The organism is Halospina sp. K52047b, from assembly GCF_008709855.1.
Lineage (GTDB): Bacteria > Pseudomonadota > Gammaproteobacteria > Pseudomonadales > Oleiphilaceae > Halospina > Halospina utahensis_B.
Genome location: NZ_VYJH01000012.1, coordinates 1 through 113,171 on the forward strand (window position 1 = coordinate 1; position 113,171 = coordinate 113,171).

General features: G+C 63.5%; 108 protein-coding genes and 2 tRNA genes. 45 read left to right on the forward strand and 65 right to left on the reverse strand.

Translation table 11 applies throughout. The features are described from left to right. Window positions 1–12: 12 nt before the first annotated feature. The 5 genes from F3089_RS13195 to F3089_RS13215 all read right to left on the reverse strand — a co-directional run bounded on the left by F3089_RS13195 (window position 13) and on the right by F3089_RS13215 (window position 4,792). On the reverse strand, window positions 13–777 hold the full coding sequence (locus F3089_RS13195) for an SDR family oxidoreductase (RefSeq protein WP_151441258.1): 765 nt from the start codon (window positions 775–777) through the stop codon (window positions 13–15). Between the two features lie 201 nt (window positions 778–978). Beyond that, window positions 979–1,671 (reverse strand): histidine phosphatase family protein, encoded by a 693-nt coding sequence (locus tag F3089_RS13200; RefSeq protein WP_151441259.1) that lies wholly within the window; start codon window positions 1,669–1,671, stop codon window positions 979–981. Between the two features lie 10 nt (window positions 1,672–1,681). Further along, on the reverse strand, window positions 1,682–2,746 hold the full coding sequence (locus tag F3089_RS13205) for a phosphotransferase family protein (protein ID WP_151441260.1): 1,065 nt from the start codon (window positions 2,744–2,746) through the stop codon (window positions 1,682–1,684). 11 nt (window positions 2,747–2,757) lie between these two features. After that, window positions 2,758–3,570: an SDR family oxidoreductase gene (locus tag F3089_RS13210; RefSeq protein WP_151441261.1), complete on the reverse strand. Its 813-nt coding sequence runs from the start codon at window positions 3,568–3,570 to the stop codon at window positions 2,758–2,760. A gap of 16 nt (window positions 3,571–3,586) precedes the next feature. Continuing rightward, complete coding sequence (locus F3089_RS13215; RefSeq protein ID WP_151441262.1) at window positions 3,587–4,792, reverse strand: acyl-CoA dehydrogenase family protein; 1,206 nt, start codon at window positions 4,790–4,792, stop codon at window positions 3,587–3,589. A gap of 327 nt (window positions 4,793–5,119) precedes the next feature. On the opposite strand from F3089_RS13215, the gene F3089_RS13220 reads away from it, so the two are divergent. After that, window positions 5,120–6,094 (forward strand): LysR family transcriptional regulator, encoded by a 975-nt coding sequence (locus tag F3089_RS13220; RefSeq protein WP_202405601.1) that lies wholly within the window; start codon window positions 5,120–5,122, stop codon window positions 6,092–6,094. Here F3089_RS13220 and F3089_RS13225 read toward each other — a convergent pair. Together F3089_RS13225 and F3089_RS13230 are read right to left on the reverse strand one after the other, a co-directional pair. After that, a complete protein-coding gene (locus tag F3089_RS13225) occupies window positions 6,026–6,364 on the reverse strand; it encodes a hypothetical protein (protein ID WP_151441263.1) in 339 nt (112 codons plus the stop codon). The two genes, F3089_RS13220 and F3089_RS13225, sit on opposite strands and share 69 nt — an antisense overlap. Window positions 6,365–6,375: 11 nt before the next feature. Next, window positions 6,376–7,143 carry an EAL domain-containing protein gene (locus tag F3089_RS13230; RefSeq protein WP_192497385.1) on the reverse strand — a complete coding sequence of 256 codons (768 nt, stop codon included), beginning with the start codon at window positions 7,141–7,143 and terminating at the stop codon, window positions 6,376–6,378. A gap of 140 nt (window positions 7,144–7,283) precedes the next feature. Here F3089_RS13230 and F3089_RS13235 point away from each other — a divergent pair, with 140 nt between their 5' ends. Continuing rightward, window positions 7,284–8,450 carry an isocitrate/isopropylmalate dehydrogenase family protein gene (locus F3089_RS13235; RefSeq protein WP_151441264.1) on the forward strand — a complete coding sequence of 389 codons (1,167 nt, stop codon included), beginning with the start codon at window positions 7,284–7,286 and terminating at the stop codon, window positions 8,448–8,450. A gap of 12 nt (window positions 8,451–8,462) precedes the next feature. Here F3089_RS13235 and F3089_RS13240 read toward each other — a convergent pair whose 3' ends face one another. Further along, window positions 8,463–9,449: a D-2-hydroxyacid dehydrogenase gene (locus F3089_RS13240; RefSeq protein ID WP_151441265.1), complete on the reverse strand. Its 987-nt coding sequence runs from the start codon at window positions 9,447–9,449 to the stop codon at window positions 8,463–8,465. A gap of 190 nt (window positions 9,450–9,639) precedes the next feature. Between F3089_RS13240 and F3089_RS13245 the strand changes: the two genes are divergently transcribed. Together F3089_RS13245 and F3089_RS13250 are read left to right on the forward strand one after the other, a co-directional pair. Continuing rightward, window positions 9,640–10,869: a pyridoxal phosphate-dependent aminotransferase gene (locus tag F3089_RS13245; protein ID WP_151441266.1), complete on the forward strand. Its 1,230-nt coding sequence runs from the start codon at window positions 9,640–9,642 to the stop codon at window positions 10,867–10,869. Between the two features lie 17 nt (window positions 10,870–10,886). Then, entirely contained in the window at window positions 10,887–11,471 is a 585-nt protein-coding gene (locus tag F3089_RS13250; RefSeq protein ID WP_151441267.1) for a YceB family lipoprotein, read from the forward strand. A gap of 42 nt (window positions 11,472–11,513) precedes the next feature. Here F3089_RS13250 and F3089_RS13255 read toward each other — a convergent pair whose 3' ends face one another. Both F3089_RS13255 and F3089_RS13260 read right to left on the reverse strand, forming a co-directional pair. Continuing rightward, window positions 11,514–11,828 (reverse strand): cupin domain-containing protein, encoded by a 315-nt coding sequence (locus tag F3089_RS13255; protein WP_151441268.1) that lies wholly within the window; start codon window positions 11,826–11,828, stop codon window positions 11,514–11,516. After that, window positions 11,828–12,223 (reverse strand): acyl-CoA thioesterase, encoded by a 396-nt coding sequence (locus tag F3089_RS13260; RefSeq protein ID WP_151441269.1) that lies wholly within the window; start codon window positions 12,221–12,223, stop codon window positions 11,828–11,830. The genes F3089_RS13255 and F3089_RS13260 overlap by 1 nt, the downstream gene beginning before the upstream one ends. A 91-nt stretch (window positions 12,224–12,314) precedes the next feature. Between F3089_RS13260 and F3089_RS13265 the strand changes: the two genes are divergently transcribed. From F3089_RS13265 to F3089_RS13275, 3 genes are all read left to right on the forward strand, one after another. Continuing rightward, window positions 12,315–12,812 (forward strand): TspO/MBR family protein, encoded by a 498-nt coding sequence (locus tag F3089_RS13265; RefSeq protein WP_151441270.1) that lies wholly within the window; start codon window positions 12,315–12,317, stop codon window positions 12,810–12,812. Between the two features lie 84 nt (window positions 12,813–12,896). Next, window positions 12,897–14,090 carry a multidrug effflux MFS transporter gene (locus F3089_RS13270; RefSeq protein WP_151441271.1) on the forward strand — a complete coding sequence of 398 codons (1,194 nt, stop codon included), beginning with the start codon at window positions 12,897–12,899 and terminating at the stop codon, window positions 14,088–14,090. Further along, on the forward strand, window positions 14,087–14,536 hold the full coding sequence (locus tag F3089_RS13275; RefSeq protein WP_151441272.1) for a YaiI/YqxD family protein: 450 nt from the start codon (window positions 14,087–14,089) through the stop codon (window positions 14,534–14,536). Before F3089_RS13270 ends, F3089_RS13275 begins: the two co-directional genes overlap by 4 nt. Window positions 14,537–14,613: 77 nt before the next feature. Here F3089_RS13275 and acs read toward each other — a convergent pair whose 3' ends face one another. The 3 genes from acs to F3089_RS13290 all read right to left on the reverse strand — a co-directional run bounded on the left by acs (window position 14,614) and on the right by F3089_RS13290 (window position 19,518). Beyond that, a complete protein-coding gene (gene acs / locus F3089_RS13280) occupies window positions 14,614–16,557 on the reverse strand; it encodes an acetate--CoA ligase (RefSeq protein WP_151441273.1) in 1,944 nt (647 codons plus the stop codon). Between the two features lie 73 nt (window positions 16,558–16,630). Continuing rightward, on the reverse strand, window positions 16,631–18,169 hold the full coding sequence (locus F3089_RS13285; protein ID WP_151441274.1) for a fatty acyl-CoA reductase: 1,539 nt from the start codon (window positions 18,167–18,169) through the stop codon (window positions 16,631–16,633). Between the two features lie 116 nt (window positions 18,170–18,285). After that, window positions 18,286–19,518: an AAA family ATPase gene (locus F3089_RS13290; protein ID WP_151441275.1), complete on the reverse strand. Its 1,233-nt coding sequence runs from the start codon at window positions 19,516–19,518 to the stop codon at window positions 18,286–18,288. Between the two features lie 286 nt (window positions 19,519–19,804). On the opposite strand from F3089_RS13290, the gene F3089_RS13295 reads away from it, so the two are divergent. The 3 genes from F3089_RS13295 to F3089_RS13305 all read left to right on the forward strand — a co-directional run bounded on the left by F3089_RS13295 (window position 19,805) and on the right by F3089_RS13305 (window position 23,923). Beyond that, on the forward strand, window positions 19,805–21,955 hold the full coding sequence (locus tag F3089_RS13295; protein WP_151441276.1) for an EAL domain-containing response regulator: 2,151 nt from the start codon (window positions 19,805–19,807) through the stop codon (window positions 21,953–21,955). A 275-nt stretch (window positions 21,956–22,230) separates the two neighbouring features. Continuing rightward, complete coding sequence (locus tag F3089_RS13300) at window positions 22,231–22,884, forward strand: class I SAM-dependent methyltransferase (RefSeq protein ID WP_151441277.1); 654 nt, start codon at window positions 22,231–22,233, stop codon at window positions 22,882–22,884. 31 nt (window positions 22,885–22,915) lie between these two features. Continuing rightward, window positions 22,916–23,923, forward strand: a complete 1,008-nt coding sequence (locus tag F3089_RS13305) for a DUF2156 domain-containing protein (RefSeq protein WP_151441278.1) — start codon at window positions 22,916–22,918, stop codon at window positions 23,921–23,923. Here the strand turns inward: F3089_RS13305 and murI are convergent. Further along, window positions 23,851–24,714, reverse strand: a complete 864-nt coding sequence (gene murI, locus F3089_RS13310) for a glutamate racemase (protein WP_151441279.1) — start codon at window positions 24,712–24,714, stop codon at window positions 23,851–23,853. The genes F3089_RS13305 and murI overlap by 73 nt on opposite strands. After that, window positions 24,714–25,505 (reverse strand): NAD(+) diphosphatase, encoded by a 792-nt coding sequence (gene nudC / locus F3089_RS13315; protein ID WP_151441280.1) that lies wholly within the window; start codon window positions 25,503–25,505, stop codon window positions 24,714–24,716. Before nudC ends, murI begins: the two co-directional genes overlap by 1 nt. Window positions 25,506–25,618: 113 nt before the next feature. Here nudC and plsB point away from each other — a divergent pair, with 113 nt between their 5' ends. Then, the gene (plsB, locus tag F3089_RS13320; protein ID WP_151441281.1) at window positions 25,619–28,126 is read left to right on the forward strand and encodes a glycerol-3-phosphate 1-O-acyltransferase PlsB; all 2,508 of its coding nucleotides are present in this window, start codon (window positions 25,619–25,621) and stop codon (window positions 28,124–28,126) included. 7 nt (window positions 28,127–28,133) lie between these two features. On the opposite strand, the gene F3089_RS13325 is transcribed toward plsB, so the two are convergent. From F3089_RS13325 to ppc, 6 genes are all read right to left on the reverse strand, one after another. Further along, window positions 28,134–28,919, reverse strand: coding sequence for a class I SAM-dependent methyltransferase (locus F3089_RS13325; protein WP_151441282.1), 786 nt, complete (start codon window positions 28,917–28,919; stop codon window positions 28,134–28,136). Beyond that, window positions 28,919–29,236 (reverse strand): hypothetical protein, encoded by a 318-nt coding sequence (locus F3089_RS13330; RefSeq protein ID WP_151441283.1) that lies wholly within the window; start codon window positions 29,234–29,236, stop codon window positions 28,919–28,921. The genes F3089_RS13325 and F3089_RS13330 overlap by 1 nt, the downstream gene beginning before the upstream one ends. Window positions 29,237–29,307: 71 nt before the next feature. Continuing rightward, window positions 29,308–30,006, reverse strand: a complete 699-nt coding sequence (tsaB, locus tag F3089_RS13335; RefSeq protein ID WP_225741762.1) for a tRNA (adenosine(37)-N6)-threonylcarbamoyltransferase complex dimerization subunit type 1 TsaB — start codon at window positions 30,004–30,006, stop codon at window positions 29,308–29,310. After that, window positions 30,006–30,662 (reverse strand): adenylate kinase, encoded by a 657-nt coding sequence (gene adk / locus F3089_RS13340; protein ID WP_151441284.1) that lies wholly within the window; start codon window positions 30,660–30,662, stop codon window positions 30,006–30,008. The genes tsaB and adk overlap by 1 nt, the downstream gene beginning before the upstream one ends. 94 nt (window positions 30,663–30,756) lie before the next feature. Then, window positions 30,757–31,671 (reverse strand): HDOD domain-containing protein, encoded by a 915-nt coding sequence (locus F3089_RS13345; RefSeq protein ID WP_151441285.1) that lies wholly within the window; start codon window positions 31,669–31,671, stop codon window positions 30,757–30,759. A gap of 15 nt (window positions 31,672–31,686) precedes the next feature. Then, window positions 31,687–34,323: a phosphoenolpyruvate carboxylase gene (gene ppc / locus F3089_RS13350; protein ID WP_151441286.1), complete on the reverse strand. Its 2,637-nt coding sequence runs from the start codon at window positions 34,321–34,323 to the stop codon at window positions 31,687–31,689. A 106-nt stretch (window positions 34,324–34,429) separates the two neighbouring features. Here ppc and F3089_RS13355 point away from each other — a divergent pair, with 106 nt between their 5' ends. Next, window positions 34,430–34,642 (forward strand): hypothetical protein, encoded by a 213-nt coding sequence (locus tag F3089_RS13355; RefSeq protein WP_095617715.1) that lies wholly within the window; start codon window positions 34,430–34,432, stop codon window positions 34,640–34,642. A gap of 15 nt (window positions 34,643–34,657) precedes the next feature. Here the strand turns inward: F3089_RS13355 and F3089_RS13360 are convergent, their stop codons facing one another. From F3089_RS13360 to cysM, 5 genes are all read right to left on the reverse strand, one after another. After that, on the reverse strand, window positions 34,658–34,999 hold the full coding sequence (locus F3089_RS13360) for a YlcI/YnfO family protein (protein ID WP_151441287.1): 342 nt from the start codon (window positions 34,997–34,999) through the stop codon (window positions 34,658–34,660). 108 nt (window positions 35,000–35,107) lie between these two features. After that, window positions 35,108–35,947 carry a nucleoside triphosphate pyrophosphohydrolase gene (gene mazG, locus F3089_RS13365; protein WP_151441288.1) on the reverse strand — a complete coding sequence of 280 codons (840 nt, stop codon included), beginning with the start codon at window positions 35,945–35,947 and terminating at the stop codon, window positions 35,108–35,110. 13 nt (window positions 35,948–35,960) lie between these two features. Further along, window positions 35,961–38,201: a GTP diphosphokinase gene (relA, locus tag F3089_RS13370; RefSeq protein ID WP_151441289.1), complete on the reverse strand. Its 2,241-nt coding sequence runs from the start codon at window positions 38,199–38,201 to the stop codon at window positions 35,961–35,963. Then, window positions 38,201–39,550, reverse strand: coding sequence for a 23S rRNA (uracil(1939)-C(5))-methyltransferase RlmD (rlmD, locus tag F3089_RS13375; protein WP_151441290.1), 1,350 nt, complete (start codon window positions 39,548–39,550; stop codon window positions 38,201–38,203). Before rlmD ends, relA begins: the two co-directional genes overlap by 1 nt. A gap of 48 nt (window positions 39,551–39,598) precedes the next feature. Continuing rightward, complete coding sequence (gene cysM, locus F3089_RS13380) at window positions 39,599–40,492, reverse strand: cysteine synthase CysM (RefSeq protein ID WP_151441291.1); 894 nt, start codon at window positions 40,490–40,492, stop codon at window positions 39,599–39,601. Between the two features lie 140 nt (window positions 40,493–40,632). Between cysM and F3089_RS13385 the strand changes: the two genes are divergently transcribed. After that, window positions 40,633–43,467 carry an ATP-binding protein gene (locus F3089_RS13385; protein WP_151441292.1) on the forward strand — a complete coding sequence of 945 codons (2,835 nt, stop codon included), beginning with the start codon at window positions 40,633–40,635 and terminating at the stop codon, window positions 43,465–43,467. Here F3089_RS13385 and pdxJ read toward each other — a convergent pair. From pdxJ to F3089_RS13430, 9 genes are all read right to left on the reverse strand, one after another. Continuing rightward, window positions 43,447–44,202, reverse strand: coding sequence for a pyridoxine 5'-phosphate synthase (gene pdxJ, locus F3089_RS13390; RefSeq protein WP_151441293.1), 756 nt, complete (start codon window positions 44,200–44,202; stop codon window positions 43,447–43,449). The two genes, F3089_RS13385 and pdxJ, sit on opposite strands and share 21 nt — an antisense overlap. Then, window positions 44,199–44,918 (reverse strand): DNA repair protein RecO, encoded by a 720-nt coding sequence (gene recO / locus F3089_RS13395; protein ID WP_151441294.1) that lies wholly within the window; start codon window positions 44,916–44,918, stop codon window positions 44,199–44,201. Before recO ends, pdxJ begins: the two co-directional genes overlap by 4 nt. A gap of 3 nt (window positions 44,919–44,921) precedes the next feature. After that, on the reverse strand, window positions 44,922–45,830 hold the full coding sequence (gene era, locus F3089_RS13400) for a GTPase Era (protein WP_151441295.1): 909 nt from the start codon (window positions 45,828–45,830) through the stop codon (window positions 44,922–44,924). Then, on the reverse strand, window positions 45,820–46,521 hold the full coding sequence (gene rnc / locus F3089_RS13405) for a ribonuclease III (protein ID WP_095617705.1): 702 nt from the start codon (window positions 46,519–46,521) through the stop codon (window positions 45,820–45,822). Before rnc ends, era begins: the two co-directional genes overlap by 11 nt. Beyond that, window positions 46,518–46,898, reverse strand: a complete 381-nt coding sequence (locus F3089_RS13410; RefSeq protein WP_151441296.1) for a DUF4845 domain-containing protein — start codon at window positions 46,896–46,898, stop codon at window positions 46,518–46,520. The genes rnc and F3089_RS13410 overlap by 4 nt, the downstream gene beginning before the upstream one ends. 15 nt (window positions 46,899–46,913) lie before the next feature. Continuing rightward, complete coding sequence (gene lepB / locus F3089_RS13415) at window positions 46,914–47,714, reverse strand: signal peptidase I (RefSeq protein ID WP_151441297.1); 801 nt, start codon at window positions 47,712–47,714, stop codon at window positions 46,914–46,916. Between the two features lie 9 nt (window positions 47,715–47,723). Then, window positions 47,724–49,526: a translation elongation factor 4 gene (lepA, locus tag F3089_RS13420; protein ID WP_151441298.1), complete on the reverse strand. Its 1,803-nt coding sequence runs from the start codon at window positions 49,524–49,526 to the stop codon at window positions 47,724–47,726. 138 nt (window positions 49,527–49,664) lie between these two features. Beyond that, window positions 49,665–51,068 carry a DegQ family serine endoprotease gene (locus tag F3089_RS13425; RefSeq protein WP_160898689.1) on the reverse strand — a complete coding sequence of 468 codons (1,404 nt, stop codon included), beginning with the start codon at window positions 51,066–51,068 and terminating at the stop codon, window positions 49,665–49,667. Between the two features lie 107 nt (window positions 51,069–51,175). Continuing rightward, window positions 51,176–51,661 carry a SoxR reducing system RseC family protein gene (locus F3089_RS13430; RefSeq protein WP_160898547.1) on the reverse strand — a complete coding sequence of 162 codons (486 nt, stop codon included), beginning with the start codon at window positions 51,659–51,661 and terminating at the stop codon, window positions 51,176–51,178. 92 nt (window positions 51,662–51,753) lie between these two features. Between F3089_RS13430 and nadB the strand changes: the two genes are divergently transcribed. The 5 genes from nadB (at window position 51,754) to F3089_RS13455 (ending at window position 55,964) form a co-directional block, all read left to right on the forward strand. Next, complete coding sequence (gene nadB, locus F3089_RS13435; protein WP_151441301.1) at window positions 51,754–53,358, forward strand: L-aspartate oxidase; 1,605 nt, start codon at window positions 51,754–51,756, stop codon at window positions 53,356–53,358. A 24-nt stretch (window positions 53,359–53,382) separates the two neighbouring features. Continuing rightward, a complete protein-coding gene (locus tag F3089_RS13440) occupies window positions 53,383–53,637 on the forward strand; it encodes an FAD assembly factor SdhE (protein WP_151441353.1) in 255 nt (84 codons plus the stop codon). After that, window positions 53,591–54,067: a hypothetical protein gene (locus F3089_RS13445; RefSeq protein ID WP_151441302.1), complete on the forward strand. Its 477-nt coding sequence runs from the start codon at window positions 53,591–53,593 to the stop codon at window positions 54,065–54,067. The genes F3089_RS13440 and F3089_RS13445 overlap by 47 nt, the downstream gene beginning before the upstream one ends. A gap of 30 nt (window positions 54,068–54,097) precedes the next feature. Next, complete coding sequence (gene ygfZ / locus F3089_RS13450; protein WP_151441303.1) at window positions 54,098–55,048, forward strand: CAF17-like 4Fe-4S cluster assembly/insertion protein YgfZ; 951 nt, start codon at window positions 54,098–54,100, stop codon at window positions 55,046–55,048. Between the two features lie 79 nt (window positions 55,049–55,127). Next, entirely contained in the window at window positions 55,128–55,964 is an 837-nt protein-coding gene (locus F3089_RS13455) for an HDOD domain-containing protein (protein WP_095617697.1), read from the forward strand. A gap of 6 nt (window positions 55,965–55,970) precedes the next feature. Here F3089_RS13455 and ung read toward each other — a convergent pair whose 3' ends face one another. The 13 genes from ung to ffh all read right to left on the reverse strand — a co-directional run bounded on the left by ung (window position 55,971) and on the right by ffh (window position 69,267). Next, entirely contained in the window at window positions 55,971–56,723 is a 753-nt protein-coding gene (ung, locus tag F3089_RS13460; RefSeq protein WP_151441304.1) for a uracil-DNA glycosylase, read from the reverse strand. A gap of 2 nt (window positions 56,724–56,725) precedes the next feature. Next, window positions 56,726–58,243 carry a lysine--tRNA ligase gene (gene lysS, locus F3089_RS13465; protein ID WP_151441305.1) on the reverse strand — a complete coding sequence of 506 codons (1,518 nt, stop codon included), beginning with the start codon at window positions 58,241–58,243 and terminating at the stop codon, window positions 56,726–56,728. Between the two features lie 21 nt (window positions 58,244–58,264). Continuing rightward, a protein-coding gene (gene prfB / locus F3089_RS13470; RefSeq protein WP_151441306.1) for a peptide chain release factor 2 occupies window positions 58,265–59,360 on the reverse strand; the annotation gives its coding sequence in 2 pieces (ribosomal slippage) (window positions 58,265–59,287 and window positions 59,289–59,360; 1,095 coding nt in all). A 79-nt stretch (window positions 59,361–59,439) separates the two neighbouring features. Continuing rightward, on the reverse strand, window positions 59,440–61,164 hold the full coding sequence (gene recJ, locus F3089_RS13475) for a single-stranded-DNA-specific exonuclease RecJ (RefSeq protein WP_151441307.1): 1,725 nt from the start codon (window positions 61,162–61,164) through the stop codon (window positions 59,440–59,442). 5 nt (window positions 61,165–61,169) lie between these two features. Further along, window positions 61,170–62,576, reverse strand: a complete 1,407-nt coding sequence (gene thrC, locus F3089_RS13480) for a threonine synthase (protein ID WP_151441308.1) — start codon at window positions 62,574–62,576, stop codon at window positions 61,170–61,172. Between the two features lie 32 nt (window positions 62,577–62,608). Then, on the reverse strand, window positions 62,609–63,910 hold the full coding sequence (locus F3089_RS13485; protein ID WP_151441309.1) for a homoserine dehydrogenase: 1,302 nt from the start codon (window positions 63,908–63,910) through the stop codon (window positions 62,609–62,611). 112 nt (window positions 63,911–64,022) lie between these two features. After that, the gene (locus F3089_RS13490; protein ID WP_192497386.1) at window positions 64,023–64,754 is read right to left on the reverse strand and encodes a DsbC family protein; all 732 of its coding nucleotides are present in this window, start codon (window positions 64,752–64,754) and stop codon (window positions 64,023–64,025) included. Between the two features lie 64 nt (window positions 64,755–64,818). After that, window positions 64,819–65,724, reverse strand: a complete 906-nt coding sequence (xerD, locus tag F3089_RS13495) for a site-specific tyrosine recombinase XerD (protein ID WP_225741763.1) — start codon at window positions 65,722–65,724, stop codon at window positions 64,819–64,821. Next, window positions 65,717–66,073 (reverse strand): 50S ribosomal protein L19, encoded by a 357-nt coding sequence (gene rplS, locus F3089_RS13500; protein WP_095617688.1) that lies wholly within the window; start codon window positions 66,071–66,073, stop codon window positions 65,717–65,719. Before rplS ends, xerD begins: the two co-directional genes overlap by 8 nt. Window positions 66,074–66,096: 23 nt before the next feature. Continuing rightward, a complete protein-coding gene (gene trmD, locus F3089_RS13505) occupies window positions 66,097–66,852 on the reverse strand; it encodes a tRNA (guanosine(37)-N1)-methyltransferase TrmD (RefSeq protein ID WP_151441312.1) in 756 nt (251 codons plus the stop codon). Between the two features lie 54 nt (window positions 66,853–66,906). Further along, entirely contained in the window at window positions 66,907–67,443 is a 537-nt protein-coding gene (gene rimM / locus F3089_RS13510) for a ribosome maturation factor RimM (RefSeq protein ID WP_151441313.1), read from the reverse strand. 13 nt (window positions 67,444–67,456) lie between these two features. Beyond that, window positions 67,457–67,702, reverse strand: a complete 246-nt coding sequence (gene rpsP, locus F3089_RS13515) for a 30S ribosomal protein S16 (protein ID WP_095617685.1) — start codon at window positions 67,700–67,702, stop codon at window positions 67,457–67,459. A 146-nt stretch (window positions 67,703–67,848) separates the two neighbouring features. Continuing rightward, a complete protein-coding gene (ffh, locus tag F3089_RS13520) occupies window positions 67,849–69,267 on the reverse strand; it encodes a signal recognition particle protein (protein ID WP_151441314.1) in 1,419 nt (472 codons plus the stop codon). An 89-nt stretch (window positions 69,268–69,356) separates the two neighbouring features. On the opposite strand from ffh, the gene F3089_RS13525 reads away from it, so the two are divergent. From F3089_RS13525 to F3089_RS13540, 4 genes are all read left to right on the forward strand, one after another. Next, the gene (locus F3089_RS13525) at window positions 69,357–70,151 is read left to right on the forward strand and encodes a cytochrome C assembly family protein (RefSeq protein ID WP_151441315.1); all 795 of its coding nucleotides are present in this window, start codon (window positions 69,357–69,359) and stop codon (window positions 70,149–70,151) included. 30 nt (window positions 70,152–70,181) lie between these two features. Continuing rightward, entirely contained in the window at window positions 70,182–71,489 is a 1,308-nt protein-coding gene (locus tag F3089_RS13530; protein WP_151441316.1) for an HlyC/CorC family transporter, read from the forward strand. Window positions 71,490–71,572: 83 nt separating this feature from the next. After that, window positions 71,573–73,753 carry a DUF1631 domain-containing protein gene (locus F3089_RS13535; RefSeq protein ID WP_151441317.1) on the forward strand — a complete coding sequence of 727 codons (2,181 nt, stop codon included), beginning with the start codon at window positions 71,573–71,575 and terminating at the stop codon, window positions 73,751–73,753. Window positions 73,754–73,782: 29 nt separating this feature from the next. Next, window positions 73,783–74,550 carry an energy transducer TonB family protein gene (locus F3089_RS13540; RefSeq protein ID WP_151441318.1) on the forward strand — a complete coding sequence of 256 codons (768 nt, stop codon included), beginning with the start codon at window positions 73,783–73,785 and terminating at the stop codon, window positions 74,548–74,550. A gap of 2 nt (window positions 74,551–74,552) precedes the next feature. Here F3089_RS13540 and grxD read toward each other — a convergent pair whose 3' ends face one another. Continuing rightward, window positions 74,553–74,891: a Grx4 family monothiol glutaredoxin gene (gene grxD, locus F3089_RS13545; RefSeq protein WP_151441319.1), complete on the reverse strand. Its 339-nt coding sequence runs from the start codon at window positions 74,889–74,891 to the stop codon at window positions 74,553–74,555. A gap of 214 nt (window positions 74,892–75,105) precedes the next feature. Here grxD and F3089_RS13550 point away from each other — a divergent pair, with 214 nt between their 5' ends. Both F3089_RS13550 and argF read left to right on the forward strand, forming a co-directional pair. After that, window positions 75,106–76,305 carry an aspartate aminotransferase family protein gene (locus F3089_RS13550; protein WP_151441320.1) on the forward strand — a complete coding sequence of 400 codons (1,200 nt, stop codon included), beginning with the start codon at window positions 75,106–75,108 and terminating at the stop codon, window positions 76,303–76,305. 27 nt (window positions 76,306–76,332) lie between these two features. Beyond that, window positions 76,333–77,253 (forward strand): ornithine carbamoyltransferase, encoded by a 921-nt coding sequence (argF, locus tag F3089_RS13555; RefSeq protein ID WP_151441321.1) that lies wholly within the window; start codon window positions 76,333–76,335, stop codon window positions 77,251–77,253. A 7-nt stretch (window positions 77,254–77,260) separates the two neighbouring features. On the opposite strand, the gene glpK is transcribed toward argF, so the two are convergent. The 6 genes from glpK to F3089_RS13585 form a co-directional block, all read right to left on the reverse strand. Continuing rightward, complete coding sequence (glpK, locus tag F3089_RS13560) at window positions 77,261–78,742, reverse strand: glycerol kinase GlpK (protein WP_151441322.1); 1,482 nt, start codon at window positions 78,740–78,742, stop codon at window positions 77,261–77,263. Then, entirely contained in the window at window positions 78,739–80,331 is a 1,593-nt protein-coding gene (locus F3089_RS13565) for an ATP-binding protein (protein ID WP_151441323.1), read from the reverse strand. Before F3089_RS13565 ends, glpK begins: the two co-directional genes overlap by 4 nt. A 6-nt stretch (window positions 80,332–80,337) precedes the next feature. After that, window positions 80,338–81,108: a response regulator gene (locus F3089_RS13570; protein WP_192497387.1), complete on the reverse strand. Its 771-nt coding sequence runs from the start codon at window positions 81,106–81,108 to the stop codon at window positions 80,338–80,340. Window positions 81,109–81,213: 105 nt separating this feature from the next. After that, window positions 81,214–81,702 (reverse strand): FKBP-type peptidyl-prolyl cis-trans isomerase, encoded by a 489-nt coding sequence (locus F3089_RS13575; protein WP_225741764.1) that lies wholly within the window; start codon window positions 81,700–81,702, stop codon window positions 81,214–81,216. After that, entirely contained in the window at window positions 81,699–83,891 is a 2,193-nt protein-coding gene (locus F3089_RS13580) for an acetyl-CoA hydrolase/transferase C-terminal domain-containing protein (RefSeq protein WP_151441325.1), read from the reverse strand. Before F3089_RS13580 ends, F3089_RS13575 begins: the two co-directional genes overlap by 4 nt. Window positions 83,892–83,898: 7 nt before the next feature. Next, window positions 83,899–84,933 (reverse strand): NADP(H)-dependent aldo-keto reductase, encoded by a 1,035-nt coding sequence (locus F3089_RS13585; protein WP_151441326.1) that lies wholly within the window; start codon window positions 84,931–84,933, stop codon window positions 83,899–83,901. A 155-nt stretch (window positions 84,934–85,088) separates the two neighbouring features. Here F3089_RS13585 and F3089_RS13590 point away from each other — a divergent pair, with 155 nt between their 5' ends. Then, window positions 85,089–86,279: a glycosyltransferase family 4 protein gene (locus F3089_RS13590; RefSeq protein ID WP_151441327.1), complete on the forward strand. Its 1,191-nt coding sequence runs from the start codon at window positions 85,089–85,091 to the stop codon at window positions 86,277–86,279. After that, window positions 86,239–86,814, forward strand: a complete 576-nt coding sequence (locus F3089_RS13595) for a phosphatase PAP2 family protein (protein ID WP_151441328.1) — start codon at window positions 86,239–86,241, stop codon at window positions 86,812–86,814. Before F3089_RS13590 ends, F3089_RS13595 begins: the two co-directional genes overlap by 41 nt. On the opposite strand, the gene dinB is transcribed toward F3089_RS13595, so the two are convergent. After that, entirely contained in the window at window positions 86,713–87,912 is a 1,200-nt protein-coding gene (dinB, locus tag F3089_RS13600; RefSeq protein ID WP_151441329.1) for a DNA polymerase IV, read from the reverse strand. The two genes, F3089_RS13595 and dinB, sit on opposite strands and share 102 nt — an antisense overlap. Window positions 87,913–88,010: 98 nt before the next feature. On the opposite strand from dinB, the gene minC reads away from it, so the two are divergent. The 6 genes from minC (at window position 88,011) to F3089_RS13630 (ending at window position 92,657) form a co-directional block, all read left to right on the forward strand. Beyond that, on the forward strand, window positions 88,011–88,766 hold the full coding sequence (gene minC / locus F3089_RS13605) for a septum site-determining protein MinC (protein ID WP_151441330.1): 756 nt from the start codon (window positions 88,011–88,013) through the stop codon (window positions 88,764–88,766). Between the two features lie 33 nt (window positions 88,767–88,799). Then, window positions 88,800–89,609: a septum site-determining protein MinD gene (gene minD / locus F3089_RS13610; RefSeq protein WP_151441331.1), complete on the forward strand. Its 810-nt coding sequence runs from the start codon at window positions 88,800–88,802 to the stop codon at window positions 89,607–89,609. 1 nt (window position 89,610) lies between these two features. After that, a complete protein-coding gene (gene minE, locus F3089_RS13615) occupies window positions 89,611–89,877 on the forward strand; it encodes a cell division topological specificity factor MinE (RefSeq protein WP_095617666.1) in 267 nt (88 codons plus the stop codon). A 104-nt stretch (window positions 89,878–89,981) separates the two neighbouring features. Beyond that, entirely contained in the window at window positions 89,982–90,725 is a 744-nt protein-coding gene (locus tag F3089_RS13620; protein WP_160898562.1) for an START domain-containing protein, read from the forward strand. 3 nt (window positions 90,726–90,728) lie between these two features. Beyond that, entirely contained in the window at window positions 90,729–91,238 is a 510-nt protein-coding gene (locus F3089_RS13625) for a CBS domain-containing protein (RefSeq protein ID WP_151441333.1), read from the forward strand. A 33-nt stretch (window positions 91,239–91,271) separates the two neighbouring features. Further along, complete coding sequence (locus F3089_RS13630) at window positions 91,272–92,657, forward strand: PhoH family protein (RefSeq protein ID WP_151441334.1); 1,386 nt, start codon at window positions 91,272–91,274, stop codon at window positions 92,655–92,657. Window positions 92,658–92,667: 10 nt separating this feature from the next. On the opposite strand, the gene F3089_RS13635 is transcribed toward F3089_RS13630, so the two are convergent. From F3089_RS13635 to F3089_RS13655, 5 genes are read right to left on the reverse strand one after another with little or no spacing between them, the layout of a single operon-like run. Further along, a complete protein-coding gene (locus F3089_RS13635; RefSeq protein WP_095617662.1) occupies window positions 92,668–93,762 on the reverse strand; it encodes a succinylglutamate desuccinylase/aspartoacylase family protein in 1,095 nt (364 codons plus the stop codon). A 2-nt stretch (window positions 93,763–93,764) separates the two neighbouring features. Next, on the reverse strand, window positions 93,765–94,673 hold the full coding sequence (rimK, locus tag F3089_RS13640; RefSeq protein WP_095617661.1) for a 30S ribosomal protein S6--L-glutamate ligase: 909 nt from the start codon (window positions 94,671–94,673) through the stop codon (window positions 93,765–93,767). A 3-nt stretch (window positions 94,674–94,676) separates the two neighbouring features. Next, window positions 94,677–95,135, reverse strand: a complete 459-nt coding sequence (locus F3089_RS13645; RefSeq protein WP_151441335.1) for an ATP-dependent zinc protease family protein — start codon at window positions 95,133–95,135, stop codon at window positions 94,677–94,679. Then, window positions 95,132–95,962, reverse strand: a complete 831-nt coding sequence (locus F3089_RS13650; protein WP_225741765.1) for a mechanosensitive ion channel family protein — start codon at window positions 95,960–95,962, stop codon at window positions 95,132–95,134. The genes F3089_RS13645 and F3089_RS13650 overlap by 4 nt, the downstream gene beginning before the upstream one ends. An 8-nt stretch (window positions 95,963–95,970) precedes the next feature. Next, window positions 95,971–96,807, reverse strand: coding sequence for a DUF432 domain-containing protein (locus F3089_RS13655; RefSeq protein ID WP_151441336.1), 837 nt, complete (start codon window positions 96,805–96,807; stop codon window positions 95,971–95,973). Window positions 96,808–96,900: 93 nt separating this feature from the next. Here F3089_RS13655 and F3089_RS13660 point away from each other — a divergent pair, with 93 nt between their 5' ends. Next, on the forward strand, window positions 96,901–98,292 hold the full coding sequence (locus F3089_RS13660) for a cryptochrome/photolyase family protein (protein ID WP_151441337.1): 1,392 nt from the start codon (window positions 96,901–96,903) through the stop codon (window positions 98,290–98,292). A 15-nt stretch (window positions 98,293–98,307) separates the two neighbouring features. Here the strand turns inward: F3089_RS13660 and F3089_RS13665 are convergent, their stop codons facing one another. Genes F3089_RS13665 through hemA form a run of 4 tightly spaced genes read right to left on the reverse strand, consistent with a single transcriptional unit; the run spans window position 98,308 to window position 102,347 of the window. Continuing rightward, on the reverse strand, window positions 98,308–99,060 hold the full coding sequence (locus F3089_RS13665; RefSeq protein WP_151441338.1) for a HesA/MoeB/ThiF family protein: 753 nt from the start codon (window positions 99,058–99,060) through the stop codon (window positions 98,308–98,310). A 4-nt stretch (window positions 99,061–99,064) separates the two neighbouring features. Continuing rightward, window positions 99,065–99,913, reverse strand: coding sequence for a peptide chain release factor N(5)-glutamine methyltransferase (gene prmC, locus F3089_RS13670; RefSeq protein ID WP_151441339.1), 849 nt, complete (start codon window positions 99,911–99,913; stop codon window positions 99,065–99,067). Further along, entirely contained in the window at window positions 99,910–101,001 is a 1,092-nt protein-coding gene (gene prfA, locus F3089_RS13675; protein WP_095617655.1) for a peptide chain release factor 1, read from the reverse strand. Before prfA ends, prmC begins: the two co-directional genes overlap by 4 nt. Next, complete coding sequence (gene hemA, locus F3089_RS13680; protein ID WP_151441340.1) at window positions 100,998–102,347, reverse strand: glutamyl-tRNA reductase; 1,350 nt, start codon at window positions 102,345–102,347, stop codon at window positions 100,998–101,000. Before hemA ends, prfA begins: the two co-directional genes overlap by 4 nt. A 144-nt stretch (window positions 102,348–102,491) precedes the next feature. Between hemA and F3089_RS13685 the strand changes: the two genes are divergently transcribed. The 12 genes from F3089_RS13685 (at window position 102,492) to F3089_RS13740 (ending at window position 113,126) form a co-directional block, all read left to right on the forward strand. Beyond that, window positions 102,492–104,300 (forward strand): tetratricopeptide repeat protein, encoded by a 1,809-nt coding sequence (locus F3089_RS13685; RefSeq protein ID WP_192497388.1) that lies wholly within the window; start codon window positions 102,492–102,494, stop codon window positions 104,298–104,300. Beyond that, window positions 104,300–104,935 (forward strand): lipoprotein insertase outer membrane protein LolB, encoded by a 636-nt coding sequence (gene lolB / locus F3089_RS13690; RefSeq protein ID WP_151441342.1) that lies wholly within the window; start codon window positions 104,300–104,302, stop codon window positions 104,933–104,935. Before F3089_RS13685 ends, lolB begins: the two co-directional genes overlap by 1 nt. After that, window positions 104,932–105,780 (forward strand): 4-(cytidine 5'-diphospho)-2-C-methyl-D-erythritol kinase, encoded by an 849-nt coding sequence (ispE, locus tag F3089_RS13695; RefSeq protein WP_151441343.1) that lies wholly within the window; start codon window positions 104,932–104,934, stop codon window positions 105,778–105,780. The genes lolB and ispE overlap by 4 nt, the downstream gene beginning before the upstream one ends. A 19-nt stretch (window positions 105,781–105,799) precedes the next feature. Then, window positions 105,800–105,874, forward strand: a tRNA-Gln gene (locus F3089_RS13700). Between the two features lie 55 nt (window positions 105,875–105,929). Then, on the forward strand, window positions 105,930–106,886 hold the full coding sequence (locus tag F3089_RS13705) for a ribose-phosphate pyrophosphokinase (protein WP_151441344.1): 957 nt from the start codon (window positions 105,930–105,932) through the stop codon (window positions 106,884–106,886). Between the two features lie 113 nt (window positions 106,887–106,999). Then, window positions 107,000–107,656, forward strand: a complete 657-nt coding sequence (locus tag F3089_RS13710) for a 50S ribosomal protein L25/general stress protein Ctc (protein WP_151441345.1) — start codon at window positions 107,000–107,002, stop codon at window positions 107,654–107,656. A 21-nt stretch (window positions 107,657–107,677) separates the two neighbouring features. After that, a complete protein-coding gene (gene pth, locus F3089_RS13715) occupies window positions 107,678–108,268 on the forward strand; it encodes an aminoacyl-tRNA hydrolase (RefSeq protein WP_151441346.1) in 591 nt (196 codons plus the stop codon). A gap of 38 nt (window positions 108,269–108,306) precedes the next feature. Continuing rightward, complete coding sequence (ychF, locus tag F3089_RS13720; protein WP_151441347.1) at window positions 108,307–109,398, forward strand: redox-regulated ATPase YchF; 1,092 nt, start codon at window positions 108,307–108,309, stop codon at window positions 109,396–109,398. A gap of 186 nt (window positions 109,399–109,584) precedes the next feature. Continuing rightward, the gene (ald, locus tag F3089_RS13725) at window positions 109,585–110,700 is read left to right on the forward strand and encodes an alanine dehydrogenase (RefSeq protein ID WP_151441348.1); all 1,116 of its coding nucleotides are present in this window, start codon (window positions 109,585–109,587) and stop codon (window positions 110,698–110,700) included. Window positions 110,701–110,740: 40 nt separating this feature from the next. Further along, window positions 110,741–112,096 (forward strand): alanine/glycine:cation symporter family protein, encoded by a 1,356-nt coding sequence (locus F3089_RS13730; protein WP_151441349.1) that lies wholly within the window; start codon window positions 110,741–110,743, stop codon window positions 112,094–112,096. Window positions 112,097–112,198: 102 nt separating this feature from the next. Further along, window positions 112,199–112,275, forward strand: a tRNA-Met gene (locus F3089_RS13735). Between the two features lie 53 nt (window positions 112,276–112,328). After that, the gene (locus tag F3089_RS13740) at window positions 112,329–113,126 is read left to right on the forward strand and encodes an undecaprenyl-diphosphate phosphatase (protein ID WP_151441356.1); all 798 of its coding nucleotides are present in this window, start codon (window positions 112,329–112,331) and stop codon (window positions 113,124–113,126) included. Window positions 113,127–113,171: the final 45 nt, after the last annotated feature.

A 113,171-nucleotide genomic window follows, 5' to 3' on the forward strand; every position in this document is an offset into this window, starting at 1 on the left:
ATAGGGGAGACGTTACACGGTGAGGTAACCACCATCCACGTTCAGGCAGGTGCCCGTGGTGTAGCTGGCCGCATCCGAGACCAGGTAAAGCACCGCCCCGGCCATTTCGCTCGGCTCCGCAATCCGCTTCTGCGGGATATGCGCCAGTGCCTGCTGCTTGATGGAATCGTTGGTGGTCAGGGCACTGGCGAACTTCGTATCCGTCAGCCCCGGAAGCAGCGCGTTCACACGCACGCCCTTGGTTCCCAGCTCGGTGGCGAACGACTTGGTCATCTGGATCACCGCCGCCTTCGAGATGGAATAGATCCCCTGGTAATGCCCCGGGATCACCCCGTTCACCGACGCCACGTTCACAATGGAACCACCGCCATGCTTCTTCATCAGGTTCACACCCGCGCTGGTCATGAAGAAGTAACCCCGGATGTTCACATCCACCGTCTTGTTGAAGGCCGCCTCATCCGTGTCCTCAATGGGACCGAAGTACGGGTTCGCCGCCGCATTGTTCACCAGGATATCCAGCCGCCCGTAACGCCCTTCAATATCCGCGAAGATGGCCTCAATCTGCTCCATCTCCCCGATATGGCACGCAATGGCCTCAGCCTTGCCACCCTCGTCACGGATCGCCTGCGCCACCGCCTCACAGCCATCAATCTTGCGGCTGGACACAATCACCTGCGCCCCCTGCTTCGCCAGCAGCTTGGCAATTTCCTCGCCGATACCACGGCTGGCACCGGTTACCAGGGCAATGCGGCCCGTCAGGTCAAACAGATCACTCATTTTCCAATTCCTTGTTTTCCAGTTTTCATTCGTTGCGTCATCGTTATGGCCGGTCGAGTGGGAGCGGGGACGGCCAATCGGGAAGCTCTGGAGCCATGGATGGCGGAAGAGCAGCCTACAGGGATGTACTTGTGGCGTTTCCCGATTGGCCGTCCCCGCTCCCACTCCTGCAACACATTCGCAGTCCTGAGATCACGATTCTCATCGATAGGTGACCAACTTCGGGTCTTCCCCTTCGAGATGCCCAAAACTGTTAAAAACAGCCAGCGACCGCCGATCCCCACTGAACAGCACCCGCGACACACTCGCATTCGCCAGCACCTCATTCAGCCGGAACGCCCGCATGTCATCCAGATCCAATAGCGACTGGGCCACCACACTGATCGGCCCACCCGAGGTCACCACGAACACATGCTTCGCATCCCCGGCATCCCGGATCACCTCATCAAGCCCCTGCAGCACACGCTCCCTGAACGCCCGCCAGGACTCCGGATAATCCCCCTCGTTCTCGCCCCCGATCCAGCGCCGGATCGCCTCACTGAACGCATGCTGGAACGCCTTCCGCGGATCCGCCTCTTTCGCCAGCTGCCGGGCCATCTCCTCCGGGTTTCCCCACCCCGGCCGGTACGCCTCCAGCACCGACCGATGGTCAAACTCATTCAGCCCCGGGTGCACCGCCGCCTCCGGCAGCCCATCCCCGAAGCCTTCCGCCATCGCCTCTATGGTCTCGCGATGACGGCGCAACTCACCGCCGAACAGCCGTTCGGGCTGGGTATGCCGGCCAATCCAGCGCCCCAGAACCCGACCCTGCTCCCAGCCACGCTGCGAAAGCCGGTCGTAATCCGACGCACCGAAACTCGCCTGCCCATGACGGATCAGGTGGAGTGTTGCCATCGATCCGCTCCTACAGGCTGCTCTTCTCGATCAACCGCTTGCAGCGCTGCTCCAGGTAATTCGCTGCCTGGCCGAAGCCCGCAAAGCGCTTGTCCTGGGTCTGACCGTGGTAGTAGCGGTAATAGATCTGCTGCACGATGCCCGCCAGGCGGAACAGCCCGTAGACCTCATAGAAGTCGAAGTTGTCCGCATGGAAGCCGGAGCGCTCCATGTAATAGGCCACCACCTCTTCCCGGCTCATCATGCCCGGCCGGTGCGTGGGCTGGCGCCTCAGCATCTGGAAGAACTGGTCGTCGTCCGCCTGCACCCAGTAGGCCAGGCTGTTGCCCAGATCCATCAGCGGATCGCCAAGCGTCGCCATTTCCCAGTCCAGAATGCCGATCACCTCAAAGGGGTTCTCCGGGTTCAGCACGACGTTGTCGAAGCGGAAATCGTTATGGATAACGCAGGTGGCCACATCCTCCGGCATCTTCTCCTGCAACCAGGTCATGACCGGCTCGAAGTCGCTCACATCGTCGGTACGGGCCTTGCGGAAGCGATCACTCCAGCCGTCAATCTGGCGCTTCACATAGCCTGCCCCCTTGCCGATCTGATCCAGACCCGCGGCCTGATAATCCACCCGGTGCAGGTCCACCAGCTTGTCGACCACGTTGCCGCACAGCTTGCGGGTGTCCTGCTCACTGAGCTCGAAACCCTCGGGAAAATCCTGACGCAGGATGACGCCCTTGAGGCGTTCCATCACGTAGAACTCGTCACCGAGCACGTCATGGTCATCGCAGATAGCGATGATATCCGGAACATAGGGGTAGACCGGCTTGAGTGCACGCATGATGCGCGCCTCGCGCAGCATGTCGTGGGCCGATTTGGCCTTGTGACCGAACGGAGGGCGGCGCAGGACGAAGGAGCGCTCGCCGTAGTCGATCTGGTAGGTCAGGTTTGAAGCGCCGCCCGGGTACTGGCGGATCACAGGCTCGCCTTCCAGCTCAGGCAGCTGCTGCTTCATAAAGCGATCCACCGCGGCCGGGTCCAGCGCTTCGCCCTCGCGGGTTTCCGTTGGCTGATCAATCAGGGTCATGGTCGCCTCGCTCAGTTCTTCTGCATCTTTTTCATCCAGCGCTTGCTTTCCATCCCGAGCAGGAAGTCAAAAGCCTTCGGGCTGGCGCGCTTGATGTACCACAGGCGGCGTTCGGTCTTATGCGGCAGTACCCAGAAGCTGCCCTTGCGCACCGCGCGGGCGATGTCTTCCGCCACGTCGTCCGCGGTCACACTGGAACGCTGCATCAGCTTGTTCACGTTGTTCTGGATGCCCGGAATGCTGGAGCGCATGCTCGAGGTCAGGTTTGTCTGGAAAAACGCCGGGCAGACCACACAGACGTTCACGCCGGTGTCGAGGAACTCATGGTTCATGGTCTCGGAAAGCGCGATGACGCCGGCCTTGGAGACGTTGTAGCTGCACATCAGCGGTGCCAGCATCAGCCCCGCCATGGAGGCAATGTTGACGATGGTGCCACTGCCCTGCTCTTTGAGGAGCGGCGTGAACACCTTGCAGCCCCGGACCACACCCATGACGTTGATGTCCAGGATCCACTCCCAGTCCGAGATGGTGGTGTCCTCGATGGAGCCTGCAGAGGCTACACCCGCGTTGTTGACGACCACGTCCACGCCACCCCAGCGCTCCACCAGGGCGTCCTTTGCCTTTTCAAGACTGTTGAGCCGGCGTACGTCGCATTCGAGGAAAAGTCCCTCGCCGCCGGCCTCGTTAATGGCACTTTCGGTTTCCACACCCTGTTCCGGCGTGATGTCGCCAATGCAAACCCGTGCGCCCTGGCGGGCGTAGTTCAGTGCCAGTGCCCGGCCGAGGCCACTGGCCCCGCCGGTGATGAATACCCGTTGGCTCATGCGTTGTCTTCCTTTGTTATCGGTATTTGGCCAGCTCAAGCCTTGCCACCATGGCCCGGTGCACCTCATCCGGCCCATCCGCCAGCCGCAGTGACCGCGCCGCGCCGTACATGGCGGCCAGCTCGTGGTCGTCACTGACGCCACCGCCACCGTGCATCTGGATGGCCTGGTCCACAATGGTACACAGCATCTCCGGAACCACGGCCTTGATCTGTGACACTTCGCTCAGTGCGCCGCCGACACCCTTGGTATCCAGCAGCCAGGCGGTCTTGAGCGTCAGCAGCCGCGCCTGTTCGATGTTCATGCGTGCCCGGGCGATGATGTCCGGATTACCGCCGAGCTTCGACAGCGGCTTACCGAAGGCTTCACGCGAGTTGGCCCGGCGGATCATCTTCTCCAGTGCCCGCTCAGCGGCACCGATGGCCCGCATGCAGTGGTGCACGCGGCCCGGCCCGAGCCGCCCCTGGGCAATCTCGAAACCGGCCCCCGGTGCCTTGATGATGGCACTCTTCGGCAGCCGGACGTTGTCGAAGCTCACTTCGCCGTGACCATGAGGGGCATCCTCATCCCCGAACACCTTCAGCATCCGCTCTACCTTTACACCGGGTGTGTCCTTCGGGACCACCACCATGGAATGGCGCTGGTGACGGTTGGCGTCCGGATCGGTCAGGCCCATGAAGATCAGCACCTGGCAGTTCGGGTGGCCGATACCCGTGCTCCACCACTTGCGCCCGTTCAGCACCACTTCATCGCCCTCGATGGTCGCGGTCGCCTCCATGTTGGTCGCATCCGAGGAGGCGACATCCGGCTCCGTCATGCAGAACGCCGAACGGATCTCGCCCGCCAGAAGCGGCTTGAGCCACCGCTCCTGCTGTTCCTCAGAGCCGTAGTAGTAGAGCACCTCCATGTTGCCGGTATCCGGCGCGTTGCAGTTGAAGACCTCCGGCGCTATGAAGCTGCGCCCGGTCTGCTCCGCGATCACCGCGTAATCGGCGTTGCTCAGCCCGGCGCCCAGGTCACTCTTGGGCAGGAACATGTTCCACAGCCCCTGGGCCTTCGCCTTGGCCTTGAGCTCTTCGATCACCGGCAGCACCACCCAGGGGTTGTCCAGGCTGTGCAGTTCGCGGAAATAATCCGCCTCGATGGGTTCAATCTCGTCTTTCATGAACTGACAGACCCGGTTGTAGAAATCCTGGCCTTTTTCTGAGAGCTCAAAGTCCATGGGGGACCTCCGGCTGCTTTCACAGGTGTCTGAGGGGGTGCTTCGGGGAGGCTTCTGCGGGAAGCTCTGGAGCCATGGATGGCGGAAGAGCAGCCTACATGGGTTTGCGCGCTCAAGCGCAAACGGGTTTACACGGAGGTAAACCCTGGACTTTTCAGCGGAGCAGGACAGCGCAGCTGAAAAGTACTCGTGGCGTTTCCCGCAGAAGCCTCCCCGAAGCACCCCTGCGCGATTGATACTGAAAGTGTAGAAACCTGTACCGGATAAGGCTACTGAATTATCCTCATTGCATGTTATGCAGAATACTAATGCAGAGAGACACCCATCATGATCCCCGGTAACCGCCTAGACCTGAACCTCCTCACCGTGTTCATCACCATTTACCGCGAAGGCAGTCTCACCCGCGCCAGCGAGATCCTGCACCTCACCCAGCCCGCCGTCAGCCACTCCCTGGCACGGCTGCGCGAGCAGTTCGACGATGCCCTTTTCCGCCGCCAGGGCAACCGCATGGTGCCCACGCCCCTCGCCCAGCGCCTGGCCAGTTCCGTGCACCCGGCCCTGAGTGAGATTCACTCCGCCCTGAACGCCTTCCATGAATTCACCCCCGAGCAGCAGCCCAGGGTATTCAACATCGCGCTCAGGGATGTGCTCGAGGCGACCTTTCTGCCGCCGCTGATGCAGGAGATGACGCAGTATCCGGGGATCGAGGTGGTCAGCCAACGGGTGCCCCGACGGGAGATGGAGCAGCAGCTGGCGGCGGGCAAGCTGGATTTCGCGGTGGATGTCCTGCTGCCGGTGAGCGACCAGACCGCCCATGAACGCCTGCATGAGGACCGGCTGGTGGTGGTGGCGCGGCGGGGTTCGGCCATCGCCCGGCAGGGCATGACCCTCGAGCGTTACCTGGCCGCCGGCCATGTGCTGGTCTCATCCCGGGCCGAGGGTCAGGGGCTGGAGGACTTCGCACTCAGTGCACGCGGGCATCGGCGCCGGATCGCACTACGCTGCCAGCATTATTTCGCAGCCTGCCGGGTGGCAGCTGAGACGGACCTGCTGGTGACCATGCCCGAGGCCTATGCGGACATCATCGGCCAGTACCTGGATGTCGCGCTTCTGGAGCCACCCGAAGGCATGCCGGAGGTGGATGTGCACCTCTACTGGCACCGCCAGCACGAACGTGAACCGGCTCTCAATTGGTTCCGGGAACGGCTCCACGCCCTGAAAACGCCCGGGGGATCAGGCGACCAGGGCCAGACCACCGAAGAGCAGACCTCCGGCCACCAGGGTACTCAGGAGAACCACTGAAAAGCCCCAGAGCAGGACCCTGGCTTCACTGATGTGCGGCAGGGTGGCCCGGGCACTGCGGTAGAACGCCACCGTTCCCAGTACCGGCCCGCCCAGGCCCATGAACAGCAGCCCGATCCCGAAACCGGCAAAGGTCCAGATGGCGATCAGGCGAGCGCGCTCGAACACACGCTCCTTCTCACCCATCCGGTCGAGGAAGAATCCGGCGCCCGCCCACATGAGTGCGAAGGTCAGGCCAACCAGAGCCAGTCCGATAACGAAGATAATCACGCGATAGAACACTAATGGTCACTCGGAATATAAGGGGACGGCAGCGTCTCGAACCCCGGTCTGGCCAGCAGATAGCCCTGGAAATAGCGGATCCCCATGCCACGGCACCACTGATACTCGGCCTCAGTCTCGACGCCTTCGGCAATGGTTGCAATACCGAGACGGTCATTCGTCAGCAGGACTCCCTCGATCACCGCCTGTTTGCGTGGATACTGCTCCACATCCCGGATGAGCGACATGTCCAGCTTCAGGTACTCCGGGGTGGTGTCCGTCAGCAGGTTCATCCGGGAATAACCGGCCCCGTAGTCATCCAGGGCAATGTCAAACCCCATCTCTTCATAGGCATCGATGATGCTGATCAGATGATCGGTATCCGCAAGGTTCTCCACTTCCGTGAACTCGAAAACCAGTCGGCTGGTGTCGAAATCATACCTGTTCGCCGCCGCCAGCGTCGTCTGGATGCAGGTCTCCGCCCGGTACACCGCGTTGGGCATGAAATTGATACACAGCTTGGACGTCATGCCCAGCTCCGATGCCAGTTTCACCGCCTTGACCCGGCACGCCTGGTCAAACCGGTACATATTCTTGCGTGTCACCCGCCCGAGAACCTCCCCGGCCCCCTCGCCATTGAGGCCGCGTACCAGCGCCTCGTGGGCCAGAATCCCGCCGGTGTCCGCATCCACAATTGGCTGGAATGCGAAGGAAAAATCAAAGTCCAGGCCAGCACCGCAGGCACAGTGCTCGCAGTGCGACTGGTCAAACAGCTCCTCTTCTTCCATACCCCTTCCCAAAAAAACGCTTCAGACGGTGAAACCGGTATTTACACGGGTTCCTGCTCTGATTTCAGTATAGAACTTGCCACAGATACAAGAGCGCCTACAGTAAAAAATGTCACCCGGCGTCAAATCAGGATCTGACCATGGCCACCTCAAGCAAGCCCACACGCATCGCCGTCACCCCTGGCGACGGTATCGGGCCCGATGTAATCCAGCAGTCCCTGCGTGCTCTGGACCATCTCAGGCAACAATACGATCTCCTGCTCGAATGGGATGTCTTCGAGTGGCCCTCGACAGAGTGGCACCGCCGCAACGGCGACATGATGCCGGCGGACGCCATGACCAGACTGGCCGGCTATGACGCCATTCTCCTGGGGGCTCTGGGTGACCCGGGACCCAGCCGGGACCCTCACCGCTATGTCCTCTCCGACAGTGTCTCTCTCAGCCCGCTGCTGCAGATGCGCAAGGGCTTTGACCAGTGGGTCTGCGAGCGCCCGGCGCACCAGCTCAAGGGCGCCCGGCAGTACCTGGCCGACCCGCGCGCAGCGGATACGGACATGCTGGTCATCCGCGAGAACAGTGAAGGTGAGTACGTCGGCCAGGGTGGACGGCTGCGCCAGGGCCAGCCCGGCGAAATCGCTACCCAGACGGAAATTTTCACCCGCTTCGCCACCGAAAGGATCATCCGCTTTGGCTTTGAACGGGCCCGCAAGCGTGCCGGTGAACGCCATGAAACCGGTAAACCCCGGACCTTCGGGAATCCTGATGGGGAACAGCTGGAAAGCCAGGTCTGTCTGATCACCAAGCGCAACGCCCTGCGCCATTGGGGGGATATGTACACCGAGGTCTTCGCGGAGGTCGCCAAGGACTACCCGGATGTGGCCACCCACCACGAACTGGTGGACGCCGCCTGCATGAAGTTCGTTCAGGCCCCCTGGGCCTTCGACGTCGTGGTTGCCAGCAACCTCCAGGGCGACATCCTGACGGATCTTGCGGCGGTCATCTCCGGGGGGTTGGGCGTGGCGCCTTCATGCAACCTCAACCCGGACGACCGCAGCCAGCCCTCCATGTTCGAGCCCACTCACGGCAGCGCCCCGGATATCGCGGGCCAGAACAGAGCTGACCCGACCGCCATGCTGTTCACAACAGCGCGCATGCTCGACTGGCTGGGAGAGGAGCGGCCGGAACTGGCACGTGCTGGCCACGCACTGTACAGCGCCGTGGCCGCCGACCTGGCGGAACACGGACACGAAGAGCGCACCACTGATGCTGTAGGCGACGCGATCCTGGCACGACTGGGCGGTCAGTGACCGCCCGGAACCTCATCGGTTGGGGACGTACCCGGATGCCTTATCAACCACGTTGAAAAAGTCGCGCCCCGCCACCCAGTTGTCGAGGTTATCGAAGAACTGCTCGGTCAGCGCTTTCTTCCAGCCGATGAAATCACCCGCCATGTGGGCGGTCATGGTCACATTCTCCATGGCCCAGAGCGGGTGATCGGAGGGCAGCGGCTCCTCCTCGAACACATCCAGCCCCGCGCCGGCGATTTCGCCGCTCTGCAGTGCCTCCACCAGTGCCTGGGTATCCACGATGGGCCCGCGACCGATGTTGATCAGCCGGGCCGTCGGCTTCATGGCCTGGAAGGCTTTCGCATCAAACAGTTTCTCCGTTGCCGGCGTCAGCGGCGCGGCAATCACCACGTAATCGGCCAGACCGAGCTGCTCGGGGATCGCGGCATTGTCGTGGACGGCCTCGAAATCGGGGTCATCACTGCGGGCCCGGCGGGCCACACCGTGCGCCTCCATGCCCACGGCCGTCACCAGGCGCCCGATCTGGCGCCCGATTGAGCCCGCCCCCACGACCAGAACACGCGACCCCTGAGCCCGCTCGGTGTCCCGGTGCTGCCATTGGTGGGCCATCTGCAGCCGGATCGAGTGCGGAAAGTCCTTGGCGAACATCAGGATGGTGCAGAGCACGTATTCGGCAATGCTGCGGTCAAAGATGCCCTGGGCATTGGTAACGGTGACCCCACTGTTGACCAGCTCCGGAAACATCAGCGCATCCACCCCGGCACTGGTTGCATGGATCCACTCCAGGCTCTCCGCCGAGGGCCAGGCCTCGCGCAGGGCATCGGTGCGGAAATCGGTCACCATCATGATGCGGGTACCCGGCAGTGTCTGTCGCAGGGTACCGGCATCCCAGGCAAAACGGACCTCGGCCCGTTCGAACAGTGGGTCCAGCCCCGGCGGACGCTCCTCGTCCGGCGCTGTAAGGACGGTGATCACGGGGCGTGTCTCGGTGCTGGCCATGGTGCTCTCCTGCTGATTGGCGTCCTCTCAGGGTAGAGCCTCAATCCACGTAATGCCATGCTCAGGGTGCGCCACACCAGAGTCTCGCTTTACGGGATTACCCTTACCTGTTCTTGCTTTCCACCCCTATCTTGGCCATTGTGGTTGATGTCCGATTGTTTGAACTCATTGATGTATGGGAGAGCGGTTAATGGCTACGTCGGCAGGCAAGGCAGTACCCGAGAGCGCGCCCAAGCGTAAGCTGACCTATCGCAAGACCAAGGCCCGCTGGCATCCCTCGATGCAGGCGATACCGGTGCCGGGCATCCGCCGCATGGTCAACATGGCCGCGGAAATGGATGATGTCATCCATCTGTCCATCGGCCAGCCGGACCTGCCTACCCCCAAGCACGTAACCGACGCTATGGTGGATTCCATCCAGGCGGGCCAGACCGGCTATACCATGGACGCCGGCCTGCCGGAACTGCTGGTGGCGCTGCGTGACTATTACGGAAACCGTTACGGCCGCAAGCTCTCCACCGAGAACATCCTGGTGACCAGCGGAGCAACCGAGGCCATGTACCTGGCGCTCTCAGCCACCGCCGCGCCCGGGCGCCAGTTCCTGGTGGTGGATCCATCATTTCTGCTGTACGCACCGCTCATCCGAATGAACGGTGGCGAGGTGAAGTTCATCCCCACGCGTCCTGAAAACGGCCATCAGCTCGATCCGGACGACATCATCAAGAACATCAGCATGCGTACCTTCGCGGTGGTGCTGAACTCTCCGAACAATCCGACAGGGGCGGTCTACCCCAAGTCCACCATTGAACGGATCGTCGAGGAATGCGCCTTCCGGGGCATCCAGGTCTTCAGTGACGAGGTCTACGACCACCTTGTGCTGGACGACGAGGAGTATTCCAGCGTACTCAGCTGCGGGACGGATCTGGACCACCTGATGTGCATCTCCAGCTTCTCGAAGACCTACAGTATGGCGGGGCTGCGTGTGGGCTGGATCATCTCCAGCCAGGGTGCGATCAAGAAACTGAGGCGCTACCATATGTTCACCACATCGGTGGCGAACACACCAGCCCAGTTCGCCGGCGTGGCAGCCCTGGAGGGCGACCAGCAGAGCGTGCGGGACATGATCGAGATCTACCGCGAGCGGCGGGACCTGATCGTCGATCTGGTGAACCAGACACCGTATCTGACCGGCTATAAGCCCAATGGCGGTTTCTTCATCTTCCCGGACCTGCCGGATCATGTGGACGCCTCGGACCTGTGTCTGCGTATGCTCAAGGAGACCGGTGTCTGCGCGGTTCCCGGCGACGCCTTCGGGGAACACTGCACCAACTCGATCCGGTTCTCGTTCTCCACCACGAGCGAGCGGATCCAGGAAGCCTTTGAGCGCATCATCCCCTGGATGAAGAAACAGAACCTGTGACAGAGATAAGGACTCCGATGAAACGGATTGCCAGAACCGCCCTTCTGGTGCTGCTGCCGGCCTTCGCCGGTGGCTGCGCCAGCTTCTCCCCCTACAGCGTGGATGAGTCCACCGTAGAGAAACACATCAGTGAACGGATCACGGATTTTTCCCGGGATCTCAGCGACCGCGGCCTCCCCGTCACACTGGAACTGACCAGCGCCGATGTGGCCATTGGCCCGGAAGATCGGGATGTGGCAGTGGTCGATTTCGGTGGGCGCGCCGTTCTCCAGGCGCCGAGGATTCCCATTGACCTGAATTTCAGCGTCGAGGGCACGCCGGTCTATGAGGCGGAGGAAAAGGCCATTTACATCCGCAATCTCAAGGTGCTGTCCACCCATGTGGAAGCCGCCGGCAGCGCGTTTGATCTCTCCCCGGTGACCGGGACCCTGTCAGACATTGCCGCGCAGTTCCTTAACGAACGCCCGGTCTACCGGCTGGATGAGGCGGACACTGGCGCCCGGCTCTTCGGTATGATGAACCTGCGTATCGACGTCCAGCCCGGCCGACTGGTTCTGGTGCCCGCCGGCTCCGGGGATGACGTGCAGCGTTCAATCCGGTAGCTGACGCTTCACCAGCCAGGCGAAATACGCGCCCTGCTGTTGTCAGCGGTAGAACACCGCCAGCCAGACCGTCACAGTCTCCGGGTCAGTCCAGCTGACCCGGTGCCTTGAATGGGCGGGGATCGTCAGGTGGTCGCCTTTCTTCAGGTGGATCTCCGGGCCCTGCTCAAACAGCACAGTTCCCGCGCCCTCCAACACCAGGACCCATTCGTGTTCGTCCTGATCGTACCAGCCGTAGTCTGGTGAGGTATGGCCTCTTGAGACGATCCGCTCGATACGGACGTGGCTCGCCTCAAGAATGGATTCAAATGCCTCGCCGTCGAGCGTCTGCGGAAGGGATGACAGCAGATTATCCATCAGGCGTCCACGAGATGCTGATTCAGCTTTTCCCGGATATCGTCGGGGATGGCCAATGCAGTTTCGGTCTCATAATCGAAATGGATCAGAACGGCAACGCCCCGGGCTACCTGAGTGTCACCCTGCCAGGCTTCCTGAACAACATGGAACGAGGAATTGCCGATTTTCCCGATGCCGGTACGGATCGTCACAGGCGTGCCCCAATAGCTCTGGGCTTTGAGATCAACCTCCAGCCGCGCAATGATCAGCGGCCAGTGCTCAAAATCCAGCGAGGAGTGGAAAATCCGGAAAACCGGCATCCGCGCCTGCTCGAACCATACCGGAAAGGCGGTGTTGCTGATGTGGCCCAGCGCATCGGTTTCGTTGAACCGGGGTTCGATTTCATGGTGGAACATCCAGAGTCTCCTTATGGCGGTTGAGCGTCAGAACGCTGACCAGCGTATAGGATTCACAATACCTGTCCACTACAGAAGCCGGGGATCTTACATGGCACGTATTTCAACACGTAAACAGCTGGCCGGTCTGGCAGCCTGGATTGCCCTCATGCTGGCGGTGGCGGTCCTTGGCGCCGTGGCGTCCGTCAACGCCAGCGGGTTCTATCAGTCATTGACCCAGCCCGCCTGGGCACCGCCGGCCGCCTGGTTCGGCCCGGCCTGGACCACGCTCTATACCCTGATGGCGGTCGCAGTCTGGCTCGTCTGGCGTCGCTCGGGTTTCCGCGGCGCGCCCGAGGCACTAACGCTTTTCCTGGTCCAACTGGTCCCCAATGCGCTCTGGAGCTGGCTGTTCTTTGTCTGGCATCTTGGAGCCTGGTCCTTCGCCACTGTTGTGCTGCTCTGGCTGATGATTCTGGCCACCCTGATCAGCTTCCTGCGCGCCCACCGACTGGCGGGCCTGATGCTGCTGCCCTACCTGCTCTGGGTCAGCCTGGCGGTGGCTCTGAACTACACCGTCTGGCAGCTCAACCCGGTGGCTCTGGGCTGACGTCCGTACCTCTACTAATTAGCTCCCTAAGCACTGCTTTCTTACCAGTGCTAGAATGGCCGTTTTGATCCGGAGACCCTTTGCATGCCACAGATGCAGCTGGCCATTCTGCTGGGGATGACCGTAGCCCTGGGCCCCCTGGCACTGGATGCCTACCTGCCCGCGTTTCCAACCATCGCACGGGAGTTCGGCACTGAGAATGCGGACGTGGGACTCACCCTGAGCGCCTACGTTGCGACTCTCGGGCTGGCCCAGCTGGTCGGCGGCCCTCTCTCAGATCGGTATGGCCGGCAGCGCATCCTGTTCAGTGGGTTGGCGTTATTCGCAGGCTCAGCCCTGATGGTTGCCCAGGCCGGCTCCCTGACGGAAATGCTCGCCTGGCGCGCCAGCCAGGGCGTCGGGGGCGCGCTCTGCGCCGTCTCCGTACCAGCACTGGTGCGGGACCAGGCGGAGGGCGCGGATTCAGCGAGGCTGTTCGGGCTCATTGGGCTCATCATGTTCATTGCGCCGGCGGCGGCGCCGTCCCTTGGAACCCTGCTTCTGACGCTCAGCGGCTGGCAAACCATCTTCGTCATGCTCGCGGGCTATGCAGCGCTGCTTGCACTGCTGCTGCACTTTGCGCTGTTCCGGCGGCTCACGCCCAGGCAACGCGATCGTACGCCCGTGCATACACTGGTCACCAACTACCTGCTGGTACTCAGGCATCCTGCCACCATGCGCTTCGTCGCGCTCCAGGCCCTGGCTTTCAGCGCTATGCTGGTGTTCATCACCAACGCCTCCTTCATCTACCAGGAATGGTTCGGCCTCTCCAACACTCTCTTTTCGGCGCTCTTCGCCGCCAACATAGGAGCCATGGCCGTCTTCAGCCTGGTCAATCGACGGCTGCTGCTGCACTTCCAGGGGGTCCTCCTGTTGCGGGTCTATGTGTTCATCCAGGCCACAGCTATCGCACTCCTGGTGGCCTGTGCCCTGGCCAGTGCCCCCTACTGGGCGGTGGCCGCCTGCATCATTGTGGCCACGGGCTGCATGGGAGCCCTGGTTCCCAACAACATGGCGAATGCACTGGAATTCTTCCCGCGGCTGGGCGGCACCGCCTCGGCAATGCTGGGCGCCTCCCAGTTCACCATTGCGGGTCTCATCAGTGCGGGTTCAGCCGCCATCAGCGGCGGCTCACTGGTGCCGATCGTGCTGGTCATGGCAGCCTGTTCAACGGGCTGTGTCCTGCTGGCAGCCAGGGCCCCGGCTGCGGTCAAACGCGCAAAGGAGATGGCGGTATGACGATCTGGGTGGATGCCGACGCCTGCCCCGTGCCCATACGGGAGATTCTCTACCGGGCGGTGAAGCGGACCGGCATGCGGCTGGTCCTGGTGGCCAATCAACCGATTCCTGCTCCTTCACTGCCCAGCATCGAACACATGCAGGTGCGCTCCGGCTATGACGAAGCGGATAATGAGATCGTGCGTCTTATCGAATCCGGCGACCTGTTGATCACCGCCGACATCCCGCTGGCTGCAGAGGCCATGGAGAAGGGCGCAACCGCCCTGAACCCCCGCGGCGAGCTCTACACCCGTGACAGCATCCGCAGCCGCCTGAACATGCGCGACTTCATGGACACCATGCGCGCCAGCGGCATCCAGAGCGGTGGCCCGCCCCCACTTGGTCAGCGTGAGAAGCAGGCCTTCGGCAACCAGCTGGACCGCTGGCTGCAACAACAGAAGACATAACCCTCAGAGGCTGTCCAGCCAACGCTGGAAAACATCCATGGCAAGGGGCTCCAGCTGCGGCAGGTACTGCACTGCATTCAGCGGAAAGCCCGGTACTCCATGAGCTCATCCACCACGCCCGGGTCAGCCAGAGTCGATGTATCGCCCAGATTGTCCGTCTCGTTGGAGGCGATCTTGCGCAGAATACGGCGCATGATCTTACCCGAGCGGGTCTTGGGCAGCCCCGGCGCCCACTGGATCACATCCGGCGTGGCAATGGGGCCGATCCGCTGGCGCACCCACTGCACCAGCTCATCACGCAGCGCATCCGTGGGTTCCTCCCCCTTCATGAGCGTGACGTAAACGTAGATCCCCTCACCCTTGACGTCATGCGGATACCCCACAACCGCCGCCTCGGCCACCTTGTCATGGGCCACCAGAGCACTCTCCACTTCCGCGGTACCCAGCCGGTGGCCGGAGACATTGAGCACGTCATCGACACGGCCGGTGATCCAGTAGTCGCCATCCTCGTCGCGCTTGGCGCCGTCACCGGTGAAGTAAACGCCGTCATAGGTGCTGAAGTAGGTCTTGATGAAGCGTTCATGGTCCCCGAAGATGGTGCGCATCTGGGCGGGCCAGCTGTCCTTGATGACCAGATTGCCGCCTGTGGCGCCCTCCAGTTCATTACCCTCGCTGTCGAAGAGCGCGGGCTGAACCCCGAAGAAGGGACGGGTGGCCGAACCGGGCTTGAGTTCCATCGCCCCGGGCAATGGCCCGATCATCACCCCACCGGTCTCGGTCTGCCACCAGGTGTCCACGATCGGTGCCTGCTCGTTACCGATCACCCGGTAGAACCATTCCCAGGCCTGGGGGTTGATGGGCTCACCGGCGGTTCCCAGCAGTCTCAGGCTGGCCCGGGAGGTTCCATCCATCACATGATCACCGCCCGCCATGAGCGCACGGATGCCCGTGGGGGCGGTATAGAGCGTCGCCACCTGGTGTTTGTCGACGATCCGCCCGAGACGGGATTCATCCGGGTAGGTGGGGATACCCTCATAAAGCAGGGTCGTGGCGCCGTTCGCCAGTGGGCCGTACAGCGTGTAACTGTGCCCGGTGATCCAGCCCACGTCGGCGGTGCACCAGAACACATCCCCCGGGCGGTAGTCGAACACGTACTCGTGGGTGATGCTGGTGTAGACCATGTAGCCCCCGGTGGTGTGGAGCACCCCCTTGGGGGCCCCGGTTGAACCGGAGGTGTAGAGCATGAACAGCGGATCCTCGGCGTTCATCTCCTCGGGCTCACACCAGGGCTCCGCCTCTTCCATAAGGCCGTTGAAATCCACATCACGGCTGTCATGCCACTGCATGGCCCCACCGGTATAACCCAGCACGACGACGCGTTCGACCACATTGGCCGCCGGCTCCTCCAGCGCCTGGTCCACATTGCTCTTGAGGGGAATGCGCCTGCCACCCCGAACGCCCTCGTCCGCGGTGATCACGAAGCGGGAGCCACCGTTGCCGATGCGTGCCGCGAGCGCCTCGGGAGAAAAACCCGCGAAAACCACCGAATGGATGGCGCCGATGCGGGCGCAGGCCAGCATGGCCACAGCGGTTTCCACGATCATGGGCATATAGAGGGTCACCACGTCCCCTTTTTTCACGCCCAGGCCTTTCAGGGCATTGGCAAAGCGGCAGGTCTTTTCGTGCAGTTCGCGGTAGCTCACATAACGGGAGACATCGGGCTCGTCCCCCTCGAAGATGATCGCCGCCTGATCGCCTTTGTCCGCCAGATGGCGGTCCAGGCAGTTGACCGAGGCGTTGAGGGTGCCGTCCTCAAACCAGCGGATACTGAGGTTATTGCGGTCAAAACTGGTGTTCTTGACTTTCGTGTAGGGGCGCATCCAGTCGATGCGCTTACCATGCCTGCCCCAGAAACCATCAGGATCCTCAATGGATTCCCGGTACATGGCTTCGTACTGCTCCCTGTTGATATGGGCGTTCTTCATGGAATCACTGATGGGATAGACACTGTCCGCAGCCATGGCGGTTCTCCTTCGGTGGGGGATACCATGACTGTATGACAGCTGAACGGCGCTTGCCACCAGCGCCGTTCAATCAGGCAACGCGCCGGCGGTTGCGGCGCTGTTTCATCCGGTAGAGTTTGCGTTCCTTCAGGGCATACCCGTTAAGGCCGGCCAGGTGCACACTGCGGATATAGCGGCGCCAGTTGATACGCCGCGCATCCACGGGAAAGAGGCGGCGGTCCTCATCCCCCATCCGCTGCGCCATCTCCAGCAGCCGGTCATTATGGAAGGTGTAGTCCGGGCAGGAATAGAAACCGAAAGTTGTAGCCAGTTTCATGGTCGTCTGGAAATGCTCTACCGTTTTCAGCTCGGCATCACGACCCAGCCACTGAAGCCCCCGGCGGACCGCATTGACCGGAATACCGGCACCCCAGCTGACGGTATTGAACAGGCGCCGGTTCACAGCCAGGAAAGGCAGCTTCGGTTTCTGGTAGAACAGGTGGTCATAGGCCTGATGGTTTTCCCTGGCTTCCGTCATGACATGGTTGATGAACTCATCCAGCCGCAGCGGGTTGGATGAGCCACTGCAGCACTGGTAGATGCGCTGCCGACCCGGCGATTGCAGCTGTTCCGCCAGCGAGAGGATGATGCCATTGGCCACGAGATCCGCCGGGATGACGTCGATCACGCCCCGCCGGCGCCCGGGGAAGAACATGACGTTGCCCCGGGCATAGGCCATGATGACGGCATCCGCCACCTTCACACCCTCGACCCAGCCGGGTACCGGTTCCTCCAGTGTGCTCTCAACAATCGAGGGGCGCAGAATGGTTACCGAGCCACCACGCAGGTTGCGGGCCAGGAGCTGCTCGCCGATCCACTTGGTCAGGGTATAGGTGTCGTTCCAACCAAGACGGTTGGCCTCCCGGATCCCGAGATTGACCAGTTCCTCCTGGAGTTTCTGCCCGCTGTAGCGGCTGCGCAGATCCGCAATACGATCCTGGAGGGTGACGATCAGATCCTCGACACGGCAGGTCCCGTCCGGGTCCCGGGTGATCCCCCGACCGGCGGGTGTGACCAGCTCCTCGTGGCGGTGGCCACGGTTGTAGCCGTTCACGTAGCAGGTGGAAACCTGCACCAGTGGTATGTCCCCGGCCTCCTGCACAAACTCGGTGACATTACGCAGGCTCAGCGCGTTGATCGCCAGGGCCTGGTCCAGCGGCTCACGGAAGTCCACGCTCGCAGCCACATTGATGACACCGTCGGTTTCCGCCGCCAGTTCCTGGAAGCGGGCGCGGGTCATGCCAAAGCAGGGTTCCGTAATCTCGCCGGTCACGCACTGGATCCGGCTGTCCAGAAAGGTATCCAGCCGCTCCGGCTCGTCCACACGCAGCCGGTCAAAGACGGAGGCGGTCGCCACTTCGTTTGCAAACCGTTCGCTGGCGGTGCCATGACGCCGATTGCCGCGTATCAGCAGCGTTATGCCACCGATGTCCGGCACCGCACGGATCAGTTTCTCCAGCACCACCTTGCCGACGAACCCCGTCACACCCGTGATCAGTACCCGTTTGCCCTGGAGTTCACCGAGCACACTGGACTCACTGGCTGCGGCATTGGCCTGTTCCGATTCCATGGTCACCTCCCTGAAAGTGAGTCTCGGGGTTGCGGTCAAGACCTGAGTGTAACATTGAGCAGGATCTGATCACCCCCTGAAACGTGATCGCTTTCCCGCAATCAGTAAAGGGATGGTTACCCCGGACCAGAGTCTTCCGTAGCCGGCTCTCCCGAGGCGTCCGCCCCGGCGCCCAGCGCCCTGCCCTCCTCCGGCCGCAGCCCCTCTGGCGGAGCCACAACCCGCGCCAGCTGCCGGAAATGTTCGGAGGCGGCCCGCCGCACCGTGACCGGAGCTTCTTCCCAGTTCATCGCCGCCAGGCCCGTCTGGAGCGCTTCCACCGCATCCTCGTCTACGGACTCCCCGAGGGTCTCGAGTATCCCGGTAATCAGACGGTACCGGCTCAGCGGATCGCCCTGGGAACGGTGCAGGCGCTCACCCAGTGAGGCAAGCCATTCACGGTTACTGCCAGTCGCCACCGCCTTCTGTGGCTGCTGTTCACTGCGCTGCTGGTGGCGCCGGCGGACCAGCCGTCCCCAATACCGGGCAAACCCATTGGCCGGCGCGACGCCCTGGGAGCAGCGCACCGCCAGCATGTCGGCCAGAGTCCAGAACTGGCGGCAGGAAGGGTCACTGTCATCCATCATCGCGACGGGACGCTGGGTGCTGATGGACTGGGCTATGGTCTCGTCCCGCCAGATGGCGCCCAGATAGTGCAGCTGGACGCCGATATACCGGGAGACAGCGGTCGAAAAACGGCGGTAGACGGTCTGTGCCTCGGTAGCTCCCCGTGCCATGTTGACGATGACACTGGGCGTGCGCCGGTATCCCTTGCGGTGAAGCACCTTGACCAGGGAGAACGCATCGGTGAGAGACGTCGGATCCGGCGTGATCACAAGCGTCGCCAGATGGGAGGCGGCGACCATGTGCAGCGCGGGAGTGCTCAGGCCAGCAGCGGTATCGATGATGACACGGTCATAGCCCTGCTCAAGCGTCCTGAGCTGCGCCAGGAAATCTTCGCGCCGTGCGCTGTCCAGCTCCAGGCACCCCGGCACCCCGGATGCTCCTGGCAGCAGATCCAGATTCTCGGTGACCGGTAGCAGCACCTCATCCAGGGTCCGCTCCCCCAGCACCACGTGCTCCAGCGTCATGCCGGGATAGACCCCCAGCATCACGTTCACGTTGGCGAGTTCCACATCGCCGTCCAGAAGCAGCGTACGATAGCCCTGGCGCGCCAGGACCAGAGCCAGGTTGAGAGCCACCTGGGTCTTGCCCACACCACCCTTGCCCCCGGTGATCGCGAGGGTGAGCGGGACCCGGGAACCGGATTCCGGGCGGTCAACTGCGCTGGAGCTGTTGTTATGATTCATTCTGACACCGCAGATACTGCCAACCGCATCGGATCATTGTACGCCGGCTGACCAGTCCGGGACAGTCCCGCCCCGCACTGAAGCAGGGGCACAACCAGACTGTTCGGCGTGTTTGTTGGAGTGCATGCTGAACTGACAGCTACAAATCTTTCATTTCCCGGACAAATGGATTAGGCTTCCTAGCATAAAAAGTGAGACTGGGTTCAAAGTTTCGGAGAGGCAGGGCGCACAATCGTCCATTACCGGCTAGACTTGAACCCTGAATCCGATCGGGCCGTCTTCCGTCATGGATCCAGATAATAACGATAACAAGGTTGAAACAGCCGGGACGCCTCTGCTCATCGTCGATGACGACACAGCGGTCTGCAGCAGCCTCCATAACCTGCTCGCACACCAGGGCTACCACCCGGAGACCGCCTTCAACGGCAATGATGCCTGCCAGAAACTCGGCAGGGGCCGGTATGAGCTTGTACTGCTGGATCTCCGCCTGCCGGATATCAGCGGGCATGAGGTCATGGCGTTTCTGGACCGTCGCGGCATCGATAGCGCCGTGGTGGTCATCAGCGGCGACACCTCCTTCAATGCCATCAGCCGAGCCCTGCGGCGCGGTGCCTATGACTATCTACGCAAGCCCTACGACAGTGAGGAACTGACCGCAACTGTCGAAAGCGTGCTGGAGACGCGGCAGCTGGAACAGTGTCACCAGGAGGCTCAGACACAGCTGCGCCAGTCCGAGCAGCTGCACCGCTGCATCGTGAACAGTTCCCCGGACATCGTGTTCATCCTGGACCGCAACGGCCACTTCCGGTTCCTCAACAGCAAGGTGGAATCCCTGCTCGGCTACCGCCCAGAAGACCTTGAAGGCCGGCATATCCGCCACCTGATCGAAGAGCAGGATGTGGGCCGGGTGGACTGGGCCTTCCGGGACCCCACCATCAGCGCCGACAACCCGCGGACCATCGAGCTCAGACTCAAATCCCGTGGCAGTGCGCGAGGCAACCGGCATTTCGAGATCACCGCGTTCCCCATGGAGGACGAATCCGGCGCCCCCGGTGAGGCCGCCTTCCAGATCTACGGAACGGCCCGCGACATCACCGAACGCAAGGAAGCCGAGGCCTTCATCAACTTCCAGGCCTATCACGACCTGCTCACCCGGTTGCCCAACCGGGCCCTGTTCAAGGACCGTCTGGGCCTGAGCATTTCCCAGGCGGAGCGCAACAACCAGAAGCTGGCGGTCATGTTCATCGATCTGGACCGCTTCAAGGTGGTGAATGACAGCCTCGGCCATGCCATGGGCGACCGGCTGCTGCAGGCCGTGACGCAGCGCCTTGAGGGCTGCCTGCGCCAGGGGGACACCCTGTCACGCTTTGGCGGCGACGAATTCACCCTGCTGCTGCCCGAGATCCGGCACGCCGACGACGCCCGCACCATCGCCCGCAAGCTGATGGAGGCGCTCAGGAGCCCGTTCAAGCTCGGTGAGCACGAAGTCTATGTAGGCGTCAGCATCGGCATTGCCCTCTACCCCGAGTCAGGAAGCAAGCTTGAGGAACTGATCCAGCAGGCGGATGTGGCCATGTACCACGTCAAGGGCCGGGGCAAGGATGGCTACCAGTTCTTCTCGGAATCCATGAGCGTGAACACCACCCACCGCCTCGGTATGGAGCGCGACCTGCGTCGCGCCCTCCAGGCGGGTGAACTGCGGGTCTTCTACCAGCCCCAGATCTGCCTGCGCACCGGGCTCTGTCGCGGACTTGAGGCTCTGGTACGCTGGCAGCATCCCACGCGTGGCCTGCTGCAGCCGGGGGAATTCCTGCCACTGGCCGAGGAGACCCGCCTGATCGGTGATCTCAGTGAATGGGTTCTGGCCACGGCCTGCCGCGAGATGGGTTCATGGCTGAAGAATACGGAAGAGGATGTCCGGCTGTCGGTCAACTTCTCCCCCATGCAGGTGGAGCATCCTCGATTTGTGGATCTTCTACTCCAGAGGCTGGAGCACTATGACCTGCCTCCCGAGCGCCTGGAGATCGAGATCACCGAGAACATGATCATCAGCGATCTGGAGCAGATCAGCCTCAAGCTGGACCAGCTCTCAAGCTACGGCATCCGGATCGCTATCGATGATTTCGGTACTGGCTATTCCTCCCTCAACTACCTCCACCGGTTGCCGATCCACACGCTCAAGGTGGATCAGAGCTTCGTGCGCAGCATCCGTCACGGCGAGGAAGGCGCCTGCATTGTCAACGCCATTACCGCCATGGCCCGCGGACTCCAGCTCGATATCGTGGCCGAGGGTGTGGAAACCCGGGACCAGCTCGCCTACCTGCGCGAACTCGGCTGCGACAGTGTCCAGGGCCATTACTTCAGTGAGGCCCGGCCCAGGGACGAACTCGCACTCTCGGACGCCTCACCGGAACCGGTGTACTACAGCGTTATCTGACCGGCACACGACCTTTCCCTTACCCGACGACGGCTATCCGGCCCCGGCCTTCCGGAACAATCAATGCCGGAAACATCAGAACTTCGCGCCCAGTTGTCGAACGATCAGATCAGATATCTGATTCAAGTTGCATTTTTTGGTTTTTTCGTTAACTCGTGCAACCGGAAACTGCGGTCTGTTCCACAGAGACCCTGGCCGGATGTGTATAGCATGGTTCCTGAATCCGGTGGCCGGAACGGCCTCCAAAACCCCATTCAGGACTGGCAGTGCGGACCATGCAGGACAAATACAGAATCGTCGGCCCCGTTTATGATTTCCTGAGCAGCGTCTACAGCGGCAGGAGCATCGATGAGTGCAAGACGGCCATGCTCCATTCCGGGAATGTCAGTCCCGGGGATCGTGTCCTCGTAGCCGGTGTTGGCCACGGCCGGGACGCCCTGCACGCGGCCGAACTCGGCGCCGACGTTACGGTTGTGGATGTATCGGAAACCATGCTCAACAGGTTCCGGGAACTGCTGGCCAGAGAGGCGCCCCACCTCCATGTCCGGACGGTCCACGACGACATCATGAAGGTCACCGAGTACGAACAGTACGATATGGTGGTCGCCAATTTCTTCCTGAATGTGTTCGACCGCCCGACCATGATCGAGGTCCTGCGCCACCTGGTCAGTCTCGGCAAACCCCGGGCCCAGCTGGTGGTGGGGGATTTCATCTACCCCAGCGGCAACCCCCTGGCCCGCCTGTTCAAGAAAGGCTACTGGTACATCGCCGCCTGTTTCTTCTGGCTGTTCACCGACAACGCCTTTCACGGCATCTACAACTACCCGGCCTATCTGGAAAGTCTGGGCCTGGAAATCCGCGACAAGAAACGCTTCTCACTGCTGAACATCCATTGCTACTGGTCAATTCTTGCCGAGAAGCGCGGCTGAGGAAGCACGTATAACAATAAGGAGTCCAGCCATGACGCAGCAGACCCTGGTGCTCGACGGATTCCGGGACATCCCGGAAGGTCCCATAAGCTTCTCCGAGCGGGTGGCACTGCTCAAGCAGTACGGCTCCCACTCGCAGTCGTTCTCGACACTGCAGCCCGGCATGCACTACTTCGATGTGCCCGGTGTTGGCTACATCGGCTACATGAAGAAATGGGGGCTGAACTTCGTGCTCTCGGATCCGGTCTGTGCTCCGGAAGACCGGGAGCTGATGCTTTCACGGTTTGAGCGCCGGGTTTCGAACGTCTGCTACGTACAGGTCTCTCGCCCGGTTATGGAAGTCCTGCACGAGCGCTTCGGTTATTACGGTACGCAGTTTGGTGCGGAATCGCGGGTGGACCTGAGCCAGTGGTCGCTCAAGGGCAAGAAGAAACAGGTCATCCGCACCGCCCTCAATCAGGCGAGGGAAGCCGGCATCACCGTCCAGGAACGGTTCAGTGATGACCATACCCGCGAAATCTCGGACGCCTGGATCCGCACCCGCCAGTGCAAGCGCCAGGAGATCCGCTTCCTGATCCGGCCCATGGACATGGAGTACCGGGAGAACGAACGCCACTTCTATGCCTATCAGGACGGTAAGGCCGTTGGGTTCATCTACTTCGACCCGGTCTACGAGCGCAATGAGATCGTCAGCTACGTCCCGAACATCTCGCGGGCCAATGCCAATTTCCGGCAGGGGATTTTCTACACCATCATGGCGCACGCCATGGAAACCTTCCAGGCGGAAGGTGTGCCACGTCTCGATCTGGGTCTGATCCCCCTGCACCTATCCGAGGAAACGGAACCGCAGGAAAGCCGCATTCTCAAGAGTCTCTGCCGGGGCGTGTACAGGCACGGCAACCGCTTCTACAACTTCAGGGGACTGGAGTTCACGAAGTCACGGTTCCGTGGCGAGATCGAGAGAACCTACTGCTGCCACAAGCCCGCGCTGCCGATGCTGGAGTTTCTGGCGGTATTCAGGTTGACGCGGCTGATCTGAGGGCCGCCCCCGCGGGTGCCGGGCTGGCTTACTTCCAGCCAGTGCCGGAGCCCCGCCGGGGGTTCCGCGGTGAACAGGAAAGTGCTGCTCCCCTGTCCGGTGCCGGTTCCATCGCCTGTAGTCTCATCCAGAAGCTGAACGACCCGTCGGGCAATGGCATCCCCGGAATCCACCCAATGCCTCACGCCCGGCATGGCCCGCGCCAGTGCCTCCCGGATCAGGGGGAAATGCGTGCACCCGAGCACCACCGTATCTGGATCGCCAGCCGCCAGGGGCTGCAGTATGGCGCGGACCTGTTCATCGTCCACCCACCCCTGCGCCAGCCCCATTTCCGCAATCCGGACCAGCTCGGAACTGCCCAGCCTCAGCACCGTGCAATCCGCGGCGTATTCATCAATCAGCGACGCCAGATAGGGCCGATCCACGGTGGCCGGCGTTGCCAGAACCCCCAGCCGCCGGTTGCGGCTCAGTGCTGCGGCGGGTTTGATGGCCGGCACAACACCAACCACCGGCAGGCGAAGCCGGGAGCGCAGCATGGGCAGCACGACGGTGCTGGCGGTATTACAGGCCACTACCACCAGAGCACAGGGCCACCGGGCCAGTGCCTTCTCCACCAGAGCCACACAGCGTGCCACCACCTCATGCTCCGGCAGATCCCCATAGGGGAAGCCGGCATTGTCTCCGGCATAGACCATGTCCGCATCAGGCAGCCGGAGACGGATCGCATCCGCGATACTGAGCCCGCCGATGCCGCTGTCAAACAGCAGGATCCGGGGACAGCTCTGGTGCATCAGGCACGCCCCTGGCTGAAGGCCTGTATCAACCGCCCGGCAATGGTCCAATCTCCCGGAACCCTGGGCAGCGAATCCCGGTGGAACCACTCCAGTGCCACCAGCTCATCCTCGGCGCGACGTAATGGGCCGCCTGCGAACCGGGCGCTGTAACCGAGCATCAGCTGATGGGGAAACGGCCAGCTTTCGGAACCGTGATAGCGGACGTCCGCCAGCTGAACGCCGGTCTCCTCGTGGACCTCCCGTGCTACCGCCGCTTCAGCTGACTCTCCCGGCTCGATGAAACCGGCAATCAGGGTCCACAGGTCCGGTGGGTGGCGGGGGCTGCGACCAAGCAGCAGCCAGTCCCCGTCGTGGACAGCCACGATCACGCAGGGCGAGACCCGCGGGTAGTGGCGGTGATCACAGTGAGCACAGTAGAGCGTGTATTCGTGCTCATACCACTGGGTGGGCCCCCCGCAGCGGCCACAGAAGGCATGATCCCGCACCCACTGGAGCCGCTGCCGGGCCGCGCCGAGGGCAGCCCGCTCGGCCGGCGAGGCGTTGGGATAGACCGAACGCAGACTCTGCCCCTCAACGCCGCTGGCACGCGCCACGTACAGCCGGTCCCGGCCCAGACAGCCCACGGGCAGCAGCTCCCCGACACTGTCTGGAAGCGCAGTAGTACTGTGGAAGAGCCCCCCTTCCGCAGCAGGATAGAGGTCCAGCCCGTCACTGAAAACGGCCACGCGCTCACGTTCCGGAGTGGCAACCGCCCAGGGATCGGCAACGAAGTCGGTCAGAGTGTCCATGCAGGGCACTATAATCAGCCCCTGCCATGGCGGCAAGCAACGGGACTTTGCCGACTGCCCCGCGAGGCGTAAACTTGTCCCCGACTCGACCACGGACCCCGAACGGAGTAGGCATGGCGTTCCTGAAAGGCCCCGGAAACCTGATCCTGACCCTTCTGCGAAGACTCATCTACCTGTGGGTGCGCAGCCGTGTTCTGGGTGCCGACCGGGAGCAGCTCGGACTGGATCCGGAAAAGCCCGTCTGCTACGTGCTGCAGTACAGCTCCCTGTCGAGCCGGCTGGTGCTGGAAGAGGAACTCAAGCGCGCCGGTCTGCCCCGGGCCGAGCGACCGCTGCCCCTGGGCGAGGGCCTGAAGCATTCCTTCTTCTTTCTCTACCAGCGCCGGGGTGGTCTCCGCCGGCTCCGCCAGACACCGGTTCCCACGGAACGCTTCGAGGCGCTGGTCACCCAGGGATGCCGTACCGGCAAGGATGTCCAGATTGTACCCGTCTCCCTGTTCTGGGGCCGTTCGCCGGACAAAGAGAAGTCCCTGCTCAAGATCATGCTCTCGGACAGCTGGTCCGTCACCGGCCCACTGCAGAAATTCTTCACCATCCTCATGCATGGCCGGAATCTGTTTGTCCAGTTCAACCGGCCACTGTCACTCCAGGAAGCCGTCAGTGAAGCGCGCAGCGAGTCCGTGGCCCAGCGCAAACTGGCGCGCATCCTGCGGGTGCACTTCCGGCGCGTCCGCCAGGCCGTGATCGGCCCCGACCTCTCCCACCGGCGCACACTGGTGAACTCACTGGTGCGAAGCCAGCCGGTGAAGGACGCCATCCGCGAGACAGCGGAGCACGAGGACATTCACCAGGCACGGGCGAAGGAGCGGGCCCTCAAGTACGCCCACGAGATCGCCTCGAACTTCTCGATGGTCACCATCCGCTTTCTCGAAGTCGTCCTGGGCTGGCTCTGGAACCGACTCTACGACGGTATCCGGGTGAACAACATCGAAACCGCGCAGGAAGCGGCGCGGGATAACGCCGTTGTCTATGTGCCCTGCCACCGCTCCCACATCGACTACCTGCTGCTGTCGTTCGTCCTCTACAAGAACGGCCTCATGCCGCCGCACATCGCGGCGGGAATCAACCTGAACATGCCCATTGTGGGCCCGCTGCTGCGCCGGGGCGGGGCCTTTTTCATGCGCCGAAGCTTCCGCGACAACCCGCTGTATTCGGCGGTATTCAATGAATACATGCACGTGATGTTCACCCGCGGCTTCTCGGTGGAATATTTCGTGGAAGGCGGGCGCAGCCGCACCGGTCGCACCCTGCAGCCGCGCCCGGGCATGCTGTCGATGACGGTCCGCAGCTTCCTGCGCGATCCGCGCAAGCCCATCGTGTTCGTACCGGTCTACTTCGGCTACGAGAAGGTGCTGGAAGGCCGTTCCTACCTGGGCGAACTCCAGGGCACCAGGAAGAAAAAGGAAGGGCTCCTGGGCCTGATCAGCTCGGTACGCAACCTGCGGCGTTCCTTCGGCCAGGTGTCGGTCAACTTCGGTGAACCCATTGAGCTGGCCGGCGTTCTGGACGAAAAGCAGCCGCAGTGGCGTGAACAGTCGTATGACGAGGAATCCCGCCCTGAGTGGCTGCCGGACGTGGTCAACACCCTGGCCCGGCGCACCGTGACGAACCTCAACGAAGCGGCCGCCCTGAACCCGGTCAACCTGCTGGCCACTGTCATGCTGGCGACCGACCGCCTGGCCATGGACGAACAGCTGCTGGCCCGGCTGATGGAAGACCTGTGCAACCTGCTCCACAAGCAGCCCTACAGCGACCGCATGACCTTCCCTGAAGGCTCCGGCGAGGACTGGATCGCCTACAACGAGACCATGGGGCTGATTGTCCGGCGCAAGCAGAAGCTGGGCGACATCATCATGCTCGAGGGGCGGCACGCGGTTCTGATGACCTACTACCGCAACAACGTCCAGCACCTGTTCGCGATTCCCGCACTGCTGGCCAGCCTGTTCCAGAACAACAGCTCACTGGAGCGTGAACGCCTGGTGTTCCTGGCGCGCGCTATCTATCCCTACATCCAGTCAGAGCTCTTCCTGCGCTGGCCCACGGAAAGCATCGACGACGTGCTGGATACCTGGATCGACCGGCTGGTGGAGGAAGGGCTTCTCATCAGTGAAGGCAGCCTCCTGCACCGGCCGGAACCCGGCACGGCGGATGCCGTCCGGCTCGGGGTGCTCTCCAACGGCATGATCCAGACCCTGCAGCGCTACTACCTGAGCATCGCCATACTGCAGCGTTTCGGGCCCAACACCCTGACACCGGAAGAGCTGGAGGAACAGTCCACGCTGCTGGCCGAGCGTGTATCCGTGCTGTTCGGGCTGAGCGCGCCGGAATTCTTCGACAAGACCCTGTTCCGGAACTTCATTGCCAACCTGCGGACCAACGGCATCCTGACCACGGATGAGGATGGCCGGCTGGCCTGGCGCTCGGGGCTGGAGGAAGTGGCTGAAGAGGCCCGCCTGGTGCTGAGCTCGGAGCTCCGCCAGTCGATCCTGCAGGTAACGAATGTGAGTGTTCCCATGCCGGGCGTCAAAAGCGCGGATCTTCCCGAAACGGGCCAGTCCTGACGGCTTGCTACGGAAGGGCCCGGCGGCTGTAGACGTCAAACCGGCTGCTGCGGCCCTCAACTGAGGTGGCGGGTTCCGGCCCGGGCAGCGGGTCCGCCCGGCGCGGGCGCTTGACCACCACACGGTGACGCGCGGCGGCCAGGCCCGTCTCCAGCAGTAAGGCGGCATCCCCGTCATCACCGACCACGCTCCTGGCCAGCTGCATTTCCTTGCGCACCGCGGCACTGTTGCGCTTCTCCGGAAACATCGGATCCAGGTAGACCACATCCACAGCCTCGGGATGCGCCGCAAGCCAGTGGGTGGCGTCACCACGTTCCAGGTGCATGCGCGCGAGTCGATCCGACAGCGCCGGTTCATGTGCCGCCCGGGCCATACCATCGGCAAGCAGCTCGGCGATCACCGGTGAGCGTTCGAACAGCACCAGCTCACAGTCAAAACCGGCCAATACCAGCGCATCCTCACCCAGCCCGGCGGTGGCATCCAGGATCCGGAGTGGCCTTGAAGCCCGCCCCACGCCAATGGCCTTGACCAGCAGTTCGGCACCGCCCTGGCGGCGGCGGTGACCGCTGCGCCCGTGCACCCAGTCCACCCGCACCGGGCCCGGCGCTTTCTTTCCGGTCGCCTGAAGACTGATGCCCTCACCGGAAACCAGCACCAGCAACGCGGGGCTGGCCAGTTCCGCCGGTCTGTCCACCGGTTCGGGCAGACACTCGAGCCCCAGCCGCTGCGCCACTTCGGCCGCAACCGGGAGCCATTCCGGCCCGGCAGCCGCCACCTGAAGCTCAGCCACCATCAGATCCGGATGTCCACGCCGACCAGCTCCACGTCCTCCGCCACGGCGGCACTGCCGATACGATCATAGGCGCTGAGTGCTTCCTGATTCCGGAGAGGGAGACTGTCGGTATCCGGACTGCGGCGGGGACGCACAACCTCCGGCTCGGCCACGGCCTCAGCACGCCGGGTGCGCGCCTGACCGCTGTCTTCGCGGGGGGCACTGCGGGCCTCATTGAGGGGTTCCGCGCGGGGTGCTTCCCGCCCGGGACCGTCAGGCCGCCGTGCCGGATCCGGTGCGAGCGGCAGGGGGCTGTTTCCGGAGATACCACCGACCATTGGATCAATGCCCGTCAGAATCGAAAAAAGGAGAACCGGGTAACAGTATAATCACTGATCGCCCACTCTGCTCAGGCGCTGGTCTGCCAGGCCACATCGTCCCGCAGGTAGACCGGCTGGACCGCTTCTGCCCCAACCCATTCGCCCTGGTGCAGCAGGGTCTCAGCCAGGCAGGCAATCGCACCGGCTTCCGGCATCACGTCGGGCATGATTGTCTCCATGCGCGCAAGCACGGGGTCCGGAATCGCTTCCCGCAGAAGCCAGCCATCACCGACGCCCAGCCAGACACCGGTCGTCTCAGGCAGCGACAGTGCCGCGGGAGAAACCAGTGAATCGGGCAGCAGCGGTTCCACCGCTGCCTCCGGCGTCACCCGATAGAGCCCCCAGTAGAGCTCCCCCATACGGGCATCCCGGGCCACGGCGACCTCTGCGGGTGCGTCCAACCGCCCATGCACAGCATGGGCCATGGCCCGCAGTGACGACACCGGCACCACCGGCAGCTGGAGCCCGAAAGCCAGCCCCTGAACCAGCCCGGCGGTCACCCTCAGGCCCGTGAACGATCCCGGGCCGGCGCCGAAGGCCAATGCATCCAGATCCCCCAGCCGCAGCCCGGACTGAGCCAGAAGGCCATTGACCATGGGCTCCAGCCGGCGGGTGTGGGACCGGGGTTCATCGCTGTAATCGGTGAGCACGCTGCCCCCGTCAAGGAGGGCAACGGAGCCCCGGCCAGCACTGGTATCCACAGCGAGCAGCCGGGTCATGGCAGGCATCAGCCCTTCAGGGTGGAAATGATCCGGTCACGGATGGACTCGGTGGAACCCACACCCTCGATCCGGACATAGTGGGGGGCATTACCCGGGTTCTTCGCTTCCAGGTCCTGATAGAACTTCACCAGTGGTTCGGTCTCTTCACGATAGACCTGGAGACGCTTACGTACGGTCTCTTCCTTGTCGTCCTCACGCTGGATCAGGGGCTCGCCCGTCTCGTCGTCCTTGCCATCCTCTTTCGGCGGCATGTGCTTGATGTGGTAAACGCGGCCGCTGGGCTCATGGATCCGGCGACCGGAGAGACGCTCAACAATCTCGTCGTCGTCCACCGAGATCTCGACCACGTAGTCGATCTTGATGCCCTGCTCCTGGAGTGATTCCGCCTGGGGAATCGTCCGGGGCACGCCATCCAGAAGATAGCCGTTCTTACAGTCGTCCTCAGCAATGCGTTCCTTCAGCATACCGATGATCAGGTCATCGGAGACCAGCTGACCCGCGTTCATCACCTCTTCCGCTTTCTTGCCCAGCTCGGTTCCAGCCTTCACCTGGGCACGGAGCATGTCGCCCGTGGAGATCTGGGGAATACCGAAAGCTTCGGTGAGGTACGCAGCCTGGGTTCCTTTTCCGGCTCCCGGCGGGCCGAGCAGAATGATACGCATACTGATTGCTCCCATTGGCTTGCAGCCCCCTGAACAGGGACAGGCACATTAAAAATCGAAGGCTCATTATACGTGGCAGACCGTATGTAGCAAATCAGGCGGCAAGGCCGCGGGCAAGTTCCTCGATTTCAGCGCTCACCTGGTCGATGGTACTCCCGAGCGACTCAATAGCCGTCTGATCCAACCCCAGGGCACGGGCTGCATCAGCGGGATCGGATCCACTGCTGCCATCACCAATGCCACGTTCCTTCAGAAGCCCATTGGCGAGCTGAACACAGTGTACGTAGGCCTCGTGCTGGCCCTGATAGTCCGGCGTCTCATGCATGCCGGCAACCGTCACCACCGGGGCGGGCATTTCCCAGAGATGCAGCAGAAGTCCGCCGGCACTGGCATGGCCGACGCGCAACGGTGTGCCATCGTCCTGCCCGCTGCTGTGGAACACCCGGGATTCAAGCTCCGTCAGCGGCACGTCCGGTTCCGCCTCGCGCGCCTCACGGAGCTGACGGAAATCCTCCGGAAACAGGTGCCCGATCAGCAACAGACCCAGGTTATGCAGGAGCCCACACAGGTAGGCCAGCTCCGGGTCCGGACGCCCAGGAGCATCCCGCGGAATGCTGCGGGCGATCGACAGGGAAAGACGGGCACAGTGCAGTGAGTGGTGCCAGAACGCCTCCAGCCCCAGAGGGCCGGAACGCGGCAGCTCAAAACTGCGTGAGGCCGCGATGCCCACCGCCAGGTGAGTGACTCGGTCGAACCCGAGCACCCGGGTTACGGCCTCCTGGACACTGTGCAGCTCCCCCCGGTAGTTGAAGAGAGCCGAGCGGGCGTAACGCAGGACCTGGGCCGCCAGGCTGGGGTCGCGCTCGATCACGCCCGCCAGGTCGGCGGCCGTTGTCTCAGGTGCGGCTGTCATCTGCATGACCCGCAACGCAATAGCCGGCATGGGCGGCAGTCGGTAAAGCTGCTGAACCCTTGCCGCCAGTGCGTCCATATCCGGCTGTTCCGTCATCCGTTCTCCCCTGCCTCAGCCGGTATTGCGCATACCGGCCGCAATCCCGGCCATGGTCACCTTCATGGCCTTCTCGACGTTCTCCGGAACCCGCCCGGCTGCATCCCGGTCGCGCTGCAGCAGCTCCGCCTGCAGATAATGGAGTGGGTCCGTATAGGTGTTGCGGACCCTCATTGAATGGGCGAAGTCCGGCTGCTGGGTCAGCAGCTCCTCCTGCCCCTTCAGCCGGTTCACATGCTGGACACACCCACGCAGACGTTCACGCAGTGTCTCACCCAGGGGGCGGAGATCCGGTTCCACAAGCTTCTGCTCATAATAGCTGACAATCCGCAGGTCCGCCTTGGCAAGAACCATCTCCAGCATGTCGATATGGGTGCGGAAGAAAGGCCAGTCCCGGATCATCTCGTTCAGGAGGGGTTCATGCCCGTCCTCCAGCGCCCGGCCCAGGGCCACATCACTGCCCAGCCAGGCCGGCAGCATCAGGCGCATCTGGGTCCAGGCGAAGATCCAGGGGATCGCCCTGAGACTCTCCACACCCCCTGTTGGCCTGCGCCGCGCCGGACGACTGCCCAGCGCCAGCTTGCCCAGCTCCTGCTCGGGGGTGGCCTGTCGGAAGTAGGTGACGAACTCATCCGTCTCGCGCACCAGCCCGCGATAGGAGCGCACAGCCTCACCGCTCAGCGAGTGCATCATCTCGCGCCATTCCGGCTTCGGTTCCGGGGCCGGCGCCACCGTCGCTTCCAGCACTGCACTGGTGTAGAGATTGAAGCTCCGATGGGCCACGCGCGGGAGGCCGAACTTGAAGCGGATCATCTCGCCCTGCTCGGTCACCCTAAGGCTGCCGTTCACCGAGCCCGGCGGCTGCGAAAGAATGGCCTGATTGGCAGGGCCGCCACCACGGCCCACGGTGCCGCCACGACCGTGGAAGAGTGTCAGGTGTACCCCGTAATCCGTGGCCACCTGGGTCAGCGCTTCCTGGGCCTGGTACTGGGCCCAGGCCGCCATCATCTGCCCGGCATCCTTGGCCGAATCCGAGTACCCGATCATCACCTCCTGGGCGCCACCGGTGTACTCCCGATACCAGTCCAGCTCCAGCAGGGCCCTCAGTGCCTCCGGAGCATGGTCCAGGTCCGCCAGGGTTTCAAACAGCGGCACGATGCGCATGGGATGATCCATGCCGGCCTCCCGCAGCAGCAGGATCACCGCCAGCACGTCCGAGGGTTGGGCCGCCATGGAGATCACATAGGAGCCCAGTGCTTCCGGCGGATGCTCGGCAATCACCCGGCAGGTATCCAGAACCTCCCGTGTTTCCTCCGAGGGCGCCCAGTTGCGCGGGACCAGCGGACGGCGACTCTCCAGTTCCCGGATCAGGAACTGCTGGCGCTCGGTCTCGTTCCACTGCGTGTAATCCCCCAGCCCCAGCCACTCGACGATTTCGCCAATGGCCGAGGCATGCCGGGAGGCTTCCTGGCGCACATCCAGCCGGATCAGCTCCAGCCCGAAACAGTGGGCGCGCCGCAGTGTGTCCAGCAGCGGCCCACGCGCCACCGACTCCATGCCGCAGGCCACGAGGGAGTCGTAGCACAGCTGCAGGGGTTCGGTCAGCTCGGCGGAGTCCAGCATCACCTCCGGTGAGGGTTCAGCGCTTCCTCTCACCGCCTCTTCAGCCCAGTCCCGGGTGGCCCTCAGGCGGTCCCGCAGTTCCGAGAGCAGCGCCCTGTAGGGTTCACGGTGGCCCCCGACCCGCTCCTGCAATTCCGGAGAGGCCTCCCACATGGACAGCTCCGCCCGCAGATCCTGGAGGTCGCGCAGGAACAGATCCGCCGCCATCCAGCGGCTGAGCAGCAGCACCTCGCGGGTCACGGCGGCGGTGACGTTGGGGTTGCCGTCCCGGTCACCACCCATCCAGGAAGCCACCCGGATGGGGCTGGCCTCAATGGGCAGGCCTTCCCCTGTCTGTTCCACGAGGGCTCCGTCCAGCTCCCGCAGGAAGTCGGGCAATGCCTGCCAGAGACTGTTCTCAACCACGGCAAAGCCCCAGCGTGCCTCGTCCACCGCGGTGGGGCGCTCGTAACGGATCTCGTCGGTATTCCAGGCCTGGGTGATCAGCTGGCGCAGGCGCGCCACCTCCCGCTCACGCTCATCCGCCAGAAGATCCTCACTGTCCAGGCGTTGGAGGCAGGCGGACATCTCATCGTATTTCATGATGAGGGTCCGGCGGGCCACTTCGGTGGGGTGGGCCGTCAGCACGAACTCCATGCGCATATCCCGCACGCATTCGTGCAGCCGGGACGGTTCCACACCCTGCTCCGCCAGGCGCGCCAGTGTCGCATGCACCGATTCGTCGGGCCCCTCTTCCCGGGGTTCACGCCGGCGTCGGATGCTGTGGTACTGCTCGGCCAGGTTGGCCAGATTCAGGAACTGGTTGAAAGCCCGCGTCACCGGCACCAGCTGGTCGTCGGTCAGGCTTGCCAGAAGTTCGGCGAGGCGCTGCCCGGAGCCGCTTTCCTGCATACGGTCATCCTTGGCTGCCTGACGCACCGCCTCTACCCGCTCATACCATTCCGGACCGGGTTTCTCGCGGATGCAGTCACCGAGGATCTCACCAAGAAGACGGATGTTTTCCCTGAGAGCGGGATGGAGTTCGGTCATTGAAAAGGGTCCCTTTCGCTGCGGGCAATGCCGGTGGCTCCGTGCTAGGATGAAACCGGCTTAACGCCCTTAGTATGGCCCAACATGACCGGAGCAACGCAATACCATGAAAATCGCGGATCTGCCGAAACAGTGGGAATCCGGTGAACGCACACCGGAGGACGGCAAGCAGGAATACGAGGTGAACGTCACACTGGAGGATGCGGCACGGCTGCGTGCGCTGGCGGAGCTGTATCCGGACTATTCGGAAGAGGAACTGCTGCGGGACCTGCTCAACGCGGCCCTCTCCGATCTCCCGGAGCCGGGCCGCCAGAAGTAGTCAACGGGGACGGCCTCACGCCACGCGTGAGGCGTCACCCTTGAGCTGCTGCATGTACTTGCGGGAGAGGTTGAGGAAACGCGGGGTCATGCCGGCGTCCTCGTAGATCTCGAACCCGTCCTCGTCCCGGGCAACGACACGGCTGCCTTCGCGGTACGGGAAGCAGACCTCAAGATCAGTCAGGGCGGCGTTGATCAGATCACGCAGCAGGGCTTCGCGGGACTTGAGAGGGTACTGCTTTGCAAGCGCCTCAAGCTGCTGTTCGCCTTCCTCCGGGAGCCTTACGGTCACCTGCTCCTCGGCCAGCCGGCCTCGGGCATGCTGCTCCCAGTGATTGACGAGTTGTCCAAGCCGCATATTACCTCCCCGTTGATGCCGCCTCTTTGACAATACTGTAGCCCATTCGGGCTTGGGAGGAGAGGGAATAACGGTAATGGATTGTACGTATGGTGACCGCTCAGGGCCTCAACTGTCCGCATCCGAGGCCTTTTTGGCCCTCTGCCAGGCCGCTTCCAGGGTCTCGATATCCCGCCCTTTCAGCTTTTCCCCCGCATCCTCCAGCTGTGCCTCCATGCACCGGAAGCGGCGCTCGAACTTGAGGTTGGCGCGGCGCAGGGCCTGTTCCGCATCCACCCCCAGAAAGCGGCTGAGGTTCACGGCCACGAACAGCAGGTCGCCCAGTTCATCCTCTACCGCGTCCCTGTCCTCGGGGCCGGACTGTTCCTGCCAGGCCGTCCTGAGCTCATCCGCCTCCTCGTGGAGCTTGTCGAAGACCATGCCGGTCTCCGGCCAGTCGAAGCCAACCTTTGAGGCACGCTTCTGCAGCTTGGCCGCGCGCTGAAAGGCAGGAAGGCCGGGGGTCACGTCGTCCAGGGCGCTTGCAGGTGTTGCCTCTGCCCCCTTCTCCTCGGCCTTGATGCGGTCCCAGTTCACGCGCACATCCGCTTCGGTCATGCCATCGGCGTCACCGGGATGGCTGTCCAGAGTGCCATCCGGGAAAATATGCGGATGGCGACGGATCATCTTGCGGGTCACCCCATCAACCAGGTCACTGAAGCCGAAACGCCCCTCTTCCCGGGCCAGCTGGGCATAGAACACCACCTGGAACAGCAGATCCCCCAGTTCATCCGGCAGATGATCGAAATCCCCGCGCTCGATGGCGTCCGCCACCTCGTAGGTCTCCTCAATGGTGTGCGGCACTATGCTGCGGAAGTCCTGCTCCAGATCCCAGGGGCAGCCCTGCTGCGGGTCCCGCAGGCGGGCCATCAGCGCCAGCAGGTCCTCCATCGAATAGGTTCGGCTCATCGGGTCACTCCGGTCAGGCTTCACGGTGGCGATGCACATCCATGACGTTGGGCAGCTGGCGGATGGAGGCCAGCAGGCGCGAGAGCTGGTCGATATCACCGATTTCCACCGTCAGCGTCATGTTCGCCATATTGCTGTCACTGTGGGACTGGGTCTGCATCGACAGCACATTGAGCTTGCGGTTGGCCAGCACCGAAGTGATGTCGTTCAGCAGCCCCGCCCGGTCATAGGCCTCGATATCGATGGTCACCGGGTAGCGAGCTTCGGGCTCCGGTCCCCAGTCCACCTCAATGATGCGGCTGGCCTCCTGCTCGCGAAGTTGCAGCAGGTTCATGCAGTCATCCCGGTGGACGGTCACGCCACGGCCAACAGTGATGTAGCCGATGATGGGGTCTCCGGGCACGGGGCTGCAGCACTGGGCAATGGTGGTCTTTAGATTGCCCACGCCCTGGATGTGGATGTCCGGGTCCTTTTTCGCCTTGTCACTGCGCCCGCGCGCAAACCGGAAATCCAGCTGGCGATCGGCCGGCTCCAGCACCCGTTGGGCCGCCTTGACCGCCTGGGCCGGCTTGAGATCCCCGGCCCCGATGGCGGCGTACATGTCGCTGGCCGAGCTGTAGTTGACCTTCCGGGCCAGGGCGTCGAGATCGAGATCGCGCAGCGAGAGGCGGCCAAGCTCGTCCTCCAGAACCGCCTTTCCGTCGGCGATGTTCTGTTCCCGGTCCTGCATCTTGAACCAGTGGGTCACCTTGGCGCGGGCCCGCGAGGTCTGGATGTAACCCAGCCCGGGATTGAGCCAGTCACGGCTGGGCGCAGCCTCGCTGCCACGCAGGATGCTCACCTGATCCCCGGTCCGCAGCGTATGGGTCAGCGGTACGATACGGCCGTTGACCTTGGCGCCCCGGCAGGCATGGCCCACCTCGGTGTGGATCTTGTAGGCGAAATCCAGCGGCGTCGCCCCACGGGGCATGTCCACCACGTGGCCCTCGGGAGTGAATACATAGATGCGATCGCCGCCCACGTCACTGCGCAGCTGCTCCACCAGGTTGCCGCTCTCGCCCAGATCCTCCTGCCATTCGATGACCTGGCGCAGCCAGTTGATCTTGGCCTCATAGGCCGCCTCCGAACCGCCGTTATCGGTGCCCTTGTAGCGCCAGTGGGCACACACGCCCAGCTCCGCATCCTCGTGCATGTCATGGGTGCGGATCTGCACCTCCATGGTCTTGCCCTCGGGCCCCACCACGGCGGTGTGCAGGGACTGGTAGCCGTTTTCCTTGGGATTGGCGATGTAGTCATCGAACTCATGGGGAATATGGCGCCAGAGCCCGTGCACCACCCCGATCGCGGCATAGCAGTCACGCACTTCCGGCACCAGGACACGCAGTGCCCGGATGTCGTAGACTTCCGAGAAATCAATGCCCTTGCGGCGCATCTTCCGCCAGATGCTGTAGATGTGCTTGGCGCGCCCCGCCACCTCGGCCTGGATGTCCGACTCGGCCAGGGCGCCCCTGAGGATCTCAGCCACGCGTTTGACATAGGCGTCCCGGTCAACGCGCTTCTCGTCCAGAAGCTTGGCGATTTTCTTATAGGCGGATTCGTGCAGATAGCGGAAGGACAGGTCCTCCAGCTCCCACTTGATGTGCCCGATGCCCAGCCGGTGGGCCAGCGGCGCATAGATGTCGAACACCTCACGGGCCACGCGCAGGCGCTTCTCCGGCGGGGCGTCCTTGACCGCACGGATGGCACAGGTACGCTCCGCCAGCTTGATCAGGGCCACGCGCACATCGTCCACCATGGTCACCAGCATACGGCGGACATTGTCCTGCTGCCCCTGGGCCTGCCCCAGCACATTGCCCTTGAGCGGCCGGTGAAGGGTGGATATGGCGGCCATCTGGACCACACCCTCAATCAGCTGTGCGATGGCCTCACCGAACTCGGAGCGCACCGCCTCCAGCGTCATGCGCTCCTCGCGCACCGCCCGGTACAGCACCGCCGCAACCAGGGTTTCCTGGTCCAGGCGCAGCTCGGTCAGGATCTGGGCCATCTCGAGCCCGGTCAGGAAACTGCTGGCCCCGGGTGCCCACTGCCGATCCTCGCGTACGGCCTTACGGTCTATGGCGAGACTGCGCCGGCAGGCGCGGATCAGTGTGTCACGGTCCTCCAGCGGGTGCTGGGCGTCAATGTGGTCGACCCAGGCACCGATATCCACGCCGCCATCCGCCGTGCTGGCGTAATTTTCACGGACCTTCACCATCAGCGTGACTCCCGCTCGAACAGGGCCATGGACTCGACATGGGCGGTATGCGGGAACATGTCCATGATGCCGGCCCGCACCAGCCGGTAGCCACTCGCCACGAGAATACCGGCGTCCCGGGCCAGGGTCGCCGGATTGCATGACACATAGACAATGCGCTCCACACCGGCACCGGCGAGATGACGCACTACGTCTTCCGCACCGGAGCGCGGTGGGTCAATCAGTACCCGGTCAAACCCTTCCGCGGCCCAGGGCTCGGCCGTGAAATCCTGCTGCAGATCCGTGGCCCGGAAGGTGACGTTACCCAGACCGTTACGCTCGGCGTTCTCGCGGCCGCGCTGGACCAGCGCCTCCTCACCCTCGACACCGACCACTTCGCCGGCCTGGCGCGCCAGCGGCAGCGAGAAGTTGCCCAGACCGCAGAACAGGTCCAGCACCCGGTGATGGGGCTCGGGCGCCAGCCATGCCAGTGCCTGGCTGACCATGCGCTGGTTGATGTCCGCGTTCACCTGGGTGAAATCCATGGGATGGAAGCCCAGCGTCAGATCCCATTCCGGAAGCTGGTAGAACAGCCGGTCAGGCCCGTTACCCGGCTCCGGCCAGAGGCGGTGCACGGTATCCGGCCCCTTGGGCTGGAGATAGATCTGCAGGTCATGGGTCCGGCCGAATTCACACAGAGTGGCTTCGTCCTCCGGTGTCAGAGGCTCCAGGTGGCGCAGGACAAGGGCCGCCTCGTCATCACCACAGGCCACTTCGATCTGGGCCAGCCGGTTGTAGACCGAAAGCCCGGCAATCAGTTCCTTCAGGGCCTCAATGCGCTGACCCACACGGGGGTCGAGCACCGCGCAGTCGTTGATCGCAGTAATGAAACTGCTGCCCTTCTCACGGAAACCCACCAGGACCTCGCCGCGCTTGGTCACGTAGCGCACGCCCAGGCGCGCCTTACGGCGGTACCCAAGGGTTTCGCCAGTCAGCGGCTCAGCCCACTGCTCCGGTTCGATTCCCCCGAAGTGGGCGAACTGTTCGGCCAGCGTTTCCGCCTTGAGCCGGACCTGCGCCACCGGTGCCAGGTGCTGCAGGCTGCAGCCGCCGCACAGATCCGCGTGCGGGCACGGTGGCCTTACCCGGTCGGGGCCGGGATTGGCTTCTACCTCCAGCGTGCGCAGGGCATCAAAACGCCGGCGGCGGTCCAGGAAGCGTGCCTGCACCTGTTCCCCCGGCAGCGCGCCGGCCACGAACGCCGCCTTGCCCTCAATGCGCCCAACGCCACGTCCATCATGGCTGAGGCTGTCAATTTCAATGCTCACCGGTTCTGCGGGGATGCGCGGACCTCGCCGGCGTCGGCTCATGCTGGACTACCCTGTTGATGGTCGATTTACGGGGTGTGGGCCGATGGTCTACTGGCTGGAAAACACACCGGTGGACAGATAGCGGTCGCCCCGGTCGCAGATAATGGCGACGATGGTGGCGTTTTCAACCTCCTGGGAGAGACGGAGCGCACCGGCCACGCAGCCCCCGGAGGATACGCCGCAGAAGATACCCTCCTTCGCGGCCAGGGCCCTCATGGTGTCCTCGGCCTCCTGCTGGCCCATTTCCATGGTCCGGTCCACGGCGCTGGCATTGAAGATCCCGGGCAGGTACTCCGGCGGCCAGCGGCGGATACCCGGAATGGCCGCGTCCTCCCCCGGTTGCAGCCCGATAATCTCGACGTCCGGGCTCTGCTCACGGAAATACCGGGAGCAGCCCATAATGGTACCGGTGGTCCCCATGGAAGAGATGAAGTGTGTGATCCCTCCACCGGTATCCCGCCAGATCTCAGGCGCCGTGCCCTTGTAGTGCGACAGCGGATTGTCAGGGTTCGCGAACTGGTCCAGGATCAGGCCCTGTCCTTCGGCCGCCATCTGCTGCGCCGTATCCCGCGCGCCCTCCATGCCGGCCTCGCGCGAGACGCTGATGATCTCGGCCCCGTAGGCGCGCATGGAGGCACGGCGTTCCTCACTCGCATTCTCCGGCATGATCAGGATCATGCGGTACCCCTTGATGGCAGCCGCCATGGCAAGGGCAATGCCGGTATTGCCGCTGGTGGCCTCGATCAGGGTGTCCCCCGGCTTGATATCACCGCGTTTTTCCGCCTCACTGATCATGCTCAGCGCGGGCCTGTCCTTGACCGAGCCGGCCGGGTTGTTGCCCTCAAGCTTCACCAGGATGGTGTTGCTGGTATTGCCCGGCAGGCGCTGGAGCCGAACCAGCGGCGTATTGCCCACATAATCCTCAATGGTTGCATAGGCCATGGCGGCGGAGACTCCTCAGGCTTGTGACACCGGCAACGCGTGCCGGCACACGCTTGTGTTAGATTGGCGCCCATGATACGCCGATCCGGAGCCGCGCCCAACCACTCCGGAGCCATCCACACGATCAAGCAGGGTCACTGATGCGCCGCTGGGGCGTCCAGAAAAAGGTCTTCTTTCTGTCTCTGATCCCCACGATGGTGCTGATCGTGATCGTGGGGGTGTATTTCACCCACAGCTGGGTCAGCAACCTGTCGCGCATGCTCGAGGAACGGGGCATGTCGCTCAGCCGCCAGCTGGCTTCCGCCTCTGAGTACGGTGCTTTTACCGGCAACCGTAACCTGCTGTTCGGCATCGCCAGTTCCATGCTGGAAGAGGACGATGTCCGCGCCATCACCATCTATGACAGTGATGGGCGGAAGCTGGTACAGACCGGCCGCCGGGAGCGGTTGCAGGGACAGCAACCGCTCCAGAACGTAACCAGCCCGACAGTCCACACCGGCGAGGACGCGTCGCTGTTCACTGCCCCCATCTACCCCCAGGACCTCATGATTGACGGCCTCCTGGACATGGACCGACGCCGGAACGACGCCGCTGGGGGCGAGCAGCCCCTGGGATGGGTGAGCGTTGAACTTTCCCATGCCACCACCCGCAAAGAGCAGTATGAAGCCCTTCTGGTGAGCCTGCTTCTGGTCGGGGGCGGACTTTTCCTGAACACCCTGATTGCCATTCACCTGAGCCGCTCGGTCACCGACCCCATCCATGAGCTCACCCGCGCCATCAACCGTCTGCGCGAGGGCAAGCTCGACACCCGGGTGGAGATGACGGCAGGACCTGAGCTGGAGGAACTGGCTTCCGGGCTCAATGCCATGGCCGGCAGCCTGCAGCAGGCGCGGGATGAGATGCAGCAGAATGTGGACCAGGCCACCGAGGATCTGCGCGAGACCCTGGAGACCATCGAAGTCCAGAACATCGAACTCGACCTGGCACGCAAGCAGGCCCTCGAGGCAAGCCGGATCAAGTCGGAGTTCCTGGCAAACATGAGCCATGAGATCCGCACCCCACTCAACGGCATCATCGGCTTCACGGATCTGCTGCTGAAAGCCCCCGCCTCGGCCCAGCAGCGGGACCACCTCAATACCATCCGCAAGTCCTCGGAAATCCTGCTCACCATCATCAACGACATTCTGGACTTCTCCAAGATCGAGGCGGGCAAACTGGTTCTGGACAGGACGCCCTTCCACCTGCGCGAGACCGTAGAGGAGGTGCTGATCATGCTGGCACCGGCAGCCCACGAGAAGAACCTGGACCTGGCGCCCCTGATCTACACCGATGTCCCCGACGCCTTCATGGGGGACCCGCTGCGCATCAAGCAGGTGCTGACCAACCTGGTGAACAATGCCATCAAGTTCACCCAGCACGGCGAAGTGGTGGTACGGGTGATGCTCGATGAGGATGCTCCAGACGACAACCGAATCCGGATCAGCATCACGGACACCGGTGTGGGTCTTTCCGAATCCCAGCAGGAAAGCATCTTCAATGCCTTCAGCCAGGCGGACGCCTCCACGGCGCGCCAGTACGGCGGCACCGGGCTGGGCCTGGTGATCTCACACCGGCTGGTAGAGGAAATGGGCGGCGAAATCGGGGTTGATAGCGAGCTGGGCAGAGGCTCCAGTTTCTGGTTCAGCCTGCCCCTGGAGACCTCGGGCACAGCGGAAACAGCCCCGCCTCCTCCATTCAGCGGGGAATCAGTCCTCTATCTGGAATATCAGGAAACAACCGGGCTGGCGATCACCAACCTGCTGCGGGAATGCGGGGTCGCTGTTACCCACGCCTCCGGCCCGCAGGAGGTGATTGCACAGGTCCAGTCCGCCCAGGCCAGCGGCCAGGGCTTCGCTCTGGTGATCCTGGGCGTGGCCCGCCACCTGCTCCACTCGAACCAGCACCGGGAACTGATCCGGACCCTGGAATACGAGTGCGACTGCCGGGTGCTGCTGCTTACCCCTACGCTCAATGAGGACGCCAGCCCGCTGGTGAGCATGGCCTCGGCCCACATGACCAAACCGGTGCGCCGCACCTTCTTCCAGCAGCGCCTGGGGCAGCTGATCCAGGGCACGGGGGAGCTGCCGGAGCAGCCGCGGGCACCGGCGCCTCTGCCTGCGGCCGACCGCCAGGAAACGAATGCCCGGGTTCTTGCGGTAGACGACAACTCGGCCAACCTCAAGCTTGTCACAACGCTGCTGCGGGAATTCAACCTCCATGTGGAGGATGTGGGCAGCGGCTATGAGGCTCTGCGACGCCTCCAGCAGGAGACCTTCGACCTGGTCCTGATGGATGTCCAGATGCCCGGCATGGATGGTACCGAGGCCACCACCCGCATACGCCGGCTCAACAACGCCAACAGCCATGTACCGGTCATCGCCCTCACGGCCCACGCCCTCTCGGAGGAACGTGAGCATCTCCTGGCTTCCGGTTTCGACGGCTATCTGACCAAACCCATCAACCCGTCACTGATTGCCCATACGCTCCAGCGCCACCTGGGGCTGGACGTCCAGGCCGCCGAGGAGCGCCAGCCCAGGGAGCCGGAGGGGGTCAGGCCTTCGTCACGGGGCCGCCAGCACGCGGTGGTCGACCCTGAGGCATGCCTGCAGCGGGCCAATGGCAAGCCGGATCTGGCGGAGGAGATGCTGAGCATGCTGCTGGATCATGTCGAGGAGGATCGGACGGCTGTTGAGAACCTGTACAACCAGGGGGACCAGGCCACCCTGCTTGAACGGGTCCACCGGCTTCACGGGGCCACCCGCTACACCGGTGTTCCGGAGCTGGGCGACTGCGCAGCGGACCTGGAAACCCGCCTCAAGAAGGGGGCTGAAGGGATCGGCGACGCGGTGGAGCGCCTGCTTGCCGCCATGGACCGGCTGATGCGCTGGTGTGAGCAGGCGCACTGGCACCAGCTGCTACACAGCACCGACACCTGACGCCTGATCAATCAGCGCCCGCATGTCCCGGACCGCCTCCTTCATGCCAACCATCAGTGCCCGGGCCATGACGGCATGGCCGATGTTGAGCTCGTGAATGCCCTGGAGCGCCGCGATAGCGGCCGTGTTGTGGTAGTGCAGGCCATGGCCGCCGTTGACGGTCAGCCCCTGCCCCCGGGCCAGGTCCACGCACTCCCTCAGCCGATTCAGCTCCCGCTCCATCACCTCTGGCGTCTCCGCGAGCGCGTATTCGCCGGTATGCAGCTCAATGGCCGGCGCGCCACAGTCCGCCGCCGCCCGGATCTGGTCCGGATCGGCATCAATGAACAGTGAGACTTCCGTACCCATCGCCGCCATGCGCTCGCAGGCGGCCCTGACCCGCCCGGGCTGGCCAGCCACATCCAGACCGCCCTCAGTAGTCAGCTCCTCGCGCTTCTCCGGGACGAAGCAGCAGTGCTCGGGACGGATGGTTTCGGCGAAGCCCAGCATGGCATCGGTCACGGCCATTTCCAGGTTCATGCGGGTGTTCAGGGTCTCGCTCAGGATCCGTACATCCCGGTCCTGGATGTGGCGACGATCCTCCCGGGGATGCACCGTGATGCCATCCGCCCCGGCTTCCTCCGCCAGCAGTGCGGCCTGGACCGGGTCCGGATAACGCGTCCCCCGGGCCTCCCGGAGGGTTGCCACGTGATCCACGTTGACGCCGAGCAGAACACGGCGGGACTGATGACTCATTCTGACCTCCCCTGACGCGCGAAAAGACGGCGGCTGTGCAACGGCCGCCCCTGTAGCAGATGATCCACAAGGCTGCGCATGAGCCGTTTGGCCACCTTCAGTACCGCCTGATTATCCAGCTCATCCGCGGCCAGCGCCAGCAGGTGCTCACCGGAAATGCCCCCGACAGGGCCGTGGCCGTCCGCCAGCACGCCCTGGGCCGGGTGGAATGCGTAGACACGGTCGGGCTGTACGGGGTCACCGGTATCCCCGGTCCTGTCCCAGCTGATGCCGTACCCCAACTCCCCCGCCAGCCGGTACTCGAACCGCCGCAGCGTGGGTTCCAACGCAGCACTGCCCCCCGCCAGCTGTTCGAGGGTATCGAGGTAGACGCTGAACAGGTCCGGGGCCGGATCCGCCTCGGTCAGCAGCCGCAACAGCAGTTCATTCAGATAGAAACCACAGTAGAGGCGATCACCGGACAGCGCCAGGGCAGGCGCCGTGGCCTCAGCGTGGCGCAGCGTCCTCAGCGACTGACGGCCGGACCAGGAGGTCCTCAGAGGCCGGAAGGGCTGGAGCTCCGCCTGCCACTGGCTCCGGGGCCGGGCGGCACCACGGGCCACAGCGCTGAAGTGGCCATGGTGCAGGGTGAAGAGGTCAACAATCAGGCTGGTTTCACCATAGGGGCGGCGATGCAGCACAAAGGCCGGATCCAGCTGCTGGCCGCGCTCGCTCACGGCTCAGCGCCCCTGGTCCCCATACCCCAGGGAACGCAGAGCGCGCTCATCATCAGCCCACCCCTTGCGCACCTTGACCCAGAGACGCAGCATCACTTTCGAGCCGAACAGGCTCTCCATGTCCAGCCGGGCCTCCTGGCCGATCTGGCGCAGACGGCTGCCCTTGTCGCCGATGACGATCTTCTTCTGACCCTGGCGCTCGACCAGGATGAGCCCATTGATGTGCAGCGTGTTCCCTTCCTGTTCGAAGGTCTCGATCTCAACCGCCATGGTGTACGGCAGCTCCGCCCCGAGCTGGCGGGTGATCTTCTCGCGGATCATCTCCGCGGCGAGGAAACGCGAGCTCCGGTTGGTCAGGTCATCATCACCGAAGTGATGCGGCCCCTCCGGCAGGTGACTGCGGATGGCGCTTTCCAGCCGGTCCAGGTTGCGTGAGCGCAGCGCCGAAACCGGCACGATCTCGGTGAACGGGTACTGCTGGCTGAGCCATTCGATGTGCGGCAGAAGCTGGTCCGTATCCGGCATCTGGTCGACCTTGTTGATCACCGCCAGTACCGGGCACTGAAGGTGGGAGAAGCGTTCCAGCACATTGGCATCGCCCTCGTTCCACAGATCCCGGTCGACCACGAACACCACCACATCCACGTCCCTCAGAGCCGTGGTGGCCTCCCGGTTCATACAACGGTTGAGCGCCCTGGGTTCCTCGGTGTGCAGCCCGGGTGTATCCACGAACACCATCTGATCCTGCTCCACCGTGTGAATTCCCAGGAGCTGGTAGCGGGTGGTCTGGGGCTTGCGCGAGGTGATGCTGAGCTTCTGGCCCAACAGGTGGTTCATCAGGGTCGACTTGCCCACATTGGGCCGTCCCAGGATGCCGACAAAACCACTGCGGGTGACCGGTTCATCCGTCATTGCTGCCTGCCTCCTGGTCGAGCTGCTCCAGCGCCAGCCTGGCCGCATCCTGTTCCGCGGCACGCCGGCTCCCGCCCTGGCCACGGGTCGCCGCCGCCAGTATGGGCACAGTGCAGTTCACGTAGAAGGTCTGCTGGTGCGCCTCACCGCGCACCGTCTCCACCTCGTAGTTGGGCAGCGACTCGCGCCGGGACTGGAGAAACTCCTGCAGGCGGGTCTTGGGATCCTTCTGGGTATCCTGCAGGCTGAGCCGGTCGAGCCGGGGCCCGAACCAGGCCAGCAGGCGCTCCCGTGCATGTTCCAGGTCTGAATCCAGATAGATGCCGCCAACAATCGATTCGACGGCGTCAGCCAGAATCGACTCCCGCCGGAAACCACCGCTCTTGAGCTCCCCCGACCCCAGGCGCAGGCAGTCACCCAGCTCGAACTCCAGCGCGATCTCCGCCAGCGTCGCCCCGCGCACCAGCCTTGCCCGCAGGCGGCTGAGCTGGCCTTCCCGGGCTTCCGGAAAGCGGTGAAAGAGATACTGGGCCATGACCATGTTGAGGATGGAATCCCCAAGGAACTCAAGCCGCTCGTTGTTGTTGCCACCGTAGCTCCGGTGCGTCAGCGCCAGCCGGAGGTGTTCCACGTTACTGAAGTGGTAGCCCAGTCGTTTCTGGAGCTGGTCGAGGCGTTCCTGCTCGGTCACGGCATCCTCAGTTCATGCTGGTGGTCGAATTGGATCACGGTGTCGATATTGCCCATGAACGGAGAGCGGACTTCATAGGAGAATTCCAGGCGCAGGCGCTCGCCATCACGCTCCATGGCGATCTCATCCACATCCACGCCATCAATGTTCTCCATCTGAATGCGCTTGCGGAGCAGCTCCCGCACATCCCCCACGGTTTCCGCCTCGCGGTAGGGCCGGGACTCCTCCATGGAGCCGATGATGCTGCTGAGCGTGAAGTCCTCGATGTACACCGGCACCACACGAACAACCACGGTCAGTAGAAAAACGCCGATCACGATGAACAGCATCATCGCGAGCATCGAAAAACCACTCTGGTGTCTGACTGCTGGTTTCATAACGGATCTCCGCTGCTACTGGATCCAGCCGACACGATGGAAACTGGGAAGGCTGGTCAGCGACTCCCAGTGCATCCAGATGGCGAAGGCCTTACCCACCACATGCTGGTCGGACACCATGCCCCAGTACCGGCTGTCCCGACTGTTGTCGCGATTGTCGCCCATCACGAAATAGTGGCCTTCGGGAACCGTCCACTCACCCTCGGCATCCGGGTCCGTCCGGCGCTGGGCATAAAGGGTGCTGAACACATCGCCCCCCAGCTTTTCCCGGTGCAGGTCCTGGTTTCCCAGGCTCGCCACAAACGCGGAAGGCACCGGCTCTCCATTAACGTAGAGCTGTTTGCCCTCGTAGGCAACACGGTCGCCAGGCACCCCGACCACACGCTTGATGTAGTTGACGGAGGGCTCCACCGGGTAGCGGAACACCATGATGTCGCCTCTTTCAGGATCACCGAAATCAGCAATCTCCCAGTGCGCCACCGGCAGCCTCAGCCCATAGGTGAACTTGTTCACCAGGATGAAGTCCCCCACTTCCAGTGTTGGCAGCATGGAGCCGGACGGAATCTGGAAAGGCTCCACCAGGAAGGAACGCAGCACCAGAACCACCAGCAGGATGGGGAAAAAGGAACGGCTGACCTCGGCGAGCCAGGGCTGGTCCGGATCATTACTGTCCGCCGCGTCCTCGGCGCTCTTGCGGGCACCACTCTGGGCATAGCGCTCCTGCCGGCGCGGCCGGAAGAACCGGCCATCAATCAGCCAGATGATGCCGGTGACGGCGGTGAGTACCACCAGCAGCAGCGGGAAATTGATGTTCATGGACACTCCCTAGTCATCGTCCACCCTGAGCACGGCCAGGAAGGCCTCCTGGGGCACCTCCACGTTCCCGACCTGCTTCATGCGCTTCTTGCCTTCCTTCTGCTTCTGCAGCAGTTTCTTCTTGCGGCTGACATCACCGCCGTAGCACTTGGCCGTGACGTTCTTGCGCAGCGCCTTGACCGTCTGGCGCGCCACCACGTGGTTGCCGATGGCCGCCTGGATGGCGATATCGAACATCTGGCGGGGAATCAGTTCCTTCATCTTCTCGGCAAAGGCCCTGCCCCTGCTGTGGGCCTGATCCCGGTGCACCACGATGGCCAGGGAATCCACGCGGTCGCCGTTGATGAGAATATCCAGCCGCGCCAGATTCGCCGCCTGGAAACGCTGGAACTGATAATCCAGCGACGCATAACCGCGCGTGGCGCTCTTGAGGCGGTCGAAGAAGTCCAGCACAACCTCGCTCATGGGCAGCTCATAGACCACCTGGACCTGGGTGGCCAGGAAGTTCATGTTGGTCTGCTGGCCCCGGCGCTCCTCGCAGAGTGCGATCACGTTGCCCAGGAATTCCTGGGGCACGAGGATGTTGGCCTCGCAGATGGGCTCGCGGATCTCCTCGATCTCCGCCGGGTCCGGCAGGCGCGATGGATTCTCAATGTACTCAACGGTGCCATCCACCATCACCACCTCATAGACCACCGTGGGCGCAGTGGTGATGAGATTGATGCCGTATTCGCGCTCCACCCGCTCCTGGATGATCTCCATGTGGAGCATGCCCAGGAAGCCACAGCGGAAGCCGAACCCGAGCGCATCCGAGCTCTCCGGCTCAAAGAACAGCGAGGCGTCATTGAGGGTGAGCTTCTCAAGCGCGTCCCGGAAGGCGTTGTAGTCCTCCGAGGACACCGGGAAGATGCCCGCATAAACCTGCGGCTTTACGTTCTGGAAGCCTTCCAGCTGGGGTACATCCGGAGTGCTGGCGTGGGTCATGGTATCGCCCACGGGGGCACCCTTGATGTCCTTGATGCCGGAGACGACAAAGCCCACTTCTCCGGCCTTGAGCTCGGGGATGGTCGTGGGCTTCGGATTGAAGTAGCCCACCTTGTCCACCACGTGGGTCTTGCCGGTGGACTTGACCAGAATCTTCTCGCCCTTGCGCACGCTGCCGTGCATCACGCGCACCAGCGATACCACGCCCTGGTAGTTATCAAACCAGGAATCAATGATCAGTGCCTGGAGGGCGTCATCCACCTCGCCCTCGGGCGGCGGAATGCGTTTGATCAGCGCCTCCAGCACGTCCTCGACGCCCGTGCCGTTCTTGGCGCTGCAGGGAACCGCGTCGCTGGCATCAATCCCGATGACGTCCTCAATCTCGGACATCACCTTCTCGGGATCGGCCTGTGGCAGGTCGATCTTGTTCAGAACCGGGATGACCTCAAGGTTCTGATCCATGGCGGTGTAGCAGTTGGCCACGGACTGGGCCTCGACGCCCTGGCCCGCATCCACAACAAGCAGCGCACCCTCGCAGGCCTTGAGGGAGCGCGACACCTCATAGGAAAAGTCCACGTGCCCCGGCGTGTCGATGAAGTTGAGCTCGTAGACGTTGCCATCCTTTGCCTTGTACTTGAGCGTCACGCTCTGGGCCTTGATGGTGATCCCACGTTCACGCTCCAAGTCCATGGAATCCAGGACCTGCTCGTTCATTTCCCGGTCGGTCAGTCCTTCGCAGACCTGGATGAAGCGGTCCGCCAGTGTGGACTTGCCGTGGTCGATGTGGGCAATGATCGAAAAGTTGCGTATGTGGCTGAGATCGCTCACTGAAACTCCAGAATCCGGTTTCCGGCGACTGCCATTGCGGCAGCGGCCATGACCGGGCGGATTTTACCGGACACGGGAGGGAAAGGCTATGGCCGGCCCGGGTGGAATACCCCGGGCCGGCCGGCATGGTGACAGGCGTTACTCAGGCAGGCGCAGGGCCACGATCCGTGGATTCCCCTGCCGGATCAGAGTGACCGCTACCGGCTTGCCGGCCGGCAGCCCGGAAACCGCCTCGCGGAACTCGTCAACGTCGGTCACACCCTGGTTGCCGATCTTGCGGATTACATCATTACGGCGGATACCGGCCTGGCGTGCCGGACCACGCCCGACTTCCGTGACCAGCACACCGCCGTCCAGATCCCACTGGCGTGCCAGCTGCTCAGGCAGCGGTTCAACCCTCAGCCCCAGACGGTTGCCGGTATCCGGCTGCACGGACTGCTGCTGCGCCTGCTGCCCATCTTCCGGCAGCTTACCCACAGTAAAGGGCACCTTGATCCGTTCGCCGCCGCGCATCACGGTCAGTTCGGCCTCGCTGCCAACATCCGCCTGCCCGACCTTGGGCGGCAGATCCGAAGAGCGGGTGATTTCCTCGCCATTGAACTCGAGGATCACGTCACCCTGCTGCAGACCGGCTTCCGCGGCCGGTGAATCCGGCACCACGTCCGCCACCAGGGCGCCGTGCGGCCGTTCAAGACCAAAGGTTTCGGCCAGGTCCCGGTTGACCTCCTGAATCATCACGCCCAGCCAGCCACGGGTAACACTGCCTTTGTTCCTGAGCTGATCGAACACATCCATGGCCACATCCATGGGAATGGCGAAGGAAACCCCCATGAAACCACCTGAACGGGTATAGATCTGGGAGTTCACCCCTATGACCTCACCGTCCATATTGAACAGGGGGCCACCGGAATTGCCGGGATTAATGGCCACATCGGTCTGGATGAAGGGAATGTAGTTGTCACGCGGCAGGGAACGGCCTTTGGCGCTGACGATCCCCGAAGTGACGGTGTAGTCAAAGCCGAAAGGCGACCCGATGGCGAACACCCATTCGCCCACCGACAGATCCGAGGAGCTGCCGATCTTCGCCGTGGGCAGGCCTTCGGCATCCACCTTCAGTACCGCAATGTCGGAACGGGCATCAGCCCCCACCACTTCCGCTTCCATCTCGCGCCGGTCGTTCATGCGCACGATGATCTCGTCCGCGTTCTCGACCACATGGTTGTTGGTGAGAATGTAACCATCGGAAGAGACAATGAACCCCGACCCCATGGACTGGTGCTCACGCTGGCGGTCCGGCATCTGCCCGCGGAAGCGCTCATTGAAGAATTCCTGGAAGAATTCCGGGAGCTGCTCCATCTGGCCACCAAACGGCGTCGCGCCCCGGGAGCTCGTGGACGTGGTACTGATATTAACCACAACGTCCGCATTATTCTCGACCAGCCCGGTGAAATCCGGCAACTGACTCCCGCTCTGCTGCGCGGGCACACAGGCACTCACCAGCAGTAATGCAAGGGCAAGCAGCGGTGTGACTCGATGTGGCATCCTCGTCATTAGGATCTCCCATCCGGTTTGAATACTCAGGGGCCGTGCGTGGTGCACGGACCCTCGCCTGATACCCCGTCATGATATTGAGTTCGACACCGGGGTTTTCAAGTGAACTGTACGTCACAATCAGGGACGCGCCTCACAAAAACCGGCTCGTAGCGCCCGGCCTCGCGGGCACTACGCAACCGATAGCGGGCCAGCAGCAGCCCCCCCGCGAGGCCGGCAATCCCGGCAGCCGTGGTCACCCCATCACTACTGCCAATCAGCACCTCCGCAAGCAGAGCCCCGAGCACCAGCCCCAGAAGCGGCACCATATAGACCATCGCCGCGCCGGCCACCAGGGCCGAAGGCCTCATCCGCAGCAACACCCGGTCTCCCGGTGTCACCCGTTCATCCCCGGGGACGGTAACCCAGAACTCGCCGGGAGAGGGGGCACTCCGCATCGCGCCCAGCAACCCCTGGCCGCAGCCCTCACCGGCTGCACAGCGCGAACAGCCAGCGGCCGGCGCCACCCGTATCCGGGCACGCTGCCCCACGCATTCGAGAACCTCGCCCTGGCGTTCGTCGTCCGGTTGCGCCTGTTCTTCCATTGCCCGTCCCCATTCCGATATCCGGATCATCTCCCGGCCATCGCTGTACGTAAAGAGTGACACCAGAAGCAAACTTTAGTTCAATATCCGCCATGCATGCATTCCACCATTACGATGTGCTGATCGTCGGCAGCGGTGCAGCAGGTCTGAGCACTGCCCTGACCCTGTCCTCTGACCTGAGCGTTGCTGTTCTGAGCAAGACGGAGCTCGACAGCGGCTCCACCCAGTGGGCCCAGGGCGGCATTGCCGCCGTGCTGGACGACAGCGACAGCGAGGACGCGCACACCGCCGACACCCTCGCGGCCGGTGCCGGGCTCTGCCACGAGGACACGGTCCGGCTGACCGTCTCCCAGGCACGCGACAGCATCGACTGGCTGATTGCGCAGGGTGTCCAGTTCACCCGGGCCGACGGCAGCCACTTCCACCTGACCCGTGAGGGTGGCCACAGTCACCGCCGTATCATCCATGCTGCGGACGCCACCGGTCAGGCGGTCTCCGAGGCCCTTTGCGAGCGTGCCCGACAGCAGCCCAACATCGACATCTTCGAAAACCGGGTGGCGGTGGATCTGGTCACCCACCGCAAACTGTTCCTGCCGGGCAACCGCTGCGTGGGCGCCTACATATTCAACCACGACACCCAGGAGGTGGAACTCTTCCGCGCGCGGTTCGTGGTGCTGGCCACCGGCGGTGCCAGTAAGGCCTACCTCTATACCAGCAATCCGGATGGCGCTACCGGCGACGGGATTGCCATCGCCTGGCGTGCCGGCTGCCGGGTGGCCAACATGGAGTTCAACCAGTTCCACCCCACCTGCCTCTATCACCCCCAGGCCAAGTCGTTCCTGATCAGCGAGGCCCTGCGCGGGGAAGGTGGTAAACTGCTTCTGCCGGACGGCAGCCGATTCATGGACCGCTTCGACGAACGCGCCGAACTGGCTCCGCGGGACATCGTGGCGCGGGCCATCGACCATGAAATGAAGCGCCTGGGCGCGGACTGCCTCTACCTGGACATCAGCCACCGTCCGGCGGATTTCATCGAGGAACACTTCCCCACCATCGCCGCGCGCTGCCGCGAGTACGGCATCGACATCACCCGCGAGCCCATTCCCATCGTGCCCGCCGCCCATTACACCTGCGGTGGCGTCATGGTGGACGATCACGCCCGCTCGGACGTGAACCAGCTCTACGCGGTGGGCGAGACCTCCTTCACCGGCCTGCACGGTGCCAACCGCATGGCCAGCAACTCGCTGCTGGAATGTCTGGTCTACGGCCGGGCCGCCGCCCGGGACATCAATGAACAGACCCCGCATGTTCCGGAACCGCCGGAAGTGCCCGAATGGGACGAGTCCCGGGTGCGAGATTCGGACGAGGACGTGGTGATCGCCCACAACTGGGATGAACTGCGCCACTTCATGTGGGACTATGTGGGCATCGTGCGCACCACCAAGCGGCTGCAGCGGGCCAAGCACCGGGCGGACATGCTGCACAGTGAGATCCGGGAGTTCTACAGCAACTACCGCGTCAGCAATGACCTGCTGGAGCTGCGCAACCTGGTGACAGTGGCGGACCTGATCATCTGCTCGGCCCTGCAGCGGCGCGAAAGCCGGGGGCTTCACTACAATCTGGATTACCCGACAACCATCGCGGAGCCCAAGGACACCGTGCTGGTGCCAACCACCTACATGCGTTCCGACGCCTGAGCCCTGATGGAAACCACCGACTCCATGACTGACGACCGTGAATACAAACGCCTTGTCTGGCACAGCCGCAGGGGCATGCTGGAGCTTGACCTGCTGCTCGTGCCCTTTGTGAAGGAAGCCTACCCCTCGCTGCCCGAAGCCGACCAGGCCCGTTACCGGACCCTGATCGAGTGCGAGGACAACGACCTCTTCGCCTGGTTCATGCAGCGCAGCCGCCCCGAGGACCCGGACCTTGCCCGCATCGTCGACCTCATCCTCCAGCGGGTTCAGCCGGATTGACGTCCCGCTGAGCCCTTCCCCGGGCCTCGCTGCCGTAGCCGCAGCGCCTTGGCTGCTGCCGGCGGGGCTGATCCTGGGCCTGGAGAGCATTCCCGGCGCTGTCACAGTGGGCGTGACCGCTGCCAGCGCGGTTGGCGCCATCACGGCCACCCGGCGCCAGCTCCTGCGCACCCGCCACAGCCCGCTGCGACTGATCGCCGGACCGGAGGGGCTGCGGACGGTGAATCCCCTGGGCGACGAACACCCAGTCCGGGTCGGTGCCGGTTCCCGGATCACCCACCGCCTCATCTGGTTGCGCCTCAGTGGAAGCGGCCATGCCCAACCCCTGCTGTTGAGCACCCTCCCCGGTATCCGCAATACTGACGCGCAAAGCCTGCGCCGACTGACGGGCTGGCTCCGGCTGGGGCCGAGCCGCGCCAGCGGTGAGTGAGCTCATGAATCCTTTTCACGGAGACACGGAATGACCCAGACGACCACGGCCCCCGCCACCCTGCCTGATGCCATGACCGCATCAGCCGATGCCCATCGGCTGATGCTGCTGGAAGGCCCGGATGTGGACCGTTTCCTCCAGGGCCAGGTCACCTGCAACATTGAGGAACTGACCCGCGAACACAGCCTGCCCGGCGCGGCCTGCACACCCAAGGGGCGTACCTATGCGCTGTTCCGCCTGGTGCGTCTGTCGCCCGAAAGGGTCCTGGTGCGCTTTCCCGAAACCCTGAGCGACCGGATCAGCCAGCAGCTGAGCAAGTACCTCGCCTTCTTCCAGGCGGAACTGAAAGCCGCAGAGGACTGGCAGCTCCTGGGCCTTATCGGGGAAGAACACCCCGCGACCCTCGCCCCGTCACTCCCGGCGGAGCTGAACGACGCCACCATCACCGACAATGGCGTCCTGGTACGCACCGTGCCGCTGCCGGACGGCCGGCCCCGGTTTGAGTTCTGGTGGAATACGGCCGCGAAGGAGGCTCCAGAGCCGGATCAGCCTGGCACCGCATGGGAGCTCTCGGAAATCATGAGCGGCCTGACCCTGCTCAACGACACCACCACGGAACAGTACATACCGCTGAACCTGAACCTCCAGTCCTACGGGGGCGTGAGCTTTACCAAGGGCTGCTACACCGGCCAGGAGATCATCGCGCGCATGCATCACCTGGGACAGCTCAAGAAGAGCCTTTTCCGTCTTGAGGCCCGCTTCACCGATACCCTCCCCGCCCCCGGCGACCGGCTGGTGGACGGCGACGGCAATGCCCTGGGTGAGATCACAGACAGTATCGCCACCGACGAGGGCACCGTGCAGCTTCTCGGGGTTCTCAAGCATGCCGCCATGGAAGCCACCATCACGCTTGCCGATCAACCGGGGGCCCAGCTGGAACTGCAGCCACTGGGATATGACGTGCCCGAACAGCAGCCGTGACAAAATATAACGGCAGGCCGCGCCAGCTCCTGCTATAAAGAGGGCAGCATTTCAAAGCATTCAGGAGGCCCTCAGGGCTATGACGGAACTGGCCAATCGCATTCGTGATCAGCTCCTAACAGCCATCGACCAGGATCAACTGACCCTGCCGACGCTGCCGGAAGTGGCGCTGAAAGTCCGGGACATCGCCGAGGACGACAACGCCACCATCCAGGACATCTCAAAGACCATCAGTGATGATGCGGCCATGTCCGCGCGCATCATCAAGGTGGTTAACAGCCCCCTGTTCCGGGGATCACGCGAGATCAACACCCTCAACATGGCCGTCAGCCGGCTGGGCATGGACTACACCAGCAGTCTTGCGATGGGGCTGGCCATGGAACAGATGTTCCAGGCCACCTCGGATATGGTGGACCGGCGCCTGCGGACCATCTGGCAGCGCAGCACCGAAATCGCCGGCATTGCCCAGGTACTCGCCCAGCACTACACGAAGCTCCGGCCAGAGCAGGCGACCCTGGCGGGTCTTGTCTGCCAGATCGGCGCCCTGCCGGTACTGCGATTCGTCGAGGACCATGACCTGCAGGTCAACAGCGCCATGCTGGACAACCTGGTGGATGAGCTCCACCCGGTGATCGGGGACCGGATTCTCAAACGCTGGGACTTCCCTCTGGAGCTGCATCACGTGCCGTCAGAGCACGTCAACTTCGGGCGCCAGGTGCCGGAAGCGGACTACGCGGATGTGGTCATGGTCGCCAGCCTTCAGACCCTGGTGGGAACCGGCCACCCCTACACGGAAATGAACTGGCACGAGGTCACAGCGTTCCATCGCCTCGGTCTGGATCCGGAATCCGGAATGGAGGATGACGAGGATCTGGGCGAGCAGATGGACGCGGCCATGGCCCTGCTCAAGGGCTGATCCCGCTCAGCCCTGTGCCTGTTTGCCGCCACGGTAACGGGCTTCCAGTGTGGCCTGGTCCGGCAGCGCCCAGTCCACCTCCGGAAGCCCCTTCTGCGCCAGCCACTCGTTGGTCCGCGAGAACCATTTCTGCCCGAAGAACCCCCGATGGGCGGCAAGAGGCGATGGGTGGGGCCCTTCCAGCACCAGATGCCGATTGCGGTCGATGAACCCACCCTTCTTCTGGGCGTAGCTGCCCCACAACAGGAAAACCACGCCTTCACGCTCCTCGTTGAGGTGCCCGATAACCCGGTCCGTGAAAGTCTCCCAGCCCTGGCCGCGGTGTGCTCCGGCGTTGCCCTGGGCCACGGTCAGTACACTGTTGAGCAGCAGCACACCCTGCTCCGCCCAGGGCTGCAGGCAGCCGTGATCCGGAATGGGCGCGCCCAGGTCCTGATTCAGTTCCTTGAAGATATTCACCAGCGAGGGCGGCACCTGGACACCGGGCCGGACGCTGAAGCACAGGCCATGGGCCTGACCCGGCCCGTGGTAGGGATCCTGCCCCAGAATGACCACCGAGGTGCGCTCGAACGGCGTGCTGTTGAGCGCATTGAAGCAGAGGCTGGCGCGCGGGAACAGGGTTTTCCCGGCCTGCTCTTCCGCGGCCAGGAATTCCCCGAGCTTTTCCATGTACGGCTGGCTGAATTCACCCTCAAGGCGTTCCCGCCAGCCGGTGCCCGGTTTCAGATGCGACAGCAGCGCTTCCGTGGCCGGGTGCATGCTCAGCCCCTCTCGGGTCTCATCGCCGGGAACAGGATGACATCGCGGATCGAGGGCGAATCCGTCAGCAGCATCAGCAGCCGGTCGATACCGATCCCCTCACCCGCGGTCGGCGGCAGGCCGTATTCCAGCGCCGTGATGTAGTCCTCGTCGTAGAACATGGCCTCGTCATCGCCGGCCGCCTTTTCCTCGGCCTGCTCCCTGAAGCGCTGGGCCTGGTCCTCGGCATCGTTGAGCTCGGAGAACCCGTTTGCGATCTCGCGCCCGCCCACAAAGAGCTCGAAACGCTCGGTCACGCTCGGATCGTCGTCACAGCGGCGTGCCAGCGGTGACACCTCGGTCGGATACCGGGTAATGAAGGTGGGCTGGGTCAGCCGGTGCTCGGCGGTCTCCTCAAAGATCTCGGTCTGGATGCGCCCCAGCCCCCAGCCGTCTTTGACGTTGATGCCCAGAGCCGCGGCGGCCTTCGCCGCCTGCTCCGGATCCGAGAGCTGTGCCTCGGTCAGCTCGGGATTATGCTCCAGGATCGCTTCCATCACACTCAGGCGCCGGAAAGGACCCGAGAAGTCGTAGGTAACGTGATCCACGATCTCGCCGTTCTCACCCCGTACCCCGTTGCTGAAGTGCGCTTCGCCAAAAACGCTTTCCGTCACTTCCCGCAGCAGGTTCTCGGTCAGTTCCATCAGGTGGTTGTAGTCCGCATAGGCCTGATAGAACTCAAGCATGGTGAACTCCGGGTTATGCCGGGTGGAGAGCCCTTCGTTGCGGAAGTTGCGATTGATCTCGAAGACCTTCTCGAACCCACCAACCACCAGGCGCTTGAGATAGAGCTCCGGCGCCACGCGCAGGAACATGTCGATATCCAGCGCGTTGTGGTGGGTCACGAAGGGCCGGGCCGCAGCACCGCCGGGGATCACCTGCAGCATGGGCGTCTCCGCCTCGACGAAGTCGCGGCTGGTGAGGTAATGGCGGACGTGGTTGATGACCTTAGAGCGCACCTTGAAGGTGCTGCGCGTGTCCTCGTTCATGATGAGGTCCACGTAGCGCCGGCGGTAACGCTGCTCCGGGTCCACCAGGCCCTTGTGCTTCTCCGGCAGGGGCCGGAGTGACTTGGTCAGGAGCTGGTATTCCTCCATCACCACGTACAGGTCGCCCTTACCGGACTTCGACAGCGTGCCCTTCACGCCCACGATGTCGCCCACATCCCAGTCCTTGATCTCCTTCTGCACCTCCTTGGTGCTGTAGATCTGGATCCGGCCACTCATGTCCTGGATCACCGAAAAGGGCTTGCGGTCCAGCATCAGGCGCCCGGCCACTGCCACCTTCATGTTCAGCTCGGCCAGCTCTTCCTTGCTGTAGTCGCCGTAGCGCGCCTGCAGCTCCGCGGCGGTACTGTCCCGCTCAAAGTCATTGGGGAACGGGTTGTCGCTGGCCTCCCGCCGCGCCTGGAGCTTCTCGCGGCGCTCGGCGATCAGCCGGTTCTCGTCCTGGGATGGCGTTGCGTCGGTGTTGTCCGTCATGGGCGAAAGATTCTCCGGTGGTTACAGGCCCTGCTTGAGACTGGCGATGATGAATTGATCAAGACTCCCGTCGAGCACATTCTGCGTATTGCTCGTTTCCACGCGCGTACGAAGATCCTTGATGCGCTGGTCATCCAGAACGTAGGAGCGGATCTGGCTGCCCCAGCCGATGTCCGACTTGTTGTTCTCGGCAGCCTGTTTCTCCTCGTTGCGCTTCTGCAGCTCCAGCTCGTAAAGCTTGGCGCGCAGCTGCTTCATCGCGTAATCCTTGTTCTGGTGCTGGGAGCGGCCGCTCTGGTTCGCCACCACGGTGCCCGTGGGCTGGTGGGTGATCCGCACCGCGGATTCCGTGGTGTTAACGTGCTGGCCACCGGCGCCGGAGGCGCGGTACACGTCGATCCGCAGATCCGAGGGGTCAATCTCGATCTCGATGTTGTCGTCGATCTCCGGCGAGGCGAACACGGAGGCAAAGGAGGTGTGCCGGCGGTTGCCCGAATCAAAGGGCGACTTGCGCACCAGCCGGTGCACGCCTGTCTCGGTGCGCAGCCAGCCGTAAGCGTACTCGCCCTCGATCCGGATGGTGGCGCTCTTGAGACCGGCCACATCACCGTCCTGGGCCTCGAGCACCTCGTACTTGAAACCCTTGGCCTCGGCCCAGCGCAGGTACATGCGCAGCAGCATATTGGCCCAGTCCTGGGCCTCCGTGCCGCCGGAGCCGGACTGGATGTCCAGATAGCAGTTGCTGGCATCCATATCGCCTGAGAACATCCGCCGGAACTCCAGCTTCTCCAGCTCCCCTTCCAGGGTCTGGAGTTCGCCGGTCACGTCATTGGCGGCCGCCTCATCCTCCTCGGACTCGGCCATCTGGAGCAGCTCTTCCGCATCGCGGATGCCGGTGCTCAGCCGGTCCAGCGTGGAAACAATGGCATGCAGGCTGGCATGCTCCTTGTTCAGTGCCTGGGCGCGGTCCGGATTGTTCCAGACTTCAGGCTGTTCCAGTTCGCGTTCGACTTCCGTCAGCCGTTCCTTCCTGCTGTCGTAGTCAAAGATACCCCCTAAGCGCTTCCGTACGCGCTTCCAGGTCACGAATGGTCTGAATGATCGGATTGGTTTCCATAGCCGACGGCCTCTTGTTGAGTGGGCATGTCAGAAAGATGGCTTATTGTAACGAATGCGCAGGGCACTGAATACGCGGCTTACAGCGGCTCCAGATGCAGTACGCGCAGCTGCAGCCGCTCGCGCCCGCGGAAGCGGTTGGCATCCAGCTGGTAGGCCAGCCGGGCCCGCCGGCATTCGCACGGCCACTGATCGGTGTCGATATTGAAGGCGATGCCGTCCAGCGGTGTGTTCCATCCGGGCACGCCGATCTGCAGCTTGAGGTGGCGCTCGCCCACAATCCGCTGCTCCAGGAGCTCGAACTCACCGTCGAACACCGGCTCGGGGAACCCCTGCCCCCAGGGTCCGCCGCTGGACAGAAGGTGGGCGGTTTCGAGGGTCAACCAGTGTGGCTCCAGTTCACCGTCACTGAGGATCTCCGGGCGCAGAAGCTCCGGCTCAACCCGCTCGCGGACCAGTTCCGTCACTGCCTCCCGGAACTGGTCCACACCGGAGTCAGTCAGGGTCATGCCAGCCGCCATTGCATGGCCGCCATAACGATTCAAAAGCCCCGGATGGCGGGCATCGAGCTCCGCGATCAGGTCCCGGATATGCAGGCCTGGCACGGAACGGGCCGAGCCCTTGAGCAGCCCCTCACCACCGCGGGCGAAGGCGATCACCGGACGGTGGAAGCGTTCGCGGATGCGCGAGGCCAGAAGACCGATCACGCCTTCGTGCCACTGTTCATCGTGCAGGCACAGCACCGGCGGCAGCTCACCCTCATCCAGGTGCAGCCTGGCCAGCGCCGACTCCGCTTCCCCGCGCATGTCCGATTCAATGGTCCGGCGTTCACGGTTCAGGCGGTCCAGTTCGGAGGCAAGGCGCTGCGCCTCGCCCTCATCCTCCGTCAGCAGGCATTCAATGCCCACGGCCATGTCGTCCAGGCGGCCCGCCGCGTTGAGGCGCGGGCCCAGGACAAACCCCAGATCCGTCGCTTCCAGCGCATCCGCATCCCGACCAGCCAGTTCAAGCAGTGCCCGGATGCCGGGGCGTGTCCGGCCGGCACGGATACGGCGCAGCCCCTGGGCCACCAGGGTTCGGTTGTTGTGATCCAGGGGCACCACGTCCGCCACCGTGCCCAGTGCCACCAGATCTAGGTATTCCGCCATTGCCGGAGGCGCCTGGGCAAACCATCCGGCCGCTTCCAGGTGTCTGCGCAGCGCGCTCATCACATAGAAAGTCACGGTAACGCCGGCCGTATTGCCGGTGGGAAAGCCGCAGCCTGGCTGGTTGGGATTGACAATGGCCTCGGCCCCCGGAAGCGTCTCCCCGGGCAGGTGGTGGTCTGTGACCACGACGCGCACGCCCTTCTCCCCGGCCCTGGCCACCCCTTCATGGGCGGCAATCCCATTGTCGACGGTCAGGATCAGATCCGGGAGGCTGCCCTCCTGCGCCAGCTGGTCGATAATGCCCGGCGTCAGGCCATAGCCATCCGTGAAGCGGCTGGGCACACGGTAGTCCACCTGGTGGGCACCGAAGCGGGTGAGTGCCAGCACCGCCAACGCCGTGCTGGTAGCGCCATCGGCGTCAAAGTCGCCCACGATGGTAATCCGCTGCCCCTGCATCACGGCATTGGCAAGCGTGGAGGCGGCCATCTCCATCCCCAGGAAGCCCTCCGGGCGAGCCAGGGAGGCAAGGCCATAGTCGAGCTGGCTGGCGTCCATGACGCCCCGGGCGGCATAGAGCCGCCGCAGGAGAGGATGTAGATCGGCACTGGCGAGGGCATCCCCGCCGGCGCCAGCACGCCGAACGATGGTCTGCTGCATAGGGCTCAGCTGTCGGCGTAGCGCCAGTTACGGGCCATGAACTGCTGAATGGTGGCGAGGTCGTTGTCCAGCACCGTGAACCGCTCCTCCCGCTCCATCAGATCCGAGAGGTGCTCGGGCAGTGCCGCCTCGCGGGGCACGCCGGAACGGGTCACGGCATCCGGGAACTTGGCCGGGTGCGCGGTCCCCATGGTCACCATCGGCACGGTGGCATCACGCCGGCAGCGCCGCGCCGCCTCCACGCCAATGGCCGTGTGCGGGTCCAGCAGGTACTCGGTTTCGCCATAGACTTCGGCAATCACCTCACAGGTGCGCTCATCGTTCACCGAGAGGCTGTCGAACAGCCCGCGGGCTGATTTCCAGCGGTCATTCTCCAGTGACACAGCGCCATGCTCTGCACTTTTCAGGAACTGAACCACGCTCTCTGGATGGCGACCATAGAGATCGAACAGCAGCCGCTCGAAGTTGCTTGAGATGGTGATGTCCATGCTCGGCGACAGGGTGTGCTGCAGCTTGCCGGTCTCGTAGTGATTACCGCTGATGAACCGGTGCAGGATGTCATTCTGGTTGGTGGCGACCACCAGCTGCTGCACCGGCACACCCATCTGCCTTGCCAGGTAGCCAGCGAAGATATCGCCGAAATTACCGGTGGGCACCGAGAAAGCCAGGCTGCGGTGCGGACCGCCCAGAGCCAGTGAAGCGTAGATATAATAGACGATCTGGGCCATGATCCGGGCCCAGTTGATGGAGTTGACAGCCACCAGGGAGGTCTTGCCTTCCAGGAAGGACTGGTCCGCAAAGCTGGCCTTGACCATCTTCTGGCAGTCGTCGAAATTCCCGTCCACCGCGATGTTGTGGACGTTGTCGCTGAGCACGGTGGTCATCTGGCGCCGTTGCACCTCCGAGACCCGCCCGTGGGGATGCAGGATGAAGATGTCCACGTGCTCTGAGTGGCGGCAACCCTCAATGGCCGCCGAACCGGTATCGCCGGAGGTGGCCCCGAGGATCACCACGTGCTGGCCACGCTTTTCCAGAACATGGTCCAGGAGCCGGCCCAGCAGCTGCAGGGCGAAATCCTTGAACGCCAGCGTCGGGCCCCGGAACAGTTCCATGACCCATTCGTTGGCATCCAGCTGCACCAAGGGCGCCACCGCACGGTGGGTAAAACCGGCATAGGTCTCACGGACCATGGCCCGGAAGTCGTCCTCGGCAATGGATTCCTCGACGAAGGGATACATCACCCGGCAGGCCAGTTCGTCGTAGGGCAGCCCACGCAGCGCCATCAGATCCTCCGGCGTATAGCGCGGCAGGGTTTCGGGCACGTAGAGCCCGCCGTCAGTGGCAAGCCCCTGCAGGAGCACGTCTTCAAAGCTGAGCGCGGGCGCCTGCCCGCGGGTGCTGATGTATCTCAAGGCAGTATTCCGTCAGTGTCCAGGGTCAGTTCTCAGAGAAAGTTCTCGGCGCGGATGCGCACCACCCTGCCCTCTACCTCGGGCAGTGCTTCCATTTCGGCAATGGCATCGTTGACCTGTTTCTCCAGAACCGTATGGGTCAGCAGGATCACCGGAATCTGGCCGTCATGCAGTTCGGATTCCTTCTGCATGATGGATTCGATGTTGATGCCGTTCTCGCTCATGATGGAGGCCACCTTGGCGAGCACACCGGGCCGATCCAGCGCCTGGATGCGCAGATAGTAGGCCGAGCGGATCTCGTTCGGACTCAGGATTCGGTGATCGGTCACCGCATCAGACTCGAAGCCAAGATAGGGCACGCGCTGCGCGCTGTCGGTCGACACGGTACGCGCCACATCCACCAGGTCCGCGATCACCGCGGAGGCCGTGGCCTCATCCCCGGCACCCGGGCCGTAGTACATGGTCTGGCCGACCGCATCACCATCAACAAGCACGGCATTGAGAACGCCGTCGACCTTGGCAATCAGATTCTTCTCGGGCACAAGTGTCGGGTGCACACGCAGCTCAATGCCATCCTCACGGGAACGGGCGATGCCCAGGTGCTTGACCCGGTAACCCAGAGCTTCCGCGTGGGTGATGTCGTAGGGCGTGATATTGGCAATGCCCTCGGTATAGGCCCGGTCGAACTGCAGTGGTACGCCGAAGGCGGCCGAGGCCATGATGGTCAGCTTGTGGGCCGCATCGATCCCCTCAACATCGAAGGTGGGATCGGCTTCGGCATACCCGAGTTCCTGGGCTTCCTTCAGCACTTCATCGAAATCGCGCCCGGCCCGCATCTCAGTGAGGATGTAGTTGCCGGTGCCGTTGATGATGCCCGCGAGCCACTGGATCCGGTTGGCGGCCAGTCCCTCCCGGATCGCCTTGATGACCGGAATACCACCGGCAACGCCCGCCTCATAGGCGACAATGACGTTCTTCTCCCGGGCCGCGTCGAAGATCTCATTGCCGTGCTGTGCGATCAGAGCCTTGTTCGCGGTGACCACATGCTTGCCCTGCTCGATGGCGGCCAGCACCAGACGGCGGGCATCGTCATAGCCCCCGATGAGCTCAACGACAATATCGATGTCCGGATCATTGACCACATCGTTCAAGTCCGTGGAGAACGGCGTGTCACCCAGACCCAGGTCCGGGCGCGGGCTCCGGTTCGCTACACGCGCCACGCGCAGGTTGCAGCCGGCACGACCGGCGATGATCCGGGCGTTGCGCTGCAGGACCTCCCAGGTTCCGCCACCAACGGTCCCGAGACCACAGATTCCGATGTTCACGTCCTTCAACTGGCCACCTCTCGTTCGCTTGAAAAATGCACGTCGATGCCGGGGGAAACGCGCATGTTATACGCTTTGCGCGCCGAAAAAAACTCGACAACCTCCCAGCGTTACGGTTACGTCAGCCGTCGAGCCCGAGCTCCCTCGCCAGGACTCTCGGGGGTTTGTAGCCCCGGATCATGCGGCCGGATTCCGTAACCAGCGCCGGTGTTCCGCGGACGCCGAATGCACGCCCCATCCGGAAGTGGGACTGTACCGGTGACTCGCACTGGCCCGCGGATACGGACTCTCCCTGCTTGGCCCGTGTCATGGCGCTGCGGCGATCGTCCGAGCACCAGACCGCATTCAGCTGCCGGGCGCCCTTGCTGCCGGGACCTCCCCGGGGATAGGCCAGATAGTTGACCCGGATACCCAGGTCATTCAGGGCCTCCATGTCACGGTGAAGCTTGCGGCAGTAGCCACAGGTCGTGTCCGTGAACACATAGAGATCGGCCTTGACCCCGCCTTCATCCGGCCCGAAACGGATCATCTCACCGCTGTCCAGCTTCGACAGCGTCTGTCGGCGCTGCCGGGTACGGGTCTGCTCGGTCAGATTGGCGATGCCACCGTCGCCAAGACGCAGCATCTGGCCTGTGAACAGATAGCGGCCATCAGCGGTTGTATAGAGCAGGTTACCGCCACCCTGAACGGCGTACAGGCCCTCACGTTCCGTTTCCCGGATGCTGTCCAAGGGCATGTCAGGGAAGCTCTCTTTCAGGCGCTCGCGGATCCGCTCCTGCGGGGATTCCGCCTGTGCTGCTGTGGTCAGCAGCATGGCAGCGAGCAGCAGAAAAGCGGCTGATAGGCGTCTCATGATCAACTCCGGGTTCACTTTCAATGCTCCGGAGGATACCGGATTTCCGCTGGTCTGTCGTTGATCAGCCCCGGGGATGGTGGGTCTGGTGGAGCTGCTGCAGCCGCTCCCGCGCCACATGGGTATAGATCTGGGTGGTCGACAGATCACTGTGCCCCAGCAGCATCTGGACCACCCGGAGATCCGCGCCATGGTTGAGCAGATGGGTCGCGAAGGCATGGCGCAGGGTATGGGGCGAGAGCGGTTTGTGGATGCCGCCCCGCACGGCGTAGCGCCGGATCCGATACCAGAACGCCTGGCGCGTGAGGTGCCCGCCACGACCTCCGGGAAACAGGGCGTCCGTGCCGGCGCCCCCGGCCAGCTCCGGCCGGGCTTGCTGCAGATACCGGTCAAGCCACTCAAGGGCTTCCTCGCCCATGGGCACCAGGCGCTCCTTGTTGCCCTTGCCCAGAAGCCGAACCACACCCTGGCGCCGGTTCACCTGGGAGAGCCGCAACGCCACCAGCTCCGAGACCCGAAGACCGCAGGCATAGAGCAGTTCCATCATGGCCCTGTCGCGGAGTTCAATGGCTTCCTCCGTGTCAGGCGCATCCAGGAGGGCTTCCACATCCGCCTCTGTCAGAGTATCCGGCAGACGCCGGGCCAGTTTCGGACTGTCCAGACGCAGCGTCGGATCCTCGTCGATCAGGCCTTCACGCAGGAGGTAGCGGTAAAACCGTCTGAGGCAGGAGAGACGCCTGGCCGCCGTACTTGAGCGGGCTCCAGCAGAGAGCACACTGGAGAGGTAGTCCATGAGACAGCTCCGGTCCACGCTGGACAGGTCCTTTTCAGGATACTGCCGGGCGAGCCAGCGTCCGAACTGTCTGAGATCGCTTTCGTAGGAAAGCCGGGAGCGGTCGCTCAGGCCGGATTCCAGCCAGAGCGACTCACTGAATGACGCAACCAGTTGCTCGTTGCGTTCCTCAGCCAAGCTTTTCCTTGATCCGCGCGGCCTTACCGGAGAGCTGACGCAGATGGTACAGCTTCGCCTGGCGCACATCACCGCGACGCTTGACCGAAATGCTGTCAATCAGGCGGGAATGCGTCTGGAAGGTCCGCTCGACACCGATGCCATAGGAGCGCTTGCGTACGGTGAACGAGGAGTTCAGGCCACGGTTGCGCTTACCGATAACCACGCCCTCAAACGCCTGCAGACGCTCGCGGTTGCCCTCGGTTACCCGCACCTGAACGACCACGGTATCACCCGGGCCGAACTCGGGAACGGAGTCCTTGAGCTGCTCGTTTTCAATTTCCTGGATGATACTGTTCTTGCCACTCATCGTTTCGCTCACTCCTGAATGTGTCACCAATCCGACCCGCCATCCGGCCGTTCGTTTTCAATCTCCGCCAGCAGTCGCTGCTCCTCGGCGGTCAGTTCCCGTTCGCGGAGCAGTTCAGGGCGTCTGATCAGGGTCCGCTGCAACGACTGTTTCAGCCGCCAGCGCCGGATCCGCTCGTGATCGCCACCGAGCAGGACCTCCGGCACCCTGGATCCGCGATGCTCCTCCGGGCGCGTGTAATGCGGGCAGTCAAGCAGCCCGTCCGCGAAGGAATCCTCCACGGCGGACTGGCTGTGCCCCAGAACCCCCGGTATCTGGCGGACTACTGCATCCACCAGAACCATGGCCGCGAGCTCGCCGCCACTGAGCACGTAATCGCCGATGGAGATCTCCTCATCCACCCGCGACTCCAGCACGCGCTCATCAATGCCTTCGTAGCGCCCGGACAGCAGTACCAGACCGGGTTCCGCTGCCAGGGACTCGACCATCGCCTGATCAAGCACCCGGCCCTGGGGCGAAAGGCAGATGACCTTCGCCTCCCCGCCGACCCGCTCAACCGCCTCGTCTATGGCGGCCTCCACCGGCTCGGCCTTCATGACCATGCCCGGTCCGCCTCCGTAGGGGCGGTCATCAACCGTACGATGACGGTCGTGAGTAAAGGTCCGGGGGTTGATGCAGTCCAGCACCAGATGCCCTTCGGAAACCGCCCGGCCGCTCACCCCATAGTCGGTGATTGCCCGGAACATTTCCGGAAAAATACTGATGGCCGCAACCCGCAACCCGAGCGCCTCTTGTCTGACCCGTGACCGTTCACCCGGTGCGCGGGCCGTTTCTCAGAATTCCGGATCCCAGTCAGCCTCGAGGACACCGTCCTCCAGGTTCACCGATCGGACAATCTCATCCGGCAGGAAGGGGATCAGCCGCTCCCTGCCATCCATGCTGGCTGCGTCAGCACGCACCACCAGCACGTCATTGGACCCGGTCTCGATCAGGTGGTCCACCACCCCCAGGTCATGCCCTTCATCGGCAGTCCTTACCCGCAGCCCCTGGAGCTGGTACCAGTAGTACTCGCCCTCCCCGAGCGGCGGAAGCTCACTGGTCTCAACACGGATGTCGAGACCGCAGAGGCTGGCCGCCTGATCCCTGTCCTCAATGCCTTCAAGCCTGGCAACCAGTGTCTTGCCATGGGGCTTGCCGGTCACAAGGCGGACCTTGCGGGGCTCGCGGGACGGTGAACGCCCATCCACCAGGGTCCAGTTGCTGTACTGAAAGATATTTTCCCGGGGCTCAGTGTACGAATACACCTTCACCCAGCCCTGCACCCCGTAAACCGAGGTGATCTGGCCCAGTACGGTTTCCCCGACCCCCATGGATACGACTCCCTTACTCGGAAGCCGCCTCTTTCAGCAGGCTGCTCACCCGCTCAGTGGGCTGCGCACCCTGGTCGATCCAGTACTGGGCACGCTCGGTGTCGAGCCGCAGACGCTCTTCGTTGCCGCGCGCCACCGGATTGAAAAAGCCCAGCCGTTCGATGTAGCGGCCATCACGGGGCTTACGGCTGTCCGTGACCTGGACGTGGTAGAACGGGCGCTTCTTGGCGCCGCCTCGTGTCAAACGGATTGTTACCATTTCAACGACTGTCCTGTTGCGTTCGAATAATCAGTTCAGGCAAGCCTGTGCATGCGAACCGGCTGTCACGGGCTCAGTTACGCCCGTGCGAAAGGGCTGGCATTCTACTGTAAAACGCCGGCCCTGAAAAGCATTGATAACGGGCGTCAGCGCCGCCCCATGGGAGGCATGCCACCACCGCCCATACCGCCGGGCCCACCTCCGGGTCCACCGGGACCGCCCTGCCCCATCATACCCTGCATGCCGCGCATCATGTTCTCCATGCCGCCTTTCTTGCCCATCTTCTTCATCATCTTCTGCATCTGCTTGTGCTGCTTGAGCAGGCGGTTGATCTCCTGCATCTGCACACCGGAGCCGGAGGCGATGCGGCGTTTGCGGGAACTGCTGATGACGTCCGGGTAGCGGCGCTCATGCGGAGTCATGGAGGAGATGATCGCCTCCATGCGGCCGATGGACTTATCATTGACCTGCTTTTCCGCCATCTCCTGGTACTGACCCATACCGGGCAGTTTCTCGAGCATGGCGCCCATGCCGCCCATACTCTTCATCTGCTGGAGCTGGTCCCGGAAATCCTCCAGATCGAACTTCTTACCCTTCTTGATCTTCTTGGTGAGCTTCTGGGCCTTCTTCTGGTCGACCTTCTGCTCAGCATCCTCAATCAGGGAGAGCACGTCCCCCATGCCCAGAATGCGCGAAGCGATGCGGTCCGGGTGGAACACCTCAAGCGCGTCGTTCTTTTCGCCCACACCCATGAACTTGATGGGCCGGCCCGTGATATGGCGCACGGAGAGCGCGGCACCACCGCGGGCATCACCATCGGCCTTGGTCAGGATGACGCCACTGAGCGGCAACGCCTCACTGAAGGCCTTCGCGGTGTTGGCCGCGTCCTGGCCACTCATGGCATCCACCACGAACAGCGTCTCGTTGGGCTGGACCGCCTTATTCAGCCGCCCGATCTCGTCCATCATGTCGTTATCGACGTGCAGGCGGCCCGCCGTGTCGACGATCACCACATCGATGAAACGCCGGCGTGCCTCATCCACCGCGTTGTTGGCGATGGTGACCGGATCCTGGTCGGTGCTGCTCGGATAGAAGGTGGCGTCCACCTCACCCGCAAGCGTCTCCAGCTGATTGATGGCCGCCGGACGATAGACGTCGGCGCTGACCACCAGCACTGACTTCTTCTCGCGCTCCTTCAGATAGCGCGCCAGCTTGGCCACACTGGTGGTCTTACCCGCGCCCTGAAGGCCGGCCATCATGATCACCGCCGGGGGCTTGCCGTCGAGCTTCAACGGCTCGGCCGCCCCCATGACGGCTTCCAGTTCACTCTGGACAAGCTTGATGAACGCCTGCCCCGGCGTGAGGCTGCGCATCACCTCCTGGCCCATGGCCTTCTGCCGCACGTTCTCGACGAAGTCCTTGACCACGGGCAGCGCTACGTCCGCCTCGAGCAGCGCCATACGCACTTCGCGCAGGGTTTCACTGATGTTGTTCTCGGTCAGCTTCGCCTGGCCGGAGATCTTCCGGAGGCTTCCAGAGAGCCGATCGGTCAGATTATCAAACATGGACGCCCGCAATTGTCGGTTGATGTTTAACGCCATTATAACCAGACTGAGCGCTTGGAGACGAACCGGAGCCGGTCATACCAACACACATGGGCACGACCATCATCGCCTTCACCGCTGTCATCCTCTACGGTGCGGGAACACTGCTACAGGCACTGCGGATCCGATCAGGCAACCAGCGCGCTGGCTGGCTCGCCCAGTTCACCGGGGTTCTGGCCATTGCCGCCCATCTCAGTTTCGCCCTGCGCTTCATGGTCCTGGAGGGTGGCGTCAACCTCTCCATGCTGGTTGCCGGCACAACCATCGCCGCGCTACTGGCAGCGCTGGTGCTCATCCTGTCCCTGCGCTACCCGGTGCAGCCGCTGCTGCTGATCGCCTACCCAATCGCGCTGCTGAGCATTCTGGTCAAACTTGCTTTCTATACCGGCCCCCGGATCATCGATGATTCCAACCTGGGGGTTCTGCTGCACGTCAGTCTGGCCATCACCGCCTTCAGCCTGCTGGCGCTGGCCGCAATCCAGGCTGTCCTGCTCTATCTCCAGCACCATCACCTCAAGGCCCATCACAGCGGCTTTCTGGTGCGCGCGCTGCCACCGCTGGAGACCATGGAGGCGCTGTTGTTCGGGCTGATCCACACCGGGGTTGCCATCCTCACCCTGGCGATCATCACCGGCGCCATTTTCGTCCAGGACCTCTTCAGCCAGCAGCTGGCCCACAAGACTGTGTTCACCCTGCTGGCCTGGCTGGTATTCGCCGCGCTCATCCTCGGGCACCAGATCCGCGGCTGGCGGGGTGCCGTGGCCAGCCGCTGGACCCTGGCCGGCTGCGTTCTGTTGACCCTGGGCTACTTCGGAAGCCGCCTGGTCATTGACGTCATCCTCTGACGAACACCGTATGGACAGGGACCCTCAGCCTTGAACGAAGCCTCATTAACCACGCTCAGCGCGATCCTGCTCCTGCTGATCATCCTGTCCGCGTTCTTTTCAAGTTCCGAGACCGGCATGATGGCGCTCAACCGTTACCGGCTGCGCCACCTCAGCAAGACCGGCCACCGGGGCGCCCTCCGCGCGGACCGCCTCCTTGCCCGCACGGACCAGCTGATCGGCGTCATCCTGATCGGCAACAACTTTGTGAACATCCTGGCCTCGGCCATCGCCACCCTGATCGCGGTCCGAATCTGGGGTGACGCCGGTGTCGTCATCGCCACCATCGGCCTGACCATCATCATCCTGATCTTCTCGGAAGTGACGCCCAAGACACTGGCAGCCCTGTACCCGGAAAAGATCGCCTTCCCCGCCTCACACGCGCTCGGACCACTGCTGAAACTGCTCTACCCGGTGGTGTGGACCCTCAACCTGATCACCAACAACCTGCTGCGCCTCATGGGGGTGCGCCTGGAAGGCGACCAGGGCAGCGACCACCTGAGCCGGGAGGAACTGCGCACCCTGGTCAATGAGTCCGGCTCGATGCTGCCGGGCCGCCACCAGGATATGCTGCTCAGCATCCTGGACCTGGAAAAGGTCACGGTGAACGACATCATGGTTCCGCGTAACGAGATCGTGGGCATCGATCTGGATGACCCCATGGATGAGATTCTCAGGCTCGTACGCGGCAGCCAGCACACCCGCCTGCCGGTCTACCGCAGCGACATCAACAACACCGTGGGCATTCTTCACCTGCGCAACATCAGCCGCCTGCTGCACACGGATGAGATCAACAAGGCCACGCTGATGCAGCTCTGCCGGGAGCCCTATTTCATCCCGGAAAGCACGCCGCTGCACACCCAGCTGTTCAATTTCCAGAAGGAACGCCGCCGCATCGGTATCGTGGTGGACGAATACGGTGACGTGCTCGGTATCGCCACTCTTGAGGACATTCTCGAGGAGATCGTGGGCGAGTTCACAACCGACTTCGCCTCCAGCAGCAGCCAGGACATTCTGCCCCAGAGCGACGGCACCACCATTGTTGACGGCACCACTCCCATCCGGACCCTGAATCGGGCTCTGAACCTGGACCTGCCCACGGACGGCCCCAAGACCCTCAATGGCCTGATCACGGACTACCTGGAATCCATCCCGGAAAACAACCTCTGCCTGTCGCTGCACGGCATGCGACTGGAAACCCTCCAGATCAAGGACAATGTTATCCGCACGGTCCGCATCCACCCGATTGAGCTCCCCGAGCCTCCCTCCGGACCAGAAAATGAGAAACCGGACAAGTAACACTTTGTTATTATGGTTTAGTGTTTGTACACTGAGTATACATCGCAAGCCCAGTGCGCCATGCGAGCCAGTGGGGACACGCCATGAGCGAACAATCCGGCATTCATCCCGTTCCGCCCGGCCAGGGCCGGCGTAACGGCAGCACCCTTCCCGAAGCGATCCGCCAGGTCCGTGACACGGTAACGCCCGGGCTGTGCGATCTTCTGGGCGGCACACTGGACGCCATTGATGATGCCCTGTTCGAGCTGGCCAACGGCGCACGCAGTAACAACGACCAGAACCGCTACTTCGAGACCATGCGCGAGATCCGCATCAAGCGTAAGGGCATCGAGAAACAATTCCGCGAGGCACTGACCAACCTGTTCCTCAACCCCCCGGGGAGCAACGCCGAGGAAACTCACGACCAGCCACAGAGCGTCGATGCCGACAGCCTGTCACTGGTCGACAACGACGACCTTGAAGAACAGGTTGCCATCAACGCCATGATCACCAAGGCGACGGTCAGCTTCCAGGGCCCCCTGCTCCAGCTCCAGACGCGCCTCACAGCCCTCTATCCCGGCCATGACCGCGAGCATACGGTGAACCCGCTGGCTCCGGAGCACCTGTGCAGCGCGTTCCGTGACGCCTGTTCCGACCTGGATATCCAGATCCGGGAAAGGCTCATCCTGCTCAAACACTTTGACCGGTATCTGCTCGCCAGCCTGGGCATCGTGCTCGATGAGGCCAACCGCATCCTGATCCAGGCCGGGGTGATCCCGGATTTCCGCTACGAGGTCCATACCCGGGGCAGCCAGGATCACCCGGATCCGGAGCGCCCCCGGCATGAAACGGGCGACCGCACGGAACAGGAAGCCAGTGACGAGGCCAGGGAATTCCTGTCGAGCATCAGCTCGCTGCTATCCGGCTACCGTCGCTACAGCACCGATGCCATGGGCAACGCGCCCTCTGACTCCTTCCATATCGTATCCAAAAGGGAATTGTACGATTTGCTTTCAAGAATCCCCCAACCCCAGCCTCGGAGCGACCTGAGCCAGGGCGCCCCGGACCGCCCCGATCTGCGCGGCCTGGTGGGCGAGCTGCTGGAGCGCCAGTCCGAGACGCAGGGTAATCAGGCCGCACTCGAGACCATGGACGAGGACCTGATCAACCTGGTCGCCCTGCTGTTCGAGTTCATCCTCGACGACCGCAACCTCTCACCCCCGATCCAGGCACTGATCAGCCGGCTGCAGATTCCGGTTCTCAAGGTGGTGGTCCGTGACCGCTCCTTCCTCAGCAACCCCTCCCACCCGGCGCGCAAGCTGCTCAACGCCCTGGCGAGGGCAGGCATCGGATGGAACGACCACAGCGAGAAGAACCGGGATCGGCTGTATAACGAGATCCAGCGGGTGGTGCAACGCATCCTGGAGGAATTTGATGGCGACATCGCCCTCTTCGAAACGCTGTACGACGAGTTCGAACAGTTCCTGCAGCGCGAGACCCGCAAGGCGACACTGGTCGAGCAGCGCACGCGGGAATCCGAAAGGGGCCGTATCAAGTCCCGCCGCGCTCAGGAGACGGTCGACCAGGTCCTGCGGGAGCGGCTGGACGGACGGAATGTCCCGGAACACGTACACCAGCTGCTGACCCAGGGCTGGAGCCGGGTCATGTTCCTGGCCTATCTGCGCGATGACAACGAACACCGCTGGGCCCATACCGTCAGGGTTGTGGACGATCTGCTGTGGTGCCTGCGCCCCCAGGCGGAAAGCGATGGCCGTGAGCAGTGGGTGCGCCTTGTTCCCACCCTGATCAAGACCATCAGGGCCGGCCTGGAGGAAGTCTCCTACAATGCCAACCGGCTGGACGAGACCATGACAGGCCTCAAACGGGATCTCACCCAGGCCTTCCGCCGCCAGGCCCTGGCGGAAGCGGCCGAGGACGGCCCGCCCCCGGAACCTGTCGTACAGACCGCGGTCAAGCAGAGCCAGGCGTTCGAGGATGCCGCCATGGCGGAGCACTACGAGAAGCTGGAAACCATCAGCATCGGCGACTGGGTGGAATTTCACCTTGTCAACGGCACCCAATTCCGCTGTAAGCTGTCCGCAGTCATTGAGGATGCCGACAGCTTTGTATTCGTCAACCGCATGGGCCTGAAGGTGGCGGAAAAGAGCCGCGCCGACCTGGCCCACGAGCTCAGGCGCGGGCGTATGACCCTGCTCGAGCAGGGCGCACTGATCGACCGGGCACTGCATGCCGTTGTCGGAGGCCTGAACCGCAAGGCCGGCTAAAGCATGGACGGCCAACGGCCCTGGAGTACATGACAGAGCCCCCGAACCAACAGACCCCTTACCCGCTTGTACTGGCGCTGTCGGTGGCCCTTTTTATCCATGTGGTCCTGGGCACCCTGGTCAATGCGTGGCTTTCCCTGCCGGCTCCAGAAGAGCCCGCGCCGGCTGTCAGCGTACGCATCGCTCCGCCGGGCAGCAGCAACCAGCGGTCACCGGTGCAGCCGGAGTCCCCGCCCCGAACCCGGGACCAGAAGGCCCCGCGCGATGAGGCCCCGGAAACCAGCGCTCCCGAAGCCAACGCCACCACACCGGGCACAACAGACAGGTCCGCGGAGCCGACGGCTTCACCGGCAGGAAAAGCCAACGGAAAGGATGCCCACCGGGAAACCGCTGCCCACCCCGAAGAATCGCCTTCGCCGGACAAGGCGGCCAGTAACGCCGGCCACGATGCCCCGGCCAACGAGGCCGATACGCGCACACCGGTTACCCGGCTCAGCCAGGACGACAGACGGGAGCGCTCAGACTACGAAATCGCACTGTGGGAACAGATTGCCCGGGAAGTGGAATACACGCCGCTTCTGGCGGAACTGGAGGAGCCCAGAGAGGTAGTCCTGGATCTGAGGCTTATGACCAATGGGGCCCTCAGGCGGGCCCGGGTGGGCACACCCTCGGGGATCCCGGAGCTTGATGGGGTGGCGCGGGAAGCCGCCCTGGCGGCAACGCCCTTCCCGGTGCCACCGGAGGGACGCCGCCGCTTCAGTGTCCGGCTCATATTCGAGCCGGCCCGGCCGGAGTGATCTCAGGCGCCGGAATTATCCTCGGTTGCCTCGGCGGCACTGTCCACCACTTCCTGGAGCTCACCGCTTTCGTGCATCTCCAGGATGATGTCGCAGCCACCGACCAGCTCACCGTTCACGTACAGCTGCGGGTAGGTCGGCCAGTTGGAATAGACCTTGAGCCCTTCGCGCAGCTCGTCGTTATCGAGAATATTCACGTAGGCGAAACGCTGGCCACAGGCCATGAGAGCCTGGACCGTCTTGGCGGAAAACCCGCACTGGGGCGCCTGGGGCGTTCCCTTCATATACAGCAGGATGGGGTTTTCACTGAGTTGTTGCTTGATGGTGTCGTTGATGTCCATTGATCCTCCAGCTGGAACACGCTGATCGTTATCGGGCTTCATTCTACAGGACATACCCATACCTGACCATTGTACTGGGTTATTCGCTACAGCCTTCCGGCGAAGCGTGCAGCCACCGGCCCGGTTTGCCAGCCCCCGAGTTTAACGCTAGTATTGGCTTCACACGGAGGCAGCTTTGAAGGCTGCCTTTTTTGTTTCAGTGAGGCCCTCTGCCATGGCGAACCAGCCATTGCTCAACACTTACGGTCGCCTGCCCGTCGTCTTTGAACACGGTCGCGGGATGTGGCTCTATGATACCGAGGGCCAGCGCTACCTGGACACCTTCACAGGTATCGCCGTATGCGGCCTGGGGCACAGCCATCCCGGCGTGGCGGGCGCCATAAGCCAACAGGCGGAACGCCTGACCCACTGTTCAAACCTGTTCCACTGCAAGCTCCAGCAGGAGCTGGCGCACCGTGTCTGCAGCCTTACCGGCATGGACGGTGCCTTCTTCGCCAACTCCGGCGCTGAGGTCAACGAGACGGCCATCAAGCTGGCACGCCATTACGGCCACCAGCGCGGCGTGACCAACCCCAGCATCATTGTGATGGAAAACGCCTTTCACGGGCGTACCCTCGCGACCCTGACAGCCACCGGTAACCGCCGCGTCCAGGCCGGCTTCGAGCCACTGGTCAGCGGCTTCGTGCGCGCCCCTTTCAATGATCTGGCAGCAATCGAGGCCATTGCAGAGGCCAACCATGATGTCGTCGCCATTCTGGTCGAGCCCGTTCAGGGCGAAGGCGGCGTGACCATTCCGGACCCGGACTACCTGCCCGGACTCCGTGACATCTGTGACCGCAACAACTGGCTGCTGATGCTGGACGAAGTCCAGACCGGCAACGCCCGCACCGGCACCTACCTGGCCTGCCAGCAGGCAGGGGTTGAGCCGGATGTGGTCACACTGGCCAAGGGCTTTGGCAACGGTTACCCGATCGGCGCCTGTCTGGCCCGGGGCGACGCCGCCCGGGTTTTCGGCCCCGGCAGCCACGGCTCCACCTTCGGTGGCAACCCCCTGGGCTGTGCCGCCGCCCTCGCCGTGCTGGATGCGATTGAACAGGATGCGCTCACGGATCGCGCCCGCGTTCTGGGTCAGCGGCTGCTCGACCGTTTCCGGGAACACCTGGAAGGAGCGGAATACATACACGACATCCGGGGCCAGGGACTGATGCTGGGCATTGAGCTCACCGAACCCTGCTCGGAACTGGTGCTGCTGGCCAAAGTCCAGGGCATCCTGCTCAACATCACCCGGGAGCGGGTGATCCGGCTGCTGCCACCACTGACCATGACCGACGACGAAGCGGATTACCTGGCGGACCAGGTCATCCGGATCATCAAGCTGTACGCCGCCGATGACCGTGACCGCCCGCGCCAGTAACGCTGCCTGCTATAAAGGGAAAACAGCATGACCGTCCGACACTTCCTGACACTGCTGGATCTGGACAACGATGAACTGACGCGTGTACTGGATCACGCCTCGGCCCTGCGCCGGGAGCGTGACCAGGGCATCCACCGGGACACCCTGCACAACCGCAGTCTGGGGATGATTTTCGAGAAATCCTCCACCCGGACCCGTGTCTCCTTCGAAGCGGGCATGACCCAGCTCGGCGGAGGTTCCATCTTCCTCTCGCCCCGGGATACCCAGCTGGGCCGCGGTGAGCCCGTGGAGGACAGCGCCCGTGTGATCTCGCGCATGGTGGATGCGGTCATGATCCGCACCTTCAGTCACGAGACGCTCGAGCGCTTTGCCACCTTCTCCCGTACGCCGGTCATCAACGCGCTGACCGACGATTTCCATCCCTGTCAGCTCCTGGCGGACATGCAGACATGGCGCGAGCACCGGGGCTCCATCCAGGGCGCAAAAGTCGTCTGGGTAGGCGATGGCAACAACATGTGCAACTCCTACATCAACGCGGCACTGCAGTTCGATTTCGAGCTGGTGGTGGCCTGCCCGGAGGGCTATGAGCCCAACAGCGCCCTGGTGGCAGCCAACCAGGACCGGGTGCGGATCGTGAACGACCCGCAAGAGGCCGTACGCGACGCCAACCTGGTAGTGACCGACGTCTGGGCCTCCATGGGCCAGGAAGAGGAACAGCAGAAACGCATCAGGGACTTCAGCAGCTACCAGGTGTCACCGGAGCTGATGGAGCACGCCGACCGGGATGCGCTCTTCATGCACTGCCTGCCGGCCCACCGTGGCGAGGAGATCTCGGAACACATGCTGGAGCACCGCAGCAGCGTGGTCTGGGACGAGGCGGAAAACCGGCTGCATGCCCAGAAGGCACTGCTTGAGGGGCTGATCCTCGGCTTCGACCGGCTCGACTGAGCACCACTCAGCGCGAGCGCGTCACCTTCTCAACCGCATCCAGCCAGCCCTGGTAGGCGCGCTCACGCACCGCCGGGGCCATGGCCGGTTCGAACCGGCGGTCCACATGCCAGCGCTCGCGGATGCGGTCCAGCCCGTCGTACACACCGGTCTGGAGCCCGGCCAGACAGGCCGCGCCCAGCGCCGTGGTTTCGGTGATCGCGGGCCGGTCCACAGCCACGTTGAGGATATCGGCCAGGAACTGCATCAACCAGTTGTTCACCACCATGCCCCCATCCACGCGCAGCTCCTCCAACGGCGCGCCGTCGTTCTGGATGGCCCGGACCAGGTCCTTGGTCTGGTAGCACACCGACTGCAGGCCGGCGGTCACGATGTCCTCGATGCCCGTATCCCGGGTCAGCCCCAGAATGGCGCCGCGGGCGTGGGGATCCCAGTAGGGCGCGCCCAGCCCGGTGAAGGCGGGCACCAGGTAGACCGGGTTCTCCACGCCCACGGATTCCGCCATGGGTTCGCACTCGTCCGCACTCTGGATCAGCTTGATGCCATCCCGCAGCCACTGGATGGCCGCACCGGCCACAAAGATACTGCCCTCCATGGCATAGGTGGTCTGCCCTTCCAGCCGGTAGCCGACGGTCGTCAGAAGCCGGTTCTCGGAACGGATCGCCTCGCTGCCGGTATTGAGCATCAGGAAACAGCCGGTGCCGTAGGTGCTCTTGGCCATACCGCGCTCAAAGCAGGTCTGGCCGAAGAGTGAGGCCTGCTGGTCCCCGGCGATGCCGCCCACCGTCACCGCCTCGCCCAGCACCTGTGGATCCGTCCGCCCGAAGTCCGAGGCGCTGTCCTGTACGTCCGGCAGCAGCGCGGCGGGGATGCGGAAAAGCTCCAGGAGACGCTCATCCCATTTCTGCTCGTGGATGTTGAAAAGCGCCGTGCGCGAGGCATTGGTGGCATCAGTGGCGTGCACACGGCCACTGGTCAGCTTCCAGAGAACCCAGGTGTCGATGGTGCCGAACGCCAGTTCACCGCGTTCAGCCCGCGTCCGCGCCCCCTCCACATGATCCAGGATCCAGCCCAGCTTGGTGGCCGAGAAATAGGGATCCATCAGAAGACCAGTCCGTTCCACCAGCGTGGATTCCCAGCCCTGGCGTTTGAGGGTCTCGCACTGGGGCGTGGTGCGACGGTCCTGCCAGACAATGGCGCGATGGATGGGCTCGCCTGTGGCCCTGTCCCAGACGATGGTGGTCTCGCGCTGGTTGGTGATGCCGATACCGGCGACCTCACGGGCCGTAATGCCCTCCTGCTGCAGCACTTCCAGGCAGGCCCTGTGGGTGGTATTCCAGATCTCCATCGGATCGTGCTCCACCCAGCCGTCTCCAGGATAGAACTGCTGGAATTCATGCTGGGCGATCTGGCGGGGCTGACCATCCTCATCGAACAGGATAGCCCGCGAGCTGGTGGTGCCCTGGTCAATGGCAAGTATTCGGGTCATGACGGATCCTCCGTGCGCGCGCTGCCCTCATGCTGATCCCGGGGCTGATGACGGGGCCAGACCAGCGTGAAGCAGGCCCCGCCCAGGGTCTCCGAACGCCCCACGAACGCCTGGCCACCGTGCCAGTACAGGATGCGCCGGACAATCGACAGGCCCAGACCATAACCCCCGGAGCTGCGCGTGCGACTGTCATCCAGCCGGGCAAAGGCGGTGAACACCTTGTCCCAGTCCTCCTCGGGAATGCCCTTGCCGTCATCCTGGACATCAATACGCATGGTCTGGTCATCGAAATGGCAGGCCACCAGAACCCGCTCACTGGCGTAGCGGGCGGCATTGCCCACCAGGTTCTGGATGGCCCTGTGTATGTAGCGGGGTTCCGCATCCGCCTCCGCGTGGGACCGCGAATCCCCTGGAATATCGGACTCGATGCGCAGCTCTGGACGGATACTCTGCTGTTCCTCGATCACCTGATCCACGACGTCAGCAATATCGAGCCGCTGCACCGCCATGATGGGACCGCCCTGCTCCAGGCGGGCATAGGTCAGGATCTCATCAATGAGCTCGTCCAGCTCCTGGATATCCCCGTCTATGGCGCCCAGCTGAGAGCGCAGCATCTCAGGGTCCTCACAGTCCTCGATCATCTGGACCCCGAAGCGGATCCGGGCCACGGGCGTGCGCAGTTCATGGGAGACGCCGTGGATCATTTCACTCTGGACGCTGACCAGCCGCTGGATATGCTCCGCCATGCGGTTGAAGGCACCCGCCAGCCGCCTGCCCATGTAATCGCCTTCCTCACTGACGCGGGCGTCCAGTTCACCACGGGCGATACGCGACACCGCCCCTTCAATGCCACGCAGACGCCGGTGCAGACCAGCCAGAAGGAAATAGACCACCGCCCCCAGAACCGCGGCCACCAGCCCTGCCAGCACCAGTGCCAAGGACCAGGACCAGTAACGGAACGGCGGCGGATGGGCGATCGAGACCAGGGTGCCGTCACCCAGCGCTGCGTAGCTGTAAGCGGGCTCACGGGGATGGGGCTGATGGTAGACAATGCCACCGCGGGCAATCCGGTCCAGCGCCGATGGCCCCGGCAGCTGCTCAGGAGTCTCCAGCGGGGTTGCGTGCACACCCAGAGCGGCCCCCATCGCGACGGGGTCTGAACCGCGTGAGCGCGCCGCCACATGCACCAGCGTGCTGGCCGCCAGTTCCGCCACATGCCGGTACGGGTCCTCGGCGCGCAGCTCCAACACCCCGGCATTCGGGGCCAGACGGTAGAAATAGACCGCGTCCCCCCGACGCTGGGCCAGCACCTGCCCGTACTCAAGGCGCTCCCGGGCCACGTCGTTCAGGGAGACCGCCTGCCTGGGCAGCAGGCGCAATCGGGAAGAGTCCGTTCTGGCGTTGACGGGATCAACCGACCGGGGATGCTGGGCGAGCCAGTCCAGAACCGGCTGGGGATGGTGTTCGAGAAACGCCTGCTTCCGCACACCGTTGATGGTCACCACCAATGCGGCACCCACCAGGGTGACGCCGAGCGCCACCAGGATCAGAGCACCGTAGACGCGGAGGTAGTAGCGCCCCAGAGACATTGATGCCTAGACGTCGCGAACGAACAGGTAACCCTTGCTGCGCACCGTCTTGATGCGGCGCGGGTGCACCGGATCGTCGCCGATCTTGGGCCGGATGCGCGATACCCGTACGTCAATGGAACGGTCCTGGCCGTCATACTCAATGCCGCGCAGGGACGTGAAGATCTCCTCACGGCTGAGCACACGCCCCGCGCTGCTGGCCAGCAGCCAGAGCAGGTCGAACTCGGCGCTGGTCAGGTCGATGCTCTCATCGTCCAGCCAGGCCTCACGCATCGAATGATCCACCACCAGATTGTTGAAGACCAGGCGCTCCGGCGCACTGTCGGACCCTGACTGGGTCGAGCCACCACCGGCCTGGGCAGACGGCTCACTGATGCGGCGCAGCAGCGCCCGGATCCGGGCCAGCAGGACCCGGGGGCGCACCGGCTTGGACATATAGTCATCCGCCCCCATCTCCAGCCCCAGAACCTGATCCAGGTCATCCGTGCGGGCGGTCAGCATCAGTATGGGCCCGTTGTAGAACGGGCGAACACGGCGGCAGATGGCCAGGCCATCCTCCCCCGGGAGCATCAGGTCGAGAACCACCAGATCCGGGGTTTCATCCCGTATCCGCTCTACCGCGTGGGCGCCGTTGGTTTCCAGCGACACCACCAGGCCGTTCTTCTCCAGAAAATCCCGGGTCAGCTCCGCCAGCCGCTCATCGTCCTCAACGATGAGAACGCGGGAGGCTTCACTGGTCTGTTCCACGGCATCCGTCTCGTTCGTTATTGTTTCCATTGTCAGTCCTGTCGCGGGATTGAGGCGCAGGCGCCGGGTCGTACATCAAACATTGTGTAACACAAGTATACACACTGAATGCGAGTTTGCATGTCAGCGCTGACTTCAGGCCAGCGGCTCTCCAGCCTCGATTTCCTCCGGGGTAGCATCCCGGGCTTCCAGTATTTCCAGATCGAAATAGAGGGTGATTCCGGCCAGAGGATGATTGGCATCCACCAGCACCTGCTCGTCCTCGAAGCCCACCACTTTCACCACCTGGGCCTCATCGCCGGAATCCGTCTGGAACTTCATGCCCTCTTCGAGCTTTTCAACGCCCTGGAACATACTGCGCGGCATTTTCCGGACCTTCTCGGGCTGGTGTTCACCATAGGCCAGCGCCGGGGGAATGGTCACTTCCAGGCACTCGCCCACCTCACGCCCATCCACGGCGCGCTCAATGCCCTCGATCATCTGCCCGCAGCCACTGACAAAGTGCAGCGGTTCCGCTCCCACGGAACTGTCCACAACCTCGCCTTCACGATTCTTCAGCTGATACCCCAGTCGATAAACCCTTTGTTCCGCCATGCTGTCGTGCTTTACCCCTGTTTCGATCATTGTGTACGGGTCACCCCTGTGACCCGCAGTGCATGTATGACAAGCCGCTGTTCCAGCCGTTCACGCCATCCGCCGGGCTGCGTCAGCCCCATGCGCTCCAGCGCCGGCCTTTCCGCCGCCCCGGGGGCGGACTGACGCAGGGCGCGCCAGAGTACTGCCAGCAGACCACGTCTTGAGCCGGTCGCATCGCGCAGCCACTGGAGAGCCTGGACCAGTCCCTGCTCCACCTCAGTGAAGTCCGTACCGAAGGGGAACGCCGGGAACAGCTGGTGATGATCCCGCAGCGGCGCCATGGCTTCCGCGATGCGCTGCGGGTAATTGTTGCGGTGTGCCCGCGGGACTTTCCAGTCCTTCGGGATCTTGCCGGCTTTCTTCGCCTCACGCATGAGCTCGTTCTGGAAGCGTGAATCCGCAATGCAGATCAGCCGCTTGTAGACTTCGACATCGGGCTGCCCACGCACATCGGCCACGCCGTATTCGGTCACCACGAGATCGCGCAGATGGCGCGGTATGGTGCAGTGGCCATAGCTGAAGCGGATGTTGGACTCCGGTCGGCCCGCGCTGATGCGTGTTGCCCGAAGCGTCAGTATGGAACGCCCCTCGGGCAGCTCATGGGCCATGGCCACGAAGTTGTACTGACCACCCACACCGCTGACCACACGGCCATCCTCAAGCCCATCGGATACGGCGGCCCCGTTCAGGGTCTGCATCATCACCGAGTTGATGAAACGGCTGCGGCGGCGCTGGGCGATCTTCAGTGCCTGATCGCCCAGCGGATGATCGTAGAGATGGTTCACGAACCCAACGCTGGTCATGTCAAAGCGGGCCCGCTGCGCGTCATCCAGCTCCCGCAACCCCTGGTAGAAGCGTTCCGGCCCCAGGAAGAAGCCACCATGCATGACCACGCCGCCGTCAAGCTGTTCCTTCAGGGCATACTGCTCAATCAGCGCGCGCGCCTGGTCATCAGCGAGGTCCGGGCGCACCGCCTCGTCGCCCAGAGCCAGGCGCCCGCCCTTGAGTTCGCATGCGTCATCAAGGAAACCGAAGCGCACCAGCCACTGCACGTCCCGCGCCTTCAGAACGGTCTCGATACAACCCGCCTCGCACAGCCGATCCAGCGCGGAGATATCAAGCGGATCCGGAATGACGCCGTCATCCAGAAGCTGCTGCAGGGCCCGGTCGGCCACCACCTGACGCTTGAGGATGCCCGCCTGATAGAGGTGCAGGAAGCCCTCCACCATCATTTCGCTACAGCCGTAGAGGCCTTCCTCGAAACGCCCCGTACCGCCGATCGCCGCCAGCTCCGGAAAGCGCGAATGGGCATCCAGGCGCCGGGAAAGCTCATTGAACAGCCCGTTGTCCCGGTGCCGGAAGAGGATGTTGTACACGACCGCCGAGCCCAGGGCGCCGATACCCACCTGCAGGGTGCCGCCGTCACGGACCAGATTGGCGGCGTAGAACCCGATCAGGTAATCCGCCGGTTCCACCGGCAGATCCGGCACCGGAAACAGGCGCATGGGCTGGTTGTGGGGCTCGAGAACGAGGTCAAAGGTGTCGCGGTCCAGCGCGGCGTCATTACCGAACCAGGGCAGCTCCGGGTTGAGTTCCCCGGCGATCACAACCGCTTGCCCGGAATCGCGCTGCTTCTCCAGTTCCGGCAGGATGTCGAGTGTGAGGTCCGGATTGCAGCTCAGACTCACCTGTCGGCCATCGCCGTCCGGCGCCAGCATCTGCCCCACCGCATTGACCCCGAGCGCCAGAAGATCCCGCACCACATGGGTGTAGTTGGTCAGCACCACCCGCTGCTGCTGGTCCGGATTGCCCAGGCGGCTGCCCGCCTTGAAGAAAAACTCGGTGACGGTGACATTGTCCGGCAGCTCGCCCCGGCTCACCGCCTGGGCGTACGCCAGCTCGGGCACGCCCTCAAAGACCCGTTCCACGAACGGCTCCATCAGGCGCTTCTGCAGAGAGTTCCCGCCTCCCGGCTTCTCCAGCGACAGCGCCGTCATGATGTGCAGCCGGATTTTCGGATCCTCACAGGCACGCCGGTAGAGCGCGTTGATCAGATGCACCGGCTTGCCCAACCCCAATGGCAGGGCAATCCGGACATCGCCATCCAGGCGGCGGATCAACTCCTCGGCACACCGTTCCGCCTGACGGAAATGCGCGCCTGTGCGTTCCTCACTCATGGGCAGCTCACGGGCAGGGGTAGGTGTAGCGTTGGTGCAGCGCCTCAATCCGATCGAGCAGCTCTTCGGAGAGCTGGATGCTGGCACTGCCGATGTTCTCGGAAAGCTGCTCCATCGTGGTGGCCCCCACCAGGTTGCTGGTCAGGAAGGACCGCGAATTCACCCATGCCAGCGCCATCTGCGCGGGGGACAGCCCATGCTCGCCCGCCAGGTTCACGTACGCCTGGGTCGCCTCCTGGGCCTGCTCCGAGGTGTAGCGGGTAAAACGCGAGAACTCCGTGAGCCGCGCTCCGGCCGGCTTCTGCCCGCCCAGGTACTTGCCGCTCAGGGCCCCGAAGGCCAGGGGCGAATAGGCCAGCAACCCGCAATCCTCGCGCAGCGAGACCTCGGCAAGGCCCACCTCGTAGGAGCGGTTCAGCAGGCTGTAGGGGTTCTGGATGCTCACCGGGCGCGTCCAGCCCCGGCGCTCCGCTTCCTTCAGCCAGGTCATGGCGCCCCAGGCGGTCTCGTTGGAAAGCCCGATGTGCCGGATCTTGCCGGCTTCCACCAGTTCATTAAGGGCTTCCAGAGTCTCCTCGATGGGGACTGCATCCGAGTCGTCCACGGGGTTATAGCCGAGCTTGCCGAAGAAGTTGGCCTTACGCTCGGGCCAGTGCACCTGGTAGAGATCAATGTAATCCGTCTGGAGGCGCTTCAGGCTGTCGTTCACCGCCTGGTGGATCTGCTCCCGGGTCAGGCGTGGCCCACCCCGGATGTAGTCCATATCACTGCGCCCGGTCACCTTGGTGGCGATCACCAGGTCATCCCGCTTTCCACGGTTTTTCAGCCAGTTGCCCAGATAGGTCTCGGTCAGCCCCTGGGTTTCGGCACGTGGTGGTACCGGGTACATCTCGGCGGCATCAATCAGGTTGATGCCCTGATCCACCGCGTAATCCAGCTGCTCAAAGGCCTCCTGTTCTGTGTTCTGTTCCCCCCAGGTCATGGTCCCGAGGCCGATCACACTCACCTCGATGCCCGTCCGGCCTAGCTGGCGTTTCTCCATTACAGTCACCTCCTGCTGGTTGTCCCTGCATGCTAAGTCCATCCCGGGGTCACCGCAATGCCACACGCTGTCATCAGAACATCACACCCGTGTCAGAAAACGGTAACGCTCCCGGGGGAGACTGACCCTGTCCGCCCAGCCCCGGAGAATCAAGCATGCAGGAACAGCACATCGCACTGGTTACCGAGACCTTTCCGCCCGAGATCAACGGCGTCGCGGGCACCCTGGGCAACCTCTGCCGTGAACTCGCACGGCGCGGGCACCGGCTGACCCTCATCCGACCCCACCAGCGCGATGAACCCCCTGGCGGCCACAACCCACTGTTCGGGGAACGCACCCTGCGCGTGCGGGGCCTGCCCCTGCCCGGCTACCCCACGCTGCGCTTCGGCCTGGGGGCGCGCCGGCGGCTCCGCAGGCTCTGGCGCCAGAAGCCGCCGGATGCAATCTACGTGGCCACCCAGGGACCGCTGGGCTGGAGCGCGGTGGCCGCCGCACGGGAACTGGGCCTCCCCTGCCTGTCCGGCTTTCACACCAACTTCCACCAGTACAGCAGCTACTATGGCGCCGGTTTCATGGAGCCCCTGATCCGGAGCTACCTCGTTGCCTTCCACAACCGCACCGGCGCTACCCTGGCCCCCACCACCCGCATCTGCGACCAGCTCTCCGGCTGGGGTGTCCACACCACCCACTGCTGGAGCCGTGGCGTGGACAGCCAGCTCTTCAGCCCCGATCGGCGCAGCCGGGTCCTGCGGGCACAGTGGAACGCGGGCAACGCGCCTGTGGTGCTCTATGTAGGGCGCCTCGCGGCTGAAAAGAACCTGATGCAGGCCGTCAGCACCTTTGAGCGCCTGCGCGACTGTCACCCGTCCGCCCGGTTCGTGCTGGTCGGTGACGGGCCACTGAGACAGACCCTGGAACGGGCCCACCCGGAGTTCATCTTCCGGGGTACCCGTCGCGGTGTGGATCTGGCCCGCCACTATGCCTCGGCGGATATCTTCCTGTTTCCCAGTGAGTCGGACACCTTCGGCAACGTCGTGACGGAAGCACTGGCCTCGGGCCTGGCCGTAGTGGCATTTGACCAGGCGGCCGCCCGCGAGCACATCCGCCACCGGGTCCATGGCATGAAGGCGCCCCCCGGCGACACCGAGGGCTTCACCGCTGCCGCCCTTGAGCTCGCCGACAGACCCGGATTCCGACGCCAGATTGGCGGGAACGCCAGGGAGCACGCGCAGACACTGGACTGGTCCGTACTCGCGGAACGGTTCGAACAGCTCCTTCTGGAGCCCACCGAGGAGGCCGCTCAGCATGACGCCACACCGCCTGTCGCGGGTCTTCACCCGTATTGATCACGGCGAAGGGCGCTGGTGCCTGCGCCTGAACCGCAGCCTCGCCTTTCCAGCGGTCACGCCCTTCTTCCGGATCGTAAGCCGGCTCGGGGATGGCTGGCTCTGGTACGCCCTCATCCTGGCGCTGCCGGCCATCAATGGCCTCAAGGGGTGGGCCCTGGCGGCGTTGATGACGCTCACAGGCGCCGCCTGCACCCTGCTGTACAAGCTGCTCAAGACCTGCCTGGTGCGCGAGCGCCCTTTCATCAGCTTCCCGGCAATCCATTGCGGTTCGCCACCGCTGGACCGGGGCAGCTTCCCCTCCGGCCACAGCCTGCACGCGGTGTGCTTCACGATGCTGCTGTTCCATGGCATGCCGTTGCTGGGATGGGCCGTACTGCCGTTCACCGTAGCGGTGCTGGCCTCGCGCGTGGTGCTGGGGCTGCACTACCCCTCAGACGTCCTCGCCGGCAGCCTCATCGGGGCTGGATGCGCTTTCATCGCCCTGCACTTCGCCCCCGCGCTCATTGCCCTGCTGCCGCTGCTGCCTGCCTGAAGCGGGTGTAACAGGCCGGCCTCCGGCATCGAACAGGGCCAGCTGGTGGCCGCCACGCCTGACCTCGGGCAGCCGCACGCCCAGCCCGAGCAGCCGCACGGGGCGCGGCACATCGCCATAAAGCGTATCCAGCAGGGGCGTAAAGTCAGCGGCGCCCGGATGCTCAGGGCGGCGCCACACCATCTCACGCGTATGGGTTTCGAAATCGGAAAACCGCAGCTTAACGAACAGCTTCTCAAACTGGCCCGCGTCGGCGCTGTCCAGGCCCTTGCGGCGCATGCGCCTCTCAAGGTCCGAGACCAACCCCTCAAGAGCCCGCCGGCACTCGGCCAGGGTGGCCAGATCCTGGCTGTAGGTGTTCTCCACGCTGATCGACTTGCGCGGGCGGGTTACCTGTACCGGCCGATCGTCCTCGCCCCGGGCCAGCCCGTAAAGGCGCGCCCCGTAGCGCCCGAAACGTTCCCGCAGGGCCAGTTCCGACCACTCCCTCAGGTCCCCGCAGGTATTGATTCCCAGTCCATGCAGTTTTTCCGCGGTCCGGGGCCCCACGCCGTGCAGCGTTGTCACCGGCAGCCGGGGCACGAAATCCGCCACCTCCTCCGGGGTGATCACACAGAGCCCGTCCGGCTTGTGCCAGTCACTGGCGATCTTGGCCAGGAACTTGTTCGGCGCCACACCTGCAGAAACCGTAATCCCCAGTTCATCCCGCACCCGTGCCCGGATATGCTCGGCCATGCGCGTGGCACTGCCCTGGAAGTGGTCAATGCCGGTAACATCCAGGTAGGCCTCGTCCAGCGAGAGCGGCTCCAGGACCGGCGAGGTCTCGCGCAGGATGGCCATGAAGTCGCGCGAAACCGCCTGGTAGCGGGGCATGTCCGTGGGCAGCAACTCCAGGTGCGGGCACAGGCGCAGCGCCTCCGAAACCGGCATGGCGGAACGCACGCCAAAGGCCCGTGCCTCGTAGCTGCAGGTGGCCACAACACCGCGCCCGGTGGCCCCGCCCACGGCAATGGGGCGGCCCGCCAGCGCCGGATTGTCCCGTATTTCCACCGCCGCGTAGAAGCAGTCCGCGTCGCAATGGATGATCTTGCGGGTCAAAGGGCATCTCCGGAGTTGCCGTGGATTCAGTGCAGGCTGTATCTTAGGGCGCCATAGAGCCCGTGTCAGGACAGCGATACCCGAAAAAGGATAGCCCGATGAGCGAACCCGCCGCCACGGCAACCGAGAACCGCGCCTGCTTTGAACTGCGCGGTGCCAGCCAGACGCTGACCGTGATGGAACTGCACCATTTCGACCCGGATGCTCTGGAGCGGGATCTGCGCGACAAGATCCGACAGGCCCCGAATTTCTTCCGCGACCTGCCACTGGTGATCGGGCTGGATCATTACGAGGGCAACGTGGCCGATCTGGACTTCTTCCAGCTCATTGGCATCTGCCGCACGCACTCCATCCAGGTCCTGGGCGTGCGTGGGGGTGACGACGATATCCGGCGCCTGGCCCGCAACGCCGCCCTGGCCTGGCTCCCCGGCGGCCAGGCCAGCGCCCCCAGGCCCGTGCCCGAACCTGAACAGGACACCGCAGAGAGCACAGAGGAAAGCGCCCCGGAAACCACCAGCACCGGTGCCGGCCGATTGGTTACACAGCCGGTACGCTCCGGCCAGCAGGTCTATGCCCCCGAAGGTGATCTCATTATCATGGCGCCGGTTGGCGCCGGGGCGGAAGTGCTCGCGGCCGGCCATATCCACATCTATGGCCCACTCCGCGGGCGGGCGCTCGCCGGCGTGCACGGCGACACCAGCGCGAGCATCTTCTGTCAGTCACTGGAAGCGGAGCTTGTGTCCGTGGCTGGGCACTATAAAATCTCCGAGGATCTGCAGGGCGATGACTGGCGGACGCCGGCCAGGATCCGCCTCGAGGGGGACGTACTGACAGTGGACCCGCTGACCCGTTAACGGAACGACAGAACAGCAAACAGGACAACAACCTTGGCACGAATCATAGTAGTGACATCCGGCAAGGGCGGGGTGGGCAAGACCACCACCAGCGCCTCCATCAGCACCGGCCTTGCGCAGCGCGGCTACAAGACAGCCGTCATCGACTTCGACGTGGGCCTGCGCAACCTGGACCTGATCATGAACTGCGAACGTCGCGTGGTGTACGACTTCGTCAACGTCATCCAGGGCGAGGCCACGCTCAACCAGGCACTGATCCGCGACAAGCGGGTCGACAACCTCTTCATCCTTCCCGCCTCCCAGACCCGGGACAAGGAAGCGCTCACGGCGGAGGGCGTGCAGAAGGTTCTGGACGAGATGAGCGAGACCTTTGACTACCTCGTCTGCGACTCCCCGGCGGGCATTGAACACGGCGCCCTGATGGCGCTCTACCACGCGGACGAAGCCATCGTGGTCACCAACCCGGAGGTCTCCTCGGTACGCGACTCGGATCGCATCCTGGGCATCCTCCAGAGCAAATCCCGCCGTGCCGAACAGGGCATGGACCCGGTCAAGGAGCACCTGCTGCTCACGCGCTACAACAGTGAGCGTGTGGAACGCGGTGAGATGCTGTCCCTCGAGGACGTGAACGACATCCTGAGCATCTCACTGCTGGGCGTGATTCCGGAGTCACAGGCGGTGCTCAACGCTTCCAACCAGGGTTCTCCCGTGATTCTGGAAGACGAAAGCGAGGCCGGTGGGGCCTACGCGGACGCCGTAGCCAGGCTGCTGGGCGAGGAACGCCCCCTGCGGTTCCTCGACGGGCAGAAGAAAGGCTTCCTCAAGCGCATGTTCGGAGGCTGAGATGAGTTTCTTTGACTACTTCAAGACCAAGAAAAAGTCGTCCGCGTCCGTTGCCAAGGAACGGCTTCAGATCATCGTGGCACACGAGCGCAACACCCGGGAGCAGCCGGATTACCTGCCCGAGCTCCAACAGGAGCTGCTGGCTGTGATCCGACGCTACGTTGAGATCGAGGACGACCAGGTCCAGGTCCAGCTTGATCGTAATGACAGCTGCTCGGTACTGGAACTCAACGTCACCCTTCCCGAGGAGGTGGCCGACCCCCAGTAGGGAGGCACACGGGGCACTGCCTGGCCATGCTGCGGAGGAATCGGCAGATCCGGTCCGGCGCCCCTGTCACCATGAGGGTTCCTTCTCACTGTCCGGATGCGCCCATGCGAACCGTATTGACCGCTCTTCAGACACTGGTCCTCCTGCTGACCACCGTCAGCCTGCACGCGGAAGTCCCGACCGACGACGAGAACTGGGAAAAGGCCGTGGATTCGGACGGAATCGAGGTCCACACCCGCAACCTGGAGAATTCGCGGATCGATGCCTTCCGCGCGGAAACAGTGCTGGATGCCCCTCTGGAAGCCGTCATGGCAGTGATGGCCAACCCGGAATCCTGCATGGAATGGGTCCACCAGTGCTCGCACGCCGAGAACCTGGAAGGCGGCAGCTTCCGGGACCGCTACGCCTATTCCATCAATGATATGCCCTGGCCGGTCAGTGACCGGGACTATGTCCTGCACATCACGACCCACACCGGCGAAAGCCGGGACCATATCATCATTGAGATGGAATCCGTGGACGGCCGTGTCGGGAAGAAGGATGGCTATGTGCGCATGCCCGAATCCTCCACGGTCTATGAATTCTCCCGTGAAGGTGAGAACCGCACCCGGATCGTCTGGTACCAGCATGCCGCCCCCGGAGGTTCCCTGCCCAACTGGCTGGTGAACCAACTGGCCACGGATATCCCCTACGAATCCCTGCGCACGCTCAACGACGTGGTCCAGAAAGAGCGCTACCAGGGCCACGAGCTGGCGTTCGATAAAGAAGGCCGGCTCGTGGACGTCATCCCCCCGGAGGAAAACGTAACCCCGGACAGCGAACCCACTCCCGATGCGGAGGGAGGCTGAATCATGGCCGTAACCGCGCAGGACATCATGACCCCCAGCGTGAAAGCTGTCCCCCAGGACTGGACCATGCAGCAACTGGCGGCGTTCCTCACGGAGAACGAGATCACCGGCAGCCCGGTGTGCGACGACAATGAACGCATCATCGGCATCGTCACCCTCAAGGACATTGCCGAATTCCGCTGGAACCAGGTCAGCGGTGAGCCGGAGAAGGAGCTTTCGGACGAAGAGAAACAGGAAGCACGTCAGATCCGGCAGATGATGCTGGAGGGCATGACTCGCATGCCCGTGGAAGTTCGTGACATCATGACTCCCAGCGTGATGTCCGTGGACGCCGATACCAGCGTCCGGACCATCGCCGACATCATGATGGCGGAGCACCTGCACCGCATCTTCGTGACGGAAAAGGAGGCCATCACCGGCATCATCACCACCTATGACATGCTCAAGCTGGTGGCGGAACCGGAGCTGACCCGGCGTTGTCTCGAGGCCGACGACTCCGGTACCCCCACCTGACGCCCAGCAACCGGCTCTGAGGTAACCAAGCCCATGCCCCGGGAAGACCAGTCCCAGATCAAGACCTACGTCGTCGACACCAATGTTCTGATCCACGATCCCACCGCCGTCCTCAACTTCGAAGAGCACCACGTGGTCATTCCCATGACCGTGCTCGAGGAGCTGGACCAGCTGAAGAACGGCAAGCAGGCCGTGGCCGCCGACTGCCGCCAGGCCATACGGACCATCGACCGGCTGATCGGCGACGCGGACCCACACGACATCGACAATGGCGTGCCCATCCGCCGCGGCGAGAAATCGGAACCCCTGGGCACCCTCTCCATTGCCATGGGCGGTCAGGACGACGTTGAACACGGGCTGCCGGATCACCTTAACGACAACCGCATCATCAACCTCCTCGCCCGGCTTCAGCGCCAGCACCGCGACAGGCCCATCATCCTGGTGAGCAAGGACATCAACATGCGCCTCAAGGCGCGTGGCTGCGGCCTGGAAGCTGAGGATTACCAGACCGACCAGCTGGTGGACGACGTGCGCTACCTGCCCACCGGCTACCACGAGTTCGAGGGATCCTTCTGGGATGGCATCGAGAAGGTGGAGACGGTCCAGCGCGAGGGCATCACCGAGCACCTGATCCCACGCACCGAGGCCATGGCGGACTACCAGATCAACGAGTTCATCCTCGACCATCAGGGGTTCATCGGCCGGATCACGGAGACCGAGCCGGAGCGGCTGGTGGTGGAGGATCTGTTCCAGGACGACCTCATGCACCAGCAGGTCTGGGGCCTGTCACCCCGCGACATCTACCAGGGGCTGGCGCTGGAACTGCTGATGGACCCGAATGTGCACCTGGTTAACCTCACCGGCTCCGCCGGCTCCGGCAAGACCATCCTGGCCCTGGCGGCCGCCATCGAGCTGACCGTTGCGAGCAAGACCTACAAGCGCATCATCACCACCCGCAGTACCCAGGGTCTGGATGAGGACATCGGCTTTCTGCCGGGGACCGAATCCGAGAAGATGGAACCCTGGCTGGGCGCGATCGTGGACAACCTCGAGGCGCTGCACGAGGATGACGAGAACATGACCAGCAGCGTGGACTACATCCTCAGCAAGGTTCCCATGCAGTTCAAGTCACTGAACTACATCCGGGGCCGCAGCTTCCAGCACAGCCTGATCATCATCGATGAAAGCCAGAACCTGACCCCGCACCAGCTCAAGACGATCATCACGCGGGCGGGCACGGGCAGCAAGGTGGTATGCCTGGGCAACCTCTCCCAGATTGATACCGCCTACCTCAACCCCCTGAGTTCCGGCCTGACCTACATGACCGAACGTTTCAAGGGCTTCAAGCACGGCGGCCACATCCACCTGCAGGGCGTTCCCCGCTCGCCGCTGGCCGAGTACGCCGAGGAACACCTGTAACCGCCCTGGGTCAGGAGTCGCTGTTATTCGTCTCCTGGCCCAGATCGTTATCCCAGGGATGGTCCGCCATGGGCTCCTCGCCCTGGAGCGGCTTGTAGCGGTCGCGGAACGCATCCATGGTCTTCATGGCCTCATCGAGCTCATCGAACAGCGCCACGTGGTAGAGGGCTTCCCCCTCATTGACCATGGGCAGGTTGTTCATACCGATGACGATGCCATTGACGCTGCTGGTCACAGAGGACTCCAGCCGACCAAAGGGATCCGCAACCACCGCCAGTCTCTGCCCTTCCTTCACCCGGTGGCCAATGCCCGCAATGGGGCGCATGATGCCGTCGGTCTCCGCGCGCATCCAGGTGGAGTTTGAAGCCACTTCAGAGCGCTTCGCGGGCCGGTGCCGGCCGCGCCGGCGGCTGGGCAGCATCTCCAGCATGCGCATCACACGCAGTATGCCGCGCACCCCCGTATTGATGGCCACCTCGTCGAAGCGCAGCGCCTCACCAGCCTCATAGGTGATCACGGGAACGTCGGCGGCATCCGCACAGGCCCTGAGGCTGCCCTCGCGCAGGGAGGCGTTGATCACAATGGGAGCCGCAAAGATCTCCGCCATGTCCGCCGTCACTGGATTACGCAGCTCCGCACGGATCTGCGGCAGGTTGAAACGGTGGCTGGCCCCTGTATGCAGGTCTATCACATGGGTGGCCTTTTCCAGCACCTGGGTCCGGAACAGGTAGGCAATGCGCCCGGCCAGTGAGCCCTTCTCGGTCCCCGGGAAGCACCGGTTCAGATCCCGCCGGTCCGGCATGTAGCGGGACTGGTGCAGGAACCCGAACACATTGACGATGGGCACCACCAGCAGCGTTCCGCGCAGCCGCTTGAGCCCTGTGCTCCGCAGCAGCCGGCGGGCGATTTCCACACCATTGATCTCGTCCCCATGGATGGCGCCACAGACCAGCAGCGTGGGCCCGGGGCGACGGCCGTGGATCACCTCCACCGGAATGTGCAGCGGCGTCTGGGTGTAAAGGCGCCCTATGGGCACCTCCACCTGGAGGCGCTCACCCGCCGGAATCCGTTCATCACCCAGACGGAAGGGCGCACGTTTCGCCATGCTCAGCCCCTTGCGCCTTTGGTGGCGGTACGCCAGGGCCGGGCCCGTTTCTCGATGAAGTCGATGATCATGCCGGCCACATTCTTGTTGGTGGCCGCTTCAATGCCCTGAAGGCCCGGCGAGGAATTCACCTCCATGATCAGCGGCCCACGACTGGAACGCAGCAGGTCCACACCCGCCACATTCAGCCCCATGGCCTTGGCCGCCATCACCGCCGTCTTGCGTTCGGTGGGCGTAATACGCACCAGCGAAGCCTGTCCGCCCCGATGGAGGTTGGAACGGAATTCGCCTTCGTTGGCCTGGCGTTTCATGGCCGCGATCACCTTGTCGCCAATCACGAAGCAGCGGATGTCCGCGCCCGCCGCCTCCTTGATGTACTCCTGCACCAGGATGTCCGCCTTCAGACCCATGAAGGCCTCGATCACGCTTTCCGCCGCCTTGCGCGTCTCGGCCAGCACTACGCCGATACCCTGGGTGCCTTCCAGCAGCTTGATCACCACCGGTGTACCACCCACCATCCGGATCAGGTCGGGCACGTCGTCCGGCTTGCTGGCAAAGCCCGTGATCGGCATACCCAGACCTTTGCGCCCCAGAAGCTGCAGCGAGCGCAGCTTGTCCCGGGAGCGGGTGATGGCCACCGACTCGTTCGCCGGGAACACGCCCATCATCTCGAACTGGCGCAATACAGCAGCACCGTAGAAGGTCACCGAGGCACCAATCCGAGGGATCACCACGTCGAACTCAGGCAGTTTCTCACCCCGGTAATGCATGGTCGGGCTGGCCGGCGTGATGTTCATATAACAGTGCAGGAAGTCCAGTACCTGCACCTCGTGATCGCGTTTCTTGGCCTCCTCCACCAGGCGGCGGGTGGAATAGAGGCGCTTGTTGCGCGACATGATTGCAATTCTCATTGATTACTCCTCACGCGGTTTACCGGCCAGGAAAGAAGCTGATGGGTCCACCAACAGGCGCTCCTTCATGGCAGTGCGACCGATCAGCATACGAAAGCGCATTGTATCGCGATTGGTAAGCGTCATCTCCACGGGCCAGCACCAGGGCCCCATGCGCATCTGCGTCAGGATGACATAGCGCATTTCCCGGTGTCCCCCGGAATCCGTAACAACACGCTCGTCCAGCAGTGGCGCGTCACAGTGGATCACCCGGTTCAGGTTACGGCGGCTCGGGTGGATCGAGAACGCCACCCGGCGCTCGCCCTGGTGTTCATAGGCCTCCAGGTCAAAGGTGTGGAGGCAGGAAGTTCTTGCCCCGGTGTCGACCTTGGCCCGCAGGCGTGGAATGCCAAGCTCCGGCAGACTCACCCACTCGCGCCAGCCGACCCAGTGTAAGCCCGGCGTCTCCGCCCTGTCCGTCATGGTTTGTCCTGATGTTGATGAATGGCAACCGGTATCGGTGCTGAATGCTGCCCAGCGTAGAGGCTCGTATGGGGGAAGGGAATCTCGATGCCCTCGCGGTCGAAAGCCGCCTTGACGGCAAACATCACATCACTGCGGACCCGCCGGAGATCAAGGCCCCGCACCCAGAACGACAGCTGCAGGTCCACGGATGAGGCCCCGAACTGCTGCAGGTAAATGAACGGCTCGGGCTCCTCCAGGCAGTCCGGGTTCTCATCCACCAGCGCCAGCAGTACCGCATTCACCTTTTCAAGGTCTTCCCCGTAGGCCACACCAATGGGCAGATCCAGGCGCCTGACCGGAAAACGGGTGAAGTTGGTCACCCGGGTCTTGATGAGCGTTTCGTTGGGCACCCGTATGTAGAGATTGTCGAGGCTGCGCAGCTTGACGCTCAGCAGGTCGATCCCGACCACCTCGCCGCGCACACCATCCACTTCGATAAAGTGCCCCAGCTCGAACGGCCGCTCGGCAAGCAGGAAAAGGCCACTGATCACGTTACTGGCCGATGTCTGGGAAGCAAAACCCAACGCCACCGTCAGAATACCGGCCGCGCCCAGCAGCACCCCGATCTGGAAACCGGACTGCTGCAGCGCCAGCGCCACGGCAATCCCCAGCACCGTATAGAACACCAGACGCCGGAACAGCACGGCCTGGTGCCGTGTCAGGCGCCCCTGCCCGAACCGCTCCACCATGCGCCCGAGCATCGTGGCCAGGAACAGCCCGAGAGCCATCCATACCAGCGGCCGCAGCCACTGCCCGAGGGTCTCCAGTGTCATCCATTCCGGCATCGTGGCTCCTATCCGAAAATCCGGTCCATGGTGCGCACCAGATGGTTGCGTTCAACCGGTTGGCGCGCCGGTGCCAGGGCCGTACAGGGCCCAGCCTCGGGCGGTGGCGTCGCTTCCACCTTCAGCGACGCGGTGGCCAGGTCCCGCTCGCACCGGATGCTCAGCGTCGGCGTCCAGAGCGAGTGCGCACCGTCCACTCCCGGTTCACTCTGGCGGAACAGGGGCATGATGGGCGCCGGAAAGCTGAAACGGTCCAGCGTCAGGTAGTCGTCGCCCTCATGGCGCAGCCGTACCGCGGACATGGCCCGCCATGGGCGGCGTGGCAGATTGTCCGGCTCCAGGCGGGCTGCGGTAAGGCTGGCATAGCAGAGCTCGCCCTCCATGGTGTCCGCCCCCATCCAGGTCCAGGAGGGCTGGCGTACCGGCACTTCCATCAGCCTGCGGTCCTCGCCCACCATAAGCTGGAGCCAGACCAGGGTACTCATATAGATGGTTGTATCCATGCCTGGCGGCAGGTGCAGAGGATGGTTGGGGCGTACAATCAGGGGCAGGTCCGCCAGCGCCGGCCGCAGTGCGACGCGGGGAGCCTCATTGCCCCGTGCGAACCGTTCCAGTCCCTCATCATGCTCCGGCAGGGCACTGTCACACCACTGGTGCCAGGCCGTCTCCTCCCAGGCCCCGGGGTGGCGTGCCACACGCACCTGCCACTCATGGGCCAGCAGAGTCACGGAAAGTGTCATGTCACTGAGGCCATTGCGCAGGGTGTCGCCCGGTGAAAGGGGCACAGACTCGCCCCATGCCGCGATGGGACCATCCGTACCAGAGGAGGACTGGGGTTGAGCCATAATGATTCCTGAACTCGGATTGCGGAGTACTATAATCCAAAGCGCGCGGTTCAGCGAACAACCCAGCAGTACAGACAATCATAAGGGGTGCCCGTGACCGAACTCATCTGGTTCCGCAATGATCTCCGCCTGGGGGACAATCCTGCCCTCACCGCCGCCTGCGCCGGCAATGCCGCCGTGGAAGCCTGCTTCCTGCCCGCACCTGGCCAGTGGGCGGACCATGACTGGTCCCCCAACCGCACCGACCTGCTGCTTCGCAGCCTGGACCAGCTCGGACAGGACCTGGCGGCGCTGGGCATTCCCCTTCACATCCGCTCGATTGACCGCTTTACGGATACCGATACAGAACTTCTGGTGCTGTGCCGGGAGCGTGGCATCACGCGGATCCATGCCAACGAGGAATACGCCTTCAACGAGCGCATCCGGGATCACCGACTGACCGGGGCACTGAACCACCAGGGCATCGCGCTCCACATCTACCGCGACCAGACCGTGGTTCCAGTGGATCAGCTGAAAACCGGCAATGGCACGCCCTACACCGTCTTCACGCCCTATTCCCGGCAGTGGTGGCGCTGGGTGGAAAGTCACCCGCCCCGGCTGCATCCCGCACCGGCAGCCAGAGGCGCGCCCCTGCCTCCCCCCGCGCTCCCTGAGTTGACCGCGTGGCGCAGCGAACACGTGGACTGGCTGGCCGGCGGTGAAGGCGCGGCCCACAGGGCCCTGGAAGGATTCATCGACCAGCGCCTCGGGGCCTATGCGGATCAGCGGAACTACCCGGCAGTTCCGGCCACCAGCCAGATCTCGCCCTACCTGGCGCTGGGCGTGCTCTCGCCCCGCCAGTGCCTGGTCGCGGTGCAGCAGCGAACGAGCGCGGAATCCCCGGCCAGCGCCGCCCACACCTGGCTCAACGAAGTCGCCTGGCGGGACTTCTACATCCAGCTGCTCTACCAGTTCCCGCGCCTGTCCCGTCACCAGGCGTTCAAGCCGGAAACGGAGGCCCTGCCCTGGGAGCCAGCGGGCGCCAACCTGGAAGCCTGGAAAGCCGGCCGCACCGGCATCCCCCTGGTGGACGCGGCCATGCGCCAGCTCAACACCACCGGCTGGATGCACAACCGCCTGCGCATGGTCACCGCCATGTTCCTGACCAAGAACCTGTTCGTGGACTGGCGACTGGGCGAGCAATACTTCATGCAGCAGCTGGTGGACGGCTACCTGCCCTCGAACAACGGCGGCTGGCAGTGGAGTGCCTCAACCGGCACGGACGCAGCGCCCTACTTCCGCATCTTCAACCCGGTGACCCAGAGCGAGCGCTTTGACCCGGAGGGCACCTTCATCCGGCACTGGGTGCCGGAAATCGCCCATCTGCAGGGGAAGAAACTGTTCAATCCGAATGGCACGGTTGCGGGTTATCCGGCACCCATTGTGGACCTGAAGCAAAGCCGGCAGCGGGCGATCGAGCGCTTCAAGGCCCTGGGCAAAGGCTGAGGCGCCGCTCCCGGGTCAGTCGCCGCAGATGGGGCAGTCGGGATCCCTGGGAACGCGCATCTCCCGCCACTGCATGCGCCAGGCATCCAGCAGCAGAAGCCGGCCGGTAAGGGACTCACCCACGCCCGCCAGGAGCTTGATGGCCTCCATGGCCTGGGCAGCCCCGATCATGCCCACCAGGGGCCCGATCACGCCGGCCTCGGAACAGCTCAGGGTGGCCTCGCCCACATCCGCGTACAGGCACTGGTAGCAGGGGGCGCCCGTCCGGCCACTGTCAAACACCGCCACCTGGCCCTCGGCGCGGATGGCGGCGCCGGAGACCAGTGGCACGGAGGCGTCCACACAGGCCTGGTTCACGGCGAACCGGGTCTGGAAATTGTCCGTAGCGTCCAGAACCAGGTGGTTGCGGGTCGCAGCGCGGGAAAGCCAGCGCTGTCTGGCGCGGCTCTGGATCGGCTCGACGGTGACCCCCGGGTTCAGGGCCATGGCACGTTCAGCCAGCGCCTCTGCCTTGGAACGACCGATATCCGCCTCGGTGAACGCGATCTGGCGCTGGAGGTTGGCCAGCTCCACGTGATCGTCATCCACGACTTCAATGTGGCCGACTCCGGCGGCCGCCAGATAGAGCACCACCGGGCAGCCCAACCCGCCGGCGCCCACCACCAGGACGCGACTGTGCGCCAGTGACTGCTGGCCGGCCACGTCGAACTCGGGCATCAGGATCTGGCGGCTGTAGCGCTCCAGGTCCCTGTCGCTCAATGGATCCATACCGTCACTCCTCCCAGCGTCCGCCGCTCACCCGGGGATTACCCGTCAGGTCGCGCTGCATGAAACAGTCCCGGAAGCCCGCTCCCGCGAGCAGCTCCGCCACGGCCTCCGCCTGGTCGTAACCGTGCTCCAGAAGCAGCCAGCCGCCCGGGTTGAGCCGGTCGGGCCCCCGCGCAATCAGTGGCCGGATCACATCCAATCCATCCGCGCCAGCGGCCAACGCCCCCCGGGGTTCATAACGCAGATCCCCCTGGGCGAGATGCGGATCATCCTCAGGGATGTACGGCGGATTGGACACGATCAGGTCCCAGTATTCGCCCTCGAAAGGTGCCAACCCCTCCCCTTCCACGAAGGCCAGGTTCAGCCCAAGGGCCCGGGCATTGGTTGCTGCCACCACCATGGCCTCACTGGAAGTCTCACTGGCCGTGACCTGCCAGCCTGGGCGCTCCCGGGCCAGCGCCAGGGCCACAGCACCGCTGCCGGTACCCACGTCCAGAACCCGCGCCGACTCCGGCAGCGGGCAGGCCAGCGCTGCCTCCACCAGGGTTTCGGTATCCGGCCTGGGGATCAGGGTATCCGGGGTAACCGTCAGGGGCAGAGACCAGAATTCACGTTCGCCGGTGATGTAGGCCAGGGGCCTGCCACCGGCACGGGCCGCCACCAGGCTGCGGAAGGTCTCGGCATCGTCGTCCCCGACCAGGGCCTCAGGCCAGATGCGGAAACGGCTTGGACTGCAGTCGAGCTGGTGAGCCAGCAACATGCGGGCCTCGCCCCACGCATTGGGAAGGCCGGCGGCTTCAAGGCGGCACGCGCCATCATCCAGCAGCGCGTCGACCCGATCCGGCCCGTTCATGCCGATTCGGCTCCAAGGGCCGCCAGCTGGTCGGCCTGGTGTTCCTGCTGGAGGGCTCCAATGACCTCCCTCAGGTTGCCCTGGATCACCTCGTCCAGCCGGTACAGGGTCAGGTTGATGCGGTGATCGGTCACCCTGCCCTGGGGAAAGTTGTAGGTGCGGATGCGTTCCGAACGATCCCCGCTGCCCACCAGATTGCGCCGGGTATCGGCCTCCTCGGCGGCACGCCGGTCCTGCTCCATCTGCTGGAGGCGGGACTGGAGAAAGCTCATGGCCCGGTCCCGGTTCTTGTGCTGGGAGCGCTCTTCCTGGCACTCGACCACCAGGCCGGTGGGCAGGTGGGTGATACGGATGGCCGAGTCCGTGGTGTTCACGTGCTGACCGCCAGCACCAGAGCTGCGGAAGGTATCCACCCGAAGGTCGTTCTTGTCCAGGGTCACGTCCTCGGGCTCGTCCACCTCGGGAAGCACGGCCACGGTACACGCCGAGGTGTGGATGCGGCCCTGGGATTCGGTCTCGGGCACGCGCTGGACGCGATGACCACCGGATTCAAAACGCAGCTGCCCGTAGACGCCCTCACCTTCCACCAGAGCGATCAATTCCTTGTAGCCGCCATGCTCGCCAGGGCTCTGGCTGAGCACACTCACCCGCCAGCCCTGGTTCTCCGCGTAACGCGAATACATGCGGAACAGGTCACCGGCAAACAGAGCCGCCTCGTCACCACCGGCACCGGCACGGATCTCCAGGTAGGCATTGTTGCGCTCATTGGGGTCGCGGGGGAGCATCAGGGTCTGCAGGGAGGTCTCAAGCTCTTCCAGCCGCTCGCGCCCACGGCGCAGCTCGTCTTCCGCCATTTCGCGCATATCCGGGTCACCGTCGTTCTGCAGTGCCTCGGCTTCGGCCATGTTCTCCTTAACCTGCCGGTATTCCCGGTAGGTCTCAACAACCGGCTCGATCTCCGCGTATTCACGGGAAAGGTTACGGAACTGCTTCTGGTCACCAATGGTGGCCGGGTCCGCCAGCAGCGCACTGATCTCCTCGTGGCGCTCCACCAGCTGGTCGAGGCGCCGCGCGATGGATTCCTTCATGATGGGTTCCGGGTGCTGGACTCGGTTGGAGAAACAGACGTGTCCTGGGGTGACCGTTCACCGGCGTCGGCGTCCCCGGTCTCCCCGGAGATGGGCTCCATGCCGTGGAGTTCACGCAGCCAGTCGGTCACCTCAACACGCCCTTCGGCGGTGGCCTTGCGAACCTGCACGGTGGGATGGTGCAGGAACTTGTTGGTCAGTGTCCGTGCCATGCTGCGCAGCAGGGTTTCAGGATCACCCCCGGAGGCCAGTGATCGCAGGGCCTTGTCCAGCTCCGCGTCACGCACCGACTCCACCTCGCCACGGAACTGCTTGAGCGTGGCCACGGCATCCAGGGCCCGCAGCTGATACATGAACCCCGAAGCACCCTCCTGCACCAGGTGTTCCGCCTCCTGCGCCGCCCCTTCACGGGAGCGCCGGTTCTCCTCGATCACGCTGTGCAGGTCGTCCACGGTATAGAGGAAGATGTCATCCAGCTCGCCCACCTCCGGTTCAATGTCCCGGGGTACGGCCAGATCCACCATGAAAATGGGCTTGTGCTTGCGCCTGCGGATCGCATGCTCCACCGCGCCCTTGCCGAGGATGGGCAACTGGCTGCCGGTGGAAGCGATCACGATATCCGCGCCCGGAAGCTCATCCGGCACAGCGGAGAGGGAAACCGCTTTACCCTCAAAACGTGATGCCAGCTGTTCCGCCCGCTCGATGGACCGGTTGGCCACGGTCAGATCCCGGATGCCGGCCTGGGCAAGATGCTGCGCCACCAGCTCCACGGTCTCGCCGGCGCCAATCAGCAGGGCCGACTTGCGCCGCAGGTCGGAAAAGATGTGACGTGACATGGATACTGCCGCGTAAGCCACCGATACCGGGTTCTCACCGATCGCGGTATCCGTGCGCACACGCTTGGCCACCGAGAAGGCATGCTCAAACAGCCGGGAAAGGATGGTGCCCGTGGTACCGGCGGCGTAGGCCTGGTTGTAGGCCTCCTTGAGCTGGCCCAGAACCTGGGGCTCACCCAGCACCATGGAGTCCAGCCCACAGGCAACCCGCATCACATGCTGGGCGGCGTGCTGCTCCTCATGAACGTAGACGCACTCCTCGAAGCTGGCCGGCTCCACGTCCAGCCAGGCGCCCCACCACTCCACCATTGCCTGGCGGGTGATGTGTTCGTCGCCGACCACGTAGAACTCGGTGCGGTTGCAGGTGGACATGACCGCGAGCTCATGCACCCCGGGCAGCTGCAGTGCATTCTGCAGCGCCGGTGCCATTTCACTCTCCGGAAAGGACACACGCTCGCGCTTTTCCACACTTGCCGTGCGGTGGTTGATGCCCAGGACCCACAACGCCATAGACTGGTATTCAGCCCCCTCTGAATGTACGCTGCCCAGTGTAACGATCGACGGGCCTCAGTGCTACTGATACGCCTGTACGCACTTGGGCGTAGAGGCCGGGCTGTGCCATTATTGGAAGCCTTTCACCGCAGTGGATTAGAGATGCAGAAACTCGCCTGGTTCCATGTCCCCGCCCTTGCACTGACCCTCATCCTCGGGGGCTGCTCCGGCCTGGCCACCGATCCCGGAGAGGGGGACACTGCCCGCGAAGAGCAACCCGCCGACTCCCCTGACAGTGGTACGGATGACACCACAGAGGAATCCGTGGAATCCGCGGTCATGGATTCCGAGGAGATCGAGTACCGGGATTTTCCGCCCGATGTGCTCTTCGCCCTGTTGAGTGCCGAGCTGGCCGCCCAGCGTGGCCGTTACGACGTCACGCTGATGAACTACGCCCAGTCCGCTGCTGATACCCAGGACCCCGCGGTGATCCGCCGGGCCATGCAGATCGCCCAGGCGCTGGATGCCACCAACGCCCAGCGCCAGATCGCCGAGGTCTGGCTCAAGAAGGAACCCAACCATCCCCAGGCCCTGCGCATTGCCGCACTGGCGGAACTGCGCGAAGGCAACCTGGAGCAGGCGCTGTCCTACATGGAAAAGCTCCATCAGCAGGGCGGCGAAGCCCAGTTCGACACCCTTGCCAACCAGGCGCGCGCGCTCCCGGCCGAACAGCAGCAACAGATGCTGGATCTCTACGGGCGGATGCACGAACGCCACCCCGACGCCACCGCCATCACCTACAGCCTGGCGCTGCTCAACGACAACACCGGCAACAGCAAGCGTGCCCTGGCGCTGACGGAATCCCTGGTAGCGCAAGAGAGCAACTACCAGCCCGCCGTGACCCTAAAGGGCAAACTGCTCTATGACCTGGATCGGGGCGAGGAGGCGATCGACTACCTGCGCGAGCAGGCCCGGCGCTTCCCGGACAACCGTCGGCTGGGCACCCTCTACGCCCGTGTTCTGGTCAACGAAGGCAAGCTGCAGGCCGCGGAGGACGAATTCGAGGCCCTGATGGATCGGTTCCCCGAAGCCACTGGCCTCAAGCTCTCACGGGCCCTCGTGGCACTGGAGAACGATCACCCCGATACCGCTGAAACACTGCTCAATGAACTCCTGGCGGAAGGGGTTCACACCAACCAGGCTCACTTCTATCTGGGCCGGCTGGCGGACAGGCGCGACAACCCCAACGAAGCGCTGCACCATTACGCCCAGGTGCAGGGCGGCAACCATTTCTTCCAGGCTCTCGCCCGCGCCAGCTACATCCGGGCCGAACAGGGTGAGCTGGAGGCGGTGCGCAGCAACCTGGAGAACCTCCGCTCACGCCTGCCGGGCCAGAGCGCCCGACTATGGCAGATGGAGATCAACCTCCTGCTGGATCTGGGGGCGCCGGAAAAGGCTCTGGACGTTGCCAGTGATGCCCTCGAACAGACCCCGGACAACACCGAAATCCGCTACACCCGCGCCATGCTGCGCGAGCGCACCGGCAACATCGAGGGCATGGAAGCCGACCTCCGCCAGGTGCTCGAGGCGGAACCGGAGAATGCCGTGGCCATGAATGCGCTCGGCTACACCCTGACAGTGCACACCGAGCGTTATGAAGAGGCGGAAAAGCTCATCATGCAGGCGCTCGAAATGGATCCCGACAACCCGGCCATCCTCGACAGCGCCGGCTGGATCCACTACCACCGGGGCCAGCACGAGAAAGCCCTGGACTATCTGGGCAGGGCCTATGAGCGCCTCCAGGACCCGGAGATCGCCGCTCACCTCGGTCGGGTGCTGTGGGCCGTGGACCGCCGGGAAGAAGCCCGCACCCTGTGGCGCCGCACCCTGGAGGAAGCGGACAGCACGGAGGCACTGAAGCCGCTCCTCGACATTCTTGAGGAACTGGACCTCGAACCGGAGACCCTGTAATGAAACAGGCCCAACGCCTGCTCGGCATGGTGGTTCTGGGGGGGCTTCTCCAGGGCTGCATGACCGCGCCGCCGGCGCCAGCCCCTGATGACAGCCTGACCCGCGCACAGCCGGAAGGCTGGCAGGCCCGCCAGGCCGAACTGCGCACGCTCAACCAATGGACACTCCAGGGCAAGGTGGCGGTGCGCCATGAGCAGGGCAACGACTCCGCGTTCATCCGCGAGTGGGTCCAGAACGGTGATCAGTTCCTGATCGAGATGTCCTCCGCCTTCATGGGCATGGGCAGCGTGCGCCTGGAAGGTTCCCCCACCTTCCTCACCATCACGGACTCCGATGGGCAACAGTACCTCTCCGACGACCCGGACGCCCTGATCCGCGAAACCCTGGGCTGGTCGCTGCCGGTGGAAGCCCTGTACATCTGGGTGCGCGGCCTGCCACTGCAGGACAGCCCGGCCGATGTCTTCTTTGATCAACAGGGCCGGATCAGTCATCTGCGCCAACAGGGCTGGGAAATCCATTACAGCAACTATGCCACCCTGGCCGGCGTTGAGGCAGTACCGCACAGCCTCACGGCGACGCGTAACGACCTGCGCCTGCGGCTGGTCATCACCCGGTGGACGCCTGAATCCCCATGACCCCCCTGGACCTGCCCGCCCCGGCCAAACTCAACCTCTTCCTGCACATTACCGGGCGCCGGAATGACGGCTATCACGAACTCCAGACCCTGTTCCAGTTCCTGGACCACAGTGACCGGCTGCGGATCACCCCCCGTAATGACGGCCTGATCCGGGTGCATGGCCCGGAGTGGCTGGAGCCCGGTGATAACCTCATCACGCGCGCCGCGGAACGCCTCCGGGCACGCACCGGCACTGGCCTGGGCGCCGAGATCGAACTGACCAAGATCCTGCCCGCCGGCGGTGGTCTGGGCGGCGGCAGCTCCGATGCGGCCACCGCCCTGGTGGGCCTCAACCACCTCTGGGAAACCGGACTGAGCCGGCCACAACTGGCCACCCTGGGTCTGGAGCTGGGGGCCGACGTGCCCGTGTTCATTCATGGTGTTGCCGCCTGGGGTGAAGGCGTGGGCGAACAGCTCACCCCGGTTGTGCCCCCCGAACACTGGTATCTCGTGCTGGTTCCGGAGGTCGAAATCAGTACCGCAAAAATCTTTGGTCATCCCGACTTGACACGGGACACCCCGAAACGCAGAATGCGCACCGCTTTTGAGGGTAGCGACGGGTTCCGAAACGACTGCGAACCCATCGTGCGTCAGCTTTACCCGGCCGTGGACCAAGCTCTTGAATGGCTTGGGGAATACGGTGAAGCCCGGCTCACGGGCACAGGGGGTTGCGTTTTCTGTCCTTTCGAGACACAATCCGCAGCCATTGACGCACACGCGGAGAAACCCTCAGGCATCAACGGTTTCATCGCCCAGAGCAGAAACCGGTCTCCACTGTACACGCAACTGGGTGAACTGGATTGATGCCGGATAAACGATCAGATGGGGTGTCGCCAAGTGGTAAGGCAGCGGGTTTTGATCCCGTCATTCGCAGGTTCGAATCCTGCCACCCCAGCCATCTTCCCCCTTCCGAACCGCACGAACGCTCAGACGAACCGCAGAGGGATTCAATCGTGTCCAACCTGATGGTGTTCGCGGGGAATGCCAATCCCCGACTGGCCCGCAATGTCTCAAAACGCCTGAATATCCCGCTCGGTGACGCCACCGTCGCGAAGTTCAGTGATGGCGAAACCACGGTCGAGCTCAACGAGAATGTACGTGGCCGTGACGTCTTCATCCTGCAGTCCACCTGCGCCCCGACCAACGACAACCTGATGGAACTGCTGGTCATGGTGGACGCCCTGCGCCGCGCCTCGGCAGCACGCATCACGGCCGTTGTGCCCTACTTCGGGTACGCGCGCCAGGATCGCCGCCCACGTTCCAGCCGGGTCTCCATCACCGCCAAGCTGGTGGCGGACATGGTCACCAGCGCCGGTATCGACCGCGTTCTGACGGTCGACCTGCACGCGGACCAGATCCAGGGCTTCTTCGACATCCCGGTGGACAACATCTACGCCACGCCGGTGCTGCTGGACGACATTGAGCGCCAGCACATCAACGAGGACTACGTGATCGTTTCCCCGGACGTTGGCGGCGTGGTGCGGGCCCGTGCCATCGCCAAGCTGCTGGACGCGGACCTGGCGATCATCGACAAGCGCCGTCCGCGCGCCAACGACTCCCAGGTCATGCACATCATCGGTGATGTAAAGGACAAGACCTGCATCCTGGTCGACGACATCGTCGACACCGCCGGCACCCTGTGCAAGGCCGCCAATGCCCTCAAGGAGCATGGCGCCAACAGCGTGCGCTCCTACATCGTGCACCCGGTTCTCTCCGGTCCCGCCATCGACAACATCCAGTCCTCGCGCCTGGATGAACTCGTCGTCACGGACACGATTCCGCTGAGTGACAAAGGCGCTCAGTGTGATAAAATCCGCTCCCTCGATATGTCGGGCCTGCTTGCGGAGTCCATCCGCCGGGTCTGCAACGAGGAATCCATCAGCGCCATGTTCGACTACAACATCGAGTGAATCGGTGCCGTGGTCGCGCGGCGTTATTGACTGTTAACCAGCCCCAAGGGCTGATTCGAACCGTCCACGGACCAGAGCCTGGTCGCGGGCCCCGTGGATGCCCAGGAGGAACCATGGCACAAGAATTTGAACTTGAAGCATTCCAGCGCGACGTCAAAGGGAAGGGTGCGAGCCGCCGCCTGCGTCGCGTTGAGCGCAAGATCCCGGCCATCGTCTACGGCGGCGAAGGCAAGGATCCGATGCCGATCACGCTCTGGCACAATGACCTGAAAAAGGCGATCGAGAACGAAGCCTTCTTCACGCATATCATTTCCCTGAGCATCGACGGCAAGAAGGAAGACGTGATCATCAAGGATCTTCAGCGTCATCCCTACAAGCCGATCCTGACCCACGCGGACTTCCAGCGCGTCGAGAAGGGCCACAAGATCAACGTCACGGTCCCGGTCCACTTCCTCAATGAGGAAAGCGCGCCGGCGATCAAGCTTGAGGGCGGTGTCGTCTCCCACGACGCCATGGAAGTCGAAGTGACCTGCCTGCCGGACGATCTGCCCGAGTACCTCGAGGTGGACATGAACGAGGTGGCACTCGAGCAGATCGTGCACCTGTCGGACCTCAAGCTGCCCAAGGGCGTCGAGATCGTTGCCCTGCAGCATGGCGAAGACCACGACCAGCCGGTTGTCTCCGTGCACAAGCCCAAGGGCAAGAAGGCCGAGGAAGCCGGCGGTGGCGGCTCTGCCGACAGCGACGAAGAGGAAGGCGGCGAGGAATAAGCCGCCCGTTCAGGCCCCGCTATGGCATCCGACGTGGTCAGGCTCATTGCCGGGCTCGGCAACCCCGGGCCCAAATACGCCGGAACCCGCCACAACGCCGGGGCCTGGCTTGTGGAGATGCTCGCCCGGGAAGCCGGGCAGCCCCTGCGTGAAGAGCGTAAGTTCCTGGGTTACCACAGCAAGGTGATCTGGCAGGGGCAGGATCTCCACCTGCTTTTCCCCACGACCTACATGAACCACAGCGGCCGTTCCCTGAAGGCGCTGAGTGACTTCTTCCGTATCCCACCCGAATCCATACTGGTTGCCCATGACGAGCTCGACCTGCCCCCCGGCACGGCACGGTTCAAGAAAGGCGGTGGCCATGGTGGCCATAACGGGCTGCGGGACATCATCAGCCATCTGGGCAGTTCGGACTTCCACAGGCTGCGCGTGGGCGTGGGTCATCCCGGCGACAGCAAGCAGGTCATCAACTACGTGCTCAGTAACGCCGGCAAGCGGGAAATGAACGCGATCGAGGCGGCACTGGACGAAACCGTGCGCGCCCTGCCGGACGCCCTCCGGGGAGACTGGAGCACGGCCATGAACCGCCTGCACGCGTTCCGTCACGAGTAACCATCATTCATCACGAACTCCGTTAAGGATCACAGGCTATGGGATTCAAATGCGGCATCGTTGGGCTGCCCAACGTGGGCAAGTCCACGCTTTTCAACGCGCTGACCAGCGCCGGCATCGACGCCGAAAACTTCCCCTTCTGCACCATTGAGCCCAACGCCGGTGTGGTCTCCGTCCCCGACCCGCGTCTCTACCGCATCGCGGAGATCGTCAAGCCGGAGAAGACGATTCCCACGACCATGGAATTCGTCGACATCGCGGGTCTGGTCTCCGGCGCTTCCAAGGGTGAAGGCCTGGGCAACCAGTTCCTGGCCAACATCCGCGAGACCGAAGCCATTGCCCACGTGGTGCGGTGCTTTGAGGACGAAGACATCATGCACGTCTCCAACAGCATCGACCCGGCATCGGACATCGAAGTGATCAACACCGAGCTGGCACTGGCGGATCTGGCGACCATCGAGAACACCACCAAGAAGACAGAGCGCGCCGCCAAGGGTGGCGACAAGACCGCCAAGGCCCAGCTGGAACTGTTCGAGCGCATCAAGCCGGTACTCAACGAGGGCGATCCGGTACGCTCCATGAATCTGTCCGAGGACGACCAGGCGCTGATCCGCGAACTGCACCTGCTCACGGCCAAACCCACCGTCTACATCGCCAACGTCAACGAGGACGGCTTCCAGGACAACCCGCACCTTGATGCGGTGAACGCCATTGCTGAACGCGAAGGCGCCGGGGTGGTCGCCATCTGCAACAAGATCGAGTCCGAGATTGCCGAGCTTGAGGATGAGGAAAAGACCGAATTCCTCTCCGAGATGGGCATGGAGGAACCGGGCCTGGACCGCGTGATCCGCGCCGGATACAACCTGCTCGGCCTGGAGACCTACTTCACCGCCGGTCCCAAGGAAGTCCGCGCCTGGACCTTCCCCACCGGCTCCACGGCGCCCCAGGCCGCCGGCGTGATCCACACCGACTTCGAGCGTGGCTTCATCCGGGCCGAGGTTGTCAGCTACGACGACTTCATCGCCTACAACGGCGAGCACGGTGCCAAGGAAGCCGGCAAATGGCGGCTGGAGGGCAAGGAGTACATCGTCCAGGATGGTGATGTCATCCACTTCCGCTTTAACGTCTAGCCCCGTCCACCGGGTCTGACAGCATACTCGTTGTCAGCCCCGGTAAACGCACCCCCTGCCAGTCAGCCTTTTCTTTTCCGCCATTCCTTGCATTCCCCATCGCTATAAGCTTGATTTGGCAGAGACATTGCTTATGCAGATGCACTAGCATGAACGCTCGCACACAAGCCATCCGAGGACGACGACATGCAGATTGGGGTCCCGAAGGAGATCAAGAGCCAGGAGTTTCGGGTTGGGCTGACACCGGAGGCGGTCGGGGAACTGGCAGCAAACGGGCATTCCGTGTACGTGGAGACCGGCGCCGGCCAGGGTATTGACGCCAGCGACGAGCACTACCAGCAGGCAGGCGCCCATATACTGCCCCATGCTGAGGCAGTATTCAGCAAGGCGGAACTCATCGTTAAGGTCAAAGAGCCCCAACCCAGCGAATGTGAGCTGCTGGGACCACAGCACATACTGTTCACCTACCTCCACCTGGCACCGGATAAGGCGTTGACCGACGCCCTCATGAACTCTGGTGCCACCTGTATCGCCTATGAAACCGTTACGGATGACCAGGGCCGCTTACCACTCCTGCGCCCAATGTCACAGGTAGCCGGTCGGCTGTCCGCCCAGGCGGGAGCACAGGCTCTGGAGAGCATCTTCGGGGGCCGTGGCCTGCTTATGGGAGGTGTCCCCGGGGTGATGCCAGCCCGGGTAACCGTCATTGGCGGGGGCGTGGTTGGGCAGAACGCCATCCAGATCGCGCTGGGCATGGGCGCGGAAGTCACGGTTCTGGATCGCAGTCCGGACGTCCTCGAGCGCCTGTCCCATCAATTCGGGCCAGCCCTGAAAACGCTCTATGCCACAGGAACCAGCCTGGAAGCGGCTGTTCTGGACAGTGACCTGGTAATCGGCGCTGTCCTTGTCAGTGGCGCCGGCGCTCCCAAGCTTGTTACGCGTGATATGGTCAAGCGGATGAACAGCGGTGCGGTGTTGGTGGACGTCGCCATCGATCAGGGCGGCTGCTTCGAGACCAGTCAGCCCACGACCCATGCCGACCCCACCTACGTGGTGGATGGTGTCGTCCATTACTGTGTGGCCAATATGCCAGGCGCCGTTCCCAGAACGTCCACACTGGCTCTCACCAATGCCACATTGCCACATGTCCTCAGCCTCGCTGACCAGGGCTGGCGCGAGGCATTGCGGGCGGACTCCAACCTGCGCAATGGCCTGAACGTAGCGGATGGCGTACTGACCTGCGTTCCGGTGGCACAAAGCCAGGGGCGGAGCGCCACCTCCCCTGAAGACATACTCGGCTGAAGCCGTCATTCCCATAGAAAAACCAGAACTGGAGGACTGCATGGAAACACTAATGAGCGCACTGGAGAGCATAAGCAGCGTCGTGTGGGGACCTGCGATGCTGGTTCTGCTGCTCGGCACCGGCCTCTTTCTGACGCTGGGGCTGCGCGGCATGCCCATACGCCGCATCGGTTACGGCTTCAAGCAAATGTTCCTGGGCCGGAGCTCCCAGGAAGAAGGCGAGATCACCCCTTTCCAGGCCCTTTCCACCAGCCTGTCCGCAACCATTGGTACCGGTAACATCGGCGGTGTGGCCACAGCCATTGCACTGGGCGGACCGGGCGCCGTGTTCTGGATGTGGATGACGGCGCTGGTGGGCATGGCCACGAAGTACGCGGAGGCCCTCCTCGCCGTGAAGTACCGCGAGGTTGATGAAGACGGGCGCTACGTCGGCGGGCCCATGTACTACATCAAGAACGGCCTGGGGGCCCGCTGGCACTGGCTGGGTGTCCTGTTCGCCTTCTTTGCCATGGTGGCGGCTTTCGGGATCGGTAACACTGTGCAGGCCAACGCCGTGGCGGATGTGGTCGAAGCCAACCTGTCGGTACCCCCATGGGTGACCGGAGTGGTACTGGCCGTGTTGGTGTTCCTCGTGATCATCGGTGGTATACGCCGCATCGCCCACCTCACCGAAAAGGTGGTTCCGCTGATGGCCGTGATCTACATCCTGGGCGCGCTTGCCGTCATCCTCTGGAACCTGCCCGAGGTTCCCGGCGCACTGGCAAACATCGTCACCGGCGCGTTCACTGGAACGGCGGCCACTGGCGGGTTCGCAGGTGCTGCTGTATGGGCAGCGCTGCGCTTCGGTGTGGCACGTGGCGTGTTCTCCAATGAGGCCGGCCTTGGCTCCGCCCCCATCGCGCATGCGGCGGCACAGACCAACAGCCCGGTACGCCAGGGCACCGTGGGCATGATGGGGACCTTCATCGACACCATTGTGGTGTGCACCATGACGGCCCTCGTGATTGTGCTTACCGGGGCATGGGAAACCGGCGAGTCAGGCGCGGCCCTGACCTCCATGGCCTTCAACCAGGGCATCCCTGGCGGTAACTGGGTGGTCACCTTCGGCATGATCTTCTTCGCCTTTACCACCATCGTGGCCTGGAGCTATTACGGCGAGCGCAGTGCCGAGTTCCTGTTCGGCGTCAAGGTGATCATGCCTTACCGTTACCTGTGGGTTGTCCTGCTGGTGCTGGGCGCCGTGGCCAACCTGGAGCTGATCTGGCTGATCGCGGATGTGCTCAACGCCCTGATGGCCATCCCCAACCTGATCGCACTGCTCGCCCTCTCCGGCACGGTATTCGCTGTTACCCGGGAGTACTTCGCCAAAGAGGGTGCTGAAGGTCATTCAGGCTGATCGGCCGTTCTGGCCACAATTCCCGGGGTGCCTTGACACCCCGGGGAAAAATCCAGAGAATACGCGCCTCAACGCCGAAGGTCAGGCGTTGGACGGGTTTGCGGCAAGGTAGCTCAGTTGGTTAGAGCACGGCACTCATAATGCCGGGGTCGGCGGTTCGAATCCGCCCCTTGCTACCAGTATTCAGAAAGCCGCAGTGAACGCTGCGGCTTTTTTTATGGGTCATCACGCCATGGACCTCTGGCAGATCATCGTACTGGCCATTATCCAGGGCCTGACGGAATTCCTTCCGATCAGCAGCTCGGCCCATCTCATTCTCCCCTCAGCGGTGCTCAACTGGCAGGATCAGGGCCTGGCCTTCGACGTGGCCGTGCACGTGGGCTCACTCTGTGCCGTGCTCAGCTATTTCCGCCAGGATGTGTTCCGCATGGGTAACGCCTGGGTACGGGATACCGCCCAGCGGACCGTCACCGAAGACAGCCGGCTGGCCTGGGCGGTCATCCTGGGCACCATTCCCGCGGGCCTGGCCGGTCTGCTGCTCAACGATTTTGTTGAGGACGAACTCCGCTCAGGCTGGGTCATCGCCGCCACCACCATCGGCTTCGGCCTGCTGCTCTGGTGGTCGGATGCCGCCGGTTCGCGCCGGCGCCAACTGAGCAGCGTTACGCTCAGGGATGCCCTGCTCATTGGTCTCGCCCAGGCCCTGGCACTGATCCCGGGGACCTCGCGCTCCGGCATCACCATCACCGCCGCCCTCTTACTGGGCCTGCGGCGGGAAGATGCGGCGCGCTTCTCCTTCTGGCTCTCCATCCCGCTGATCACGGCCGCCGGTGCCCTCAAGACCCTGGAGCTCATCGAACAGGGCGGCGCCACGGACTGGCACGCCATCGCCTCGGGCACGCTGCTCTCGTTCATCAGTGCCCTGCTGTGCATCCATCTGTTCCTGCGCTTCCTGGAGCGGATCGGGCTCATGCCCTACGTCATCTACCGGCTGGCCCTGGGAGCGCTGCTGATCCTGGTTCTCTGGTGATGGATTCCGATTAAGATCCCTAAATGGGGGTGAATACGCGGCGTT

Coding starts and splice junctions, on each gene's coding strand:
- F3089_RS13535 (WP_151441317.1), top strand. CDS start 71,573: ATGAGCGAACAATCCGGCATTCATCCCGTTCCGCCCGGCCAGGGCCGG.
- F3089_RS13490 (WP_192497386.1), bottom strand. CDS start 64,754: ATGAGACGCCTATCAGCCGCTTTTCTGCTGCTCGCTGCCATGCTGCTG.
- F3089_RS13430 (WP_160898547.1), bottom strand. CDS start 51,661: ATGGAAGAACAGGCGCAACCGGACGACGAACGCCAGGGCGAGGTTCTC.
- F3089_RS13455 (WP_095617697.1), top strand. CDS start 55,128: ATGACGGAACTGGCCAATCGCATTCGTGATCAGCTCCTAACAGCCATC.
- lolB (WP_151441342.1), top strand. CDS start 104,300: ATGAAACAGGCCCAACGCCTGCTCGGCATGGTGGTTCTGGGGGGGCTT.
- F3089_RS13330 (WP_151441283.1), bottom strand. CDS start 29,236: ATGGTCGGTGGTATCTCCGGAAACAGCCCCCTGCCGCTCGCACCGGAT.
- F3089_RS13440 (WP_151441353.1), top strand. CDS start 53,383: ATGACTGACGACCGTGAATACAAACGCCTTGTCTGGCACAGCCGCAGG.
- F3089_RS13240 (WP_151441265.1), bottom strand. CDS start 9,449: ATGGCCAGCACCGAGACACGCCCCGTGATCACCGTCCTTACAGCGCCG.
- pdxJ (WP_151441293.1), bottom strand. CDS start 44,202: ATGAGTCATCAGTCCCGCCGTGTTCTGCTCGGCGTCAACGTGGATCAC.
- era (WP_151441295.1), bottom strand. CDS start 45,830: ATGACGGATGAACCGGTCACCCGCAGTGGTTTTGTCGGCATCCTGGGA.
- F3089_RS13295 (WP_151441276.1), top strand. CDS start 19,805: ATGGATCCAGATAATAACGATAACAAGGTTGAAACAGCCGGGACGCCT.
- F3089_RS13625 (WP_151441333.1), top strand. CDS start 90,729: ATGGCCGTAACCGCGCAGGACATCATGACCCCCAGCGTGAAAGCTGTC.
- lysS (WP_151441305.1), bottom strand. CDS start 58,243: ATGACGGACAACACCGACGCAACGCCATCCCAGGACGAGAACCGGCTG.
- F3089_RS13265 (WP_151441270.1), top strand. CDS start 12,315: ATGGCACGTATTTCAACACGTAAACAGCTGGCCGGTCTGGCAGCCTGG.
- F3089_RS13650 (WP_225741765.1), bottom strand. CDS start 95,962: ATGCCGGAATGGATGACACTGGAGACCCTCGGGCAGTGGCTGCGGCCG.
- F3089_RS13630 (WP_151441334.1), top strand. CDS start 91,272: ATGCCCCGGGAAGACCAGTCCCAGATCAAGACCTACGTCGTCGACACC.
- acs (WP_151441273.1), bottom strand. CDS start 16,557: ATGGCTGCGGACAGTGTCTATCCCATCAGTGATTCCATGAAGAACGCC.
- F3089_RS13575 (WP_225741764.1), bottom strand. CDS start 81,702: ATGATCGAAACAGGGGTAAAGCACGACAGCATGGCGGAACAAAGGGTT.
- F3089_RS13355 (WP_095617715.1), top strand. CDS start 34,430: ATGAAAATCGCGGATCTGCCGAAACAGTGGGAATCCGGTGAACGCACA.
- F3089_RS13210 (WP_151441261.1), bottom strand. CDS start 3,570: ATGAGCCAACGGGTATTCATCACCGGCGGGGCCAGTGGCCTCGGCCGG.
- F3089_RS13195 (WP_151441258.1), bottom strand. CDS start 777: ATGAGTGATCTGTTTGACCTGACGGGCCGCATTGCCCTGGTAACCGGT.
- glpK (WP_151441322.1), bottom strand. CDS start 78,742: ATGACCCGAATACTTGCCATTGACCAGGGCACCACCAGCTCGCGGGCT.
- F3089_RS13685 (WP_192497388.1), top strand. CDS start 102,492: ATGCAGAAACTCGCCTGGTTCCATGTCCCCGCCCTTGCACTGACCCTC.
- F3089_RS13570 (WP_192497387.1), bottom strand. CDS start 81,108: ATGGAAACAATAACGAACGAGACGGATGCCGTGGAACAGACCAGTGAA.
- F3089_RS13360 (WP_151441287.1), bottom strand. CDS start 34,999: ATGCGGCTTGGACAACTCGTCAATCACTGGGAGCAGCATGCCCGAGGC.
- F3089_RS13290 (WP_151441275.1), bottom strand. CDS start 19,518: ATGAATCATAACAACAGCTCCAGCGCAGTTGACCGCCCGGAATCCGGT.
- F3089_RS13580 (WP_151441325.1), bottom strand. CDS start 83,891: ATGAGTGAGGAACGCACAGGCGCGCATTTCCGTCAGGCGGAACGGTGT.
- F3089_RS13425 (WP_160898689.1), bottom strand. CDS start 51,068: ATGCCACATCGAGTCACACCGCTGCTTGCCCTTGCATTACTGCTGGTG.
- lepB (WP_151441297.1), bottom strand. CDS start 47,714: ATGAACATCAATTTCCCGCTGCTGCTGGTGGTACTCACCGCCGTCACC.
- argF (WP_151441321.1), top strand. CDS start 76,333: ATGACCGTCCGACACTTCCTGACACTGCTGGATCTGGACAACGATGAA.
- F3089_RS13590 (WP_151441327.1), top strand. CDS start 85,089: ATGCAGGAACAGCACATCGCACTGGTTACCGAGACCTTTCCGCCCGAG.
- F3089_RS13200 (WP_151441259.1), bottom strand. CDS start 1,671: ATGGCAACACTCCACCTGATCCGTCATGGGCAGGCGAGTTTCGGTGCG.
- F3089_RS13275 (WP_151441272.1), top strand. CDS start 14,087: ATGACGATCTGGGTGGATGCCGACGCCTGCCCCGTGCCCATACGGGAG.
- F3089_RS13645 (WP_151441335.1), bottom strand. CDS start 95,135: ATGACGGACAGGGCGGAGACGCCGGGCTTACACTGGGTCGGCTGGCGC.
- ald (WP_151441348.1), top strand. CDS start 109,585: ATGCAGATTGGGGTCCCGAAGGAGATCAAGAGCCAGGAGTTTCGGGTT.
- F3089_RS13230 (WP_192497385.1), bottom strand. CDS start 7,143: ATGGAAGAAGAGGAGCTGTTTGACCAGTCGCACTGCGAGCACTGTGCC.
- F3089_RS13540 (WP_151441318.1), top strand. CDS start 73,783: ATGACAGAGCCCCCGAACCAACAGACCCCTTACCCGCTTGTACTGGCG.
- prmC (WP_151441339.1), bottom strand. CDS start 99,913: ATGAACGGGCCGGATCGGGTCGACGCGCTGCTGGATGATGGCGCGTGC.
- pth (WP_151441346.1), top strand. CDS start 107,678: ATGGCATCCGACGTGGTCAGGCTCATTGCCGGGCTCGGCAACCCCGGG.
- relA (WP_151441289.1), bottom strand. CDS start 38,201: ATGGTGAAGGTCCGTGAAAATTACGCCAGCACGGCGGATGGCGGCGTG.
- F3089_RS13300 (WP_151441277.1), top strand. CDS start 22,231: ATGCAGGACAAATACAGAATCGTCGGCCCCGTTTATGATTTCCTGAGC.
- F3089_RS13740 (WP_151441356.1), top strand. CDS start 112,329: ATGGACCTCTGGCAGATCATCGTACTGGCCATTATCCAGGGCCTGACG.
- cysM (WP_151441291.1), bottom strand. CDS start 40,492: ATGGCCTATGCAACCATTGAGGATTATGTGGGCAATACGCCGCTGGTT.
- ychF (WP_151441347.1), top strand. CDS start 108,307: ATGGGATTCAAATGCGGCATCGTTGGGCTGCCCAACGTGGGCAAGTCC.
- prfA (WP_095617655.1), bottom strand. CDS start 101,001: ATGAAGGAATCCATCGCGCGGCGCCTCGACCAGCTGGTGGAGCGCCAC.
- F3089_RS13285 (WP_151441274.1), bottom strand. CDS start 18,169: ATGGAATCGGAACAGGCCAATGCCGCAGCCAGTGAGTCCAGTGTGCTC.
- F3089_RS13665 (WP_151441338.1), bottom strand. CDS start 99,060: ATGGATCCATTGAGCGACAGGGACCTGGAGCGCTACAGCCGCCAGATC.
- ung (WP_151441304.1), bottom strand. CDS start 56,723: ATGCACCCGGCCACGGAAGCGCTGCTGTCGCATCTGAAACCGGGCACC.
- ppc (WP_151441286.1), bottom strand. CDS start 34,323: ATGACCGAACTCCATCCCGCTCTCAGGGAAAACATCCGTCTTCTTGGT.
- tsaB (WP_225741762.1), bottom strand. CDS start 30,006: ATGCCTGCCATGACCCGGCTGCTCGCTGTGGATACCAGTGCTGGCCGG.
- F3089_RS13205 (WP_151441260.1), bottom strand. CDS start 2,746: ATGACCCTGATTGATCAGCCAACGGAAACCCGCGAGGGCGAAGCGCTG.
- F3089_RS13410 (WP_151441296.1), bottom strand. CDS start 46,898: ATGAAACCAGCAGTCAGACACCAGAGTGGTTTTTCGATGCTCGCGATG.
- ispE (WP_151441343.1), top strand. CDS start 104,932: ATGACCCCCCTGGACCTGCCCGCCCCGGCCAAACTCAACCTCTTCCTG.
- F3089_RS13595 (WP_151441328.1), top strand. CDS start 86,239: ATGACGCCACACCGCCTGTCGCGGGTCTTCACCCGTATTGATCACGGC.
- F3089_RS13255 (WP_151441268.1), bottom strand. CDS start 11,828: ATGGATAATCTGCTGTCATCCCTTCCGCAGACGCTCGACGGCGAGGCA.
- F3089_RS13635 (WP_095617662.1), bottom strand. CDS start 93,762: ATGGCGAAACGTGCGCCCTTCCGTCTGGGTGATGAACGGATTCCGGCG.
- mazG (WP_151441288.1), bottom strand. CDS start 35,947: ATGAGCCGAACCTATTCGATGGAGGACCTGCTGGCGCTGATGGCCCGC.
- F3089_RS13345 (WP_151441285.1), bottom strand. CDS start 31,671: ATGACGGAACAGCCGGATATGGACGCACTGGCGGCAAGGGTTCAGCAG.
- plsB (WP_151441281.1), top strand. CDS start 25,619: ATGGCGTTCCTGAAAGGCCCCGGAAACCTGATCCTGACCCTTCTGCGA.
- F3089_RS13250 (WP_151441267.1), top strand. CDS start 10,887: ATGAAACGGATTGCCAGAACCGCCCTTCTGGTGCTGCTGCCGGCCTTC.
- F3089_RS13655 (WP_151441336.1), bottom strand. CDS start 96,807: ATGGCTCAACCCCAGTCCTCCTCTGGTACGGATGGTCCCATCGCGGCA.
- F3089_RS13525 (WP_151441315.1), top strand. CDS start 69,357: ATGGGCACGACCATCATCGCCTTCACCGCTGTCATCCTCTACGGTGCG.
- F3089_RS13550 (WP_151441320.1), top strand. CDS start 75,106: ATGGCGAACCAGCCATTGCTCAACACTTACGGTCGCCTGCCCGTCGTC.
- F3089_RS13565 (WP_151441323.1), bottom strand. CDS start 80,331: ATGTCTCTGGGGCGCTACTACCTCCGCGTCTACGGTGCTCTGATCCTG.
- rlmD (WP_151441290.1), bottom strand. CDS start 39,550: ATGAGCCGACGCCGGCGAGGTCCGCGCATCCCCGCAGAACCGGTGAGC.
- F3089_RS13620 (WP_160898562.1), top strand. CDS start 89,982: ATGCGAACCGTATTGACCGCTCTTCAGACACTGGTCCTCCTGCTGACC.
- rpsP (WP_095617685.1), bottom strand. CDS start 67,702: ATGGTAACAATCCGTTTGACACGAGGCGGCGCCAAGAAGCGCCCGTTC.
- ygfZ (WP_151441303.1), top strand. CDS start 54,098: ATGACCCAGACGACCACGGCCCCCGCCACCCTGCCTGATGCCATGACC.
- nudC (WP_151441280.1), bottom strand. CDS start 25,505: ATGGACACTCTGACCGACTTCGTTGCCGATCCCTGGGCGGTTGCCACT.
- nadB (WP_151441301.1), top strand. CDS start 51,754: ATGCATGCATTCCACCATTACGATGTGCTGATCGTCGGCAGCGGTGCA.
- F3089_RS13305 (WP_151441278.1), top strand. CDS start 22,916: ATGACGCAGCAGACCCTGGTGCTCGACGGATTCCGGGACATCCCGGAA.
- F3089_RS13215 (WP_151441262.1), bottom strand. CDS start 4,792: ATGGACTTTGAGCTCTCAGAAAAAGGCCAGGATTTCTACAACCGGGTC.
- rimK (WP_095617661.1), bottom strand. CDS start 94,673: ATGAGAATTGCAATCATGTCGCGCAACAAGCGCCTCTATTCCACCCGC.
- F3089_RS13270 (WP_151441271.1), top strand. CDS start 12,897: ATGCCACAGATGCAGCTGGCCATTCTGCTGGGGATGACCGTAGCCCTG.
- F3089_RS13585 (WP_151441326.1), bottom strand. CDS start 84,933: ATGGAGAAACGCCAGCTAGGCCGGACGGGCATCGAGGTGAGTGTGATC.
- grxD (WP_151441319.1), bottom strand. CDS start 74,891: ATGGACATCAACGACACCATCAAGCAACAACTCAGTGAAAACCCCATC.
- F3089_RS13245 (WP_151441266.1), top strand. CDS start 9,640: ATGGCTACGTCGGCAGGCAAGGCAGTACCCGAGAGCGCGCCCAAGCGT.
- recJ (WP_151441307.1), bottom strand. CDS start 61,164: ATGCAGCAGACCATCGTTCGGCGTGCTGGCGCCGGCGGGGATGCCCTC.
- adk (WP_151441284.1), bottom strand. CDS start 30,662: ATGCGTATCATTCTGCTCGGCCCGCCGGGAGCCGGAAAAGGAACCCAG.
- F3089_RS13710 (WP_151441345.1), top strand. CDS start 107,000: ATGGCACAAGAATTTGAACTTGAAGCATTCCAGCGCGACGTCAAAGGG.
- F3089_RS13260 (WP_151441269.1), bottom strand. CDS start 12,223: ATGTTCCACCATGAAATCGAACCCCGGTTCAACGAAACCGATGCGCTG.
- murI (WP_151441279.1), bottom strand. CDS start 24,714: ATGCACCAGAGCTGTCCCCGGATCCTGCTGTTTGACAGCGGCATCGGC.
- minC (WP_151441330.1), top strand. CDS start 88,011: ATGAGCGAACCCGCCGCCACGGCAACCGAGAACCGCGCCTGCTTTGAA.
- rplS (WP_095617688.1), bottom strand. CDS start 66,073: ATGAGTGGCAAGAACAGTATCATCCAGGAAATTGAAAACGAGCAGCTC.
- minE (WP_095617666.1), top strand. CDS start 89,611: ATGAGTTTCTTTGACTACTTCAAGACCAAGAAAAAGTCGTCCGCGTCC.
- F3089_RS13385 (WP_151441292.1), top strand. CDS start 40,633: ATGCGCCGCTGGGGCGTCCAGAAAAAGGTCTTCTTTCTGTCTCTGATC.
- F3089_RS13325 (WP_151441282.1), bottom strand. CDS start 28,919: ATGGTGGCTGAGCTTCAGGTGGCGGCTGCCGGGCCGGAATGGCTCCCG.
- rimM (WP_151441313.1), bottom strand. CDS start 67,443: ATGGGGGTCGGGGAAACCGTACTGGGCCAGATCACCTCGGTTTACGGG.
- ffh (WP_151441314.1), bottom strand. CDS start 69,267: ATGTTTGATAATCTGACCGATCGGCTCTCTGGAAGCCTCCGGAAGATC.
- F3089_RS13730 (WP_151441349.1), top strand. CDS start 110,741: ATGGAAACACTAATGAGCGCACTGGAGAGCATAAGCAGCGTCGTGTGG.
- hemA (WP_151441340.1), bottom strand. CDS start 102,347: ATGGCGTTGTGGGTCCTGGGCATCAACCACCGCACGGCAAGTGTGGAA.
- F3089_RS13235 (WP_151441264.1), top strand. CDS start 7,284: ATGGCCACCTCAAGCAAGCCCACACGCATCGCCGTCACCCCTGGCGAC.
- F3089_RS13220 (WP_202405601.1), top strand. CDS start 5,120: ATGATCCCCGGTAACCGCCTAGACCTGAACCTCCTCACCGTGTTCATC.